Origin of the sequence: Paenibacillus sp. JSM ZJ436 (assembly GCF_044383795.1) — a bacterium.
GTDB classification, from domain to species: Bacteria; Bacillota; Bacilli; order Paenibacillales; family Paenibacillaceae; genus Paenibacillus_AQ; species Paenibacillus_AQ algicola.
In genome coordinates this window covers 1-85,471 of record NZ_JBISEO010000014.1, presented here as the reverse complement: position 1 = coordinate 85,471, position 85,471 = coordinate 1, and the positions used below count along the sequence as shown (strand labels likewise).

Below are 85,471 nucleotides of genomic sequence, written 5' to 3'. Positions count from 1 at the left end.
AGAATTATATGATTATGTGAACTGGTTTAACAAACACCGGGTTCATGGTTCACTAGGTTACATGACACCCGTTCAGTATAAAGCTGCGGCCCTTAAAAAAGTTGTCTGATTTACTGTTGACAGTCCAGACCAACAGTGAGCAACACTCCACATGGCTTGAGTGGTAATCGCAGATATATTGATGTAGTGGTGTTTACCTTCATAATATTGCGAACAATTGTATCAACACGACGACTGGTACTTGATGAGTATTCAACGATGCTCCCGGCAAATATATGGATACTGGAACGAATCCGGTGATGGTGAAACTTATTCTTACTTCTTCTGTTATTTTTTTGGTTTGAACTTAGCACTGTAGGCATTAACGGCCTCATCCTTCATAAGCCATCCAAACTTTTTGAGAAATTCTAACTTCTGCTCATCTGTAGCCCATTCTTGTAAAGTGTGCATTACACCTACAATGCGCTCATTCTCCTTACCATTAAAGAATTTTCTGCTGGGGCCTTGTTTAAACATTGCCGGAACACCGTTCTTAATCTGTTTCCATACAGTAGATCCACCGGTAGTAGTCAAATCATCTCCGACAAATCCTTCAAATGCTCCTGAGGCTAATCTTTTTAAAAGATTCTTTTCTTCCCTCGTTAATGCCATAATTAATCCTCCCGTTCTTCAACGGTAATATCCTCTGAATCATAAGCGCCCATAGGATACTCTCGAATCCACCCTTCAATTTTTATTACATTACTGCATTCGGGACACTCATAACTATTTTCAGAATTAAAGCTATACACAATATCGGGCCCCATACCATTTTCACTCTCATTACTACTCTGATCATACATGTAATCTTCCAAATTGACTTCATCCCCTTCACCACAGTGTGGGCACCTGATATTGCGTATTAGCGAAACTGAACGATAGTCATACATAACTTCGATATCGATGAATTTCTCTCCGGCAGCTTCCTTTTCAGCAATAACATTCCAGTAGCGCTCTGTTTCAAATGTTTCAAACTCCGCATTAGAGTCAAGAAGTTCTAATAATGCCAATGAATTACGTTTTCTGGCGATTTCGGCATCAATACTTTGTTTACGTGCGACAATGGCTTCTTTCAAAGTCCATTTGCCATTCTGAAGCCTTCTTATGTCTCTGCATGTAAGTCCTGATTTTGTCAGCACTACAAGAAGTCTCAGATTCTCACAGTCAGTTTGAGTGTAATTTGTACTTCTGTTACCAGATGGCGGATTCTCAGGGAAGAAGATACCTTCTCGTTTAAACAGTTTAATTCTGTCAGCATCAATACCGAGTCTTTCTTGAATTTCTTTTGGTCTCACATGATTCGCCCCCTTTCACAACTAATTTTAACAAGTAGGGACTTTGTCCCCGTCAAGCATTTTTTTCAACACTTATTTTGAAAGAATCGCTAAGAACTTTCATTTTAAAAGTTTTCCAGTTTTACTACTTCTATGCATTCTTATATTTTCATCCATGAAAAAGACAGCACTTCTCATAAGAATGCTGTCCACTAGGTTTACCTGGTACTATTATGTGGATTAGTTTGAACCTCCATCAATTTTGTGAATTGATTCCAAATACAACTTTATTTGATGTGGCTCTTGTTTCGTTAACAATCGGTTGTGTTTCTTCGGGTATAAATCCATCAGTATCACACATAATTGAACTTTCTTTTGTTTTATACAAAATAAATGGAACTTCACCGTTTTTTCACTCTAGTTCTGACTATTTTATCAAACCGATAAGCTCATCAAGCTGTGTACGGTCATTCTTCTTAGCAGCCGTTATGGTTGCCTTCTCCGGAATAATATCTTGTTCGCCGATATATGTAAGTTGCATGTGGATCTTGATGCCAGTCTTCTCTTGCAAAACTGTGCCACTGGTACTTCTGCAAGCAAAGGGCAAAGGTCGTCGAGTCAATGATCTTAATCTTGATCTGATGAGCCTGTGCACGATACGTCAAGAGATCCGTTTGACGAGACGTTCAAACACCAGCTGGAGCTGATCCGGTTCCACCTTATTGTGCTACGACTAACTTGGTATACCGATATCGACGTAAGCCCAAACTCTTTTTGAAATAGCTTACTGAGTACGTCATCAGCGATATGCCGCAGGCCATCTCTGCTTTACAGTTACGCTTCATTGTGTACTTATCTTGCATGTTTCAGCCACTTGTTCTGTGAACGTTTTCGTACATATTGGTGCAGGCCATTTACCAAACGAAAATGCGATTAATCTAATGGATTATGGACAGGGCTACCTACCAAATTTATTGTAAGGGATTTTTTTTGCGAACTTTAAAAAGACTGAATATTATGAAGATTCGGAGAACATTAATGCAACGCTAGTGAGATACAATACTATCAAACCAAATGAGTTATCTTAATTTCTTTTTTATAATTCTGTAGATACTCCGCCAGTAGTCTTCTATGACAATGATGAGGTTTATCCTCACTACACAAGAAACAAGTGGCTTCTTCTTCTAGGATATCATCAATACGATTCTCAACTTTTCTTTTTTCAAGTAAACCTATATACTGTTTCTCATACTCATCCCAACTCATTAGCTTTTTTTTATAAGCACTGAGAATATCTTCTGTTGGGGCAAGCATAACATCATGTTTATATTTTATGCCCACTAATCTCATAACGTATGAAAGATCATTCTTCTTCGCGTAACCAGATAATTGCGATGTATTGTTAAGACGTGTATCTATAAGACGAGTTACACCGGCCTCTTTCATTAAATCCACAAATTGTTCCAAGCTTTTTTTCGCAAATCCAATTGTACATATTTCTTGTTTCATATATTTAGCCCCTAAAATAGCGTAATTTGTTCTACAGTGATTGGATTTAACTCCCGCACCTCTACCCCATACTGTTCAAAAAACTCGCCAACCAGTTTCCTATGACAATAACGGTGGTCTTTACAAAAGCAAACGAGAACAACGTTCTTTCCACGCAATAATCGTTTGTAGACATCGCGAAGTGCATTCAGTTTTGCATTGGATTTAAGTTCGATTAAAAATCTTGATTCATATTTTGACCACCATTCTTCTCCAGGTCGGTCTTTCCATTGATTTAGGTACGTCTGAAACAAGTCGGAAGAAGGGGAGAGATCTCTTACTATTTCAGCACCTGCAATTTCAACACCTGCTCGTGTGATGAGTAAGATATCTGCATCAAAATTGATTTTCTTCAACCCTGCTGGGTTCGATGTAAATACTTTTCCTTTGGGGTTCATTTTTGATGCCTCCTTTCGAACTATACCCTTATTGTACCATAAAATCTTGATTTTAACCTTAAAATTGCTTTCGAATCTTCCTAGCACGTTTCCCACTAAAGGTTAATGTATCACCGCTGCCACAAGCTTGTAGTGGCACTGGTCCACCTTAAAAATCTCCCCTAAACTTATGACTAACCCTACGTTGTTTAAATCAAAACTACCTATATTTTGGTACGGTCGAATAAATGCATCATCCGTTACACTTAAATCATTATATGTTATTCCATTATACGTAAATGAGAGTTTGTGCTTTATCTTTGTTTCGTATTTTTCAACAACCAGTGTAGCTTTTTTAACAAAAACAAACTTAAGTGAGTAATTTTTCGAAGCAGTTAACCCTGAAACAAATGAACCTAGTAATCGCTTGTCCGAATTATGAAAAACAAAAGAATCTACATTTTGATTCACTAACTCTTTCACTTTTTCAAGCGAAGACACCCCCACTTTTCTCCAATAATACTCAGAATCGTATTCATAGTTTTCTGGTTGAAAATATTGAGGTGCTGCCTTGGTTAACTGAACTTCTATTACATCAAAAATTTCAGCTTGAGTGCCATTCTCATAAGTTAAATCTACTTCTGGTACCGCACAATGAATATCTGCTTGACTTGATACAAGTCTGATCCATTTGCCGGTACGGAAATCAATACCAGCAACACAGTAATTATTGTACTTTCGTGACTTTGTAAGCAATACAATCTTAACATTCATTTGATTCAACCCCCTTGACTGCATCTATATATCTATTTTACTTTCACACAAATAAATTTCATGTCGAATTCAGCTGTCGAATTATGAAAATTTTGATTTATTATAGCTATATGTGCATAAATAAGACCCCTGCTGTCTGCAAGAGCCTCATCTCTATCTAGTCCCATATACCTCACTCAAGCGCCTTATCCAAATCTACCATGCCGTCAACCTCGACACTTATCGTACGAATGAACTGGCTGATTTGTAGTTCGAAGTAAACTTTGATTCCGTCTCTCTACGGACTTCGATAACGATAATGATCGTCCGAAGCATCATTTCTTTTTTCGGGCTGTAGCCTGGTTAACCACCTTGCCTCAGTTTGGAATATGTTGCAAAATAGTAAAGCCCAAACAGTAATGTGTTCGGACTCTAACAGGTAAACGTGGCTCCTAATCACTACTCCCTCACCAACTACACACAACAGGCCTATAATCTGTTCAAAAATTGCTGAGGGCCGATCCACCGGTCGTACACCGTCCAGCGGTTTAGGCGAGAGAACTTCCGTTCTGCAGGCGCGACCTTGTGCGCCGTCAGATGACGTTGAAGCTAAACGCCTCTTTCCAAAACAAAGAGGTCTGGCTGTGAATGGAGCGAAAAAGTATTTTATTGGAATGAAGCAATAATCCCACTTTATGTATTGGGAATCCCGTTGCTCTTTCACATGAAGAGGGGGGACGTTAAGGCTTATTTCATCCCAACTGGTGCCAAGTGCCAATCCAGACTCCATAACTGGATGCGAACTCCAAGTCTGTTGTTCTAAAATACCTGCTTTTATAGGCTTTCGTAATTTAGATTTAAAGTTGGATTAATGGGTATTGAGAATAATATAAATCAATGAATTCTAACACAAATATGATACAAGCTAACCGTTCTACCCGATCGACTGTGATTGGTCTTCATTATTCTTAATTCAGAATACCCATATTCATCATCAATACTTGTGTCTGATGAAAGTAAAGGTGAAGGATAGCTGTACTTAGCCACATGCACAGAATATTTTTCCCAGAAAGAATTGAAATCCGCTATTTTGACGTAAGATAAGCATACATTGAATTTATTCCTGAAGTATCGTATGAAAAAATCTTATCCAAATGCTCGTTAATGTAGTTTGTACTTAAAGAACTAAGATTCATTGCTTCAATAACAGTAAACGGTAATCTGTCTTTTGACACGAATATATCAAGTTCACCAGAACCTTTGCCTGACGAAGAACTTCCTCGTCTAGTTTGGTCTTTTATGTTATAACCGATGGCTCCAAGCATGTCACCAATATAATCATTACGCTCGTCTTCACTTGCATTAGAATAATACTTTCTTGCTTGTAAAGTTAAACAAGCTACAATTAAATTTTTGATAAAACCTTCTTGCGAATCGAGATCTCTTGTAAAATTCATAGAAGGAGCTTTGGGGCTATTCTTCAACTTTATTACAAATACATTTTTCCCATTAACATCTATGTTATCGTACTCAACCTCAAGTTCAACGGATATAAGGCTCAATGCAGTAGAGATAGGTTCTTTAGCACTGTCTTTAACCGTGAGGCTTAACCCAACAACCGCGTAATTGTTGATAAGCTTAGATACACCCATCACTATATACCCATATTCTTCGGAGTTGTCTAATGCACGCAACATAAGCAAAGCCAATTCATAAGGCTTTAATTCCATTCCTACACCGACTAGGTTCTTAAAAGATGTTGAACCTAACAATGTACTGATTGTATGTCTATCAATCATTATGCTTTAAACTCCTCAATGGAATCTTATTTACTCCTGTCAATTTCAATATTCTGCCAAGGGTGATCTTTTTGGGGATTGGATCAACCCCATCCTCCACCCACAACTCACAGTCTTTATCGAAATCTAGCAAATCTATTTCCGTATCGTAGTACAAGATTATTTGTTCAAAATCTGAAGGTCTAGCAATAATGTAAATTTCTTGTTCGAATTTACGAACTCTAAAAATCGTATTCGCTGTATTTTTTATAAGCTGAAGGTTGTTTTTATCAAAATCATAATCATCATGTTCATGCAAAAAGTTTACAATATTAGTTCTTGAGCGATTCAGAATATCTTTAACGTAACTAAAAACCTCAGGATCACTTTTGGAATAGTGGATTTGAGCAGAACCGAAAACATTTTTTGACAGTGCTTTGTGAAGCTCTTCTTCTGATGATATGCCCCACTGAGCAAGCAGTTCTTTTGAAATGCTGATAGTTTCGCTCCCGGTAGATGGTTGAGATGCAAGTATTTTAGTCAATTCATTTATATCAGCTACATTATATCTTTTTAAAATTTCATCATACTGTTCTGACTTTGCCATACTTTCAGCAATTTCTTCATCGTCATAAAACCAATGAAGGTTTTCTATAAGTTCTTTAAAAGCTTTACTAACTCTACTATCCTTGCGGTTGTCCCTAATCCATGCGCAAGTGTTTCTAAATGTTTCTCTTAGCTCGAAATCGTTTAGTCTTATTGATTTATTGTTATTTCTAACATAGTCAGTGATTGTTGGAGCTATAGTTTCAAGCGATATTGTTCGGTTTAAGGGTACCTCAATTGCAATGCCTTCAAACAACATTTTTTCCCTTACGTCATTGCCTGAATACGTAGCCGCGTCTTTTAGAATTTCATTAAGACTTCCGTCGTCAAAAAAGATTTCACTCTTACACATGAAATCCCCAATTTGATTTGGTAATACTGCGTATCTATCAAGTAAGTTTTCATCCTCACATATTCTGAAATGGTTTGCCAATTTTGAAACCCATTCAGCTACTTCTCTGTCATTTTGAAAGTCATATTGCTCAAGGACACTACTAATAGAAGAACAGTCACTTAAATCTATACAAATCTTCTCCCTCCAAAACTTCAATGCGTCGGAGAGCAGTTTATCATTAAGATAATTTACTCTGCTGTACTGATCAAAGCAATTTGGATATAGGCATTTAGCAATATCAACAAACTCATCTTGCTTTTCATTTTTTCCTGCACGAAGATTGATGATAGCTTTATAAAATTCAGGTTTTGTTTCTTGATTAATTTGGGTTTGAATAAGCTCACTAAATACATTCTTTAAGTTAAATTCTTGTAACCCTTGCAGGTAATCTTTTGAAACCCTGTTATCAAGCAATCTTTCTCTGAAATTAATACCTGCAATTAAGGCTATATCCTTGTATATTTCGCCGATATTGTTTTCAGCATATATTCTGTCCAAAGGTAAGAAATCGCCACATTGGTTAGGAAGAATGGATGGATTACGCCCTATTTCAGCAATGAACTTACTTGAATTATGATACAGAAGAATAATTAAATCGTTAAGCCATTTTATCGAATCACAGCCTAAACGAGTACTCAGGGTCACCAAATTACCGCAGTCCTCAACCTCTTTAATTAGTTCAATAATGCCAAAATTGCGGCACTCCACCCACAATGAGTTGTACCAGTTTTCGATTTCATCTTTTCGGGTCATCTTCGCAGGCATCAATATATTTGACAACTCCCAAACTTTACTTCTATATTCAGGAGTTTCATCTTTCATAATCAAAATGCTTGAGGTACCCCAAACATCATAAAGAGAACAAATTTCATCCAAACTATTATGAATGAAAGTAGTTGTTTTTATATGCTCTTTGATTGGATGAATAAGGATTTCCCCAACCCAATCTGAGTCGAGCCAATTTTTTTCGGATTGTTCAGAAATCTTAACAATATTATAGAGGTCTTTGTAACCTTTCGTTGCAAAATAGTCAAGCATATCGTTATATAGGTTTATTGCTTCTATAATTCTTTTTCTGTTCTCATCTGAGTCACCACCTGAACGCTCGGAATGAATCAAGGGGATGCCGTCACGAGGCTCTGTGGGATTAAACAATGGACTATTGACAACTACCGGAAATGCAAAATCATGAGTGCCTAATAAGGGGAAATCGCAAAAAATCCGTGGCAATTCCTTATGCAGCCCAATTAAATGTTTTTCATTTGTGCTGTTTTTTTTAATTTCTACAGCGATCGATACCTCATTATTTGCTTGCACAAAGACATACCTATTTTCATAGGTCGTTTTTCCTCCTTTGGATGTTGAGATTTGCACCTCGGTAACATTAGCAGATTCAAGTTCTACAGCTACTTTTTCCCCTCTCCGAATTACTCTTTGATAATCATCCACACTAATGGTTATTGAACCTAACTCCGGCACAAATGCAAATACATAAGGAATAGAAATCAGAAGATTTTTTAGGCCTGACTTTGCCGTTTCTATTCCTACTCTATCCAATTCGTAAACAAACTTTGTATTCATGTGACTCTCATTCACAGTACACTCTGTTCCGTTGTCTAGCATATCACAACTATCACTTATGGCATTCATGATTGATGTTTTGTCTTGTCCAGTCCTGTCCAATAACGTCTCGAAGGAACGAGGGCTTTCATTCTCATCTTGTAAATATCCGTGCACCTGAACTCTTTCAGAAAGTAAATGTGTAGTCAAGAAACCCGTTCCAAATTTACCAGTAGATTTTTTCTTATTTTCAGCAGTCAATGAGCGTTCTTTTGTTGAGACCTGCTCAATCAAAAAAACTATGTTTTCAGTCGTAAATAATCGACCATTATGTTTAAATTCAATAGTTTTATTAACTTCGCTAAATTTAATCTCAATATCAACGTATCCACTTGTATTCACGACATCCTTAGCGTTTTGAATCAACTCCCATATCCATCTATACGATGTATCTGGACCGTTGCTATCTTTAAGCGCCTTGAGCTTATCGATAATCTTTGTTGCAGATTGAGCCTCGCTTGCGCCTTTGCGCAATTGTTGAATTTTTTCCCTAAACGTCATAAACTATCTCCTCTCTTGTAGTAAAATAGCCTCTCGGCATTCGCCTAGACAAATGGGGCAAAGCTTCCATTGATCTATCCAAACTCACATCCTCCTACGTTGTAGGGGGATAAGAGTGACTTTCTATCATTTCAGCACGCGCTATAACTATAATTAGCATAGACCATATACCCTTTAAACTCCAGAAATTTTTGCCATTTTCGACAAAAAGAAAAGCTCCTACAAGTGACAGGAACATCATATTAAATCAGTCCTATAGACCTTATTCAATTAATCCTTTTTGTCTGGAGGCGATTATTCTTCTACAAAAAAATTCTCATGACCTATATAACTCTATTCGATATATGGGTATATTTTTCACTAGATTGATACCCTACTTGTACCCACAATATATAGAGCGACTAAGTATCTGCTCTAAAAATTATATTGTAACTTGGCTCTTGCAGAAAAGCTAACCAGATCTGAAAAAAGACAGACTGGTTGTGTTAGCGGTTAAATAGGCGTTATGAGATCATCTTTAGATCTCGCAATATGTCGAACAGCGGTTTCTTCTGCATCGCTTGTTCATAGACATAGAGCATCAATCGCCCCTTATGCTCATGACGAAATTTTCGTACCACATCGCCAAGCGTTAACTTGATTGAAGATTTAGACCATTCCATTCTTTGAGTCTCTAAGAGGTTCTGGGTCAAAAATTGAATCGCCCAATACCGATTAATGCCCTTAAACGATAGCAATTGGTATTGATCAAAGCCAAGCAATTCTTTGAAGTAACGGTATCCCGTTTCAATGTGCCAGCGTGTACGGTAATAGCTTAAGATCGTAACGAGATCCAAGCTTAGATCTGTACACACGATACAAAACGGGCATACGTTTGCGTCAAACTTGCCTTCCCAAGATAATAACACCCGAACATTTTCTGTATCCGCAAGCGGACCTTCGTAAGCATAGACACGGTAACGTTTATTCTCCACGGTTACGGAGCGGAGCTCCGCGTTATCGATGTAGGTCGCTGCGAAGTCGGACATGGAAGTTCGAATACCTGCTGGGCAGATCGTTCGATTCGATTTAACAGCTGCAATGACATGAAAGCCGCGAGAGTTGCAGGTATCCAGTAGATCACGACTTGTATACCAGCTGTCCGCAAGCACATAGACACGATCGGTTGCGTCCGCTGGAAAAGCTCTGATCATCTCCATGGCTAACTCATTTTTGCTTTTGAAGCCGAGGTGGTGCTCTTCACAATACTTCTCACGGAAATACGGACGATAATCCCAGGCAAAGGATTGCCTCTCGGAGACGACATGCATCGATACGATACAATGGGACCACACGCTTTTTCCATTCTCGTGACAGTAGTGGAAGTCGAGCCCCTCCATACGGCGAGTGGTTGATTCTTTCTTACATGAAGTATCGTCCAAGAGAAGGAAGATAATCTGCCTACCGCGATTCTTACATTGATTTCGAATGGCTTGCATGATTTGTTCCATTCGCCGCTTTTGCAAGCAATTCACAGACCATGGTGAGTCATTCAAGAATCGGGTAGTCGAGCTGAGGTGCCGCTCTTTACCAACAGCTTCACGGATCGTCGATATATTCTTCCGTCCTTCACAAAGAATAATGCCATTAACGATCGAAGTGAGATGGCGAATTTGAGGTTTACTAAACCCCAACTGAAGAGACAAAATAAACTTGACGATTGCTTTGTGTACGCATACCATGGAATTGGGACATCCCCTTTTCTGGAAACTGTTGTGTTGTGGTGACCAACAATTTCGCTGGAATCGGTGCGATGTCCTTTTATTTTTACAACATCGACAAAGGTTCTGTTAAAGCGTTAATTTCCGACCTACTTATCCATGGTTTTCGATGACAAAGTTTTTGCAAGAGTCAAGATTGTAATACTTTTATCAGTTTTAAATTTGACATCTTGGTCTCTTTTGTTTTTAATAGAGTCAAGGAAAGATGCATCCACAACAAATGCTAGAATTAAATAAGTATAAAAATATAACTTCAACAGAAGATAAATCACGGGAGGACCGGAATATCTTATGTGCTTTCAATGTTATTGAAGCACATGGGATATCCGGTCCTTTTTTGTTCTCGATATTACAGTCCATCTTTCCTAAAACGATCATGAAGGAGGGCCAAGATTGAAACGTGAAACAAACAAAGCTTCAAAGTTCACAATTCGGCAATCTCTATGTCGATGTGCCAGACACAGCGAAAAGCATCATATTTCAAGACACATTTTTATGCACAGACTTAGAGCTTTGAGGGGGATGCAGAATGAACGAGTCTTTTGAAAGGTATCAGTTCCCATGTTCAAGCCCGAAGAAAATATTCATCCCTCGTATAACTGAAACAGATGCCGATCATCAATTCGTTGTTCAATTACAACTAGACCTTCCCCAAGCGGATGAAAAAGGCCTACTAGAGGAACAGAAGGTATAATCCCGACCTCTCCTGTCAAGTATGGTTATAAGCATAAACTTGACGGGAGAGATCTAAATGTCAAAATCACGAATTACAAAAATCACATATGCGCAAGATCTGCCGGCAGAATCAGCGGTGTGGATTCAAAAGCTAATAACCAAATTATTAATAAACGAGTTGGACATCGACTTCTCGGCTAAAACGAAACTTTTGGAGTCAGCCGACAGAAGATTCAGATTGTAAGGAGGGTTGTAAAATTGCAAAAAAAGCTAGTTGTTGTGTACACACGCGTTAGTTCCGGATCACAAAACTTAAGAGAACAGAAAGCCGCGGCAAAAAACGTCTTAGAGATGAGAAATATCAATGAGGAAGATGTTCTCTTTCTCGAAGATTTTAATGTTTCGGCGACGAAGAACAACATGAAAAATCGCCCGAATTTTAACAGGCTACTACGAATGGTAAGTGAAGATAAAGTCGCGACAATCATCATCTATGCGCGAGATAGAGCATATCGAAATTTTTACGAGGGTTCACAGTTCAATGATTTGGTGAATCTCCATAATGTTGAAGTCGTTTATACAGCTTCAAACTCCATTCCATTCCATAAAAACTCTAGCATCGAAAGTTTTTACGGGATCTTCGCCCAACAAGAAGGTAAAAACATTGGACGACGTACGGATGATGCAAGAAAGAGATTCCCCGGGGAAACCATTGGATATGAGCGCATTGAACAGAAGACAAGCGAAGGCAAAAAGAATGTAAAATTCTTTAGGGATTATGATCGCAGCCATATGATCAACTCTCTATTCGAAGAATTTAGCCAAATTCAAACGAAAACAGAATTTGTGGATATATTGTCTACGTATGGGAAGAAGCTAAGTGGTCACGCAAAAGTAATGAAAATATTACAAAGACCATTTTATGCAGCTCATTGCATCACAGATTATGGCTATGATCAACTCAACCATGTTGAACCGATTATCACTCTTGAACTTTTTGAAAAAGCACAAGTAACTCTTCAAAAATTTGTTCAAGAGTATGAGGATGAGGTCGCGCGGGTCAAAGAGCGAATCATCTTTCAACCTATTTGCGGAATTTGCAACAACGAAATGAAATTTAAGAAAATGTTAAATAAGCCATCCTACTTTGTTTGCGGTCAACGGCATAAACAAATAGCAATTGAATTGGATGAACTTAACCAATTTATCGAAAAAACGATCTTGAATGAGATAAACAGCTTTACCCTCTCAATATATGAGCCTATGTTTCGAACCCATCTTAAAGGTGTGCAGGATAAGCTTCTTCATCAAAAGCAACATAATAAGCATTTATGGGAAAAATCCCTCTTGTTGTTAGCAAGCGCCGATTTCATTCATCATGGTATGTTACGCAAACACTCAGAATCTAAAATTCAGCATATAGAGGATAAGATTGATACGATTGATCGAGAACTAGTGGAACTACGATCCTTAGAACATAAAATGACATCCATTACAAGTATCGTACCTCGAGCCATACGAAATTTGACTAAATCGGATTTGGAAATATTAATTGAGCTTCTGATCAAAGAAATCAATATACATCACGATTATCTGGAATTTAACATGTATAGCTTTGCATCAGAGCAGAAAGGAGTTGGTTAATAAGTGGTGGTCAAGTTGAAAGGTGTGGGCTATCTCCGAATTTCAGACAACAAACAAATGGACAATCATTCGGAAGAAATCCAAAAGAGAATGATACGCGAGAGAGCCCGACAAGAAGGAATCGAGATCATTAAATGGAGATTCGACGAAGCGGAAAGTGCGTATCGTAAACGTGCAGCTAAGAGAGAAAACTTGAGAGAATTAATTAACGACGCAAATGAAGCCGATGCAATCATCTTTTACGATGAAAGTCGGCTGACCCGCAGAATATCTGACTTCTATGAGGAAATATATTGCCCGATCAAGGAGAGATATCCTCATGTTAAATTTATTAGTACTCAGTCACCGGGCGAATGGGATCCTAACGATCCTATCGTCCAAGCAAAATTTGTGTTTGCCGCCGAAGAATCTCAAATCAAATCGATTCGTGCAATAGATGCTCAATCTAGCCTACTGGAAAACAAGGTTAGACCTGGAGCTCGTTCTCCTATCGGCTACGATTTAATTGGAGGTGTACTAATCGCCAATGATGAGGCCCCGATTGTGGTTACTATATTCGATTTAGCTTCTTGGGGAAATTCGAATGACAAGATTGCTGAATTTCTCAATGCTAATTGTGTGACAACGAAATATATTAGCAAATGGCACAGCAGTACGATTGATTATATCCTTCATAACTATGCGTATGCAGGTGAACTCCGCTGGAATGTAAAACATTCAAACTCGTTCATGAATGCAAGTGACACTGGTGATTTCGGCCTTTTTGATTCCGTACATGAGGCTATCATTTCGCCCGTCATGTTCGCAATCGTCAAACAAGTGAAAGATTATAAGAAAAAATACGGTAAGCTAGATACACCTTTCTTCTTGCGTAACCTTCTTCATTGCGGTAACTGCAATTCCATCCTAGTCGCAAAAGATAATTCACCTAAGTCAAAAAGCAAGCAATATCAGGTGTACCGATGCCTTACATGCAAAGAAACGATTCGTGCCGATGAAGTTCATGATGAAGTTCTCGCGGACCTAGCAAAAAAGTGGACCTCAAACCTCAATGAGATGATCAACGAAAGTAAAAAGATCCTATCCAAGTGGCTTAAAACGTTGCAAGCTTTGAAAAAATCAGTTGATCAAACAGAAGATCGCATTTTATTGAATGAACGATTGCTAAACCAACAAGACAACTCTGAAGATTTGTCTAATACCATCCATCGCATCAAACAATCATTAGAGGTCATTCGGAAAGAGAAGCTAAAGCTAATCCAAGCTATTGAAAAGGTTAATCTGCTGAACGACGATAAGGCCCTATATGAAGTTTACTCGCACTTCAAACATGCAGATGTGACTTCCTTATTCAATACTGAGCTAAGAACGCTGTGCCTGACCTTCATCGACCGTATTAAATTAACACCCAAAGATGTTAACGGGTTTTCACTTTCAATCAATTATAGGCTTATCCCATTTGTTGAATTGGAATACTCGACTGGTCAAATAACCGAACAATTACTAAACCAACTGCCTGGAAAACCGAATGAGATATCAAGGGGTCTGTCAATAAGTTTGTGTAAACTCTAAATCAAGAGTTCCCCTGTTAAGAGAAGAAGATGCTCTTTAAGGCAGATGCTGGCCAATCCGTTCAGGATAAAAGACGGATAATTGAAGCAGGATCTGACCCCAGTTTTGGACTCGGCCTGTCCACTTGCGGGTGACATCGACCGTCACCAGATAGAGCATTTTGAGCAGCGATTCATCCGTAGGAAAGATGCTTTTCCCTTTCGTTACTTTACGGAGTTGGCGGTGGTAGCTCTCAATCATATTGGTCGTATAAATAAGCTTGCGAAGCTCAGGCGGGTACTTAAAGAACGTGGCAAGTTCTTCCCAATTGTTGCGCCAGGAACGGACAATGAGTGGATATTTGGCGCCCCAGATCTCCTCAAACCGATCCAATTCCAGTAGAGCCATCTCCTCTGTTGTGGCCTTGTAGATGGGCTTTAAATCCGAGGTCACCTTCTTGAGATCTTTGTAGGATACATAACGGGTGGAGTTGCGGATTTGGTGGATGATACATTTTTGGATTTCCGTGCTGGGATAGCATGCTGAAATCGCTTGTGAGAAGCCTGTAAGGTTATCTACACAAGTAATGAGAATGTCCTGAACACCGCGATTCTTCAATTCATTGAGCACACTAAGCCAGAACTTTGCAGACTCATTCTCACCAATCCACATGCCAAGAACGTCTTTGTTTTCATCTAAATCAATGCCAATGACCATGTAAGCAGCCTTGTTGACAATAGCCCCATCCTGTTTCACCTTGAAATGAATGGCGTCCAGAAACACCACAGCATACACGCTCTGTAGGGGGCGATTCTGCCACTCTTTCACGAGAGGGATAATCTTGTTGGTCACGTTAGAGATGAAGGTCGGAGAGACATCGAGGCCGTACAACTGCTGCAGATGGTCCTGAATCTCACGAGTGCTGACGCCTTTGGCATAAAGTGCAATAATTTGGTCCTCAATGCCTGTCTCATTGGACTGATGCTTCTTGACCACTAACGGCTCAAACTCACCTTCACGGTCTCAAGGCACCAAAATTTGCTGCTCACCATATTCACTGGTGATCTTCTTTTTGCTCTTGCCGTTTCGGCTGTTTGTCGTCTGTTTGCTCTTCACGACATGCTTCTCATAACCCAAATGCTGGTCCATTTCGGCCTCCAGCATCTCCTGAAGTGTTTCTGCAAACAGATCTTTCAAGGCGTTTTGTGCATCCTGCGCGGTCACCAGATTATTCTCTTTAATGAAAGCTCGCAGCTGTTGTTTATCCCAAAGTCCCATGTGTTCTCCCAACCTTTCTACTATGTTTCATTTTAATAGTTTTGGGAGTTTACACAATCTATTTTACAGACTCAGATCAAGAAGTAGTAATTCACCGCGCTTGGCCGATCTCAAGAATCCCTTGATATCAATGAATTTTGGTGTTAGTTCATCGGTTTTCCAACCGGTAAAGGATACTTTTCTGGTTGAATAATCGAATCGCTTATTAACTTTATGGTCAAAAAACCGAAAGTTTAAACCGCATTTATATCAGAAAAGTTCCTGCAAGAGCACTTTTATTTCTTTATCGCTTATGCTATCCATCTCATTTTGAGTTGGCTATGATGATTATGAAAAGGCACTATTAACAAAATATTTACACGGAAGCACCGTTCAATCGTTTTGGAGAATTTCTTATTCTTCGGACGTTTGTTAATGGTGCTTTTTTTATTAAATTCCGAAGGGAGACAAGTACATTACAATGAAAAATTACAAAGGCTTTTTAACCCTGTTCGAAGATCAGCCGGTCTTTGCATCCGAGAAAAATGGAAAGATAAGTTACTATGTCCCACGTAGGTATTTAAAGATAAACAAGTATGAAATGATACCACGAATATCCTTTTTATATTACAGCAGATACTTATGGGATAGAATTGCTTACCAAGAGATTGATCTAACCAATATTATTGCAACCCAGCTACGTTCATCTTCACATTATATTGTTAATGAAATAGACCGGAATGAAATAATCTATTTCTATCACTAGTCGGTAAGTAGCAAAACTAATAACTTTTTTCAAATTAGGATCAGCGAAGCACGCCCCTACCACTTTGGGCGTGCTCTTTTTATTTTTCACATCGAAAGGATGACATAAGATGAGTATACTGATTGAACATGCAGTACTCCATGTTCGCTCTGCCAGCCATTCTAAGGAATCCTTAGACCCCCAGAGAGTAAAAGGTCAAAATTATGCTAAGCAACATTCTTTACAATTGAGCATTATAGAGGATCCTCATGCAAGCGGAATTGGCCTGCTGGAAAACCGTTCAGGTTTACGGTGGCTGAAACACTTGGTTGAAGTTGGCCTGATAAAATCCATCATTGTTGACTCATCGTACAGAATTAGTCGTATTACATTGGACTTATTTCATTTCAAATTATTTCTTGACAATCACGGAGCAAAGCTAATTGCCCTCGATCTCCTGGATAGAGGTGGATTAAATGGCTAACAAAGAATCCGGTAGTGTAGAACGCATTTTCTCCATGGAGAATGACTTCGACTTCGAAAGCGTGATGAAACTAATCGTCGCAAATAAAATTGAAGATCTTGTCAATAATGTTGATAAGGTAAACACTGCTACATCTCAACAAAATGAGGAAGGATTTGAACACTCATGAGATGTGCGGTATATGTTCGAGTTTCAACGGACAAAGAGGAACAAAAGGCATCGCTTAAGTATCAAAAGGAACTGTTTTACAGATACATTGAGGAGAAGGGATGGGACATTTTCGAATTTTACGTTGATGTCCAATCCGGAACAACTTCGAAAAGAAAACAGCTCCAAAGGATGATCGAGGATGCTGAAGCAAAGAAGTTCGATGTTATCTTGGCAAAAGAACTTTCGCGGTTGGCCAGGAATGGAGAACTATCGTACAAAATCAAGAACCTTTGCGAATCTCAGGGCATCCATATCATCACTTTGGATAACGCGATAAATACCTTGGAAGGGAATACCCATATGTTTGGCCTGTATGCGTGGATATACGAAAACGAATCGCAAAGTACAAGCAATCGGGTTAAAGCCACTCTTCGCTCTAGGGCAAATAAAGGGTTATTCAAAGGTTCCGTTCCTCCATACGGTTACGAGGTAAGAAACGGACAACTGCAAATTCGGGGCGATAACACACCGGATGTCGTTAGACGGATCTTTAATGAGTACCTAAGTGGAAGTGGAAGAGAAAGCATTGGACGGCGGCTGTATAAAGAGGCGACTCCTACTCCTGCTGAAGTGGCCAAAAAGAAAAATGCTGGGGATAAATGGAATGATTCGACCATCAGGTTGATCCTCACGAATCCGCATTACACTGGGGATTTGGTACAAGGTCGAACCACCACCATAAGCGTGACGAATAAAAAACGAAAAAAGATTGATAAGGATAGTTTAATTGTCCATAAAGACACACATGAGGCGATTATTTCAAGAGAAGTTTTCAATGCTGTTCAGCAGCAGTTGAAAATCAGAACTAAGCACATAACTGCGCCCAAAAAGCATCTTTTCACTAATACCCTGTTTTGCGCTGATTGCAGTACCGGGATGTGGTATCGGCATAACAGAGCAGGCTATATTTGCGGCTCTTATGCTCGACATGGTAGTAAAGCCTGCAGCAATCATGCTGTCAAAGAGGATTTTCTGATAAGAACAATTCTGTCTGACATCAAAATGTGGTTGGATCAAATCGATAAGGAAGCATATGTTAAGGAGCTGGAGGAGAAGTCTGTAAAATCCAAACTTCAAATCCAAAAACAACTCGATAAACTAACAAAAGAAATCGACACATTAAAGAAGCGAAAAAAGAATTTCGTCAACCTTTTAGCCGATGAGCTCCTAACACATGAGGAGTATCGCGAAAATGTTGAAGCCACCAATACTGAAATCAATGAGTTAGTCTTGAAGAAAAGCGAGTTGGCATCCGAATTTGAACACGAAAATGTTACAGAAAACCTCAGTCAGCTAAAGTCAGAGTTGCTCAGCTTCCTTAATTTCGATGAATTAACGCCTGAGATGCTACATCGTTTAATAACTCGGATTGAAGTTCGAGAAGACGGAATGCCGCGGATCTATTACCGCTTCTCTGCTCCAAACAACTGATTAAGAAGCAGGCTATCCCTTATTGGAGCCTGCTTTCTCCTGTAAGACGATCTGCGAGACACACTCAACATGACTCGTCTGCGGAAACATATCCACCGGCTGCACCCACTCTAAAGAGTAGCCCCCGTCCAGCAGGACCTTGCAGTCTTTGGCCAGGGTGGCGGGATTGCAGGATACGTAGATGAATTTCTTCGGCCTTGTACGCAGTACGGTGTCCAGGAAGCGTGGGTCAAGTCCTGTGCGCGGGGGATCGGCTACGATGACGTCCGGGGACAGGCCGGCCTTGACCCAGCGTGGCAGCAGCACTTCGGCTTCGCCGGTGTGGAAGGAGACGTTGTCGCGCTGGTTGCGCGCCGCGTTCTGCTTCGCATCCTCAATCGCCTCCGGAATGACCTCAATGCCGCGAACCTCCTTGGCATATGGCGCCAGCCACAGCCCGATCGTCCCAGTCCCGCAATAGGCATCAATGACGGTTTCCTTCCCTGTCAATCCAGCCGCGGCCCGCACCGATTCATACAGCTTCACCGTCTGCTGTGGATTCAGCTGAAAAAAAGCCCGCGGCGACAAAGAAAACTCCAGATCTCCCAGAGACTCCTTCAGCGTGTCTGCCCCCCACAGCTTGATTGTCCGGTCTCCAAAAATCAGCGAGGTCTTCTTCGGGTTTATGTTCATCGCAATTCCGCTAATTCCCGGGATCGACAGACGAAGCATGCTGACCAGCTCCTCCTGACGCGGCAGCCGGCTGCCTGCGGTGACCAGCGTCACCTGAACCTCTCCGGACTGAAAGCCATGCCGCACCACAATGGTGCGCACCCCGTCCTTACTGCCATTGTCCTTATAAAAAGGAATGTTCAGCTCTTGCAGTACAGCTTTCACCTTCTCGACGGCTTCATTAACCTTGCTGTTCTGGATGGGGCAGCCGGTTATATCGACGATCTCATGGCTTTCCGCCTGATACAAGCCTGCAATGACCTCGTTTCCGCGCCGCTTCACCTGAAGCTGCGCCTTGTTGCGATAATCCCAAGGATGCTCCATGCCGAGGATCGGCTTCAGCTTCACATCCTGCAGTCCGGCATAGCGGTGGAAAGCCTCGCGCACAATATCTGTTTTGGCCTGAAGCTGGCCTTCATAGGACATATGCTGTATCTGACAGCCGCCGCAAATGCCAAACACGGGGCACGGAGGCTCGATCCGGTAAGGTGAACGCTTCTCGACCTCCAGCAGCTGTGCCTTGATGAATTTAGGCTGCTGTCCGGTTACTTCTGCTTTGACCACTTCATCCGTCAAGGCGCCGTCTATAAATACAGCCTTCCGGCGGTAATAGCCCACGCCTTCGCCGTTAATTCCCAGCCGCTTGATCGTAACCACGATCACGTCACCGGGGACAAGCTCCTCGGCACTTTCACTGACAGAAGGGCGCGGAGTGTGAGCCGCAGGACGTTTCTTGACCGATTGCGGCAAAGAGGCCGCCTTGGCGGCCTTGCCACCGCGTTGCCCTGCATTACGCCCGCTGCCGGCGCCCGCTGGCCTGCCCCCTCCTGCCTTCCCGCGGAGCCCGGCCTGCTCCTGTCGTTTGCTCCCAGGCTGCTGGCCCGCCTGATGCGGCTCGCCTCGCACTTCATCCTGATGCTTGCCTCCTGCCTGCTTGCCCGCCTGGCGCGAATCGCCTCCGGCCGGCCGCTTGCCGTCCGCTTTACGCTGCTGAAGCTTGCGCTCCTGCGCCAGAGCATCCAGGCTGCTGGCTTGAGGGCGCTGCGAATCTCCGGATTTACTGCGGCGGTTATCCTGCGGTTTTTGTACATGGTTTGGCTGTATATGGGATTGCTTCATATTTTCACGATTCGACTTCTTCGAAGAGCGTATTGAATCCTTCACGTTTAGGCAGCTCCATCCTCTTTGGTTTCGTGTCCACTATACCATGTCCATAGCCGTAAAACCACGCCTCTCCCGGCTTTGGAAGCTATGAGCCTCTCATAAATAACCCTGCTGTCCAAAATATTTTTACGGGACCGCTTGTCGAATTGCAACTTTACTCCTATTCAATGTGTCATATAATAGAGGTAATCTTACCCAACTGATTTATTATTTTAAGGAGGTCAAGCACGTGAAGAAGCTTTGGACTGCCTTTCTGGCGGTCGTCTGCATCCTCCCCCTGCTCTTTCAAGGTCAGGTACAGGCTGCAACTCACATCAATGTCATCGTGGACGGGATGAGAATCAATCCTTCCCAGCCACCGATTATGGTACAGAATCGGGTTATGCTCCCGATGCGCGTCATTTTCCAGCTCCTCGGCGCCAAGGTTACCTGGGACCAGAAGACCCAAACGGTCACCGCGGTTAGAGACAATTCTACCATTATTCTCAAAATCAACGCCAAAACAGCAACCATTGACGGTAAATCGACAACGCTCGATGTTCCCGCCAAGAATTTGAGCGGTACTACTATGGTACCGGTTCGCTTTGTCAGTGAAGCGCTGGGCGAGAAGATCGGCTGGAATTCAACAACCAAAACCGTGACCGTCACCACCTCTAACAACAGTGCCGGTGAAGGCAGCCTCGGTCCGGTCAACTACATTACACTCAGAGACATTGGTAATATCGGAGACGGGCGCGACCTCCAGGTCAGCTTCTCCAAATCTGCCAACGAGCAGCATGCTTCTTATTACCGGGTTTTTCTGGTGAAGGCGTCCAAGGCTTCTTATTTCAATGAAAGTGCAGCTGCAAATGCACCTTCCGCCAACTATTCTGTCATTTTCCCGACGGGCAGTGATCCTTCCCTGACCTTCTCGAGTAATACACGGGACAGCGATGGAGAGCTGATTCGGGAGAACCAGGCTTACACCGCCTTTGTCCTCGCCGTAGGCAAGTACAGCGGCAGCTCGCAGATGTCGAAGGCCTCTCCCGCCGTCACTCTGATCAACAACAGAGCCGTAGATGCGCCAACAGGCGTTACGGTTTCGGATGTAAACAATTACGGCGATGGCCGGGATCTGTCGGTTTCTTTTGTCCGGGCGGCATCGGAGAGTCAAATTTCCGGTTACCGGTTGTTTGTCGTCAAAACTCAAGGCCTGTCCAGCTTTAATCTTACTGCGGCTCAAGCCGTTCCAGCAACCTCGTATACGAGCGTAGCCAAGCCAAGCTCCAGCACTTCACAGATGACGCTCAGCCTCGGCTCCTCCTCCAGAGATACCTCCGGAGAATTGATCCGCAGCGGAGTATCCTACTCTGTCGTCGTTATGGCGCTCAGCAGCAATGAATCCACGGCCCTGAGCAGACTGTCTACACCCTCGTCATCGGTCACACTGAACCAAAGTGCTTCTGTACCGATGATTACCCAGGTGTCGGATGTGAGCGATTACGGGGATGGAAGAGATTTGCGGGTCGCTTTTAACAAAGTATCGGATGAATCGAATATCGGTTCTTATCGCATCTATGTTGTCAAATCCGGCACGGCCGGCCTATTTGATGTTAATCGGGCCAATAATCTGACAAGCTACTATTATACAACCGTGAACAAGAACGGATATAATCTCGTTCACACGTTACCTGCTACGGCGCGGGATACCGATGGACAGCTGATCCGTAGCGGCGTCTACTACCGGGTCTTTGTATCGGCCGTGGGAACAGGCAGCCAGAACGGAGTTCAGCTGCTCTCGACGGCATCCAATGAGATTATTCTGAGCACCGGCAACCAGGTTGAAGCCGTAACAGGCGTAGCAGCCACAGACAGCAGCGACTATAACGATGGCCGGGACCTGCGAATAACCTTCAACCGGGCGAATAACGAGAGCAACATCCTGAATTACCGTGTCTTTGTCGTAAAATACAATAAGTCCTCCAGCTTCAGCGTGGACAGTGCCAATGCATTAAGCATTTATAATTACACCCAGGTCAATAAGACAGGATACAACCTCAGTCAGAGCCTGTCTTCTAGCACACGCGATACCGACGGAGATCTTCTTCGCAACGGCAACAGCTATGCGATCTTCGTTATGTCCGTCAGCAGCAATGCATACACAGGCAATGTCCTTTCCGCTTCATCCCCGTATGTGTACATGTCCGCGAACCAGGTAGTCGCGGCAGTAACCGGTTTAGCGGTCAGTGACGTCAGCGATAACAATGACGGACGCGATCTGCGCGTGGCCTTCAACCGTGTTTCCAATGAGAGCACGATCGGTCACTACAAAATTTATGTCGTCAAAAATGAAAATGCTGCTTCCTTCGACCTGAATTGGGCGAACAGCCTGGACAGCAGCCGGTATACGTATGTCAGCAAGACCAACAACAATCAGATCGTAAACCTCGCCGCAGGGGCACGGGATATCAATGGTGATGTCATCCGTAACGGCGTTGCGTACCGGATTTTCGTATTGACTGCCGGCAGCGGCAGCTACGCGGGCTATAGCGCCCTGTCTTCTCCTTCGTCCGTAATCACGCTAAGCGGCAATACATCTGTGCCTGCGGCAAGCAATGTAGCAGCCACAGACGGAGGCAACAACAATGACGGACGGGACCTGTTCGTATCCTTCAGCCCTGCTGCCGAAGAATCCAGAATCAGCGGGTACCGGATTTATGTCGTGCCATCGCAAAAAGCAGACGCCTTCAACCTGGCCGCAGCCAATAATGTTAACACAGCGAATTATACGCCTGTGAACAAAACAGGCAGCACCCTCAGTGTCAGCCTGTCTGCAACGTCAACAGATACTGATGGCCTGCCGATTCGCAATATGACCGCATACCGGGTATTCGTAGTTTCCGTGAGCACAGACGGCGTCGCGGGCAACAACGCCCTGTCAGCACCTTCATCTGTAATTACGATGGAGAGCGGAGCCGTTACGGCGCCGACCAGTGTCACCGCCAGCGTCTACTGGGACAATGCTGCTGCGCAGCGGATTGATCTCAGCTTCACGCCGGCTACCAGCGGGAATGTTTCGGAATACCGTGTGATGCTTGTGCCAACGTCATTGCCGTTTGGAATCGATGATGCTAAGCGGGTCGCGGCGAACAATTATACCGTAATTCCACATCAGGAAGGGACGATTACTCGGGAGTTGGGAATCAACACCAGAGATGTGGAGGGTAACAGCTTTAACGCCTCCAGCCAAAGCTACCATGTCATTATTCTGGCTGTCGGGAATCCGGCGCAGACGAACACTGTGGCGATTACAGAGAATGTGCCGCTGCAGAACTGGCCGCACCCAAGCTAAATTTCATTCTCACGTATGACAAAGAGCCAGCCCCGCGAATTGAGCGGGGCTGGCTCTTTGCTTTGTGCTCTTCATGTCTGAAGCAGCAGCCCGGACCACCGGACGCCGCTGCCTCCTGCCGACACACCCGTTGATGGGTTCGGGTACAGCAGCTAATACTCACCACATGCCGATTCTTGATTACCTGGAATCGCTGCTCGGCAGCTTTACTTCGCCAGCTTGCCTAACAGATTGTGAATGACCTGTGCGCTTTCCGCCCGGGTTGCTGGCGCCTGCGGCTTAAAGGTATTCATGCTGCTGCCCTTCATCAGGTTCAGATCATATGCTTCTCTGATGGCTTCACGAGCCCAGATCGGCAGCTGCTGCGTATCCTGGAACGGGATCGCCTTGCGTTCTGCTGCAGAGCGTGCCGCGGTATACGCGTAAGCTCGAACCAGCATGGCCGCCATTTCCTGCCGCTGGATGTGCTCATCCGGACGGAACTGCGATTGCCCTGTTCCCTCTACAATCCCCGCTTGCTTGGCAGCAGATACTGCGGCTGCATACCACTGCTCCGGCGCAACATCGCGGAACGAAGCCGCTTGTGCTGACTCCAGCTTCAATGCACGCACCAGCATGGCCGTAAACTCGGCGCGGGTAACCTCCTGGGACGGCTTGAACATACCGCCGCCGGTTCCTTCAATCAGCTGTCTGGATGACAGCTCGCGAATCACGTCATAGGACCAGTGGGATGCCGGTACATCTCCGTAATTTTTGGTGTAGGTCAGAACGGCATAGGTGCTGAAGTGCATCACCTGCGCAGTAATCTGATCACCGCTTATCGTTCCTCCTGTATATTGGAGCGTACCGTCTTCCCCGACATGGTACACATGAGTGAGGGACGGATGGGACGCCGCCATCACGGGTAAAGTCAGACTCAGCGGCTCACTGAAGGAGGTCAGCTTGGTGACTGTACCCTCTTCACTCACATGCTCCAGCGTAAAGCTGAACATGCCACCCGCACTTTGCAGAACGGCTCCCGACCTTCCACTTGCCTGACTCAGGAGTCGTTCAGAGGCGGACGATGATGGACTTTCCACGTTCAGCTGAATGAAGCCCGATCCAGGATGATTACGGCTCCCCAGGTCACTCACTTCTTGAAGCACCTTCCCTGGTAGGCTGATCTTCATATTGTCTGCCACAATGGTGAAGGCTTCATCCTTCAGCAGCTTACCCGCATTAGATGGCAGACGCAGCTGTCTCAGCTCCTCCTTCAGGTTCACAAGAAGCGGCTCTCCGTCGGAGATCATAGCGTTAAGCTCGGCTTCAGTAAGTACAAGCTGACCTGTTACGGACGGAGGCTGAGGCGTGATCGGCGGCTGGGGCGGCACAGGATCCACAGAGCCGTCTCCGTTGCCCGGATTGCTGCCTCCTCCATTCCCGGGACTGCCACCGTTGCCCGGGTCCGGATTTACAGCCTGCGTTACGTTCAATGCATAGTGATCCGAGAAGCCTTCATACGTTGCGGAGATCACCGTTGTGCCCTCATGAAGACCCTGAACCTCTCCGCTCTCGCTGATTGCAGCCACAGACGGCTCGCTGCTGGCATAGATGACACCCTCCATAAGATCATATCGGGCGCCGTCCGTGTATACGGCTTCAATGACCGTCTGGTCTCGTTCCCCTACCTTTAAGGCAGCCGCACCGCGCAGTGATATGGCTTCCATGACGCCTTCCGGCTGACGGTCAACTGTCACCACAATGTCATCATAGACCTGCGGTGCCGCATTACTGGCTGCACGGATCACGGCCGTGCCTAACCCGGTTGCAGTCAATCGTCCATCCTGGTTGATCGTGACCGGCGAATCTTGCGGCTCCGGGCTGTAAACCGACCAGGTTACGCTCTTGTCTGCCGCCCCCTCGGGCTTGACCTCTACACGCAGCTGACGGTGTTCTCCGACAGCCAGGCTGATATCCCCTTCTGCAATCTGCACACGCTCTGGCAGAAGCTCTTCTCTTTTGAGGAGCGTAAATTCATCAACCACCCGTCCGCCAACGGTCTTGGTTACCATGCTCAGCTGGTCTCCCACAATTTCCACAGCGGAATACATCTGCGTCTTCTCTGCATCGGTTACCATTTGCCAGTCCTGTGCTGTCAGAGCATAAAATTTGGAGCCCGTAGAGCCTGAAATGACGTAGGTGGTTCCGAGTCCATCGGAAGCCTTTTGTTTATCCTTCATCGGGAACGTTCTCAGATAAATATGCTCGTGCCCGTTCAGCACCAGATCTACGCCATGCTTCTCCAGTATAGGTGCCCATGAATCCCGAATGACGGCCGTATCATAGATACTGCCATAAGGCCCGCGATGGAATATGGCAATATTCCAGTCCTTCGTGCTGGCTGCAAGATCCTGCTCCAGCCATTGCGCCTGCTTCTCATAATCATATTCACTATTTAGCATGATAAAATGGATATTCTTATAATCGAAGGAAAAGCTTGTGCCCTCAAGACCCGGCAGCCCGTTATCCGGCTGGTTGAAATGAGCCTGAAAATGTCCATTCCATTCTGTGTCTGTAACCTCATGATTACCGACCGCCGTCACTAAAGTCGTGTTAAGGAACGCCTCCTGAGCCTCTTTAAACCAGTGACTCCACTCTTGGCCCAAATAGCCCTTATCGACCATATCTCCAACCTGAATCATGAACTCGGAATCGGGATGCTCAGCCGCTGCAATGCTGACGGTATTCCCCCACAGCTTATAGTCCGCTGCAGTGCTTCCCTGGGAATCGGCGAATACCAGGAACTTCGTTGCATCCCCTTCCGCTGCAGCCGTTCTAAAGGATCCCTGCGGACCATAATGCCCCGTTCCGTCTCCAACGCGGTACACATATTCGGTACCCGGCACAAGCTCCTCCACCAGTGCCTTGTGAACCCGAACCGCGCCAACGTCCTGCGTCTGATACAGCTCATGGCTTCCGCTTACTCTCTTCACCTCCGGCTGGTCAAAGCCGCTGAAGCCTTCCTTTGGAGCGAGCTCCACAACCGTCGTCTGGACACCCGGATGGGTATGCCATGTAAAGCCACGCGAAGAGGTCGGATCTGTCCCCATGCTCACATTTATATTGTAAGGGGTTGGGCTGCCGGCAAGCCGTGACACAGAAAATGCCGTCAGCGGGCTGTACCATACATCCTTGCTTGCTTGAAGAGTATGCTTCTTGACCTGAGCCGTCAGGGTGTTCGTGCGCACTTCACCCGCGGCATCACTGGTCCCGATTACGGCGCCATCTGCGGTAACGACAGCTCCTTCAACGAGGCTCCCATTCTCATCCTCAACCTGCAGGACGGTTTCGTAGCCCTCCACTTGTCCGTTTACATCCCAAGACAGCTTTAAATGATGGTTAATGCTTGAAATCACGGGCAGACCAAAGATTGAAAATACAGCCTCCCCGGCACTCAGGAAAGAAATGCTTCCCGACATGAAGTCAAACGAATGTTTATCGGCCTCCGTATTGGCCTTCACCCTGTACTGAAGCTGTGCAATCAGGTCGTCATCCTGGATGCCTGAGGCAAGCAGATCCTGCATGTCCAGCCTCACATGGCCGGTTACCGGATCCATCTGTGCCTGAAGCTGCGATTCCTGCAGCTTGGCCCCCCGAATGAGAGATACGTCCTCCAGCACGTTCGGATTATAAGAGAACTCCATGGAGGCCCTTGTAATATTGGAAGCATGTATGCCTTGAATATCCAAGGTATAGGTATTTCCGGCATACACCTTCTCCGGCGCCGTATACTGAAGCCTTGAGCCTCCGGTATTCACCATAAAGGTCCAGGTTTCATCCGTCTGGTTGCCGGACAAATCACGTACCACCGCCCGCACCTGGTGGATGCCATCCGCAAGCGGAGTCGGTGGCGTGTAGTGTATTTCCCCTGTTGGCGGATACAAGGCAGGCTCTACCGGATGCCCGTCTACGTACATCCGGATTTTGTTTGGATCAATGAGCGTGGTGGCAGGATGCTTTGCCGGATCATAGCCTGCATCCTCCCCGACAAAAGAAATCCGGGGCTGGTTGTTGTTCACCACACTATGCTCTGCAGGCGCCATATTCTTGATGACCGGGGGCTCGATGTCATCCTGGTTGGGGCCATATAAGGCACGGATCTGGTCCACGTAAATAACACCCGCATCTTTCTTGGCCGTGCTCGTTTCCATGTACCGTACAGGCATGTCCATGACGAGCGGCAAGGTGCGGTTTGGCGGCACCTCCGCCTCCAGGTATTTCCACCCAGTGAATGTCAATCCGGGCTCCTGCTCGACAAAATTCAAAGGAATGGTACCATTGGCGTCCCGGATCTGGGCACGCAGCCAGTGTTTTTTCCCGTCACCGTACACCCACATGCTGATTTTTTTCGGATATCCCGGGATTGAAATGCGGTCTGCCACAGTTTTGACGTCAAGATAAGCCCCGGACGTTCCTGTTCTGCCGGTGAAATCATACTCCAGCTTCAAGGAACTGCTGCCGAAACGGACCAGGTCCTCATCTTGCTCAATGCTGACCTTCGACAGATTGGCTGCCGCGCCGGAGCTTTCCTTATACCGGTCCAGACCATTCTCGAAATCCTCAAGAATAACCGGAGGCAGACCAATATTGACGTCCATGAAAGCCTCCACCCCTTGGTAGGAAACGATAATGGTGCCGGATACCTCCGTCTCATGCACGGCTGTAAAAACTCCGTCCCCGCTCACCGTGCCTCCATTTCCTTCCACACGCCACTCCAGCTGACTGTAGTCCGCCTTTACGGACTTGCCGTCGAGCAGCGCGTTCACATTCAGCCTCTGCACGGCCCCCGGCTCAAAGCTCATTACGGCATCGCTGAAACGCAGCTCACTGAGCCGGTTCACCACCTCAATGTGGGCTGAGCCGCCAAGTCCGTCCGAGGCCGCCGTTACGGATCCAGCCCCTGGCTGGGTCCCGGCTGTAAATACGCCCTGATCATTTATAGACCCAAGTCCGGGCTCTACACTCCAGGAAACTGCGCCAGGAAGGCTTGCCGGATGAAGCTGGCTGTCTACAGCCAGCGCCTTGAAGCTTGCCGTGGAGCCGATCAGGACACGCTCCAGATTCGGCTCTACCACCAGCTGATTCGCTTGTCCTTCTTCACCCGTATTCACCAGCAGCAGGCCGTTCGCTGTTTTGCGCTCACCGCCGTCCGACGGGGAATTCATAACCTTTCTAGCGGCTTCACCCGGGAGACGGGCAACCATCGTTGCCGATCCGCCGCCGTCCAGATTAAGAGCCTGTACCGCTCCCGCATCCTTCATGAGCTGCCCCATCTCTGCCAATGTGACGCCTTCACTAAAGCCCGGCTGACGTCCGTCCACGACCAGCATAATGACCGTGCCGTCGGCCTTTGTGCCGATTGCCGAGCGCGGGTGTACCGCCGGATCCGTAAGCGGCTGTACCACGCCATCCTTCACCAGCATGGCGTTACCTCCGATCGCTGTCGTGACATCCTGCCATGCAGGGTCCAGCTGCAAACTCACCGTCACCTGATCTCCCTGACTTAAGGAAGAAAGCTTGCTGCGCTGGGAGCCGGAAACAGACAGTACAGCTTGTCCCTCGCGGATCGGTGAGCTGCCTTTCTCTTTGAACAGTGTGGAGACTCTGAATGTAATGTCTTCTCCGCTCTTGAAATCTCCGGAGACAACATCCAGCACATATTCATCTCCAAGATCATTGGTCATGGTCGAGCTATGAAAAGAATCCGTATATAAAACGAGTGCGTCCGTGCCCCGGCTGCGGTTCACTGCAGTCAGTGTATGCTCCTGTCCGCCGATCTCTACAGTGCGGATGAGCGATGGACTGGGGCCATAAAGGGTAGACCCGTCACTTTTCATCCCAAATGCATTCCAGCCTGAAGGCGGACTGTTCAGCAGTTCTCCCTCACTCATAAACAGCCCCGTCGGCACGCCGCTGGACATATCATAGAAATCGCCATTGATCCCTGCAATAACGCGGCTGCCTTGGGCATCCACCTCCTGCGCCATAGCGCTGAGCTGCTGCATGCCATACAGCTTGCCATTCGTTTTGGCGGCTTTCAGGCTCAGCGATGACTGTGCAGGATCAAACTGTATCATGTGCAGCCGCTCCGGACCGCGCTCCACCTCCAGCTGCTTCCAGGTGTATGACGCTCCCGGTCCAATCATCCAGGTCCGTTCATCCATCAGCGTTCCGAGTCGCTGCTCTTCCTCATTGGCTGCTGCAGGTGCAGCAGGCGCTATTACGGATACCAGCATGATCACACTCAGCATGCAGGCCAGCCAGTTCGGCCGCTTTTCTAACTTTCTGCTGATCATCGTACGTTCGACCTCCGCTCACTCTCCCTATGTACAAGGGGTTATGGTTGTACAGGTGCAAGTATAAAGCGGTTTTGTTAACTCCTCCCCTGCCCCGTGTTAAGTCTTGGTCAAGTTTGATCTCTCTCGCAAAAAAGCCTGTATTTTGAGTCATCCGCACCCTGCTTGTCAAAAGCCCCCTTTTGCGTGTATATATTAATGAACGCTACTTGATAAACTACACATGAATATAGAGAGCAGGTGGACGGCAGATGAAGGTCGCAATATGCGGCGGGACCGGATTTATAGGTCAAGCCATGAGTGAGAAGTGGATTGCAGAAGGCCACGAGGTGCTGGTGGTGACGAGATCCAGGCCCGCTTCGGAGGAGCAGACTGAGCTAGAGCGCAGCATCACCTATGTGACTTGGGATGAGATGGAGCAGCAGCCAGAGCGGCTGGAAGGCCTGGACGCCTTGATCAATCTCGCCGGCTCCTCGCTGAGTCAGCGATGGACGGAAGCGGCAAAAAAGAGCATCCTGTCATCCCGGCTTCAAACCGTTGAGGCCGTTGCCCGGCTGATGGCCCGGCTCTCCAGTCCTCCCCCGGTTGTGATCCAGGCATCGGCGATGGCGATTTACGGCACCTCCGACACCGAGACCTTCGACGAGAGCAGTCCGGCGAGAGTCATGGACTTTCCGTCCCGTGTCGTCCAGGCGTGGGAAGAGGCGGCAGATGGCATTGAGGCAGCGCGCCTGGTGAAGCTGCGGATCAGCGTCGTGCTCGGTCAGGACGGCGGTGCATTTCCGAAGATGATTCTTCCCTATAAGCTGGGCATTGGCGGAAAGATCGGCAGCGGCAGACAGTGGATGTCCTGGATTCACCTTCAGGATATGGTCTCTCTCATCGAGTTCTGCATCACCCGGTCCGACATCTCAGGTCCTGTCAACGCCGCCTCGCCCCATCCCGTCACCAATGACGAATTCGGACGGACCGCTGGTAGTGTATATCATCGGCCGCACTGGCTGCCAGTGCCAGGCTTTGCCCTGAAGGCTCTGCTCGGAGAATTGTCCATGATTCTGCTGGATGGCCAGCGGGTCATCCCGATGAAGGCGGAGCGTCATGGCTTTCATTTCCGGTACCCCGAGTTGAAGGAAGCTCTGCAGGAACTGAAGCAGCAATAACAAAGCAGGCCGCGAAGCACCATTCGCGGCCTGCTTTGTTATTGCTTCGGTGCCCCCGCGAAGCGCTTCGTCTCAACAGAAGCGGGAAGGGTACGCCGTATGCTACAATGAGACAATCCGGCCTGCTCCGAAGCGACAGGTCCGTTGTTAATCATTGGGTTTCAGGAGGATGATGAACATGTCAGAACACGTAGAGGCGCTGCCGCGCTGCCATCCCGATACGGTCAAAATATACCGAATCTACAGCATTGGCGGCAGTGCCTTATTCCTGCTCCTTACAGCCGCCTATCTCTATCTTGCCGGCCGTCAGGACTGGCCGCTGTTCCCCGGATGGGCCGCCCTTGCAGGGATGCTCCCGGCTGCACTGTGGCTGGTGCTTATTGCACCCCGCTTATGGCATGAGACCTTCGGGTTCCGGGTATCGGCAGAGCAGCTGGAAATATCGTCGGGGATCTTTTTTATGCGGGATACGATCATTCCCATGACCCGGGTGCAGCATGTAGAGCTGGAAAGCGGTCCCCTGCTTCGCCGCTATGGACTAGCAGAGCTCAAGGTGGTCACGGCCGCCAAATCCCATGTCATCCGGGCACTATCCAGCGAAGAGGCAGAGCGGCTGAAGGCCGTCATTGGAAAGCTGGCTCAGGTGGTGGATGAGGATGTCTGAGCTGGATTTCAGGCAGCGGCTGCACCGATGGTATATCCTTTTCCCCTTGGCTTCCGTGATCCGCACACTGCTGCCGGCTTTGGCGCTGCTGCTGGTTCGAGTGATGGGGGACAATCCGTTTCCGCCTGTCTTTTGGCTGTGGAGCTCGCTAAGCCTTGTTGTTACGCTCATCCTGCTTCTGCTTTACGGCTGGAGAAGATGGAGGCGGTTTACTTACGAATTAAAGCCTGACAAGCTATTGATTCAAAAAGGCGTCTGGTTCCGGGAAGAGCAGTCCATTTACATCGCTCGGATTCACTCCGTGCATGTAGAGCAGCCGCTGCTTCAAAGGCTGCTCGGGCTGGCCCAGATCAAAATCGAAACCTCCGGCAAGAATGAAGACGGCGGCAAGCTTCCCGCCATCTCCAAGCCCGAAGCCCGAAAGCTGCAGTTATGGCTGCAGGAGCCCCGGCATGTGCAGGCTGAAGAGGAGTCAGCCGGGACACTTTTCCCGGGAAATGAGCAGCCTGAACCACAACCTCCAGAGAATCAGGCTGGCCAGCAGGCTTCTTCTCCTGGAGAGGTGAAGGCACGTAGCGTCCTGCTGCGAGTGACGCCGGGGAGGCTGCTGCTCGCCGCGCTGACCTCCTCCAACTTCTCGCTGGCCCTGGCGTTTCTGGCAGCCATCGGCTCTTTGGCCGACGATGTACTGCCGGACCCTTTGTACAACCGATTGTTCCGGGAAGCCGGTCAGCTCTTGTCCGGAAGCTGGATCACCGCCGCCGCAGCTGCATTCATCCTGGCCTGGCTGCTGTCGGCCATTCTCTACACAGTGCAGTACGCCGGGTTTACGGTAGAACGCGCTGGACGTCAAATCGTCGTCACCCGTGGGCTGCTGGAGAGAAAGGAGCTGATCTTCTCTCCAGAGCGCGTACAAGCCGTCACCGTCAAGGAGGGACTGCTGCGCCAGCCCTTCCGTTACAGTGAAGTAAGGCTTCACGTCCTGACCTCGGGTGACGACAAGCAGCTTGTCCTCCATCCGATGCTTCGGCTCAGCGAGGTTAACAGCCTGATGAACAGCATCGTGCCCCAGTTTCAAGCCCAGACTATAGATACTACGCCTCCCCGCCGGGCACTGTGGCTTTATATAAGATCTGATGCGATGCTTGCAGCAGCACTGAGTGCCGGATGTATCTGGATCTTTGAGGATCTGGGCCTGTGGTCACTGCTGCTGCTGCCCTTGTCCCTGCTTCACGCGATCTGGGCGTTCCACGATGCTGGTATGTCGCTGCACGAAAAACAACTCACGCTCCGTACACGTCGGCTCGCCCGCCATACTCGGTATGTCCGGCGGCCGCAGGTCGTCAGCTTCACCGTGAGAAGCACCCGTGCTCAGCGCAAGCGCAGGCTGCGCTCGTTCCATGTCAGCCTGCTGTCGAGCCAATATGACGGAAAGATCTTGGGCATGGAGCAGGAAGAGGTAGAGCGTGTGCGTCAATGGTTCATGAAACTAGAGGATACAGAAAGGAATTTTTGCGGTGAAATCAAACTCTAACGTATATATGCAGCTAAGTCTGGCCATGCTTCGAACCGGGATTCTGGGCTACGGCGGTGGGCCCTCGGTCATTCCGCTGATCCGCCATGAGGCTGTCATCCGTTACGGATGGCTGAGCCTCGATGAGTTCGGAGAAACCTTGGCACTCGCGAACGCTCTTCCGGGACCCATCGCTACTAAGATGGCCGCCTACCTTGGCTACCAGCAAAAAAAGACCCCGGGTGCAATCATCGCTGTGCTGTCACATATTTTGCCGACCTGCTTCGCCATGATTGCCCTGTTCTCGGCCGTCCAGGTGCTCAGCAGCTCCAGCATCATTGCCGGCATGATTGCGGGCGTGACCCCGGTCATCGCCGTTATGCTCGGCACCATGGCCTATGAATTCGGGGAAAAGGCCGTCAAGGGACTTGGCCTTGCTGCCGGCAGTCTCTCTTTTATCATTGCCTTTCTGCTGCTGCAGCAGATCCAGCTTCACCCCGCCGTCGTCATTATGCTGTTTCTGGCTTACGGGGCTATGCACTACAAGCTCCTCGCCCGCTGGAAGCGGCAGCGAGCAGCACGGAAGGAGGAATAGCCTTGGAATGGCTTCAGGTATTTATAAGCTTTCTGGTGTCCAACGTCCTCGGCTATGGCGGCGGCCCGGCATCCATCCCGCTTATGTATGAGTATATTGTGGCGCAGCGGGGCTGGCTGAGTGATTACGAGTTCTCCAATATGCTCGCGCTTGGCAATTCACTGCCTGGTCCGATTGCCACCAAGATCGCGGCCTACGTGGGATATGGGGTGACCGGCTGGGTTGGCTTTGCCGGTGCACTTACGGCCACCGTGGTTCCATCTGCGGCAGCGCTCATCTTCCTCTTGAAGGTGCTGCAGAAGCACCGGACCTCACCGGTCGTCAAGGGCATGACCCTGCTCGTTCAGCCAGTGATCGCCATCATGATGGCCGTGCTGACCTGGCAGATGGCCCAAAGCTCTGCGGCCTCCATCGGCCTGCTGCAGAGCCTTGGCATTGCTGCTGCAGCCTTCTGGGCGATGAACATTCGCAAGCTCCATCCGGCCCTCGTCATCCTGGCTGCTTTTGCATACGGTGCGCTTGTGCTCTCCAGGAGCATGTAGCTCCCTTTCTCAACCCACATTAAAAAGAGCAGCGTCCGCCCGGTTTATCCTGCAGACCTGCTCTTATATAGGATGCCGCTCACTTCTTCAGGGGAGGCTTCACTTGAACCAGCCTTTTTCCTTAAAGCGTGTAATGGCTTCAATTCGGTTGCTGACACCCAGCTTATCCAGAATGACCGAGATATAATTACGGACTGTGCCGGTCGTCAGAAACAGCTCGCTGGCGATCTCCTTCGTGTTCTTGCCGTCAGCGATCAGCCCCAGCACTTCCTTCTCCCGCGGGGTCAGCGGATTCTCTTCCCCGTACGCTTCATCCACCAGCTCCGGCGCATAGATCCGGCGACCCTGCATAATGCTTCGGATCGACGTAGCCAGCTCTTCACTGGGACTGTCTTTCAGCAGATAGCCATGGGCTCCTGCCTTCAGGGCACGCTCGAAATACCCCGGTCTCGCGAAGGTTGTCAGAATCATAATCTTGCAGCCTTGCCCCCGCAGCTCCTCGGCGGCTTCCAGTCCGCTCTTCAGAGGCATTTCAATGTCCATAATACAGATGTCCGGCTGATGAAGATGCACCAGCTTGACCGCATCCTCTCCGTTACCAGCCGTTCCCACTACCTGCATATCCTCCTCCAGATCCAGAAGCGAAGCCAGTGCTCCCAGCAGCATCCTCTGATCTTCTGCAATGACGACCGTAATCATATCCCTGCCTCCTTCCCGGGCTGTTTCAACACCTGAGGCACCCTCAGTGTAAGCAGGGTCCCATGGTCCGACTTGATGTCCATACTTCCATTTACGAACTCCAGCCGCTCCCACATGCCGCGCAGGCCATTTCCCCGGGTGTAAGCTCTCTCGCCTGAGAACCCGACACCGTTGTCCCTCACGGACACAACCAGCTCGGTTGCATTCGGCTTGACGCTGATCCAGCATTCCCGGGCAGTGCTATGCTTGACAATATTCGTCACTGCTTCCTTCAGGCACATACTCAGTACATTTTCGTTCATCAATGACAGATTGATGTCTTCCGCATCTCCATCCAGATGAAGCTCAATCTGCGCCGCCTTGAGAATCTGCCGAATCCGGAACATCTCATCCACCAGCCGTGTCCCCCTCATCTGGGTGACCAGCTCCCGGACCTCCTTCAAGGCCAGTCTCGCGGTCTGGCGCACATCCTGAATCTCCTCTTGAGCCCTGCCGGGATCCTTCATGACCAGCTTGCCGGCGAGATCACTCTTCAATCCAATCAAGGACAGCTTCTGTCCCAGCGTATCATGAAGGTCTCTTGCAATCCGCTGACGCTCCTCCAGCTTGACGAGCTCGGAAATTTTCTTGTTAGCATCCTCCAGCTGAACCTGCAGGCGGTCATTGTTGTTGCGGTTAAACGTCGTAATCGGCAGCAGCACCACAGCTACGACACTGACCAGCACGAATGGCAGCTGCGTGATAAAGAACGGGTTTTTGGAGACAAAGCCGTAGTTGACCGTCAGAATCGTAGCAATGAGATGGATGGTGTACAGCGTGAAGAAGCCGACCCGGTTTCGGATATTCCCGATGAAAAAGGCCAGGAATAGAGAGAAATACACATAACCAAAGAGCAAAGACATCGTAATCGAAATTAAAATCTGCACGCTCGTCCAGAAATAAATTAACCAGCCCTTGGCCTGAAACGACAGCACGTAGCAGCAGAAGAACACCAGAATCATGACAATGCCGATGACAATCTGATAGGTCGAGGTCGAACGGAAAATAAAATAAAACGGCAGAATATAAAAGACGACCCACACGTAAGGATTTAGCCCCGTGTTTTTCTGGAAAATCTGGTACCACTTTTGCATTGGGCGCCCACCTTTTCGCATCTTGATCATCTTATATAGTAACATATTCCACCGTTTGTTATGAATGATATTCAAGGTTTACCGTCTTAATTCGTGCCTGTCTTCAGCTTCGTAACCGCACGCTCGGAATCCAGCTGCTTCTGCCGCCGGCGCTGCCGCAGCTCCTTGAAGCTGATGAACAGCTTTGCTTCCTCATCCCATAGACGGAAGCTGAGCGCTTTGAAGCTGGTGCGCATCGTGATGGTCGTTGCTTTTTGCAGGGGAGGTGTGGCATTATGCGCCTTCTCCAGATTGTAATTCGGCACTCTCGGGCTCAGATGATGCACATGGTGGAAGCCGATATTACCGGTAATCCATTGCAGCACCTTCGGCAGCTTGTAGTAAGAGCTTCCTTCCACCGCTGCGTTCACATAGCTCCATTCCTCATCATGCTCATAGTACGTATCTTCAAACTGGTGCTGAACGTAGAACAGCCAGATGCCCATCATCCCGGAGAACAGGAAGACCGGACCCTGCACCAGCAGGAACGCTTCCCAGCCGATTGCCCAGCACAGCAGTGCATACAATCCAACCAGAGAAAGATTCGTAATGTACGTGCTGATCCGTTCCTTGCGCTTCGCTTCCTTGCGGTTAAAGCGGTAGTCAATCACGAAGATAAAGATCGGTCCCAAGATAAACATAACCAGCGGATTCCGGTAAATACGGTAACGAAGCTTCGTCCAGAACGAGGCCTGCTCATATTCACTTACGGTCAGCACCCAAATGTCACCGATGCCTCTCTTATCGAGATTGCTGCTCGTTGCATGGTGGATGGAATGTGTTGTTTTCCATTGCTGGTAAGGACAGAGCGTGATGACACCGGTAATCGTGCCTAGTATTTCATTGGCCCGGCGGCTTTTGAAGAAGGATTGGTGGCAGCAGTCATGAAAAATGATAAAGGTACGAACCACGAAGCCGGCCGCTACCATAGCAATCGGCAGTGTCAGCCAGTACGATACCGACAGGCTTAGATAGGCCAAATACCATAAGACGACCAATGGAAGCAGTGTATTGATGAGCTGCCGAATGCTGGCCTTCGTATCAATATTTTCGTAGGGAGCGACATTTTTCTTTAGATGGGACAGTGAATTAGCCTGAGCCATGATGAATTCCTCCTCAAAATATAGCGCAGCCGGGATCCAAGGTTCCACAGCATACTTTTCTACTTTACATTATAGTGAAGACCTGTCATGCTCCACAGTCATAAACGTCAAGAACAAGGGATGACATTTGTCATATATCCATACAAAATTTGAGTGCATAGAGAATAGATTGTCATTATCGTCCATTTTTTACACACAAAAAAGCCGCTTGACGCAGGTAAGCGCCATCAGCGGCTTTACTTCATAATTTACTTGTCTGCGGCCTGCTGATCGGCAGGATACACCAGACCGATCTGGCGCCTGGCTTCCTCCGCGATTTCCGCGGTAATGATGGAGGCCTCATGCGAGTTGATCTCACTCTCCCGCTTGCCGGCTTCCAGCACGTCGATAAATTCATCCAGCTCATAGTACATGGACTCATGCGTCTGGGTTTGTGTGATCTCTTCAATCGTGCCGTCGCGGTAATGAATCTTGACGTTGTACGGCTGATTGATTTTGTCGATGACCATCGTCCCGTTCTCGCCTTGGATTTCGGCCGGCAGATAGGAGTCGCTGATCTTGGAATGCATGATCACGGCATCCATCTCCGGATAGCGCAGCACCAGGCTTCCCTCACCGTCCACACCGGAGGAGAGCAGAATCCCTTCCGCCTTGATGGACTCCGGTCTGCCGAAGAGCACAGCCGCCGGGTAGATGCAGTACACGCCCAAATCCATCAGCGAGCCGTTGGAGAACTGCGGGTTGAACGCATTGAGCACCGTGCCTGCAAGGAAAGCATCATAGCGTGAAGAATATTGGCCATATGAAGCCACATAACGCCGAATGCGCCCCAGCTTGTACAAATGATCGCGAACCGCTTTGAAATTCGGCATCTGTGTGGACTTCATGCCCTCCATGAGCAACACGTTGCTGTTCTGGGCAGCATCCACCATCGCCTGAACCTCGGCAGTATTAGAAGCCAGCGGCTTCTCACACAGCACATGCTTGCCTGCCTTCATGCACAGAATGGCCTGCTCTGCGTGAAACGAATTGGGACTCGCGATATACACCGCATCCACATCGGGGCTCGCAGCCATTTCCGAGATGTCTGTATATACCGCCGGACGAGGATCATATTTCGAAGCGAACTCTGATCCCTTCTCCGCTGTCCGGGAGTACACGGCAGTCAAGGTAAACCGGTCATTCTCCATCGCGGCCTGAATAAAACGTTCTGTAATCCAGTTGGTTCCAATAATTCCGAATCGCACTTGTAACAATCACAACGCATCCTTTCCATGATCAATTTCCGGGAGGTCTCTTTAAGCCGGGGCTCGTCCTTCAAAGTGTTCAATGATCTTCCGGGCATGCTCCGAAACCGGCTTGCTCTTACCGCTTTCGGTGTCGATCAGCACGATGGTTCCACGTCCGGCCGCCTTCAGCTGATCCTCAACCACCACCGCATACTGCACATCCATGGAGGAGCGGCCAATCTCCGCTACCTTCACATGCAGCATCAGCGGATCCTTCAGATAGAGCTGTGCCAGATACTGACACTCCAGGTCTGCAACCACAGAAACCGCCTTTTGGCTAAACAGCTCCTCCGTCAGTCCCAAATGCTCAAAATATTCAATCCGCCCTTGTTCGAAGTACATGAAATAGCTCACGTTATTCACATGTCCGAGCATGTCGGTCTCACAGTAACGGATTCTGATAGGAAATGCAAAATGGAAGGTCTGCAGCCAGCTCTGAGGGTCCGGCTGTACAAAGGTCGTCTTTCTCACGGTGATCCCCTTTCAACAAAATGCTGTGCATTCATGTCAGCTTCTCCTAGCATAATGAATACCGCTCCCAGCCGTCAATGACCGGCAGCTAAATCTCTTACCGCAGAGATGTGTAAAAAGACGGCAAAAAGACCGTCTCTGGAAAAGACGGCCTGATCTCTTTAATGCTTCTTCTTGTAATACGTCACCGCAAGCGCCAGCGCCAGCACGGAGCCCTTCACGATATCCATAGCGTAGTAAGGAACCGACATCATAATGAGGCCGTTCTGCAGAATCCCGATCAGCACAGCGCCGACAAAGGTTCCCAGCGCATTCGGTTTGCCGGACCCAAGCACGGAATAGCCGATAAAGGCGGCCGCTACAGCATCCATTAAATACGGACCGCCTGCATTGACCTCCGCGTTCATAACGCGGGCACCCAGGATGATTCCGCCTATGGCAGCAAATAGTGCCGAAAGCAGGTACGCCGTCAGCCGGTACCGGCTGACCGCGATGCCGGACAGCTCGGCAGCCTCACGATTGCCGCCGATCATGTACATGTAGCGGCCGTGCTTGGTGTAGGTCAGGAACAGGTGCACGATGACCACGACGAGCAGCATGATAACGATGATCCATGGCACTTGGCCGATTTTTTCGAATAATCCGGGAATTCGGCCCTCAGCGTACTCACCGCTTGGCATAATCATGTTCTGCGATACGGTAGCACCCCGTGTATAGGTTAAGGCGACGCCCTGAAACACGAACATCGTGGCCAGCGTCATCAGCATATCCTGAATTTTGAAATTAATGACGAGAAATGCATTAATCACGCCGACCACCAGACAGAAGATCAGTGTCAGCACGATGCCGACGCCTATATTTTGCCCATGCCAGACGAAGAAGGAAATGACCAGCGCATTGGCCAGGGAGGCTGTAGAGCCGACGGAGAGATCAAAGCCCCCAACCGCGAGAGATACCGTCAATCCCACGGCAATAATGGTCACAATGGAGATTGAGCGCAGAATGTTAATGACGTTTCCCGAGCTGAGGAAGTTCTCGTTCAAAAGGCCGAATACCGCAATCAGCACGACGACCGTGATCAAGGTTCCATATTTGTACAAAAAATCAAATGCGCTCTGTGCCGGCTTGTTCCGGGCACCCGCTGATGTATTCATGTCGTTAATCCCCCTCCAGTGCAATACAGAAGCAGCTCTTCCTCGCTGCTGTTCGATGTTTCCAGCTCCTTGACAATCCGGCCGTCATACATGACGTAAACCCGGTCGGAAATGCCCATGATTTCGGACAGCTCACTGGAAGCGTACAGCACGCATTTGCCGCGTGCCGCCAGCTCCGCCACCAGCTCAAAAATGTCCCGCTTCGCGCCGACATCCACTCCCTTGGTCGGCTCATCGAACATGTAAACATCGGCATCTACCAGCAGCCACTTGCCGATGGCTACCTTCTGCTGATTGCCGCCGGACAAGCTCCCCGTCTTCGTATGGCCGCCCGGGGTCTTGATCCCCAGGCTGTCGATAATCATCTCGGAGGACTGCGCCTCCTTCTTGAAGCTGATCCAGGAGCCCCATCGGCAGAACCTCGACAGCATCGCTGCCGTCAGATTCACGGATACCGATTCCTCGACAAAAATGCCTTCGCGCCGCCGTTCCTCCGGCACCAGCGCCAACCCCTGGCGCACTGCATCGTGCGGGGTTGAAATCCGCAGCCTGCGGCCATTCAGCACCACCTCGCCGGAATGCTTGGCAGCCCCGAACAAGGCCCGGCACAGCTCGGTCTTCCCAGCACCAACGAGTCCGGCCAGGCCGATAATTTCTCCCTGGTGCATCGTGAAGCTTATATCACTGACCTTGCCTTCGCGGTCGGACAAATGACTGACGGTCAAGGCAGCCTCCCCCTTCACCTTCTTGCGAAGCGGAAACTGCTGCTCCATCCGGGCATTCAGCATATGCTCGACGATCTCCTCCTGGGTCAGGTTGTGGATGACATCAGAGGTTACCCGCTGACCGTCTCGGAGAATCGTAATATCGTCACAGATTTCATACAACTCCGGGAGACGATGGGAGATGAAGATGACACTGACGCCTTCTCCCTTCAGCTTGCGCACCAGCTTGAAGAGCTGATCTGTTTCGCTGCGGCTCAGCGGTGCTGTCGGCTCGTCCAGCACCAGAATGCGGCACTGCTTGATCACCGAACGGGCAATCAGCACCATTTGCTTCTCCGCCAGCGTCAATTCCTGTACGAGCTTTCGTGTGGAGATATAGACATTCATCCGCGCAAGTGCGGCCTGCGCCTGCTCGTGCAGTGCCTGCCAGCGGATGACATGGCTTCCCTTCATGCTATGTACCATGGACTCCAGCATAATGTTCTCGGCAACAGTCAGATTCGGGATCAGAGCCGTATCGACCTCCTGATACACAACCTGAATGCCGAGATCCTTAGCATCTCGCGGTGAAGCAATGACAGCCTTGCTGCCCTCCACCACAATCTCACCCTCATAGTGGCTGTACGCACCTGCAAGAATCTTCATCAGGGTGGATTTGCCGGCTCCATTCGCGCCGATCAGCGCATGGGCTCTTCCGGCCTGCAGTTCAAAATTCACATCTGATAACGCCTTTACTCCCGGAAACGAAATCGAGATGCCCTTCATCTCCAGCAACGGGGCTGCCGTATCCTTCCTTTGCGGTTCGGCAGACAGACGGGTGCCTGACATGATGATTCACCTTCTCCCCTCATTAAAATGGGCGCTCCTATCCTATTGGATAAGAGCGCCGGGCGGCATATTAATTACCGTAAACTTCTTTCAAGGCTTTCATCCAGTCCTCTTCAAAATCCGTGCTGGTTCCCCAGCCAGGAATCAAATTCGCAAGACTGCTCATATTCACAGGCTCCTCAGACTTCGCCAGGCTCGCCTGGTCAATCAGTGTGGCTGGAAGGCTGTACGTGGAAGGCGTCTCTTCACCGGCCAGCTTCTTCGCCAGCAAACGTACATTCACCGCGCCGATGGTCTTGGGATCCACCGCAGCCGTAGCTGTCCATGAGCTGTCCGGCTTCTGCATAATCTCAAGATCCGCGTTAGATACGTCGATCCCGTAGATCTTGATCTCATTGCGTCCGGCTTCATTGATCGCTCTTGCAGCGCCAATCGCGAAGGCGTCCCATGTCGCGAAGATTGCGTCAATCTCGCCTTTCGGATGCTTCGTCAGCATAGCCGCTACAGCATTCTGTGTTTCTATAGATGTGTCGCTGCTCGCTACGCCAAAGCGTTCAATCTCTTTGATGCCCGGATTGTTCTTCAGGGTTTCTTGATATACCGCATTCCGGCGAACCATTGGCGGGAATCCATCTACCCACAGATAGACGATATTAGCGTCAGGGCCCTGCTCTTCTACCAGGCGATCCAGCGACAGCTTGGCCAGCGTCTCATCATCCTGGGAAGTCACAGTTACACCCTCGATTTCTGCAAGCTCCGGTACCGAGTCAAACGCTACAACCGGAATCCCTTTAGCAGCAAGAGCCTTGACATCCTCCACGGTAGCAGGGTCGTCACCATGAGACAATACGATACCATCATAGCCGTTACCAGCCGCTTGAGCAACCGCATCATGGAATTTAGCTGCATCATTATTCGCTGTAAAGGTATCTACCTTAAAGCCAAGTGCTTCACCTTCCTGCTTCGCACCCGCCAAAAACTGTGCTGTGTGATCATCTCCGCCGATCTTGCGGATGATCATAAGCTTCATATCATCTTTCTCTGCAATGGCTGCTGGCAGATTCTCAATGTCTGCTCTGGAGCCTCTGCTTTCGCCGGCGGAATCTTGTCCGCAGCCCGTTGTGAGAATCACTGCCGACAATAGCAAGCCGGACAGCTTCACCCATGGTTTCTTAATATTCATGCTGGTTCTCCCCCTCAATATGACTGATCTCTTTTTATTACAAGTAATCCTATCGGATTTAGAAGGGGGAGTCAATACTTTTTTTTGCGTCACTTTAACGCATTCCAGCATAATCTCAACAAAACACATCCAACAAGTCATTGACCTCTAGAGAATGCCCATGGTCTCCATCCATGCCTTCGCGATCAGCCCGTGGCCAGCCGGTGATGGATGAACGCCGTCCGGCGCCCAATATGCCGGCTCCCGGCGTGCAGCTGCCGCGTTGAACAGGCCGTCCAGCGGAACGAGCAGTGCTTGGAATTCGGCGGCCAGCTCCCGCACAGCATGGATCTTGGGATCCAGATCTTCGCGCCAAGCGCGGCGATCCTCCGGCACAGGCAGCACAAACGGCTCCATCAAAATCAGCTTGGCTCCCAGTGATTCCTGCGTCCGCTCCAGCAGCTCCCTGTAGCCCGCTTTGAAAGCCGCCGCCGGCGTTTCATCCTGCCTGCTGAATCGGCGCCAGCAATCATTAATCCCGATATATACCGACACCCAGGTCGGCTTCAGATCCAGGCAATCTCCCTGCCATCTCTCCTGCAGGTTCACGACGCGGTCCCCGCTAATGCCCCGATTCAGGAACTGCAGGTTCAGCTCCGGATGCTTCAGACCTGTCAGCGCCGAGATAAGCAGTGGATAGCCTGTCCCCAAGCTACTGGACTCACTGCGGTTTCTGCCTGCATCTGTAATGCTGTCACCTTGAAAAAGAATAATATCATCGTGTTGCAGCTGCACTGTGTTCTTCCCCCTCATTAGACCAAAGATAGACATTCCTCGACCGTTTTTGACGTTTATCTATTAATTTGCCACACGCAGCCCATCTTCCTGCTTGCCGACAGGAATTTAGAAGGAATTATTTCATTTCCATGAGCATTTACTGCTGCAAAAAAAGCCCTCACGCTCAGCGCGAGGGCTTATTCCGCCATTGTGATGCAGCATTTGCTGCAGAAATGGCGATGAGGGCTAATTGCACGTCAGGAGACGTGTCCGGCCGGAACGGCTACCCAGTGTCCTGGAGTCACCTCCACTAACTCGGAATGCTCCAGATTGTATTTATCTTCTCCCGTCCGTTCTTCCAGCAGCACCCGCTTCTTCGCAGCTTCGATCTTGGGGTCGGGAATCGGAATGGCAGACAGCAGTGATTTCGTATACTCATGCTGCGGATTGGCGTATAGCTCCTCGCTTTCGGCCAGCTCCACGATCTTGCCCTGATACATAACAGCTACCCGATCGCTGATGTGCTTGACCATCGACAAATCGTGGGCAATGAATAAATAAGTGAGGCCCAGGCGCTGCTGAAGCTCCTCCAGCAGCTTGACGATCTGCGACTGTATCGAGACATCGAGCGCGGACAAAGGCTCATCACACACTATGAATTTCGGTTCTACCGCGAGGGCCCGGGCAATCCCGATCCGCTGACGCTGTCCCCCGGAGAACTCATGCGGATACCGGTCTGCAAAGGCCGGGTTCAGCCCGACCATATCGAGCAGCTCCTCAACACGCTTGCGGCGCTGCTGCCGGCTTCCGGACAGCTTGTGCACATCCAGCGCCTCGCCAATAATATCCACGATCTTGAATCTCGGGTTGAGCGAAGCATATGGATCCTGAAAGATCATCTGCATATGCTGACGCATGGTCTTCATTTCACCGGACGAAAGCCGGTTCACCGCCATCCCCTGATACAGCACATCGCCTCCTGTCGGCTGATGAAGCCGCAGAATTGCGCGCCCTGTTGTGGACTTGCCGCTGCCGGACTCTCCGACAAGGCCTAACGTTTCGCCGGCATTAATATGGAAGCTAATATTGTTAACGGCCTTCAGCACCTGTCCCTTACCCATGCTGAAGTGCTGCTTCAATCCTTGAACCTGCAACAGCGGACGCTTCAGCTCCTCTGCCGTCAAGATCGATGATACCGGCTTCGGCTTCTTCTTCTCATGAAGCCTCGGCAGAGCGTTCAGCAGCTTGAGGGTGTACGGATGCTGCGGATTATCAAAGATCTCCTCCGTCGTTCCCGTTTCTACAATAACGCCATCCTTCATGACCGCGACCCGGTCGCACATACCCGCTACAACGCCGAGATCATGGGTAATGAGAATGATCGAAGTGCCAAAGCGGTTCTGCATATCCTTCATGACATTCAAAATCTGGGCCTGAATCGTTACATCGAGTGCCGTCGTAGGCTCATCCGCAATCAGCAGCGCCGGCCGGCAGGCGAGTGCAATGGCGATCATAACCCGCTGCCGCATCCCGCCGGAAAATTCATGCGGATACTGGCTGTACCGCGCCTCACTGTTCGGAATACCAACCAGCTTCAGCATATCTAGCGCTTGCTGCTTCGCTTCTTTGCCCGACAGCTTCTGATGCTTGATCAGGCTCTCCGCAATCTGCTCTCCGATTCGAAGCGTAGGGTTCAAGGACGTCATCGGATCCTGAAAAATCATGCCCATATCCCGTCCCCGTATGCTCTCCATCTCACGCTCGGTCTTCTCGTTCAGGCTCTGTCCTTGAAACTTGATCTCGCCTTCCTTCATAAAAGAAGGCGGCGACGGAAGCAGCCGCATAATGGAGCGGGCAGTGACGCTTTTGCCGCTGCCGGATTCACCGACAATGCCCAGCGTCTCTCCCTTGTTCAGCTGGAAGCTGACTCCGCGTACCGCATGAAATTCCCGATCGCGGTTCTGAAAGGATACGTTTAAGTTTTTTACATCTAGTAGGGGTTCCATATCTCCTTCTCCTGCCTTAAAATATATATAAACTATGATAAAGAAAGAAACGTTTGATCTCTATTGACTTTTGAAAAACGCTAAAATAAAATATACTATATCACTCGGAATAATGCAATTTATGAAGGAGGGCTAGTCATCTTATGGATGTGAAGGAAGCTGCCGGCTTCAGCCGGACCATCAACCACATCACCAGCACGTATCGTAAAATCCTTCTGAATCCTTCATATAAATACCTCTTTCTCTTGTTAGGAGCTCCGGTTCATCTGGTTGTCTTCTTCGTTTATATGATTCAGAGAAATCATGACGCTTATACCGCCGTGGTTAACAGACTGCGGAACGAGTGGTTATCCTCCGGCTATCATCTGAAGCTGCAGGAGGAGATCCAGGATCAGTTGCGGCGTAAGGCTGAATTTTTTCAACAGCAGCTCTCTTCGGAGAAGCTGAAACGCGAGACCGAGCGGCTCGCGGAACAGAAGTTCCAGGAACAGCTACATGACGAGGCGATCAAGGAAATGCAGCTTAACGGGCAAAGCCGGTTAACTTTTGCGGACACGTTTGAATCCTTGATCCGCAGGCCGGCTTTTTTTGCAATTTCATGGATTCCAGGCTTGCTCATGTATCTGATGATCATTCTGTACAGCTATCCCTTTCTGAAGTTTATCTCAGAGCGGCTTGTTATGACGTGGTTCGTCATCCTTGGAGTGTCGGTGCTGGTGTTCAGCATTCTCTATATGTCGCCGATGAATCCGGCCGCCAACATCTTAGGTGTGACCGCGACTCAGGAACAGATCGAGGCCTTCAACCGCCTCCACGGTCTGGATCAGTCATATTGGGCGCAGCTGTGGAACACACTAAAGGGAATATTCACCTTCGACCTGGGGAAATCCTTCTCCGGAAATGAACAAGTGACCGACAGTATTGCAAGGAAATTTCCGATTACGCTGACGCTGACCGTGATTTCCCTGCTCATCGCGATGATCATTGCCATTCCAATTGGAATCATATCGGCGACCCGGAAGAATTCGTTCTGGGATTACTCCTTTATGTTCATCGCCCTTCTGGGATTGTCGATTCCGAACTTCTGGCAGGGCTTGATCTTCATTCTGGGCTTCTCCATTAATCTGAAATGGCTGCCGGCAACCTACAGCCCTGGGAACTGGCTCTCTATGATCATGCCGGTCATTGTGCTGGGCACCGCGCTTACAGCCTCCGTTGCCCGAATGACACGCTCCTCAACCCTGGAGGTCATTCATGAGGACTATATCCTGACCGCCAAGGCGAAAGGCATCAGCAGCCGACAGGTCCTGCGCAGGCATGCAGTGCGCAACGCGCTCATTCCGATTGTTACTGTCATCGGTCTTCAATTCGGAGCGATGCTCGGAGGCGCCGCTGTCACGGAGAAAGTATTTAATATTAGCGGGATCGGCGGCTATATTGTAGACAAGCAGTTTATTCCCGACATCCCGGCCGTTATGGGCGGTGTCGTATACACAGCCATCACGATTTCGATTGTAAATGTGATGATTGATATGATGTATGCGTTCCTGGATCCGCGGATCCGTTCCCGGATGAAGCAGTACTGAGCCGGCTCATTGCAGCCTTTCAGCACTGCAACCTTATTAAAGCAGGTGTACCCATGATCAAGAAGAACTTACAACAATCGCAGCAGGACCGGTTCCGCCTGAAATCCTCACCCGAGTATTCCCAGGCGAACTTCACTTGGGTCGTCTCCCTGGCTTTAGCCCTTGTATTGCTGCTGAACAGCTTTGCATGGGGCAGCCTGGAGGTTCGCCCTGTGATCCTGGTATTATTCATCCTATATACCCTGTTCACCTTGGGACAGGGAGCACTAACCTACCAAATCCGGCGAGATCTCACACGGCATGGAGAGATCAGGCCGGCAACAAGAAGATGGGGATACGCCGGCCTGCTTAGCCTGCTGACAGGCAATGTGTTTCTGACGGTGGCTTCCTTCAATCTGATCAAGAAGCAGAAGAGTCCGGAATATACGATTTCGGTATATATGCTTCTGACTCAGATCTTCGTCATCGCGCTATCGGCTCTAAATATGTTCAAGCCGTACGTATCGAATGGGTTCTTGCCCGGTATGGGCATACTGATTGCCGTTACCGTGTTTCATCTGACGGCGCTGCTCCTCGTCGCCAAGTATGCCCATCAGCATGTGCTTCCTGCCGGATTGAAATGGCTGGCACTGCCGTTGCTGCTAACCGCAGCTACCGGTAATCTGTTCGCCGTTGTGCTGGGGCTTAGCCTGCTATCCAAAATCCGCCGTAGTGCGAATCCCGGGGCTACCCGCTGGGCCGATGTCTGGATCAAAATTACGAGCAACCACACGGCAATGCTCGGCATGTTCTTCATTATTTTTCTGTTCACGATTTCTGTCAGCAGCCTGCTGACCTTTGAATATAGCTTTGCTGTAGACAATAATTACAGTGCCATTCTGCAGTCGCCGTCGCTGTCCTATCCACTAGGAACGGATGACTTCGGCCGCTGCCTGTACTCCCGAATCGTCTTTGGCGCACGGATCTCGCTCATTGTGGGATTTATGTCGACACTGATTCCTGTTATTATTGGAGGCATCCTGGGTGCCATTTCCGGCTACTATGGCCGTCATACTGACAATATCATCATGCGGGCGCTTGATATTTTGTATGCTATCCCAGGCATCCTGCTCGCCATTGCGATCATTGCTGCGTTCGGGGCAAATACGTTCAACTTGATTATCGCGCTGAGTGTCGGAGCGATTCCGACCTATGCCCGGACGATGAGAGCGAACGTGCTGATGGTTTCCACCTATGAATATGTGGATGCGGCGCGGGCCTTTGGCTCCAGCCATCTATCGATCATCTTCAAGCACATTGTCCCGAATTCACTGGCCCCCATGATCGTCAAATCCACTTTAACCATTGGTGGAGCGGTCATTGCTACAAGCAGTCTGAGCTACCTCGGACTGGGTGTAGAGCCCCACATTCCGGAATGGGGCAATATTCTGAAGATCGGAAGCACGTATCTGGAGACGAACTCGTACCTGGCCATCTATCCCGGCCTGGCTATCATCGCTCTTGTGCTCTCCTTTAACTTCCTCGGCGACGGACTGCGCGATGCGCTGGACCCGAAGCTGGACTAACTAGCGGCAACAACAATTTATATAAATCCAGGAGGAACTCACCATGAAGAAAAGAAACATCCTGCTTCTTCTGCTCACCTTTGTGCTGATCCTGAGCGGCTGCACCGTTCAGACGAAAGACGAGGGTCAATCTACGCCTGCTCCAGATAACAATGCCGAGCAGCCTGCCAATACCACAGCACCGACCATCGAAGTGCTGGGGATGAGCGCCAATGAAGCGGACCTCAATATCATCCGCGACCAGCTTACCAAGAACGGCTTTAACGTGAAGCTGAACATTCAGCCGGACTACGGCAGCTTCAAGAGCCAGCAGGACGCCGGTAATTATGATGTGTCTATGTCCAGCTGGACGACCGTAACCGGGAACCCGGACTATGCAGTGCGCTCCCTGTTCACCACTGGCGGCGACTACAGCATTATGTCTGATGAAGAAGTGGATCAGCTGATCAACCAGGCATCCACTCAAAGCCCGGAAGATGCAGTAGAAACGTACAAGCAGCTGGAGCAGGTGCTCGTTGAGAGCAAGGCCTATATTGCACCGCTGTACATTTCATTGAAAAGCCAGGCACTGAACAAGGATGTTCTGAATCCGGAGTCGGTACGCCTGTCGAAATCCCGCTCCCTGCCTTGGGAAGATATTGACTTTAATGATACGTCCAAGCGCGACCAGGAGCCTCTCATTTTGTCCCAGACGATCCCTACGCTGACTTCCCTGGATCCGATCAAGGGCAATGATGGCTCGATCAATATTATTAACACGAACATGAACGTACGCCTGATTAACCTGACCGATGACGACAAGATTACGTCCGAAGGCTCGCTGTCTTACAACCACAGCATTGCTGAAGGTAACAGCGATTACTACTTCATTCTGCGGGATGACATCAACTTCGCGAAGGTAGAAGACAAGCTGGCTGTAGATTCGGGAGAGCGTGTCGGTGCCGATGATGTTGTCTTCTCCATGAACCGTGCCAAGAACAAGGATTCGGTGCCAGATCACCGCACCTATACCCTGCATGAGCATATTCAGGATGTAGAGGTTGTGGAGGATCTTGCTTCCCTGGATGCCGTAAATGTAGCCGGCAGTGACGAAACAGTTCGCCAGGCACTGGAGAACGGCTTGGATACCCCAATCGCTTCTCTCGTGACAGACAAGAATCAAGCCAGCACCAAGGACGGCAAATATCAGGTCATCAAGCTGACGACCACCGAGCCGTTCCCGCAAGTCCTGAATTACCTGGCTCACCAATCTGCAGGGATTGTATCCAAGAAGCAGGTTGAAAGCATCAACACCTATGATGTTGCTAAATTTGATGTGAACAAGGACATCCCTTACGGCGATCAGAACACGGTAACCGAAGGCGATCAGTATAATAACACCCTGTATGCCAGCGGTCCTTACATTCTGTCGTACAAGAATGACTATGAAGCTGTGTTCTACAAAAACCCTGGTTACATGACAGGTACCGACCATGAGCCGAACATCAATCAGGTGAAGGTACGCTTCATTCAGGATGCAGACAGCACACTGGCGGCATTGCGCAGCGGAGAGATTCATCTGTTCTACTCCGTTCCTGAAACGAAGTATGATGTTGTCCGTAGCGACAGCAAGCTGGAGCTGCAGACGGTTCAAAGCAATGCCGTAGCCTACCTGCTCTTCAACACGGCGAACCGTGATGTAGCGAAGAGCGAGGATCTGCGCAAAGCGGTTCTGCATTCCATCAATCAGGACGAGTTCCTTGCCTACTACAAGAACAACAAGGAAAAAGCCTACTCCACACTCAGCCCGCTCGTGAACACGGGCAATGAGCTGAAAGCCGATCCGGCGAAAGTGAAGGAATTCCTTGCGAACTATCAGAATTCGAAGTAAGCTGCTGTAATTAAAAACCTCCCCCGAGATGAGATCATCCCGGGGGAGGTTTTTTGTTTCCATAGTCTGTTTTAACGAACCGGACTTACCGTCTGAATGCAGTCCACCATCGACAGTACCTGAATATCTCTCGCCGATGCCGGCTCGAATGGAGCTGCTCCTTCACTGCGACGGGAGAAGGTGACCACCTTCGGCTGGCCTGGAACAAGATCAAAATCATTATCGCTGAAGATTCCCTCCTGCTCCGTGGTGAGCCACACATGGCGGGCAAGGGCACGGCACTCCAGGCGATACGCTGGCTGCCCGTTCTCGGTAATTGCTGTCACACTGATTTCAGACTGTTCCAGCTGAAGATCACGATCATGGGCGAAATAAAATGTCTTGCTGTCAAGCAGCGTGTCCTGCTGCTTCAGCTCTGCCTGCAGCACTACCCTTCCGGCCTCTTGCCCGGACAAGAGCTCAGCGGCATCAATCTCGTACAGAATGCTCGACTGCTGCGCCTGCACAAGAATGTCCAGCTGATCACGCCACAGCACGTTACCTTGAAGATCCATCAGACACAGCACAAGGTGACCCGCCGTTTCCTCGCGCAGATCAGACACCGCATACACTTCCAGCCTCTGCTCCCCCTCCTGATGATGTACAATGAGGCTCAGATCGCGGAAGCAGCGCTTGGCTGTATACTGCAGCGCCTTCCAGCGTCCCAGGTAATCCATGCCTGCCCAGGAGGCAACAGGCCAGCAGTCATTCATCTGCCAGTATAGTGTACCCATGCAGTATGGCATCCGGCGGCGATGTGCTTCAATGGCCGTCTTCATCGCATCAGCCTGCAGCATCTGGCTCATACGAAGGAAGGCTTCGAAATCCTTGGGCTCATTCATGTACTGATCCATATAGCTCTTGATCAAGCGGTTGCCGGCGCCGTTCTTCTGGTGGGCCAGCATGACCTTGGACTCCAGCTCCATATCGCTTTCCTCAGCATAAGTGCGGACGGTGCGCGGCTCCGGGAAGGACTGAAATCCGTACTCGCTCATGAATCGGCCGACATGCACCTCATAATTGCTAAACGGCTCCGTGTTATGCCACACCCCCCAGTAGTGAATGTCTCCGCTCGTGGTGCTGGAATGCGCATGCTGACTGATGTCGCCGGTGAGTGAGACCATCGGAGAAGACGGCCAGTAATCCATGCCCGGCGCATAAGAAGATACGGCCTTCGGCAGCACCTCGTGAAAAATAGCCTCATAATCCTTCCAGATCTGCTCCCGCTGCGCTGCGCTGTAATCCTTCTTCCAGCCCCAGCCACCATGCTCATCATAATGCGACCAAGCGGTGTCAATTTCATTATTGCCGCACCATAGCACGATCGAAGGGTGATTGCGCAGCCGCACGACATTATCCTCTGCTTCAAGCTTCACACTTTCGAGGAAAGCTGGGTCGCCCGGATACATACTGCATGCAAACATGAAATCCTGCCACACCATAATGCCGTACTCGTCGCACAGCTCGTAGAAGGCTGCCTCTTCATAAATGCCGCCGCCCCAGACGCGAAGCATATTCATATTGGACTCCGCGGCTGAGGCAATCTCATGACGATAGCGCTCTGTCGTAACCTCTGTTTGGAAGCTGTCATTGGGAATATGGTTGGCCCCCTTGGCAAACACTGGCGTTCCGTTCAGCTCGATGTAAAAGGATGTGCCCTCCTGATCCTTCTTCCGAATCAGCTTGGCGCTGCGCAGTCCAGTGCGTACTGAAGCTTCTGCCGATGTCTGTACTCCCTTCAGCTCCGCCTTAAAGGTGTACAGATGAGGCTCGCCCAGCCCTCTGGACCACCATAGCTTCGGCTGCTCTATATCCAGTGGGAGCTCTGCCGTATGCTTCCCCGCACTCACCTGGAGCTCTTTTGACCAGCGGCTGTCCTCCGTCTTTACCGTCAGGACACCACTGAACGAAGCATCCGTCTCAAAGGTTACCTGTGCTGTAAGGCGGGCAAGCGGGGCCGATACCTCATCCTGCCGGATGAACACGTCGCTGATGCGAACGCCAGACCAGGCCTCCAGCGAGACCGGTCTCCAGATTCCGGAGGTCACAAACCGCGGACCCCAGTCCCAGCCGTAGTGATAGGGCGCTTTTCGTGCAAAAATGCTAAGCTTCTTCTCGCCAAGACCGCCCACCTCAGACTGGTCATTGGTAGCCGGTAACGGGTAGTCCAAGGCTTCCAGCTTCGGCAGATCCTCTTGAATCGGAGAACGAAATACAATGCGCAGTGTGTTGCTGCCCATCTTGAGGAGAGATTTCACCTTGATTCTCCAGGATCGAAACATGTTATCGGCCGAGAGCACCTGAGTTTCGTTCAAATATACATTCGCATACGTGTCCAAGCCTTCAAATACCAGATCTAGCTGCTGCTCAGCGTACATCTCCTCTGTGACCTCAATGACGGTTTTATACTCCCAGTCCTTCTTGTCAATCCACTGCAAATCATGCTCATTTGTACCATAGAAAGGATCTCTAATCTGGCCATTATGCAGTAAATCAGTATGAACACAGCCCGGCACCTTCGCAGGCAGCCATTCCTGTCTCCCTACTTCTCTAAATGTCCAGTCTTGAATAAGCATCTTGTTCAAGTTCATCACGCGCTCCTTTAGGTTCGTCAGGTTCTATTGCATCCGGTTACATATGATAGGATAATAACATAACAAAATAACAAACGCGCACTTGATAACATATTTGTTATGTTGTTTGGTGTTAAATATACCGTCATTCCGCACCGCCGTCAATATCAAAATAAAAACCTAAAAGTACAAGTCCGAAAATCCGCAATTGGATCTGCTGAAGGGAATATGAGACGGGAAAAAGCCGCTCGCGCTGTATCAGCCTTGGGAAATGCTGCATAGGCTGATGTATCACGTTTGACAGGAGATTAAAACCTATGAGCTTATATGAACCGCCGGTGCAGATTCAAACCTTAACCTACAGAACGCCGAATGCGTTTATTCAGTACCCACAAGTCCGGGGGCTTGCCAGCCAGCAGGCCGAGCATAAGATCAACCATAACATTGTAATGGCTCTGCAGGAAATGGAGCGGCAGCAGCAGAGCGTTCAGAGCGGCAGCAATCCAGAGATGACCGTACATTTTGAGATCAAGACGAATGAACGCGGCATCCTCAGCCTGATGCTCAGTAATTATACGTATTCCACGCCTATGGCTCATGGGTATACTGTGGCCAAAGGCCTGACCTTCTCCACAGCAACCGGGCAGTTATACCGTCTGGGTGATTTATTTAAGCCAGGCTCCAATTATGAAGCCGTATTGGCCGCCGAGGTGAAGCACCAGATTAAAGAGCGGGATCTGCCCGTGCTGGACAATTCGGTTACCGTGCAGTCTGATCAGGATTTTTATCTGGCCGATAAAGCCCTGGTGCTCTTTTATCCGCTGTATGCGATCACTCCCTACTACGTCGGCTTACCCATGTTCCCCATCTCGGTGTACAGCCTCCAGCCGATCATCGCGGAGGATGGACCGCTGGCTGTGTTAACGGCGGGTGTGGTATAGATACATGTAATCGGCAAGGGTAGTTCATGAACAAGAATAAGATGGCAATTTAACACGAAAACGAACAACTCTGCATTCAGGATTGGCCGTACCTGTAACCGCAAAGAGAGCACCTCAATTACGCATTGTCTTCCCCTGATGCTGAGCACTAACTGCTATTGTTATTTTTCAGATAATATCTCACGACAAGTACTAGAGTAAAAACGATGAATAAAATGTTCAGGAATGTGGAGGATTGATAGTAGGTCTTAAATTTTTCTATGGACCACCGATCATCAGTGATCAATAGATCTGCAATATCATTACTGATTGAAATTCCTTCCGGATTGCTGGTCAAGCTTGCTGAGTAGTTCTGCGCCATAGCAATATTTATGATTATTAGAAACTGTGAACATAAAATAAATAGATAGATTAGAAGTTTATGTTTGTTAATGGAAATCCCCCCCTATAATGTGAGAATTAAAACTACCTTACTCATCGTCCTTCAGCAAATTTGTGAAGACGAATAGTTCTGAATATTCACGGCTTGACGTACCCGCAACCAGCAGCCCTTCATTCGTGAAGTCTAAGGTATCTACCGTCGTCTTCGTATATGCTTTTCTTTTGAGGAACAGCCATTTATATTACCCATGACGCCGTGTTTCATAGGTCAAAGTGTCAATTAGACAATCTTTTTGTCGAACGATAGAACATTGAATTCAAATGTCCTAGACAGAAAACAGTTAAATCTACCTATATAAAATCTCACAAAAAAATACACTTCGTAAAAAAGTATAAGATGATCACTTAAAAGTGAATCGTATACTTTCTTAGAAGTGTATTGGCTATCTATCCTGCTAATATTTGTACCTAAATCACACCATCATTTTGCAAATATCATTCGTGAACTCAACCGGATCAGACACCTGCAGGCCTTCGATCAGCAGCGCCTGGTTGTACAGCAGGTTCGTGTACAGGGCCAGCTTCTCCTGGTCGTTCTGCTGTGCGTTCTTCAAGGATTGGAACACATCATGGTTGATGTTGATCTCCAGCACCTTATCCGCCTGAATGCCTTGGTTATTCGGCATTTGATTCAGAATCTTCTCCATCTCGATAGACAGATCACCTTCGGTGGACAGGCAAACCGGATGGGATCTCAGGCGTTTGGAAGCTTTCACGCTCTTCACTTTACCGCTCAGGATGCCGCTCATGGCCTCGAACAGCTCCTTGTTCTCGTTCTCGGCAGCCTCTTCCGCCTTCTCTTCCGCCTCGGAATCGATGCCCAGGTCACCGCTGGATACGGATCTGAATTCCTTCTCCTTATAGTTCATGAGCATCTTGATCGCGAACTCATCCACATCGTCTGTGAAATAGAGGATTTCATAGCCCTTGTCCGCTACGAGCTCCGTTTGCGGGAGCTTCTCGATCCGGTCGATGGACTCACCCGCTGCATAGTAGATGTACTTCTGGTCTTCCGGCATCCGGGATACATACTCATCCAGCGATACCAGCTTCTTCTCTTTAGAGGAATGGAACAGCAGCAGATCCTGCAGCACGTCCTTATGCTGGCCGTAATCATTGTATACGCCAAATTTCAGCTGTCTGCCAAATGCAGAATAGAATTTCTCATACTTCTCTCTTTCTTCCTTCAGCAGGCTTAACAGCGCACTCTTCACCTTGCTCTTGATGTTCTTGGCGATCAGAGTCAGCTGGCGGTCATGCTGCAGCATTTCCCGAGAAATATTAAGGGACAGGTCTTCGGAATCTACCATCCCCTTCACGAAGCTGAAATAATCCGGAAGGAGATCTCCGCATTTGTCCATGATGAGAACGCCGTTGGAGTAGAGCTCCAGGCCTTTTTCATATTCCTTGGTGTAGTAGTCAAACGGTGTATTCTCCGGAATAAACAAGATTGCATTGTATACGACCGCACCGTCTGCCTTAACATGGATATGCTTGAGCGGCTTATCAAAGCCGTAACGCTTCTCGGCGTAGAAATTGGCATAATCCTCATCCGTCAGCTCGTCCTTGTTCTTGCGCCAGATCGGAACCATGCTGTTCACAACCTGCTCTTCGCGGTACTCCTCGAACTCGCCCTCGGCATCCTCCTTCGGACGCTGACCGGTAATTTCCATCTTGATCGGATAACGGATAAAATCAGAATACTTCTTGATGATCGCCTTCAGACGGTACTCTTCAAGAAATTCATCATAGCTGTCCTCTTCTGTATTCTCCTTGATCTTCAAGACGATCTCAGTGCCGACCGTATCCTTCTCAGCAACTTCCACGGTGTAACCTTCTGCACCGCTGGATTCCCAGCGATAAGCTTCCGCCGAGCCCAATGCCTTCGTGGTTACCGTAACATGGTCCGCGACCATGAATGCGGAGTAGAACCCCACCCCGAACTGGCCGATGATGTTATGGCCATCCTTCGCTTCATTCTCGCTCTTGAAGGCGAGAGAGCCGCTCTTGGCAATCGTACCCAGATTGTTCTCCAGCTCTTCTTGGGTCATACCGATGCCTGTGTCGATAATAGTCAGCGTACGTTGATCCTTGTCTGCCTTGACCTGAACGTAGTAATCCTCTTTATTAAATACGAGCTGATCATCAGTCAGCGCTTTATAGTAGATCTTGTCGATCGCGTCGCTGGCGTTCGAGATCAGTTCCCGAAGGAAAATCTCGCGCTGGGTGTAGATGGAGTTAATCATCATTTCCAGCAAGCGTTTGGATTCTGCCTTGAATTCTTTCTGAGCCATGGATGAGTCTCCTTTCATAAACCGAAAATGTTCAAATTTTAGCACTCCATGCTCTCGAGTGCCAACACTTCTTTTATTTAACAATACCTGATTTTTGATGTCAATACGTTCCCGTCACTTAATTTGTAATGGCAAAAATATGAAGAGGTTCTCTCCATCCATAAAAAAACAGCCTCCCTCCAAAAAGGGAGACCGTCATCTCGTTCGTTAGCTATGATTGCCTCATGGGGTCCGCCTAACTGACTGCTGCCTCAGTCATCGGTCTTGGCCAGCTTGGCCACGGCATCCAGTGCAGCCTGTATTTCGCGTTCCACGGCCCGTGCCACCGTGTCGGTATGCGGGTCATATTCTGCCGCCAGGTCGCTGTCAGCATAGCCGTCCATCGCGACAATGGCGCCCGCCCGCGCTCCGCGCAGCGACGCAATAACGTATAGCGCAGCAATCTCCATCTCCACGCCCAGCGCACCGGCCGCCTTGTACTTGGCATGCGGCACCTCTTCGACACCGTTGAAGAACACATCCAGCGTGACGGTGATGCCTTTGCGGACGGCGCCGCCCTTCAATGCCAGCGCACTCTCCTCCAGCGCTTGGGTCACTGCACTGTCAGCGACAGCCGGGAAGCCTTCCGGCACCAGCTGGCGAGTCAGTCCGTCCGTGCGGATAGCCGCCGTACTGACGACCAGGCTGCCGGCCGGAAGCTCGGCATGATAGGAGCCGGCTGTTCCAACACGGATCAGTGTGTTCACGCCGGAGCGGATCAGCTCCTCGAAGCATACTGCCGCTCCCGGTGAGCCGACGCCGTGGCTCGTTACGGCCAGCCTGACTCCTTGATATGTACCCGTAAAGGTCCGGTATTCACGGCTGAACGCAAGCTCGCGGACGTCCTGCAGGAAGCCGGCAATTCGCTCGGCTCGCTGCGGATCACCGCACACAATGCCATACTCCGGCATGTCTTCGGATTGAACCTGTAAAATCGGCATCAGCATCTCAGTCATACTCCTTATGGGTCCACTCATCCTCTGGAATCGGCAGGGCTTCTCCGCTGAACCGCTCTTCCTTGAACGGGTCCGCTTCGTTATGGAAGCCATTCTTCTCCCAGAAGCCGGGACGGTCCTCTGTCATAAATTCGATGCCGCGCAGCCATTTCGCACTTTTCCAGAAGTAGCGGTGCGGCACAAGAGTGCGCAGCGGCCAGCCGTGCTTCTTCGTCAGCGGCTCTCCGTTAAATTTAAAGGCAAGCAGCACGTCATCGCGCAGCAAATCCTCCAGCGGCACGTTCGTATCATAATCAGGGTCCGCATGGAACATGACATACTTGGCCTCCGGCTTAACCTTCAGCAGCTGGAGAAAATCCCGGAATAAGATGCCCTCCCATACCGTATCCAGCTTGGACCAGCGGGTCACACAGTGAATATCGCAGTTCACCGTAACGGTCGGCAGCGCCAGCAGCTCTTCATAGCTGAAGGTCCGCTTCTCTTCCACCTCGCCAAACACATTCAGGCTCCACTGTGACATCTCATACTCAGGCACTTCACCCTCATGCAGAATCGGAAATTTCTCCGTCAGCGCTTGTCCGGGCGGCAGCTTCGCACGCTGTTCCTCGCTCAGGCTGCCGAGCGGCAGGGGCTTCATTTTCTTGAGGCGCTCAGCCTTGTTGTGCATGCTTGTCTTCTCCTTTCGGGGACAAAATGTCGTGTCCTTGGTATTGTATCATATCCCGTCCCGATGTTTACCGCGAGCTGGTGCCCTGCTTCTGGGCATCCTTCAGGAAGCTCTTGTCTTTGAAAAAGAACATGGCAGCAATGGTGACGAGATACGGAAGCATCTGTGTAAAATGGGTCGGCAGTGCAAGGCCCTGAAAGCGGATGCTCAGGGCTTCCATAAAGCCGAAGAGCAGGCTTGCCGCCGTCACGCCCAGCGGACCGGACTGTCCCAGCATCGTTGCAACCAGCGCGATAAAGCCGCGGCCATCGGTCATGCCCTCCGTGAACATGGTCAGCTGGCCCAAGGAGAGCTGTGCACCGGCTAGCGCACACAGCACCCCGCTCGCAAGAACGGCCCCGTACTGGTAACGCCGCACCCGGATCCCAAGACTGGATGCCGCCAGCGGATTCTCTCCTGACGCCAGAAACCGGAAGCCGTTCTTCGTGCGGTAGAAGTAGAACCACATCAGCCCGGCCACGAGGAACGCGAGGTACACGAGCGGCGTGTGCCCGGAAAGAATCGGCCCCAGCCCGGGGACGCTCTCCAGTACGGGAATATCCCATTTAGGCAGACCGACCATTTCCTTATCATAGAAGGCACCCTTAACGTCAAAAATCGCCCGTAAACTGAATGTAGTCAGACCCGCTGCCAGCGCGTTCATCGCGATCCCGACAACAATGACATTCGCCTTCAGGTGGATGGACAGATAGGCGAACAGCAGTGAGAAGAGGAGCACGACCAGCACGGCAAAAAGAATCGCCAGGAGCACATTGCCGAAGAAATAGTTGCCGGCAATCGCCGCGAAGGCACCGAGCAGCATGAACCCCTCCAGCCCGACATTAAACAGACCGACACGCGCACATAGTGCGCCCCCCAGCGCCGCCAGCAGTATAGGAGCCAGAACACGGAGGGCCGTATTCAGCAGTGCGAGATCAAACAGCTGTTCCATGTGACTTGCTCCCCCTTTTGCGCTTCCAGAAATCATACGTAAACTGTGCTGAAATGAACAAGATCAGGGCAGCCTGAATAATCGCTCCAACCTCCAGCGGCACCTCGGTGTTACGCTCGACACCCATGGCACCGGTCTGCAGCGCGGCCAGGAATACGGCTGCCAGCAGTGTGCCCACCGGATTGGAGCGGGCAAGCAAGGCCGCCATGATGCCGGTCCAGGCATAATCCGCTGAAGTCAGCGCGCCGTCGATGTAACGGTATTGCGAGCCCAGCACTTCAACCGCGCCTCCTAGTCCTGCCAGGCCGCCGCTAAAGAACATGGCACCCAGCATCATCGTCCCGCGGTTAATGCCGCCGTACAGTGCAAACAGCGGGTTGCCGCCCAGCATCCGCACCTCATACCCTACTCTTGTGCGTTTTAGCAGCACATAAATGACTACAGCGAGCAAGGCTGCGAACAGAAAACCGATGTGCAGCGGCATGCCCCGGAACAGCTTGGGCAGCCATACGCTGCTGTCGAGCATGGCGGACTGAGCCATCGCCGCAGAACCGGACGTATCACGAAGCGGATAACTCACCAGGTATCCCGCAAACAGATCGGCAATATAGTTCAGCAGCAGCGTGGAAATGAGCAGATTCACCGCAAAGCGTGCATCGAAATAGCCGGCCATCACCGACCATAGCCCTCCTGCCAGAATACCGGCAAGGATAGCCGCAATGCAGATTAGCCAGCCCGGTCCCGGCAGGTACAATCCGGTCAGCGAGGCGGCAAGCGCGCCGAAGATCATCTGTCCCGGAGCGCCCAGATTAAAGAAGCCTGCACGGAATGCGAATGCAGCCCCCAGCCCGACCAGAATAATCGGTGTTGATCTTGCGAGCGTGCTCGTAACAAAGTAGAAGCTGCCAAAGGCTCCCTTCCACATTTCGGCATACGTCGTCCAGATCTCTCCACCGGCAATGAGAATCGCTGCCGCTCCTACCAGCAGACCGACAAGCACGGCCGCGACCGGCTGCAGAAGTGGAGCGAAAAGTCTTAATCCTTGTTTCATTCTATCGTTCCTCCCGCCATCAAAAGCCCCAGCTTCTCCTCACTCGCTTCCTCTGCCCGAAGCTCCCCGGCAATGCGCCCCTCGAACATGACCAGAATACGGTCCGACAGCTTCATAATTTCGGTCAGCTCGGAGGATACGAGCAGAATGCCGCTCCCCTGCTCGCGGCGTTTCAGCAGCTCGCTGTGAATGGTCTCCATCGCACCGATATCCACGCCGCGTGTAGGCTCTGCAGCAATGAGAAACGGGGTATCCTGCTCCAGCTCCCGGGCCACGATCAGCTTCTGTAAATTCCCCCCCGACAAGTACTGCGTACTCGTGGACAGAGAGCCGGTCTTGATCGAAAATTTGGAGATCCAGCGGGATACCATCTGACGGATGTCCTTCTGTTTCATGAATCCCCTTGTTTGCAGCCTGCGCTGGTGTCCCATCAATCCGGTATCCAGCACAGTAGCCTCGCGGTTCGCTCCCCAAACGTACCGGTCCTCAGGAATATGAGCCAGACCCTGATCCCGAATGCTTCGGATCGACTGGCCTGTAATTTCTGAACCATTAAGCATGATGCGGCCCTCGTCCGGCTGCAGCAGGCCGGAAATGACCTGAAGCAGCTCGGACTGTCCGTTGCCGGAAATTCCGGCGATCCCGACAATTTCTCCAGCCCGCACATGGAGATGGACTTGATCCAGCACCGGCTTGCCAGCCTTCTGGCGGAGTGTTACATCTGTCAGGGCCAGAAGCTCTTGTCCCGGTGCTGCCGGGGTCCGGTTCAGCTCCTTGAGCTCACGCCCCACCATCATTCGGGACAGCTGGCTGGCATCGGTTTCTCCCTTCATGGCAGTACCGGTTACCGCACCGTCCCGCAGCACCGTAATGCGGTCCGCCACATCCAGCACCTCATTCAGCTTGTGGCTGATCAGGATGAAGCTCTTGCCCTGCTTGGTGAGCAGCTTGATGGCAGACAGGAGCTCCTGCACCTCGATCGGAGTCAGCACCCCTGTCGGTTCATCGAGAATGATGACCTCCGCTCCCTGATACAGCACCTTCAAAATTTCGACCCGCTGCTGGACACCGGGAGCACTGCTTCCCACCACGGCTTCCGGATCTACCTTCATTCCGTATTGCTGACATAGCTGCTGCACAATGGCGGAAGCCTGCTTCCGGTCAAAGCGCACGCTTTTGCCGGGCTCGCTGCCTATGACAATATTCTCTGCAATCGTAAAGGAAGGAAACAGCATAAAGTGCTGATGCACCATGCCAATCCCCTGCTTCATGGCATCCAGGGGACTGCTGAAGGAGACCTCCTTGCCATCAATCCGGATGGTGCCGGAGGTGGGCTGCTCCATGCCGTATAAAATCCGCATCAGCGTCGTCTTGCCTGCTCCGTTCTCCCCGACGATGGCATGCACCTCGCCCGGCCGGAGGGAAAAATCAATGCCGCGGTTGGCGTTGAAATCGCCGTATTTTTTCGTAATGTGATCCATTTCGAGCAGCATGAACGTGTCTCCTCCCTCGCTTACATGAATGAAAGACCGGCTGCCATCGACAGCCGGTCGGCCTAGCCCTGTATATTATTGCTGCAATGCATTCGTCACGGTGATCTTACCGGAAATGATGTCCTCGGAAATCGTCTTGAGCTGATCGATCACATCTTGTCCGATGAAGTCATTCAGCGGAGTTTCACTTTCGTGAGTCACGTAAGTCAGGCCTACACCCTTCTCCTTCAAGCCATAATCCTTCACATCATAGGTAAAGCTGCCTTCGACAAAATCCTTCACGGTCTCATACGTCACAGCGTCCACCCCTTTAAGCTGGGACAGGACGACATGCTCCGGGTCCGTACCCGTATTGTCCGTATCTTGTCCGGAGGTGTAGAAGCCCTTCTCCTTCGCGGCTTCAAACACACCCAAATCGCCGACTGCTGACATGGCCGCGATGAAGTCCGCGCCCTTGGAATGCTGCAGCAATGCAAACTCCTTCGCTTTCGCCGGATCTGTAAAGCTGCCGACATAGTTAACGAAGATTTCTACATCCGGGCGAACCGACTTCGCGCCTTCTTCAAAGCCCTTGATGTACTTGTGCATGATCGGAATATCGGCCGCTACCACATTGCCTACCTTGCCAGTTTGTGTCGCAAGGCCTGCAGCGGCGCCCAGCAGGTAAGCCGCCTCATGCTCCCGGAACACCGCGCTCCGTACATTCGGCAGGTCAACGACGGTATCTACAATCGCAAATGGAACGTCTCCGTTCTCCGGTGCGATCTTCTTGAGCGCATCCTCCATCTGGAACGTCGAGGTAATAATCAGGTCATACTGCTCGGCAACCGCTGTTCGCAGGTTACTTTCAATCGAAGCCGGGTCTGTAGATTCGATCGTCTTCACTTCCACGCCGAAATCCTCACCGGCCTTCTTCAAGCCTTCATCCATCAAAGCAAAGAACGGGTTCACACCAATCTCTTCCGGAAGCACGAGCGCGATCCGCTTCTTCTCTCCGGCATTGCCGGTATCTCCAGCTGCTGTCTGCTCCGCAGGTTTATCTCCGCAGCCTGCCAGCAAGCCAAATGTCAGTACCAAGGTTAGAATCATAGACCAGGATTTTCTCATTGCGTGTGTTAAGCCTCCTAATTGATTGCTCTTTCTTCTATCTATCATCCTATTGGATTGTGAGGAAGTTGTCAAAGCTGAATTTAGTTTTTGGAGCTTTCAAGGGTCTATTCATGTTGAAATAAGTCGATAATAGGAACAATGAATGAACGTTATGGTCATTTCATAGTCTTATTGTTCGGTTTTAGGTTAAATAGCCGAGTATCAATTTAATGGTCATTTCATGGAAACGGGATACAAAAATAAGCAGGACGCCAGGATCAATCCCCTGAACGTCCTGCTCTTCCTGATTGTCTCCGCGGGTGTGATCGGGAGCTATAGCTTTTCGGGGTCCACGGGCCTTGGCTTACACAAAGCCCCGAAGCGTAAAGCTCACGCTATAGCTGCGGTTGGCATGCAGCACATGCTCGGGATGCGGGCGGGCGCCCCAGCTGTCATCCCCGCCGACGCCCATCTGCTTGCCCATGATGCGGACCACGGTCTTGCTGGGTTGCGGCAGCTTATAGGCATGGTCACTGTCCTCAACCTCCAGCGGCGTATACGGCAGTGCGCTAAATTCAAATTTGGGAGACCCGGTGATTTCAAGGCCTGCACCCTCCTGGCTGCGCACCACAGCCCGCCGCACCTCCGTCTTATTGCCGCACTCCTGCGGCCTTAAATACGGAACCCACTGCTCGCTGACCTTGCCGGAATAAAGAGCCAGCTTGGCGCCGGTATTCCGGTCGGAGTAGTTCTCAAACGGTCCCTTGCCGTACCATTCCAGCTCATTAAAGGAGCCGTCCAGCTCCAGCATGAGTCCAACCTCCGGAATTTCTGGCAGTCCGGCTCCCGGCGTCAGATGAAGGGAGACGTCGATCCTGCCATCCTGCACCTCATACTGGATGATGCAGGAGGATTCCGGCACGGTAGGCAGGCTATACTGCACCCGAACGCGGACGCAATGCTCCCCTTCCTTGTAGGTGAGCTTCTGCAAGGTGCGCTCCTGACTGACCGTGCGCCAGATGGAGCTGCGCTCCTCCAGCTTGTTCCCCCGGTCATTATCGATCAGCGCGCGCCAGAAATTCGGGACAGGCGCCTTCGTCAGCAGCTCCTGATCGCCGATTGCGTAAGACACCAGCTCGCCGGTTGCCAGGTCAAAGCGTACCGCATACCCTTCGCCATGAACCGTTAAGGCTCCATTTTCCATAGACGTCTTCAGGGCTCCTTCCGGAGTCAGACGGGTGATGACCGGAGCCGCTGTAACCGGCATGATAAACTGCTCAAAGGCCACTTCATGGCCGGCGGGAGCCCACGGCGTATCTTCTTTCAGCAGAAGAGCAGCGGTCAGAACCGCCTCTCCCTGATCCCCCCAAGCGGCCGCGGCCTCCACGGCTTCCTTCAGCTCGATGGAGACGGCTGTACCCGGGGCGGCGGAAAGAGTCGTTGTGCCTTCTTTTTTCACGATGCCGTCAATAGCCAGCGTCCACTTGAAATCATACGCCGCCAGATCTGTAAACAGGTTCCGGTTGCTCACCGTAATTACACCGTTCTTGAGATCCTCTGCGCTGAAGCGGACATTCTGGTAGCACTTCTTAACCTCGTACAGCTTCGGCGATACCGTCCGGTCTGCAAAAATCAACCCGTTTCCGCAAAACGTTCCGTCATGAGGCGATTCTCCAAAGTCACCGCCGTAGGCGAGGTACGTCTCTCCTTCTTGGTTTGTTGTCTGAATGCCCTGATCGATCCAGTCCCAAATGAATCCGCCCTGCAGCACGGGATAGCGGTCGAACAGCTCCCAGTACGTGCTCAGGCCCCCGCAGGAGTTCCCCATCGCATGGCTGTACTCACACAAAATGAACGGCTTCGGCGGTTGATTCGCAGCATATTCCTCAATGACCCGCACATGGGAATACATATGGCTCTCGATATCTGAAGCCGCCTCGCTGGGACGATAGTGGAACACACCCTCATAATGCACTACGCGGGATGGATCCTCCTGCTTGAAATAGTCGTACATATGCAGGAAGTTGTCGCCCCCGAAGGACTCATTGCCAAGCGACCAGATCAGTATAGACGGGTGATTCTTGTCGCGCTCGAACATCGACCGGCTGCGATCCAGCACGTTGTCCCGCCACTCCGGGCGGCTGCCCGGCAGGGTATCGAGAAGCTCTTTTTGCTTGTAATACCACGAGCCGTGGGTTTCGAGATTGACCTCGTCGATCACGTACAGACCATATTCATCGCAAAGATTATACCAGTCCGGATGGTTTGGATAATGGGAGGTCCGCACAGCATTGATATTGTACGCCTTCATCAGCTTGATATCCGCCAGCATCTCCTCGTAGCCGATGGCCCGGCCCTTAGTAGAAGAGAACTCGTGGCGGTTGACACCCTTGAACTCCACGACCTGACCGTTCAGCTTCATCAGGTTGCCTTCAATCTCGAAGCGGCGGAAGCCCGTGCGGCTGCTCACATATTGAAGCGTCTCTCCTGCAGCATCCTGTAAGTGGATGACCAGCGTGTACAGCGCGGGAGCTTCCGCGCTCCAGAGCTCTGGTGACGCTACCTCTGCCTCATACTGAAGCTGCTGCGCGCTCCACGCTCCGCCGCTGGCCTTCAGGATTCCAGGCTCCTGCCAGATCGGCTGATCTTTGGCATCATACAGCTGCACACTTGCAGTAATTCCCTCCTGCACTCCTTCATCGTAATTGTGAAGCAGAAGCTTCACCTGGAGATGGCCATGCTGATAAGCATCATCCAATCCGGCTTCTACACGAAAATCGTAGATGTGCACATTCGGTGCCGTATACAGAAATACCTCCCGAAAAATACCGCTCATCCGCCAGAAATCCTGATCCTCCAACCAGCTGGCATCACACCAGCGGTACACCTCGACAGCCAGCTTGTTCTCCCCCTCCACGATATAAGGAGTCAAGTCAAAATCCGACGGCGTAAACGTATCCTCACTGTACCCGACCCGCTCTCCGTTCAGCCAAACATAAAAGGCCGATTCGACGCCCTGAAAGCTGATAAATACCGGCTGATTCTTCCAAGCCTCTGGCACAGTGAACGTGGTGACGTAGGAGCCGACCGGATTGTACAAGGTTGGAGCGAACGGAGCCTTCAGCTCCTCCTGCTCAATCCAGGGATATCGGACATTCGTATACTGCGGGTAATCGTAGCCCTGTACCTGCCAGTGCGACGGCACCGGAATCTCCTTCCAAGTACTGCAGTCATAATCCAGAGACTCAAAGCCCTGCACGCGGCTCTCCGGGTTCTTCGCCCAAGAGAACTTCCAATTGCCGTTTAGCGAAAAGCGGCTGGATGATTCATTACGCTTCTGCAAGGCCTGCTCCAGCGAATCGTACGCGGTAAAGGCCGTATGCGCTTCCAAGCGCCCGACCTGAAAAATTTCAGGATTGTTGTTCCACTCCGGATACCCGTTCTCGGGCGGGGTATAATTCAGCTTGTGCTTGGTTGCTACAGATTTGCTCACATTACTCCACTCCCTGCTATAATATCATTATATTCAGATTATAGAGCAGATCAGGAATGCAGTTCTATTTAACAATTTTCAATACACTTTAAAAATATGAAAGTATGAGAGAAGGTTATGAACGTGGATTTCATCTTCTACGCTCTGGTGACTGAGCGCGACAGGCATTTGCCCCTGTACTTGACCAGCTCTGGACAATGGACGCACCAGGACCCGGTCCGGCGTCCCGAGGGCTTCGTCTCCTATCAGTGGCTGCTGCCCCTCACCGGGGAAGGCCGTCTGTACGTGAACGGCCATTCCTACGCCGTGAAGCCGGGACAGGCGATCTGCCTGTTTCCCGATGAGCCTCACCGCTATGAGGCCACACAAGAGCCGTGGGGAATGCAGTTTATTTCTTTTGAAGGGACACTTTGCGGGCCGCTGCTGGAGCAAGCCGGCGTTCATCATTCCGGGGTGTATCTCGTCAGTGATTTTGCCGGACTCAGCCGGGGGCTGTCCCCCATTGTACGCGCTGCCGATCAGGAGCCTTTTGAAGCTGCCGCAGCGTCGAAGCAGCTCTACGCCTTCCTGCTGGATCTGCCGAAGCAGCTATCGACGAGCCGCCACCAGATCCACCTGCATGCCGAACGGCTGCAGCCCGTGCTGTCGTACATCAGAGAGCATTGCCACCAGCCCCTGAGTATTCAGCAGCTGGCGGACCAAGCTCAGGTGACTCCCCAGTATTTATGCTCACTGTTCAAGACCGCCATGGACCTTCGGCCCATGGAATATGTAAACCGGGAGCGGATCAACCGCAGCAAGCAGCTGATCTTCCAGCAGCCCGGCCTTAGAATTCAGGACATTGCGAAACAGTCCGGCTTCGAGCACGCAAGCTATTACTGCACAGTGTTCAAGAAGCTGGAGGGCCTTACCCCCGAGCAATTCAGGCGCTCGCACGGGCTTGGGTAGAGTGTGGGTGGAGCTATTCAGGCGCTCACACGGGCTTGGGTAAAGTGCCGGTGGAGCTATTCGCTTACCCGCTTGGCCCACAGAAAGTTCTCTTCCCAGAATGGCAGATTTATGCTGCGGTACTGTACGCCGTCCTTCGGCTCATCCAGGGCGTGGATCATCATGCCATCCCCCATATAAATGCCAACATGTCCGGCAATGTTCTGAGACTTGAAGCGGCCAGGCACACGGAAAAAGAGCAGGTCGCCTTTGCGCAGCGATTTGCGGCTTACGGTTTTTCCTACCTTGCTCTGCGAGCGTGCAGTACGCGGGAGCGAAACGCCGTGCTTTTTGAACACATGCTGTGTGTAAGAGGAGCAGTCAAATGCTTTGTCCTCGGGATAGGTTGAGCCAAAAACATACTCCACGCCCAGGTATTTTTTTGCCGTAGCCAGCAGCTTGTCCGCACCGCCGCTTACGGCTTGTGCCTGTAGATTGCCTCCAGTGGCATCATCATCCCCGGTTCGGTTCATACGCAGCCCGCCTGCTTCGTCCTCCTGAAAGCGGTATGCGTCATGGCGTGCGGTTTGCTTCATCTCGAGAGTGTTCTCTTCTGTGCTTTCCGTGCTTTCTGTGCTTTCCGCGCTCTCCGAGGTTTTTTCTTCCCCAATCACCTTTGCCCGCAGCTGTCCCTCTGCGAACTGCAGCGCCATATCCTGCCCGAACAGCTCTTCCACCACGCCAACAGGCAGACAGAGCTTGCCTTCAATCGTCTCTGGTGCTTCACTCAGGCTCACCGTCTCCCCTTGTCTGAGCGCCTGCGCCTCGCGGGACTTCAGCTCATATTCCGGACCGGTGTCGCCGATGAGGACGGTGCCCCCCTTGGTTCGCATCCGGTACCCCAGTAGCTCTGTCAGCTGCTGCACGTCCACATATTCTTTGCCGGCATGACGCATCACGGGAACCTGACCATATTCGGACTCCGAGCCTGCACGAGCATGCTGAGAGTCGCTGCCTGGCTGTGGACTGCTGTCCATTCCGAGGTCTCCCATCCGGGAGCTGTTATTGCCTTCGTAGCTGTATGCTTGCGGGCCTCCACCCTCCCGATCCTGGCGGACCTCCTGAGCTGAATCGGTTGCTGTATTGCCGCAGCCTGCCAGCAGGAGAACCCCCGCTGCTGCCACACTCCATCTCTTGATGCTGTTCATGGTCATAGCCTCCACAATGGTTTTCCTTAGAGTCCGCCTGCGAGACGTTCTTTATGCGGACACAAGTAAAAAAGCCGCCTCCTCTGTAACATGAGGAGGTGGGCTTGTGGCAGCGGTGCACCGCTATGTGTGCGTTAGCTATCGTGACTTCAGTGCGGGCGGAGGCTCTGGGGCTGCTGTTGGGGCGGGCTCTTCGCTTTTTCCCGACTACACGTCCTCTCCGTAGTTCTAACGGTTGCCACAGGTGCTAAAAGGGCTTATTCATGGTTACTTTGAATCTAACGGTTGTCAGAGGCGTTATTTCGGTCATTTGGATGCTTTAGAGCGACTATTCCACCAATTAAGCACGCTCACAACCGTTAGAATTAGTTTGCTGCCGATTAGATAACAATAAGCGCTGTGGCAACCGTTAGAGCGGAAGCCAACGTGGGGTGCGAAGCGTGTTCGAGATTGCGAGCCAACGTGGGGTGCGAAGCGTGTTCGAGATTGCGAGCCAGCGTGGGATGCGAGGCGTGTTCGAGCGCGCGAGACAGTATGAGATACGAGGCGTGTGCAAGCTGGCAGCTTGCACACGTTGTGCGAGTCGCGATTCTGGGAGCACGTAGCGTGTACGATTCTAACGGTTGCCACAGGTGCTAAAAGGGCTAATTCATGGTTACTTTGAATCTAACGGTTGCCAGACGCGTTATTTCGGTCATTTGGATACTTTAGAGCGACTATTCCACCAATTAAGCACGCTCACAACCGTTAGAATTAGTTTGCTGCCGATTAGCTAACAATAAGCGCTGTGGCAACCGTTAGAGCAGGAGCCCGCGTGGGAAAGGGGTCGTGTTCCAGAGCGGGAGACAGCGTGAATAAGAAGCGTGTTCGAGAGCGCGAGACAGTATGAGATACGAGGCGTTGTTTGAGAGTGCGAGTCAGCGTGAGATGCGAGGCGCATCCGAGAGCGCGAGACAGTGTGAGATGCGAGGCGCATCCGAGAGCGCGAGACAGTGTGAGATGCGAGGCGTGTGCAAGCTGGCAGCTTGCACACGTTGTGCGAGTCGCGATTGTTGGAGCGCTAACAAGTACAATTCTAACGGTTGCCACAGGTGCTAAAAGGGCTAATTCATGGTTACTTTGAATCTAACGGTTGCCAGACGAGTTATTTCGGTCATTTGGGTGCTTTAGAGCAACTATTCCACCAATTAAGCACGCTCACAACCGTTAGAATTAGTTTGCTGCCGATTAGCTAACAATAAGCGCTGTGGCAACCGTTAGAGCAGGAGCCAATGTAGGATATGGGGCGTGTTCGAGAGCGTGAGACAGTATGAGGTACGAGGCGCATCCGAGAGCGCGAGACAGTATGAGATACGAGGCTTGGTTCAAGAGTGCGAGCCAGCGTGGGATGCGAGCCGTGTTCGAGAACGCGAGCCTGCGTGCGAGCGAGCCGCATTCGAGAGTGCGAGCCGCGGCAATTGAAGGGCAAAGGGCGATAACTCGCCTCTTTGCCCTCACAGGTCCTTACCACGGAAGGCAGGTCTTGGCGCTGCCAAGTCCTACTTCTGCGGCATTTGCTCGCGCCAGAAGTACTTCGGCTGCCAGCCTAAGAGGCGCTTGGCCTTGCGATTGTCCATCAGGGTCTCATAGCCGTCCAGCGTTGTCCGGAAGTCGGTTACCTCGGCATAGCGAGCCTGCATCAGCTCCCGGCTTGGGATATCCATGCTGGTGTCATCCGCGGTAATGTTCAACGCCACCGCTCCCAGCCCATCTGTCTCTACGGCCAGACGGCAGGCTTCTGCTGCATCACGGGTGTCGATGTAGCTCCAGAGGATTCGCTCGCGGGCTTCAGGACGATGAATGAACGACGGGAAACGCTCGTACCATTCCGGCGGAATCACATTACCAAGACGCATGGATACGACCTGCATCCCGGTCCGGCGATGAATCATCTCTGCATTCTGCTCATTCACGACTTTAGACAAGCCATAACTGTCCTGGGGCAGCTGCGGATGCAGCTCATCCATCGGAACATATTGCGGAGCAAATGGATGCACGGCAAAAACGATCCCGTAAGAGGATTCGCTAGACGCAATCACGGCCTTCGTAATACCGAGATTCGCTGCAGCCTCCAAAATATTATAGGTTGACATCACATTATTGCGAAAGGTAACCTCCGGGGTGCGGATGTTCATCGCAGGCACCGCCGCCAAATGCACAACAGCATCCGCACCGGCCAGCGCGCTATAGGTTTCGCCCAGATCCTCCAAATTCACAAGTAGTGTCCGGCATAACGCCTCCTCCGGCTGTTTTGTATCTACGTTTAACACTTCATACCCATGCTCCAAAAAGTGTCGAACGACCCAGCGGCCCAGCATCCCACTGCCTCCGGTAATAACGACTTTAGGCATATTGTTGTCTCCTTTTGTTTTTCCTGGACAGCCTGAAGTGCCAGACCTATACATCTGACACGCAAGACGCCTCGCGGATTTATTGGTGGATAGGTTCGTCATCTCCAGACTACGGAAGTCAACTCTATGCCGAGGTGTGGAGGGGACATGTTAACTACTCTATTATAGAGATACTACAGGGAAATAATATAGTTCTTTACATGTGGAGTAAGAATACTTTTAGCGCGAAAACACTTCATATCAAACGCTTAATTGCTCATATCCTAAAATTAGGCGTCGTACAGGTTATTTCCATCGTTTTGATAGGCTCTAATGTACAGCTCTGTCCGTTAAAACTTCGCTTTGTGCGGTACGCGCTTTTGATGACGCCTAGCTGACCGTTGGGCCGTGTGTACAAAATATGACACTGCGTAAACAGCTCGACTTTCATACCACGCCGAGTTCTCGGCTCAAGTTCCACACCACGCAGATTCTTCGGCACGATATTTCCACACCACGAAGAATTCTCAGCTCGACTTCCGCTCCAAGCAGAGTTCTCGACACGATTTACACACCCCACCATGCAGAATTTCCGGCTTGATCCACACCACGCGCAGTTCCCCGCGCGATTGAGGCGGAACAGTCATCGTTACAGCACGGTGCACCTAATGCAAAACACCTTCATGCCTGAAGTCCTGCTGCTTAGCAGGATTCAGCTTGAAGGTGTTTGTCTGTCTATGAAAGCACTGCGCACAGTTCCGGCGCGCGCCGGTGCAAACTTTACCTTATAGATTTCAGTCTCGCTTACTGAAGTCCGGCGGCCCGGTATACGTGCCTGAAGCCTTCTGCCGAACGGGCGATCAGCGTATCACTGCTGTCCGGCGGAGACTGCTGAAGCAGAATTTCCTGCGCCACGACACCCTTATACCCGATCACATTCAGGGATTGCAAAAAGCCTTGCAGATCCATAACGCCCTCGCCCGGATAGAGACGGTCGTTGTCCAGCACTTCGCTGACAGGCAACGGCTTTGCGTCATTAAGATGCACATGGACGATCTGCTCCGCCCTCAGGCTTAGAATATCTTCCTTCGTGCCGCCGGTGGTATACCAGTGATACGCGTCAAAAAGCAAGCCCACGTTGCGCCTGTCGATCGCGGCGATCCAATCAAGCGTCTCTTCCATCGTCCAGATGAAGGGGTTCGCCCAGCGGGTACGCAGATGATGCGGGCCTACGAATTCCAGACCCAAAGAGATGCCATAGGCACCGAGCAGCTCTGCGCAGATGCGGAGGCGCCGGGTGGCCAGCGCCATAAAGTGAGCCGCGTTCTGGTCGGTGGACGGCAGGATATACGTGCAGCATGCTGTACAGCCAAAAGCAGCGGCGGCTTCCGCATCTCGTGCCAGCTCGACCAGTCCCTCGCGGAACGATGCTTCGTCGGCGCGCCACTCGACCGGCAGCCCGATTGAGCCGATTCTCAGCTCATGCTTCCTCAGCGTTTCTTGCGCAGCTTCAAGGCCTCGACGCTCAACCCACTCACGAAGCTCTTTGCCACTGACATCTATTGCTTCAAAGCCATGCTTCGCCGCTTTTTCAGCAAATGCTTCGATATCTCCCACATCCCCTATTCCTGCGCGCGACAATCCTTTAATCAATTGCGTCTCCTCCTCTTCTGTTGAACGATGTCTGCCCTTGCCAGCCTACACATCCCAATTCAGCTTCACTTCGTTGCCCGTGCGGGACGATTCGTACACGGCATCCAGTACAAGATTGTTGGTCAGGCCGGTCAGTGCCGAGCTGATCGGCGTACGGCCAGAGCCGATGCAATCCAGGAAATGCCGGCTAAGCCGCATGCGCTCCCCTTCATCCTGCTCCGGCTTGAGCAGCTCAGAATCGAGCGGGCGATTGAATTTCTCTGTATGCAGCATTCCCTGCGCACCGCGATAGGTCGCTCCGCCATCACTGCCCATCAGGCGGATAAACGGCGTATTATCCGTGTCCGAATGAACCGCCCAGCTGACCTCCAGCGATAGTGTACTGCCGTCTTCCATCTTAATGAGAGCTGTGGCCAGATCCTCGACGTCATAAATCCCGTTCCAATCCGGTGTCCCCCAGTTGCCGATTCCCTTCCGGTCAGGCCCGAATTCGGCATAGGTCGCTCCATAGACAGACACCGGCTTCGGGTTGCCCATCAGATACAAGGCCAGATCGAGCATATGGACGCCGATATCGATCAAAGGGCCACCCCCGGACTGTTCCATCTGTGTGAACCATGTTCCCCAGCCGGGAATGCCCTTGCGGCGGTACCACCCGGTCTTCGCAGTGTAGATACGCCCCAGCTCGCCCCGCTCCACTTGCTCCTTGATTTGCGAGGCCACGGCCTCAAACCGCATCTGATTTCACTTTGAATTAATGCTTCTGCCGAAGTATACACATTCGGGATACTATGCTGTGCTGCAAGCGCTTGCGCCCGCGACTGAACAATGTCCGTGATTCCTTGTATTTTACACAGCTCTGACAGGTTGGCAAACTGCTGGACATGTACACCGCCGATATTGCCGGCCCCGATCACGCCCAGACGGATTTTGCTGCTCAAGCTCATGCTTCTCATCCTCCAATACGGTAAATTCCTGTGTTTCTCTTTATCATGATAGAATACATTCAAAGAGAACGCGTACCGTTTTTTTCGGATTATATGCCAGATTTTCGAGGAGATCATCATGACAGGAATTCCGCAATACATTACATCATTTCCTAATATGCATACTGCGCTGCCTGTGCACTTCAGCCTGAATCGGCTGCCCGCCGGCTACCGTGCACATCGGCATGATTTTTTGGAATTCTCCTATGTGGTGGAGGGCAGAGGCTATGAAACGATTAACGGGGTGCAGCATCCCATGCTGCCAGGAACCTTTACCTTCGTCCTGCCTTATCAGATCCATGAGCTGTTCACGGATCCCGGCAGTGAGCTGGTGCTGTATAACTGCAATTTCGGCATGGACTTTTTGCTGCAGCCCTCTCCGTTTTCTACCGGCAGCGAAGGACTTGGCCGCTTGATTGAAGCCGAGGGTGCTGCGCCTTATTACTTATTTGACGAGCACAGCGCAGCAGAGATCAAACGGATCATGACCGAGATGCATAAGGAGTATCAAGGGAACAACTGGGGGCGCTCCACCCGGCTCGCCATCAAGCTGATGGAAGCGCTCATTCTGTTTCACCGCAGCAGAAGCAAGCACAGCCGCTCCGCCGCCCCAGCGATCCCCAGTCAGACGCGGGCTGCCTGGCACATTATCCATTACCTTCAGCAGAATTATACAAGAGAAGATCTGACACTGGCAGAGCTGTCAAAGCAATTCGCCATGAGTGTCTCCCGAATTAGCGAGGTCATTAAGGAAAAGACGGGACAGCATTATTTGGAGCTCTTAAATGATCTTCGCATTCGCCATGCCATCGGCTTGATGGGGTCTACTGAGATGAGCATGACCGAGATCGCGCATGAATCAGGGTACGGGTCGTACAAGACGTTCTCACGTATTTTTCGTGAACGCCAGGGGGTTGTACCGACAGCCTACCGCAAGATGAAGATGACCTTTTGACGATGAAACGCTGCACGAAAAGCCCTTCATTTTGACAATGAAGGGCTTTTCGTAAAGACAGGAGCCGTTTAGGCGGTATGCTCTTTTTGCGCGGTGTTCAGCATTTCATCCCAGTTCTTGAAGTTCGTTTCGCGGGCAATATGGCGCTCGAACAGCTCTTCTGGAATCTGATCCACGTCCTCGTAGGTCGTCACTTCGAACTTGCCCTTCTCATTGAAAGCGGCAAAGCTCTCATGCCGGGTGTGCCGGCGCATAAATGAATCATTAAACAGCTGACTGAGCGGGACCTGAGCGGGATTATCCGCGTTCTCCTTCTCGCCCTTCAAATCCTTCAGCAAATCGTCAAATGACATAGGTTGATGTCTTCTCAAATGATCACTCCTTGCAAATTTCATTCCACATGCTCTTCAGTATACCAGTGAATCCGCCGTCTCAACCATAATTTTGGGAAAATAATTTTAAAACAACATACTTTTGATCATAAAATCGGCGGCCTTCTGTAATCGAAGCCGCCGTCGTTATAATATATTGCTATTGGGAATGATTTATGATTGGAGACGTGGCGACCGTTCGCGGGAGCAAAGATACCGCCTTATTACTGCTGGCTGACTGATAACAAGCAAACACCGTTTCGAAGGTAATCAGGTAATCCTCCCCGGACGTTTCAAATGTACATTTCCCCGCCAAGCCGTCGATAAAATGCTGCTGTGTCGCGATCGTACTCCCGCCCTTCCAGCCATTCGCAGGAATATGATATTTATGCTCCTGCTCTGTACCGCCCCGAGCTGTATAAAACAACCTTCCATCCTCTTGAAGCCTCAAACTGCCTCCGGTTCCCTCAATCGTCATGCAGCCGTAGGTCAAAGATCGTTCATGTTCTTTATAAGTGGTTCGATTAGCATCGTAAATTACAGTTATACCATTATCAAAGTGAAACTGTGCAATTGCAAAATCCTCACCTTTAATGACGGGATTAATCGTTCTGGTTCTGCAATACACACTCTCCATCTCACCGAATAAATACCGGAACGTGTCAATATAATGAACCCCGGTCTCAAACAGCAGAAACTTCTCCATCTCTTTGAAATAAGGCTGCATGGCATACGGATTGCTGCCCCATCCGTCTCCAGGACGCATGGAAAAATAAGCTGTGTATACTTCACCCAAGGCTTTAGCATCTATCAGTTTTTTGATCTCGCGATACCAAGCCTGCCAGCGCCAGTTCTCATTGATCATCAAAGGGACCCGGCGCTCTTTACAGTACTGTACCAGTTCTCTGCCTTCCTTTAATGTCGTAGACAAAGGCTTCTGACACAGAATCGGCAGACTTGCATCCGCAGCTAATCTGGCATAATAGCTGTGCGAGTCCGGTGGTGTGCATATATCTATAAAGTGCGGCTTGACCGAGGTTAGCATGTCATCAAATGAAGAATAGACCTCAATCCCATATTTGTGACCTATATGCTGTGCTTTCTGAAAATCTTGATCATAGATCCCGACAACGCCGCCGCCGTGTACCGATGCCCAGGCCTCTAACTGAATGTCTGCAAAAAAACCGGCACCTACCATAACTCCTCTGAAGTTATTGTCCATTTCGTTTACCTACTTTTCTATTCATTCTTGGTTTGTAGTTGGCATTGTTCAAAAAATCCTCCACCATCGATGCATCCAGCTCATGTAATGAAAGCTTGGCTTGCAGGGCTGTAACCAACAGCCGGCAAGTCATTTCAAGTGTCTGAAGCCGCATCACGGCCTCCTTCACACTGCGGTCGAAGACGATCACACCATGGTTTCGAAGCATGATCACCTCTGCTTCCGCTGCAGCATGCTCTACAGCTTCTCCCAGCTCAAGAGAGCCTGGGTGAACATAATCCACATACGCAATCTTCTCTACATAATACATCGACTCAACAAATAGATTGGATGGGATTTCCAAGCTTGAACAAGCCGCCAAAGTCGACCAGAAGGGTGACGCATGGATGACCGCATGGGCATCGTCCCGAGCTAGATACACCGCCCTATGCATCGGCAGTTCTTTGGAGGGCTTGGAGCTTGATGACCACTCGCCGTCGTGTAAGGAAACCTTTACAAAATGATCCTCGTCCAAATGGCCCAGCTCCGTGCCTGAAGCCGTGATCAGCATATCCTCTGACGAAGACCGCGCACTCAAGTTACCAGAGTTCCCCCAGGTTAACTGGTGATCCAGTAGATATCTTCCTGTTTGCACAAGCTCGTTTCTCAGCTGCTTATTCATGTTCCCTTCACCTCTCATCATGTTCCGCTGCGGATACTCTCGAAATAATGAACATGACCCAGCTGTCCTCCTTTGAGAGCAAGCTCCATCCCGTCAATCTCCGGGTCTTCTGAATAACAATGACATAACGGTGCTCCAGGACTCACTGACCACAGCATTTGAAGCCCGGTAACACCGAGCTCTCTGGAAGCAAAGCCAGATGAATCTCCTCCAGCAAGCACCAACCGGCGAATCCCCGCCTCTTTTACTGCGCGCTTGGCAATGGACCCGAGCCGGCGGCCGATGAACTCCCCGGAATCCGCAGCCTTTAATCCATGCTGAGCAAGCTTGTCGCGAAGCTGGGGAATGGATTCATCATCAGGTCCGGATGCCGTATAGGCAACAGCGCTGTGTCCTTCCTGTAACAGGGATATCAGATCGTTCGTCTGTTGTTCTTCTATTGTTGGATGCTCCAGCCATTGGTGGACCTCCAGCCTGACCATTCTAAAGCCATGCTGCTCAGCCGCATCCATCTGCTGCCTCGTCGTTGGCGAACAGCTGCCGGAGAGCACGAGCGTCGGCCGGGGCGGAATGGTTACCGCCGAATTATGAACCTGATGCGATGGAGAACCCAGCGCCCAGGCGGTCTGAATGCCGGAAGAGCCGACGGTACACAGCGGAGCACGGGCGGACATTTTGCGCAGTAAACGACCGATTCGGGTCATATGCTCCTGGTTAACCGCATCCAAGATCACAAAGTCCACGTCTTTAGCCAGATGGGTACAGACCTCCGTCAGATCATCGTGACGTTCATTATCTAATATATTGAGTTGTCCACATCGCAGCCTCGTTTGTTGAGCGAAGTGCAGCCTCAGATCACTTTCTCCCATCGGTGTTACAGGATGTTTCGCCATAACCGGATGCCGGTCCAGCCGATAGATGATATCATTCCAGGCGGCAAAGTGATGTCCGAATACGGTGTAGCGCCCCAGCTCGGGAGAGGCTGCAAGGAACGGAATGAACGGTTGGTCGGGATAGAGCGGCCTTAGCCATTCCATAACCTTCCCCACGTTTCCGATCGTCTCTGAGGAGTCACAGGTGGAGCATATCTTATAATGAAGAATATCCGCATTTAATGAAACGAGCTCGTGCAAGCAGGGCCGTAACTCTCTGTCCATTTGATCAGCGTCCATGGAGCGACTAACTCCGGCCACCCCGATACATTCCAATTCAGGATGATTGGTTTTCAGCCATTCAGCCGAAGGAAGCTCTAAAAACAGCATGGTCTTATATCCGGCATTGGCCAGCATCTGCATGGAATCTGTGCCACCAGTAAAATCATCTGCATAGTAAGCCATCTTTAGCTTCATACTATGCCCTCCGAATTTAAGCGATGCTTTGCATTAATCCAAGCTTTACGGACGGTACGTTTAGCATTCATCAACACATCAACAATGCGTTCATCCTGCTGCGGAATGATTTCTATTCCGACACTCCCTGCTCTGTCCGCTCCAAGGTATCCAACCTTTGTCAAGCTGTAAAAGAAGTCTGCAACCTCATTTACATCGTTGCAGCCTTGGGGATACCCGAAATATGGATGGGAATCACCATAACGAGCATCGCTTTGCGTAAGAACACAATTACCAATATGCACATGACCCAGGTGATTCCCTATTTCTTCCATCATACTGGCAACAGTTTCATGCAACAGCGGGAAATGACTTAACTCAGCTACTAATGAAAAATTGGGGATGTGTTTGGTCTCCTCCATAAGAAGCTTCAACCTTTCATTTGATCCAATCCATCTCTTCTTGTCCACCCTGTCATCAAACGGTTCAAGCAATAACTTGAGGCCGAGCACGCTTGCCCTCTCAGAAAGAGCTTCAATCAAGTCAACATATGCTTGTGTTACGACTTTTTCGTCTTCGGAATCATTGGGTCCGCTGCAAAAAAGCACCGTATCTGCTTCTATTTCTGCTGCTTCTTCCAGACAGAGATTCATTTCGTGCAAAGAACGTTTTCTCTCCTCCAGAAGTTGACTGTGCGGGTTCAGTTTCTTGCCAAAGATAACAGGCTGCATCAGATAGGAACGGTTTACCCTGCAAATACGCGCTCTATGAGTAAACTCCCTGCGGACCAACTTGTCTGCGATGTGAGTAATTTCAATACGATTAAAGAAATCATCCTGTAAAATATAATCCGCATACTCTAGTATTGGGCCTTCACCCTTCAAAAATAATGAATGTAGTGTACAGTGTATACAACTAAATTCAAATGTTTCCTCCAAGCTGCTCCATTTCAATTCAACACACCTGCCTATTTATAAATCGAAAATTCCCCGCTCTCCAATAACGGTATTGCCTTTTCAATATGTTTACGCATAAGCATTTCTGCAGCTTCTCCGTCTTTCTTCGTTAAAGCGTCTAGGATATCCATGTGCTCGACAATCGTCTCCTCAGGATCTCTGTATAGTCCCTGAACCTGACTCGTCATAATGATCTTGTTGTTCTCGATGGTCTGAATCAGCATCGCATCCTGGGTCGCGTCTGTAATGAATTTATGAAATCTAACATCTGCCTGATAATAGGCTTGTGCTTTCCGGTCTCTTACCTGACGATAGCCTTCTTCAAATAAGGTCTTCAGGTACACAATATCTGCATACTCCATCTTAGGTGCAGCTAGCCTGCACGCCAGTCCCTCCATGAGCGCACGAATTCGAAACACGGAGATCATATCTTCATTGGTAAACTCTTTAATGTACCAGCCTTTGGGGGTGCCTGCCAGCAGCCCTTCTTTCTCCAGCTGAGCAAGCGCCTTGCGAAGCGGGGTACGACTGACACCAAGACATTGGGACAGCTGGTTCTGTACAATCAGTTCACCAGGTTGAAGCTTCTTGTTTATAATCATCTCTTTAAGGCGAGTGTAGACAGTGTGATCCAGCGTATCATAAGACTGAAGCTGCATAGTGGTCATCCTTCCGGAAGATAAGTTTAGATATTTCCACTATAGCATAAGAGCGGTTACAACCGCATTACCCACTTCCTCCGTCCCGGACTTGCCTCCAATGTCGGCGGTCTTGAACAATCCTTTGCTCAGCACGGCTTCCACAGCCTGCTCAATATGAACGGCCGCTTTGGCAAGCATAGGGTCGTTATGACGTTCACTTAACCATTCCAGCATCATGGCACCCGATAGTATGGTCGCTACAGGGTTTGCTATATTTTTGCCTGCAATGCCCGGAGCCGTTCCATGAGAAGGCTGAAACATCGCATGATGATCTCCAATATCACCGGAGGGAGCCATGCCCAGCCCCCCAATCGTAGCGGATGACAAATCAGAGATGATATCTGCGAACATATTCTCGGCAACGACAACGTCGAACATATGAGGACAGAGCACCTGATATAAGGTCATGGCATCCACGTAAGCATAATCTCGTGAAATATCATCATACCGATCCGCTATATCATTAAAGACGCTGCGGAAATAGGCGTAAGAGCTCAATACATTCGCTTTATCTACACAGGTGACCATTGAGGTTCCATCGAGAGGTCTGCCATTTCTTTTTTGGGCGAGCTTAAAGGCAAACTCGGAAATTTTGGAGATTCCGGTTCTTGTCATGATGATTGTGTCCGTGGCCACCTCGTTGCGAACATTGCATCCCCCAGTCCTGGAGGCGTACAGCCCTTCAACATTCTCTCTGACAATGACGTAATCAAGCCCCTTGGATACATCTCTCAGCGGACTTGTGACTCCCTCATACAGACGGCACGGCCTTACACCTGCGTATAAATCAAGGTCAAAGCGAAGCCGAAAGATGACATCACCATTCACTTCTCTTCCGTCTGGATGCCGTGCTTCCGGCAGCCCGATGGCTCCCATAAGAATGGCATCTGCTTCTTTGCAATGCTTGAAGGTATCCTCCGGCATCGTTACGCCTGTCTTCAGAAAGCGCTCGGCACCTGCATCAAATGGTTCAAGCTCAAGCGAGAAATCATACAGCTTCTCCACCTGCTTCAGCACGCGGATTGCAGAGTCGGTCACCTCTGGACCGATCCCGTCTCCGGGGAGTACTGCGATATGGTAAGTTGACATGTAGGAGGACTCCTTATCTTATGAAATGTGAAAGAGCTGTTTCGGTGTAGAATACAAAATTTGTTCCATTTGCTGCTCTGTAATTCCGATGGTCTGCAGCTTCAAGATCTCGATCGGCAGGTTGGAAATATGATCTGACCCCAGCATCATTCGTTCTGCCCCAATGTGATCCACCATCTTCTTGATCGTATACGTTGGACACCAGGATGGCTCAAGATAGATGTTCTCACATGCTTTTGCTGCCACGACGGCCTCATCGGTGTAAACTGCAAAGCCAGCATGGGCGAGAATGATCGGAACATCCGGAAATCTGCGGGCTGGCTCGATCATTAATGAGGGAAGTGAAAATGGATTCCCGATCCCTGTGTGCACAATGACAGGCACTTTATATTTTCGAGCCGCCGCATAGATTTGATCACACCGCGGGGATAACGGAGAAATATTATGGCCCATTGGGTGCAGCTTGATCGCAACAAAATGATGCTGCTCGAAGCATTCCTGTGCCTGGGAATCAAAACGCTCCTCATCCAGCCATGGATCTATCGCAGCCATGCCGTATATTTTTCCGGGATACGCCGCAGAGAAGCGGGCTATTCTTCGGTGTACTTCCTCAATGTCTTCCAGCGTAGGCTGCGGCATGACCAGGCTCGTTTCTACGTTGTACTTCTTCATGGCATCAATAATATCGGCTTCGGTCGTTGCCACTCCCGAGAACTTGGATACTCCTAGATGAACGTGAGTATCAATCAACTTCATCATGAACCCCGCCTTCTTTCTCACTGAGTGCTGTAGAATCTATTCTTTCACAGAACCAAGCACGATCCCCTTCACAAAATATTTTTGAAGAAAAGGATATACCAAAATAATAGGCAGCATGGAAATAAAGATTTGAGCCGCTTTTGCGGTGCGGTCTGACAGCTCTTCGAGAGCCTCAACATCCTGAAGCATATCCAGCTGCGGGTTCACAATCATAGTTTGAAGGTATTGCATTGTTTAACCCCCAACTTTTTAGAATTTGAACAGTCCAGTGACTTTTCACTTTAGGCGGCTTCATGATGCATGGAATTTCACGTCGATCACAGCTGATTGGTGTCCCGGACCCTCACCTCCTTCCGGATGAAGTAGTCATCGATGTCCTGTAATCTCTTTGATCTTCTCGAAAAACTGCTTCTTCCTCGCCGTGTTGATTCCCCAGTTCACCGGAGGGCACTGATAGCCATCCTCATAGTCACTTTGCCCGGGATCAAAATATCCCCAAGAAACTGAACGCTCGATGGAAATTAACAAGTGATTTCTGTCTTGATCAAAGTCAAAATGATCGTCTTCATTGTTTACAATGGGCTGCCCTCTGTACCCCGTTTGAGAGCGCGTCAAGTCGATTTGTCGAGAAATCCATTCCATGCTGCAGGAATTGCCATGCAGCAGGACAAAGTCACTCACCTCCAACAAATGGTTCGCAGGCACGGTGCCTCCTGAACAGCTGGCTCCAATCAACAGCGGAGCCCCCGGTGATTGTGATTGGGATACGAGTCTAGCCAGCTCAATAAGTTCATGTATTCGAGGCATTAAAATAATGGGATGACGGTAAAGGATGTCACATTCATTTGCGATTTCAATGACCACGTTGGTGTAGCCCTTTTGATGGACCCACATGGTAGCGTTTACAACAGCCTGTTTCACAGCATACTCGCTAGCCAGAACAAGGTCCTGACCAAAATAAAAGTAACCGAGAATAATGACCATACCGAGTTCGTCCGCTCGATCCAGAATTCTCTCCAGCCGATTCATATAGGCTTGGTCCAGAGTTCCATCCGGATGGAATGCCGAATTGATCCATGGCTGTAAACGGGAGTATCCTTCCGGACTTCCTCCCTGCAGATTTATTGTGAGAGCCAGGACCCCATGCTCTCTCCAGGATTGCATGTTATCCAGGAATTCATTCGTGTTGCGTTCACAGTCCCACACTTCTGTATCCGGGTATCGCCACCTTCCAGCTGTTTCCGGATTGCGGTCATCAAATACTGCTTGAACCATTCTGCTGTTCATAAGCAGCCCTTCAATAGAAATATGTTTCCATGTTCTCCCCTTGTAAGTCGGGACTCCGTTTATCAGCCAGGCACTTCCTTGAATCGAGACTTTCGTTTGTCTTTTCACTTTTTTCAATTCCCTCCCATCGGATATTTGAGGTCAGAAAAGCTATGAAATTAACTTAGTACTCATTGTATACAATGTATATTATTCGAATATCTCTGTAGTGTCAACGGTAATTGTGAGCGCTTTCTTGTAAAAATATGATTATTTTGCCTACAAAAATGAACAGCGGCACTCCAGGTGGAGTGCCGCTGAAAACAAATATGGTTTGGCCTATCCTCAGATGCGCAAATCGCTCCATTTGGCTTCCAGCCAGGCATCAAAGTCGTCGCCTTTTTCACCTTCATAGATGTCATAGACATCTGCTCTCATCTTGTTCAGCTTGTCCTTGAACTGCTCGTAGGTGTGATCCTTGGGCAGGCTCTTCTTAATGCGGACGAGCATCTTGGTCAAGCCTTTGACCGGCTCTTCCGGGCTGGGCTTCGGCTTGTGAACCTCTTCGCCGAGGCCTTTCAGCTGCTCATAGGCAGCGACCTGAACCCGGTATACCGGGTCCTGCTGCATGCGGTGCATCAGAACGTCCACCGCATGCGGGTGATCCAGCGCACCTAATTCCTCAATCGCCTTTACCCGCGTACGCCAGTCCGCCATTCGGTTCGCATCCGCCTTGAGCTTCTTGTACCGGTCCTCCGGCTGCAGGGCGTTCTCTTGTGGTTCTATTGTCAATGTGATCTTCCTTTCATGGGTCGGTTTCATTCTCATTAAAAATTTCCGGGCACCCGGGAGCTGCACCGCGCATGACATCACGACCTTCAGCCTGATACAACAGCTATCATTATAGTATAAAACAAGATCCAGCGCATCTGATCAGGTGAAAAGAACTGATTATAGACAAAGGCGAATTTTGTTTTAAACGTCATATCAACCGTAGGATTCGCGACATACCTTTTATAAATCATTAGCGATTCTGACAAAACAAATCCGTGATTTCGACTAGTTAGCCACAACGGCCGCCCCTCAAACAATACAATACACGTCTGGCTTGGTGTGATAGCAGATCGCACTCCCTCTGTATCTAGGCTTAAATGACGATTTAGCAGATTTAGTAACGTGCTGCTGCGTGATGCCCTGCATACATCATTCTCCTTTGTTACTCAGAGCTCAAAGTTACGCATTTCAATCCACGCACTCGCGTGGGGTGCGACAAGTGCTGGATGCCATTATTCAGGGGCATGTGATTGGAGTTGTCAAGAAAAGTGCAGTCTGAAAACACACTCATGAAGAAATCCTGTTGCTAAGCTGCGTGTGACAGCATTCTTTCACGGTAAATCGTTGGGGGCCAGCCCCCTGGATTCGTAGTGTAGATGCGCCGTCTATTGTAGTAGGTCATAATATATCTAAAGATGATCGATTTGATCTGCGCCATCGGGTGGTGTTCGGTTTTAATCTTATACAACTTTTCTTTCTTTAACGTAGCAAAGAAGCTTTCCATTCTTGCGTTGTCATAGCAACGCCCTGTGCCGCTCATACTCTGAATGGCACCGCGTTTAGCCAAACACGCTCGGAATGCCTGACTTGTGAATTGGCTGCCGCGATCGCTGTGAACAATCATGCCGCGCGCGTTTCTTGCCTTGCACGCGTTCTCAAATGCTTGGATGCAGAGTTCCTTGCGCATGTTGTCGTCCATGGCAAGGCCGACGATCTCTCCGTTGTAACCATCCAGCACCGCGGACAGATAGAGTTTGCCATCCGAGCAAGGAACTTCGGTGATATCCGATAGCCACTTTTGGTTCGGTGACGAGGCGCTGAAGTCTCGTT

64 protein-coding genes and 2 pseudogenes are annotated in these 85,471 nt (G+C 49.9%); 19 read left to right on the top strand and 47 right to left on the bottom strand.

What is annotated here, in order from left to right; genetic code table 11:
- The coding region (locus tag ACH6EH_RS16165; protein ID WP_483875084.1) for an IS3 family transposase at positions 1-109 on the top strand (109 nt) is incomplete at its 5' end.
- A 218-nt stretch (positions 110-327) separates the two neighbouring features.
- On the opposite strand, the gene ACH6EH_RS16160 is transcribed toward ACH6EH_RS16165, so the two are convergent.
- The 8 genes from ACH6EH_RS16160 to ACH6EH_RS16125 all read right to left on the bottom strand — a co-directional run bounded on the left by ACH6EH_RS16160 (position 328) and on the right by ACH6EH_RS16125 (position 10,611).
- Entirely contained in the window at positions 328-651 is a 324-nt protein-coding gene (locus ACH6EH_RS16160; RefSeq protein WP_397333083.1) for a hypothetical protein, read from the bottom strand.
- A gap of 2 nt (positions 652-653) precedes the next feature.
- Positions 654-1,334 (bottom strand): helix-turn-helix domain-containing protein, encoded by a 681-nt coding sequence (locus ACH6EH_RS16155; protein ID WP_397333082.1) that lies wholly within the window; start codon positions 1,332-1,334, stop codon positions 654-656.
- A gap of 1,044 nt (positions 1,335-2,378) precedes the next feature.
- A complete protein-coding gene (locus ACH6EH_RS16150) occupies positions 2,379-2,822 on the bottom strand; it encodes a DUF488 domain-containing protein (RefSeq protein WP_397333081.1) in 444 nt (147 codons plus the stop codon).
- Positions 2,823-2,833: 11 nt separating this feature from the next.
- Complete coding sequence (locus tag ACH6EH_RS16145; protein WP_397333080.1) at positions 2,834-3,259, bottom strand: DUF488 family protein, N3 subclade; 426 nt, start codon at positions 3,257-3,259, stop codon at positions 2,834-2,836.
- A 102-nt stretch (positions 3,260-3,361) separates the two neighbouring features.
- Positions 3,362-4,012, bottom strand: a complete 651-nt coding sequence (locus tag ACH6EH_RS16140; protein ID WP_397333079.1) for a dual OB domain-containing protein — start codon at positions 4,010-4,012, stop codon at positions 3,362-3,364.
- A gap of 1,064 nt (positions 4,013-5,076) precedes the next feature.
- On the bottom strand, positions 5,077-5,790 hold the full coding sequence (locus ACH6EH_RS16135) for an RNA-binding domain-containing protein (protein WP_397333078.1): 714 nt from the start codon (positions 5,788-5,790) through the stop codon (positions 5,077-5,079).
- Positions 5,783-8,890 (bottom strand): ATP-binding protein, encoded by a 3,108-nt coding sequence (locus ACH6EH_RS16130; RefSeq protein WP_397333077.1) that lies wholly within the window; start codon positions 8,888-8,890, stop codon positions 5,783-5,785. Before ACH6EH_RS16130 ends, ACH6EH_RS16135 begins: the two co-directional genes overlap by 8 nt.
- 503 nt (positions 8,891-9,393) lie before the next feature.
- Positions 9,394-10,611, bottom strand: a complete 1,218-nt coding sequence (locus ACH6EH_RS16125) for an IS701 family transposase (RefSeq protein WP_397333076.1) — start codon at positions 10,609-10,611, stop codon at positions 9,394-9,396.
- Positions 10,612-11,179: 568 nt separating this feature from the next.
- Here ACH6EH_RS16125 and ACH6EH_RS16120 point away from each other — a divergent pair.
- The 3 genes from ACH6EH_RS16120 (at position 11,180) to ACH6EH_RS16110 (ending at position 14,541) form a co-directional block, all read left to right on the top strand.
- Entirely contained in the window at positions 11,180-11,344 is a 165-nt protein-coding gene (locus tag ACH6EH_RS16120; protein WP_397333075.1) for a hypothetical protein, read from the top strand.
- 239 nt (positions 11,345-11,583) lie between these two features.
- Positions 11,584-12,969, top strand: a complete 1,386-nt coding sequence (locus ACH6EH_RS16115) for a recombinase family protein (RefSeq protein ID WP_397333074.1) — start codon at positions 11,584-11,586, stop codon at positions 12,967-12,969.
- Between the two features lie 3 nt (positions 12,970-12,972).
- Positions 12,973-14,541 carry a recombinase family protein gene (locus ACH6EH_RS16110; protein WP_397333073.1) on the top strand — a complete coding sequence of 523 codons (1,569 nt, stop codon included), beginning with the start codon at positions 12,973-12,975 and terminating at the stop codon, positions 14,539-14,541.
- A gap of 36 nt (positions 14,542-14,577) precedes the next feature.
- On the opposite strand, the pseudogene ACH6EH_RS16105 reads toward ACH6EH_RS16110, so the two are convergent.
- Positions 14,578-15,798: pseudogene (locus ACH6EH_RS16105) on the bottom strand (IS256 family transposase).
- Positions 15,799-16,652: 854 nt separating this feature from the next.
- On the opposite strand from ACH6EH_RS16105, the gene ACH6EH_RS16100 reads away from it, so the two are divergent.
- From ACH6EH_RS16100 to ACH6EH_RS16090, 3 genes are read left to right on the top strand one after another with little or no spacing between them, the layout of a single operon-like run.
- Positions 16,653-17,006, top strand: a complete 354-nt coding sequence (locus ACH6EH_RS16100; RefSeq protein ID WP_397333072.1) for a recombinase family protein — start codon at positions 16,653-16,655, stop codon at positions 17,004-17,006.
- Positions 16,999-17,175: a hypothetical protein gene (locus tag ACH6EH_RS16095; protein ID WP_397333071.1), complete on the top strand. Its 177-nt coding sequence runs from the start codon at positions 16,999-17,001 to the stop codon at positions 17,173-17,175. Before ACH6EH_RS16100 ends, ACH6EH_RS16095 begins: the two co-directional genes overlap by 8 nt.
- Positions 17,172-18,647, top strand: coding sequence for a recombinase family protein (locus ACH6EH_RS16090; protein WP_397333070.1), 1,476 nt, complete (start codon positions 17,172-17,174; stop codon positions 18,645-18,647). Before ACH6EH_RS16095 ends, ACH6EH_RS16090 begins: the two co-directional genes overlap by 4 nt.
- Before the next feature lie 12 nt (positions 18,648-18,659).
- Here the strand turns inward: ACH6EH_RS16090 and rlmD are convergent, their stop codons facing one another.
- Positions 18,660-20,108 (bottom strand): 23S rRNA (uracil(1939)-C(5))-methyltransferase RlmD, encoded by a 1,449-nt coding sequence (rlmD, locus tag ACH6EH_RS16085; protein WP_397333088.1) that lies wholly within the window; start codon positions 20,106-20,108, stop codon positions 18,660-18,662.
- 643 nt (positions 20,109-20,751) lie between these two features.
- Here rlmD and ACH6EH_RS16080 point away from each other — a divergent pair.
- Positions 20,752-23,853: a copper amine oxidase N-terminal domain-containing protein gene (locus ACH6EH_RS16080; RefSeq protein WP_397333069.1), complete on the top strand. Its 3,102-nt coding sequence runs from the start codon at positions 20,752-20,754 to the stop codon at positions 23,851-23,853.
- A 206-nt stretch (positions 23,854-24,059) separates the two neighbouring features.
- Here the strand turns inward: ACH6EH_RS16080 and ACH6EH_RS16075 are convergent, their stop codons facing one another.
- Positions 24,060-30,188: a phosphodiester glycosidase family protein gene (locus ACH6EH_RS16075; RefSeq protein WP_397333068.1), complete on the bottom strand. Its 6,129-nt coding sequence runs from the start codon at positions 30,186-30,188 to the stop codon at positions 24,060-24,062.
- 251 nt (positions 30,189-30,439) lie between these two features.
- Here ACH6EH_RS16075 and ACH6EH_RS16070 point away from each other — a divergent pair, with 251 nt between their 5' ends.
- The 5 genes from ACH6EH_RS16070 (at position 30,440) to chrA (ending at position 34,662) form a co-directional block, all read left to right on the top strand.
- A complete protein-coding gene (locus ACH6EH_RS16070; protein ID WP_397333067.1) occupies positions 30,440-31,348 on the top strand; it encodes a TIGR01777 family oxidoreductase in 909 nt (302 codons plus the stop codon).
- 178 nt (positions 31,349-31,526) lie between these two features.
- On the top strand, positions 31,527-32,012 hold the full coding sequence (locus ACH6EH_RS16065; protein WP_397333066.1) for a PH domain-containing protein: 486 nt from the start codon (positions 31,527-31,529) through the stop codon (positions 32,010-32,012).
- Complete coding sequence (locus ACH6EH_RS16060) at positions 32,005-33,546, top strand: PH domain-containing protein (RefSeq protein WP_397333065.1); 1,542 nt, start codon at positions 32,005-32,007, stop codon at positions 33,544-33,546. Before ACH6EH_RS16065 ends, ACH6EH_RS16060 begins: the two co-directional genes overlap by 8 nt.
- A 7-nt stretch (positions 33,547-33,553) precedes the next feature.
- Positions 33,554-34,120, top strand: a complete 567-nt coding sequence (chrB, locus tag ACH6EH_RS16055; protein ID WP_397333087.1) for a chromate efflux transporter ChrB — start codon at positions 33,554-33,556, stop codon at positions 34,118-34,120.
- Positions 34,117-34,662 carry a chromate efflux transporter ChrA gene (gene chrA / locus ACH6EH_RS16050; protein ID WP_397333086.1) on the top strand — a complete coding sequence of 182 codons (546 nt, stop codon included), beginning with the start codon at positions 34,117-34,119 and terminating at the stop codon, positions 34,660-34,662. The genes chrB and chrA overlap by 4 nt, the downstream gene beginning before the upstream one ends.
- A gap of 99 nt (positions 34,663-34,761) precedes the next feature.
- Here the strand turns inward: chrA and ACH6EH_RS16045 are convergent, their stop codons facing one another.
- From ACH6EH_RS16045 to ACH6EH_RS16000, 10 genes are all read right to left on the bottom strand, one after another.
- Positions 34,762-35,361 carry a response regulator gene (locus tag ACH6EH_RS16045; protein WP_397333064.1) on the bottom strand — a complete coding sequence of 200 codons (600 nt, stop codon included), beginning with the start codon at positions 35,359-35,361 and terminating at the stop codon, positions 34,762-34,764.
- Positions 35,358-36,494: a sensor histidine kinase gene (locus tag ACH6EH_RS16040; protein ID WP_397333063.1), complete on the bottom strand. Its 1,137-nt coding sequence runs from the start codon at positions 36,492-36,494 to the stop codon at positions 35,358-35,360. The genes ACH6EH_RS16045 and ACH6EH_RS16040 overlap by 4 nt, the downstream gene beginning before the upstream one ends.
- An 86-nt stretch (positions 36,495-36,580) precedes the next feature.
- The gene (gene desA / locus ACH6EH_RS16035; protein ID WP_397333062.1) at positions 36,581-37,636 is read right to left on the bottom strand and encodes a Delta(5) desaturase DesA; all 1,056 of its coding nucleotides are present in this window, start codon (positions 37,634-37,636) and stop codon (positions 36,581-36,583) included.
- A gap of 248 nt (positions 37,637-37,884) precedes the next feature.
- Positions 37,885-38,883: a Gfo/Idh/MocA family protein gene (locus ACH6EH_RS16030; protein WP_397333085.1), complete on the bottom strand. Its 999-nt coding sequence runs from the start codon at positions 38,881-38,883 to the stop codon at positions 37,885-37,887.
- 51 nt (positions 38,884-38,934) lie between these two features.
- Positions 38,935-39,396 (bottom strand): acyl-CoA thioesterase, encoded by a 462-nt coding sequence (locus ACH6EH_RS16025; RefSeq protein WP_138224848.1) that lies wholly within the window; start codon positions 39,394-39,396, stop codon positions 38,935-38,937.
- Positions 39,397-39,557: 161 nt separating this feature from the next.
- Positions 39,558-40,550 carry an ABC transporter permease gene (locus ACH6EH_RS16020; protein ID WP_138224847.1) on the bottom strand — a complete coding sequence of 331 codons (993 nt, stop codon included), beginning with the start codon at positions 40,548-40,550 and terminating at the stop codon, positions 39,558-39,560.
- Positions 40,547-42,103 carry a sugar ABC transporter ATP-binding protein gene (locus ACH6EH_RS16015; RefSeq protein WP_397333061.1) on the bottom strand — a complete coding sequence of 519 codons (1,557 nt, stop codon included), beginning with the start codon at positions 42,101-42,103 and terminating at the stop codon, positions 40,547-40,549. The genes ACH6EH_RS16020 and ACH6EH_RS16015 overlap by 4 nt, the downstream gene beginning before the upstream one ends.
- Positions 42,104-42,173: 70 nt before the next feature.
- Positions 42,174-43,286, bottom strand: coding sequence for a sugar ABC transporter substrate-binding protein (locus ACH6EH_RS16010; RefSeq protein ID WP_397333060.1), 1,113 nt, complete (start codon positions 43,284-43,286; stop codon positions 42,174-42,176).
- A gap of 147 nt (positions 43,287-43,433) precedes the next feature.
- Positions 43,434-44,060, bottom strand: a complete 627-nt coding sequence (locus ACH6EH_RS16005) for an SGNH/GDSL hydrolase family protein (RefSeq protein ID WP_397333059.1) — start codon at positions 44,058-44,060, stop codon at positions 43,434-43,436.
- 239 nt (positions 44,061-44,299) lie between these two features.
- On the bottom strand, positions 44,300-46,048 hold the full coding sequence (locus ACH6EH_RS16000) for an ABC transporter ATP-binding protein (protein WP_397333058.1): 1,749 nt from the start codon (positions 46,046-46,048) through the stop codon (positions 44,300-44,302).
- Positions 46,049-46,191: 143 nt separating this feature from the next.
- Here ACH6EH_RS16000 and ACH6EH_RS15995 point away from each other — a divergent pair, with 143 nt between their 5' ends.
- Genes ACH6EH_RS15995 through ACH6EH_RS15985 form a run of 3 tightly spaced genes read left to right on the top strand, consistent with a single transcriptional unit; the run spans position 46,192 to position 51,069 of the window.
- Positions 46,192-47,634 (top strand): ABC transporter permease, encoded by a 1,443-nt coding sequence (locus ACH6EH_RS15995; protein WP_397333057.1) that lies wholly within the window; start codon positions 46,192-46,194, stop codon positions 47,632-47,634.
- A gap of 53 nt (positions 47,635-47,687) precedes the next feature.
- Positions 47,688-49,199 (top strand): ABC transporter permease, encoded by a 1,512-nt coding sequence (locus ACH6EH_RS15990; protein WP_397333056.1) that lies wholly within the window; start codon positions 47,688-47,690, stop codon positions 49,197-49,199.
- A gap of 43 nt (positions 49,200-49,242) precedes the next feature.
- Positions 49,243-51,069: an ABC transporter substrate-binding protein gene (locus ACH6EH_RS15985; protein WP_397333055.1), complete on the top strand. Its 1,827-nt coding sequence runs from the start codon at positions 49,243-49,245 to the stop codon at positions 51,067-51,069.
- Positions 51,070-51,140: 71 nt separating this feature from the next.
- Here ACH6EH_RS15985 and ACH6EH_RS15980 read toward each other — a convergent pair whose 3' ends face one another.
- Positions 51,141-53,699, bottom strand: a complete 2,559-nt coding sequence (locus tag ACH6EH_RS15980; protein ID WP_397333054.1) for a beta-mannosidase — start codon at positions 53,697-53,699, stop codon at positions 51,141-51,143.
- A gap of 299 nt (positions 53,700-53,998) precedes the next feature.
- Here ACH6EH_RS15980 and ACH6EH_RS15975 point away from each other — a divergent pair, with 299 nt between their 5' ends.
- Positions 53,999-54,622, top strand: coding sequence for a DUF3298 and DUF4163 domain-containing protein (locus ACH6EH_RS15975; RefSeq protein WP_397333053.1), 624 nt, complete (start codon positions 53,999-54,001; stop codon positions 54,620-54,622).
- Between the two features lie 854 nt (positions 54,623-55,476).
- Here the strand turns inward: ACH6EH_RS15975 and htpG are convergent.
- From htpG to lacZ, 8 genes are all read right to left on the bottom strand, one after another.
- Positions 55,477-57,357 carry a molecular chaperone HtpG gene (htpG, locus tag ACH6EH_RS15970; protein ID WP_397333052.1) on the bottom strand — a complete coding sequence of 627 codons (1,881 nt, stop codon included), beginning with the start codon at positions 57,355-57,357 and terminating at the stop codon, positions 55,477-55,479.
- Positions 57,358-57,608: 251 nt separating this feature from the next.
- Entirely contained in the window at positions 57,609-58,343 is a 735-nt protein-coding gene (locus tag ACH6EH_RS15965) for a nucleoside phosphorylase (RefSeq protein WP_397333051.1), read from the bottom strand.
- A 1-nt stretch (position 58,344) separates the two neighbouring features.
- A complete protein-coding gene (locus tag ACH6EH_RS15960; protein WP_397333050.1) occupies positions 58,345-59,019 on the bottom strand; it encodes a sulfite oxidase-like oxidoreductase in 675 nt (224 codons plus the stop codon).
- A 67-nt stretch (positions 59,020-59,086) separates the two neighbouring features.
- Positions 59,087-60,010, bottom strand: coding sequence for an ABC transporter permease (locus ACH6EH_RS15955; protein WP_138224832.1), 924 nt, complete (start codon positions 60,008-60,010; stop codon positions 59,087-59,089).
- On the bottom strand, positions 59,994-61,061 hold the full coding sequence (locus tag ACH6EH_RS15950; RefSeq protein WP_397333049.1) for an ABC transporter permease: 1,068 nt from the start codon (positions 61,059-61,061) through the stop codon (positions 59,994-59,996). The genes ACH6EH_RS15955 and ACH6EH_RS15950 overlap by 17 nt, the downstream gene beginning before the upstream one ends.
- Positions 61,058-62,554 (bottom strand): ABC transporter ATP-binding protein, encoded by a 1,497-nt coding sequence (locus ACH6EH_RS15945; protein ID WP_397333048.1) that lies wholly within the window; start codon positions 62,552-62,554, stop codon positions 61,058-61,060. Before ACH6EH_RS15945 ends, ACH6EH_RS15950 begins: the two co-directional genes overlap by 4 nt.
- A 75-nt stretch (positions 62,555-62,629) precedes the next feature.
- A complete protein-coding gene (locus ACH6EH_RS15940; RefSeq protein WP_138224829.1) occupies positions 62,630-63,661 on the bottom strand; it encodes a BMP family protein in 1,032 nt (343 codons plus the stop codon).
- A 346-nt stretch (positions 63,662-64,007) separates the two neighbouring features.
- Positions 64,008-67,136: a beta-galactosidase, LacZ type gene (lacZ, locus tag ACH6EH_RS15935; protein WP_397333047.1), complete on the bottom strand. Its 3,129-nt coding sequence runs from the start codon at positions 67,134-67,136 to the stop codon at positions 64,008-64,010.
- Positions 67,137-67,253: 117 nt separating this feature from the next.
- Between lacZ and ACH6EH_RS15930 the strand changes: the two genes are divergently transcribed.
- Positions 67,254-68,084 (top strand): AraC family transcriptional regulator, encoded by an 831-nt coding sequence (locus ACH6EH_RS15930; protein WP_397333046.1) that lies wholly within the window; start codon positions 67,254-67,256, stop codon positions 68,082-68,084.
- 56 nt (positions 68,085-68,140) lie between these two features.
- Here ACH6EH_RS15930 and ACH6EH_RS15925 read toward each other — a convergent pair whose 3' ends face one another.
- The 5 genes and pseudogenes from ACH6EH_RS15925 to ACH6EH_RS15905 all read right to left on the bottom strand — a co-directional run.
- Positions 68,141-69,271 (bottom strand): C40 family peptidase, encoded by a 1,131-nt coding sequence (locus ACH6EH_RS15925; protein WP_397333045.1) that lies wholly within the window; start codon positions 69,269-69,271, stop codon positions 68,141-68,143.
- Positions 69,272-70,809: 1,538 nt separating this feature from the next.
- Complete coding sequence (locus ACH6EH_RS15920; protein ID WP_397333044.1) at positions 70,810-71,661, bottom strand: NAD-dependent epimerase/dehydratase family protein; 852 nt, start codon at positions 71,659-71,661, stop codon at positions 70,810-70,812.
- 783 nt (positions 71,662-72,444) lie between these two features.
- The gene (locus ACH6EH_RS15915; protein WP_397333043.1) at positions 72,445-73,293 is read right to left on the bottom strand and encodes a sugar phosphate isomerase/epimerase family protein; all 849 of its coding nucleotides are present in this window, start codon (positions 73,291-73,293) and stop codon (positions 72,445-72,447) included.
- 45 nt (positions 73,294-73,338) lie between these two features.
- Positions 73,339-74,016, bottom strand: coding sequence for a Gfo/Idh/MocA family protein (locus tag ACH6EH_RS15910; protein ID WP_397333042.1), 678 nt, complete (start codon positions 74,014-74,016; stop codon positions 73,339-73,341).
- Positions 74,017-74,096: 80 nt separating this feature from the next.
- Positions 74,097-74,240: pseudogene (locus ACH6EH_RS15905) on the bottom strand (Gfo/Idh/MocA family protein); the annotation flags it as partial.
- A gap of 118 nt (positions 74,241-74,358) precedes the next feature.
- On the opposite strand from ACH6EH_RS15905, the gene ACH6EH_RS15900 reads away from it, so the two are divergent.
- Positions 74,359-75,234: a helix-turn-helix domain-containing protein gene (locus tag ACH6EH_RS15900; RefSeq protein WP_397333041.1), complete on the top strand. Its 876-nt coding sequence runs from the start codon at positions 74,359-74,361 to the stop codon at positions 75,232-75,234.
- 68 nt (positions 75,235-75,302) lie between these two features.
- On the opposite strand, the gene ACH6EH_RS15895 is transcribed toward ACH6EH_RS15900, so the two are convergent.
- The 12 genes from ACH6EH_RS15895 to ACH6EH_RS15840 form a co-directional block, all read right to left on the bottom strand.
- Positions 75,303-75,605 (bottom strand): hypothetical protein, encoded by a 303-nt coding sequence (locus ACH6EH_RS15895; protein ID WP_325053182.1) that lies wholly within the window; start codon positions 75,603-75,605, stop codon positions 75,303-75,305.
- Positions 75,606-75,765: 160 nt separating this feature from the next.
- The gene (locus ACH6EH_RS15890; RefSeq protein WP_397333040.1) at positions 75,766-76,827 is read right to left on the bottom strand and encodes a Gfo/Idh/MocA family protein; all 1,062 of its coding nucleotides are present in this window, start codon (positions 76,825-76,827) and stop codon (positions 75,766-75,768) included.
- The gene (locus ACH6EH_RS15885; RefSeq protein WP_397333039.1) at positions 76,817-77,488 is read right to left on the bottom strand and encodes a class II aldolase/adducin family protein; all 672 of its coding nucleotides are present in this window, start codon (positions 77,486-77,488) and stop codon (positions 76,817-76,819) included. Before ACH6EH_RS15885 ends, ACH6EH_RS15890 begins: the two co-directional genes overlap by 11 nt.
- Positions 77,489-77,505: 17 nt before the next feature.
- Positions 77,506-78,837 carry a four-carbon acid sugar kinase family protein gene (locus ACH6EH_RS15880; protein WP_397333038.1) on the bottom strand — a complete coding sequence of 444 codons (1,332 nt, stop codon included), beginning with the start codon at positions 78,835-78,837 and terminating at the stop codon, positions 77,506-77,508.
- Positions 78,834-79,769: a sugar phosphate isomerase/epimerase family protein gene (locus ACH6EH_RS15875; protein ID WP_397333037.1), complete on the bottom strand. Its 936-nt coding sequence runs from the start codon at positions 79,767-79,769 to the stop codon at positions 78,834-78,836. The genes ACH6EH_RS15880 and ACH6EH_RS15875 overlap by 4 nt, the downstream gene beginning before the upstream one ends.
- 14 nt (positions 79,770-79,783) lie before the next feature.
- Positions 79,784-80,431, bottom strand: a complete 648-nt coding sequence (locus tag ACH6EH_RS15870) for a GntR family transcriptional regulator (protein ID WP_397333036.1) — start codon at positions 80,429-80,431, stop codon at positions 79,784-79,786.
- 39 nt (positions 80,432-80,470) lie between these two features.
- Positions 80,471-81,562, bottom strand: coding sequence for an isocitrate/isopropylmalate dehydrogenase family protein (locus ACH6EH_RS15865; protein ID WP_397333035.1), 1,092 nt, complete (start codon positions 81,560-81,562; stop codon positions 80,471-80,473).
- 18 nt (positions 81,563-81,580) lie between these two features.
- Entirely contained in the window at positions 81,581-82,321 is a 741-nt protein-coding gene (locus ACH6EH_RS15860) for an amidohydrolase family protein (RefSeq protein WP_397333034.1), read from the bottom strand.
- A gap of 36 nt (positions 82,322-82,357) precedes the next feature.
- Positions 82,358-82,552 carry a hypothetical protein gene (locus tag ACH6EH_RS15855; RefSeq protein ID WP_397333033.1) on the bottom strand — a complete coding sequence of 65 codons (195 nt, stop codon included), beginning with the start codon at positions 82,550-82,552 and terminating at the stop codon, positions 82,358-82,360.
- A gap of 135 nt (positions 82,553-82,687) precedes the next feature.
- The gene (locus tag ACH6EH_RS15850) at positions 82,688-83,608 is read right to left on the bottom strand and encodes a hypothetical protein (protein WP_397333032.1); all 921 of its coding nucleotides are present in this window, start codon (positions 83,606-83,608) and stop codon (positions 82,688-82,690) included.
- A gap of 324 nt (positions 83,609-83,932) precedes the next feature.
- Positions 83,933-84,373 (bottom strand): HEAT repeat domain-containing protein, encoded by a 441-nt coding sequence (locus tag ACH6EH_RS15845; RefSeq protein ID WP_397333084.1) that lies wholly within the window; start codon positions 84,371-84,373, stop codon positions 83,933-83,935.
- Positions 84,374-84,947: 574 nt separating this feature from the next.
- On the bottom strand, positions 84,948-85,471 hold a 524-nt coding region (locus tag ACH6EH_RS15840; RefSeq protein ID WP_397333031.1), incomplete at its 5' end, for an IS3 family transposase.

Excerpts from the sequence above, each read along its gene's own strand:
- ACH6EH_RS16160 (WP_397333083.1), bottom strand. The coding sequence starts at position 651 with ATGGCATTAACGAGGGAAGAAAAGAATCTTTTAAAAAGATTAGCCTCA.
- ACH6EH_RS16150 (WP_397333081.1), bottom strand. The coding sequence starts at position 2,822 with ATGAAACAAGAAATATGTACAATTGGATTTGCGAAAAAAAGCTTGGAA.
- ACH6EH_RS16145 (WP_397333080.1), bottom strand. The coding sequence starts at position 3,259 with ATGAACCCCAAAGGAAAAGTATTTACATCGAACCCAGCAGGGTTGAAG.
- ACH6EH_RS16140 (WP_397333079.1), bottom strand. The coding sequence starts at position 4,012 with ATGAATGTTAAGATTGTATTGCTTACAAAGTCACGAAAGTACAATAAT.
- ACH6EH_RS16135 (WP_397333078.1), bottom strand. The coding sequence starts at position 5,790 with ATGATTGATAGACATACAATCAGTACATTGTTAGGTTCAACATCTTTT.
- ACH6EH_RS16130 (WP_397333077.1), bottom strand. The coding sequence starts at position 8,890 with ATGACGTTTAGGGAAAAAATTCAACAATTGCGCAAAGGCGCAAGCGAG.
- ACH6EH_RS16125 (WP_397333076.1), bottom strand. The coding sequence starts at position 10,611 with ATGGTATGCGTACACAAAGCAATCGTCAAGTTTATTTTGTCTCTTCAG.
- ACH6EH_RS16120 (WP_397333075.1), top strand. The coding sequence starts at position 11,180 with ATGAACGAGTCTTTTGAAAGGTATCAGTTCCCATGTTCAAGCCCGAAG.
- ACH6EH_RS16100 (WP_397333072.1), top strand. The coding sequence starts at position 16,653 with ATGAGTATACTGATTGAACATGCAGTACTCCATGTTCGCTCTGCCAGC.
- ACH6EH_RS16095 (WP_397333071.1), top strand. The coding sequence starts at position 16,999 with ATGGCTAACAAAGAATCCGGTAGTGTAGAACGCATTTTCTCCATGGAG.
- ACH6EH_RS16090 (WP_397333070.1), top strand. The coding sequence starts at position 17,172 with ATGAGATGTGCGGTATATGTTCGAGTTTCAACGGACAAAGAGGAACAA.
- ACH6EH_RS16075 (WP_397333068.1), bottom strand. The coding sequence starts at position 30,188 with ATGATCAGCAGAAAGTTAGAAAAGCGGCCGAACTGGCTGGCCTGCATG.
- ACH6EH_RS16070 (WP_397333067.1), top strand. The coding sequence starts at position 30,440 with ATGAAGGTCGCAATATGCGGCGGGACCGGATTTATAGGTCAAGCCATG.
- ACH6EH_RS16065 (WP_397333066.1), top strand. The coding sequence starts at position 31,527 with ATGTCAGAACACGTAGAGGCGCTGCCGCGCTGCCATCCCGATACGGTC.
- ACH6EH_RS16060 (WP_397333065.1), top strand. The coding sequence starts at position 32,005 with ATGTCTGAGCTGGATTTCAGGCAGCGGCTGCACCGATGGTATATCCTT.
- chrB (WP_397333087.1), top strand. The coding sequence starts at position 33,554 with ATGCAGCTAAGTCTGGCCATGCTTCGAACCGGGATTCTGGGCTACGGC.
- ACH6EH_RS16045 (WP_397333064.1), bottom strand. The coding sequence starts at position 35,361 with ATGATTACGGTCGTCATTGCAGAAGATCAGAGGATGCTGCTGGGAGCA.
- ACH6EH_RS16040 (WP_397333063.1), bottom strand. The coding sequence starts at position 36,494 with ATGCAAAAGTGGTACCAGATTTTCCAGAAAAACACGGGGCTAAATCCT.
- desA (WP_397333062.1), bottom strand. The coding sequence starts at position 37,636 with ATGGCTCAGGCTAATTCACTGTCCCATCTAAAGAAAAATGTCGCTCCC.
- ACH6EH_RS16020 (WP_138224847.1), bottom strand. The coding sequence starts at position 40,550 with ATGAATACATCAGCGGGTGCCCGGAACAAGCCGGCACAGAGCGCATTT.
- ACH6EH_RS16015 (WP_397333061.1), bottom strand. The coding sequence starts at position 42,103 with ATGTCAGGCACCCGTCTGTCTGCCGAACCGCAAAGGAAGGATACGGCA.
- ACH6EH_RS16010 (WP_397333060.1), bottom strand. The coding sequence starts at position 43,286 with ATGAATATTAAGAAACCATGGGTGAAGCTGTCCGGCTTGCTATTGTCG.
- ACH6EH_RS16000 (WP_397333058.1), bottom strand. The coding sequence starts at position 46,048 with ATGGAACCCCTACTAGATGTAAAAAACTTAAACGTATCCTTTCAGAAC.
- ACH6EH_RS15995 (WP_397333057.1), top strand. The coding sequence starts at position 46,192 with ATGGATGTGAAGGAAGCTGCCGGCTTCAGCCGGACCATCAACCACATC.
- ACH6EH_RS15990 (WP_397333056.1), top strand. The coding sequence starts at position 47,688 with ATGATCAAGAAGAACTTACAACAATCGCAGCAGGACCGGTTCCGCCTG.
- ACH6EH_RS15985 (WP_397333055.1), top strand. The coding sequence starts at position 49,243 with ATGAAGAAAAGAAACATCCTGCTTCTTCTGCTCACCTTTGTGCTGATC.
- ACH6EH_RS15980 (WP_397333054.1), bottom strand. The coding sequence starts at position 53,699 with ATGAACTTGAACAAGATGCTTATTCAAGACTGGACATTTAGAGAAGTA.
- ACH6EH_RS15975 (WP_397333053.1), top strand. The coding sequence starts at position 53,999 with ATGAGCTTATATGAACCGCCGGTGCAGATTCAAACCTTAACCTACAGA.
- htpG (WP_397333052.1), bottom strand. The coding sequence starts at position 57,357 with ATGGCTCAGAAAGAATTCAAGGCAGAATCCAAACGCTTGCTGGAAATG.
- ACH6EH_RS15965 (WP_397333051.1), bottom strand. The coding sequence starts at position 58,343 with ATGCTGATGCCGATTTTACAGGTTCAATCCGAAGACATGCCGGAGTAT.
- ACH6EH_RS15960 (WP_397333050.1), bottom strand. The coding sequence starts at position 59,019 with ATGCACAACAAGGCTGAGCGCCTCAAGAAAATGAAGCCCCTGCCGCTC.
- ACH6EH_RS15955 (WP_138224832.1), bottom strand. The coding sequence starts at position 60,010 with ATGGAACAGCTGTTTGATCTCGCACTGCTGAATACGGCCCTCCGTGTT.
- ACH6EH_RS15950 (WP_397333049.1), bottom strand. The coding sequence starts at position 61,061 with ATGAAACAAGGATTAAGACTTTTCGCTCCACTTCTGCAGCCGGTCGCG.
- ACH6EH_RS15945 (WP_397333048.1), bottom strand. The coding sequence starts at position 62,554 with ATGCTGCTCGAAATGGATCACATTACGAAAAAATACGGCGATTTCAAC.
- ACH6EH_RS15940 (WP_138224829.1), bottom strand. The coding sequence starts at position 63,661 with ATGAGAAAATCCTGGTCTATGATTCTAACCTTGGTACTGACATTTGGC.
- ACH6EH_RS15930 (WP_397333046.1), top strand. The coding sequence starts at position 67,254 with ATGAACGTGGATTTCATCTTCTACGCTCTGGTGACTGAGCGCGACAGG.
- ACH6EH_RS15925 (WP_397333045.1), bottom strand. The coding sequence starts at position 69,271 with ATGAACAGCATCAAGAGATGGAGTGTGGCAGCAGCGGGGGTTCTCCTG.
- ACH6EH_RS15920 (WP_397333044.1), bottom strand. The coding sequence starts at position 71,661 with ATGCCTAAAGTCGTTATTACCGGAGGCAGTGGGATGCTGGGCCGCTGG.
- ACH6EH_RS15900 (WP_397333041.1), top strand. The coding sequence starts at position 74,359 with ATGACAGGAATTCCGCAATACATTACATCATTTCCTAATATGCATACT.
- ACH6EH_RS15890 (WP_397333040.1), bottom strand. The coding sequence starts at position 76,827 with ATGGACAATAACTTCAGAGGAGTTATGGTAGGTGCCGGTTTTTTTGCA.
- ACH6EH_RS15885 (WP_397333039.1), bottom strand. The coding sequence starts at position 77,488 with ATGAATAAGCAGCTGAGAAACGAGCTTGTGCAAACAGGAAGATATCTA.
- ACH6EH_RS15880 (WP_397333038.1), bottom strand. The coding sequence starts at position 78,837 with ATGAAGCTAAAGATGGCTTACTATGCAGATGATTTTACTGGTGGCACA.
- ACH6EH_RS15870 (WP_397333036.1), bottom strand. The coding sequence starts at position 80,431 with ATGCAGCTTCAGTCTTATGATACGCTGGATCACACTGTCTACACTCGC.
- ACH6EH_RS15865 (WP_397333035.1), bottom strand. The coding sequence starts at position 81,562 with ATGTCAACTTACCATATCGCAGTACTCCCCGGAGACGGGATCGGTCCA.
- ACH6EH_RS15860 (WP_397333034.1), bottom strand. The coding sequence starts at position 82,321 with ATGATGAAGTTGATTGATACTCACGTTCATCTAGGAGTATCCAAGTTC.
- ACH6EH_RS15855 (WP_397333033.1), bottom strand. The coding sequence starts at position 82,552 with ATGCAATACCTTCAAACTATGATTGTGAACCCGCAGCTGGATATGCTT.
- ACH6EH_RS15850 (WP_397333032.1), bottom strand. The coding sequence starts at position 83,608 with ATGAACAGCAGAATGGTTCAAGCAGTATTTGATGACCGCAATCCGGAA.